General features: G+C 72.0%; 97 protein-coding genes (1 of these 97 only partly in view). 43 read left to right on the top strand and 54 right to left on the bottom strand.

The genetic code is table 11. The features are described from left to right. A protein-coding gene (locus FHG10_RS13345) for a HelD family protein (protein ID WP_227488251.1) crosses the window boundary here: on the top strand, positions 1–575 show its 3' end. 1,585 nt of this gene lie to the left of the window's left edge; 575 of the gene's 2,160 nt are visible here — the last part of the coding sequence; its start codon lies off the left edge, out of view; its stop codon occupies positions 573–575. Beyond that, positions 572–1,672, top strand: a complete 1,101-nt coding sequence (mraY, locus tag FHG10_RS13340) for a phospho-N-acetylmuramoyl-pentapeptide-transferase (protein WP_152353829.1) — start codon at positions 572–574, stop codon at positions 1,670–1,672. Before FHG10_RS13345 ends, mraY begins: the two co-directional genes overlap by 4 nt. Here mraY and FHG10_RS13335 read toward each other — a convergent pair. Together FHG10_RS13335 and FHG10_RS13330 are read right to left on the bottom strand one after the other, a co-directional pair. Next, positions 1,642–2,466 (bottom strand): alpha/beta fold hydrolase, encoded by an 825-nt coding sequence (locus FHG10_RS13335; RefSeq protein ID WP_193636311.1) that lies wholly within the window; start codon positions 2,464–2,466, stop codon positions 1,642–1,644. The two genes, mraY and FHG10_RS13335, sit on opposite strands and share 31 nt — an antisense overlap. Positions 2,467–2,581: 115 nt before the next feature. After that, on the bottom strand, positions 2,582–3,916 hold the full coding sequence (locus FHG10_RS13330) for an FAD-binding oxidoreductase (RefSeq protein WP_227488250.1): 1,335 nt from the start codon (positions 3,914–3,916) through the stop codon (positions 2,582–2,584). 397 nt (positions 3,917–4,313) lie between these two features. Between FHG10_RS13330 and FHG10_RS13325 the strand changes: the two genes are divergently transcribed. The 3 genes from FHG10_RS13325 (at position 4,314) to FHG10_RS13315 (ending at position 7,684) form a co-directional block, all read left to right on the top strand. After that, entirely contained in the window at positions 4,314–6,188 is a 1,875-nt protein-coding gene (locus tag FHG10_RS13325; protein ID WP_152353827.1) for an HNH endonuclease signature motif containing protein, read from the top strand. Between the two features lie 271 nt (positions 6,189–6,459). Then, entirely contained in the window at positions 6,460–6,837 is a 378-nt protein-coding gene (locus FHG10_RS13320) for a hypothetical protein (protein WP_152353826.1), read from the top strand. 148 nt (positions 6,838–6,985) lie between these two features. After that, positions 6,986–7,684 (top strand): aspartate/glutamate racemase family protein, encoded by a 699-nt coding sequence (locus FHG10_RS13315; protein WP_319803212.1) that lies wholly within the window; start codon positions 6,986–6,988, stop codon positions 7,682–7,684. A 24-nt stretch (positions 7,685–7,708) separates the two neighbouring features. Here the strand turns inward: FHG10_RS13315 and FHG10_RS13310 are convergent, their stop codons facing one another. The 4 genes from FHG10_RS13310 to FHG10_RS13295 form a co-directional block, all read right to left on the bottom strand. After that, on the bottom strand, positions 7,709–8,173 hold the full coding sequence (locus FHG10_RS13310; RefSeq protein ID WP_152353825.1) for a VOC family protein: 465 nt from the start codon (positions 8,171–8,173) through the stop codon (positions 7,709–7,711). A gap of 10 nt (positions 8,174–8,183) precedes the next feature. After that, a complete protein-coding gene (locus tag FHG10_RS13305) occupies positions 8,184–9,524 on the bottom strand; it encodes an MFS transporter (protein WP_227488249.1) in 1,341 nt (446 codons plus the stop codon). Continuing rightward, positions 9,521–10,375 (bottom strand): alpha/beta fold hydrolase, encoded by an 855-nt coding sequence (locus FHG10_RS13300; protein ID WP_152353824.1) that lies wholly within the window; start codon positions 10,373–10,375, stop codon positions 9,521–9,523. Before FHG10_RS13300 ends, FHG10_RS13305 begins: the two co-directional genes overlap by 4 nt. Positions 10,376–10,447: 72 nt before the next feature. Next, positions 10,448–11,332, bottom strand: a complete 885-nt coding sequence (locus FHG10_RS13295) for an oxidoreductase (protein WP_152353823.1) — start codon at positions 11,330–11,332, stop codon at positions 10,448–10,450. A gap of 134 nt (positions 11,333–11,466) precedes the next feature. Here FHG10_RS13295 and FHG10_RS13290 point away from each other — a divergent pair, with 134 nt between their 5' ends. Together FHG10_RS13290 and FHG10_RS13285 are read left to right on the top strand one after the other, a co-directional pair. Next, positions 11,467–11,865: a serine/threonine protein phosphatase gene (locus FHG10_RS13290; protein WP_152353822.1), complete on the top strand. Its 399-nt coding sequence runs from the start codon at positions 11,467–11,469 to the stop codon at positions 11,863–11,865. A 9-nt stretch (positions 11,866–11,874) separates the two neighbouring features. Further along, positions 11,875–12,624: a VOC family protein gene (locus FHG10_RS13285; RefSeq protein WP_152353821.1), complete on the top strand. Its 750-nt coding sequence runs from the start codon at positions 11,875–11,877 to the stop codon at positions 12,622–12,624. A gap of 12 nt (positions 12,625–12,636) precedes the next feature. On the opposite strand, the gene FHG10_RS13280 is transcribed toward FHG10_RS13285, so the two are convergent. The 3 genes from FHG10_RS13280 to FHG10_RS13270 all read right to left on the bottom strand — a co-directional run bounded on the left by FHG10_RS13280 (position 12,637) and on the right by FHG10_RS13270 (position 15,098). Continuing rightward, positions 12,637–13,056: a YccF domain-containing protein gene (locus FHG10_RS13280; RefSeq protein WP_152353820.1), complete on the bottom strand. Its 420-nt coding sequence runs from the start codon at positions 13,054–13,056 to the stop codon at positions 12,637–12,639. A 96-nt stretch (positions 13,057–13,152) separates the two neighbouring features. Continuing rightward, positions 13,153–14,160 carry a cation diffusion facilitator family transporter gene (locus FHG10_RS13275; RefSeq protein ID WP_152353819.1) on the bottom strand — a complete coding sequence of 336 codons (1,008 nt, stop codon included), beginning with the start codon at positions 14,158–14,160 and terminating at the stop codon, positions 13,153–13,155. Next, on the bottom strand, positions 14,157–15,098 hold the full coding sequence (locus FHG10_RS13270; protein WP_152353818.1) for a LysR family transcriptional regulator: 942 nt from the start codon (positions 15,096–15,098) through the stop codon (positions 14,157–14,159). Before FHG10_RS13270 ends, FHG10_RS13275 begins: the two co-directional genes overlap by 4 nt. 71 nt (positions 15,099–15,169) lie before the next feature. Here FHG10_RS13270 and FHG10_RS13265 point away from each other — a divergent pair, with 71 nt between their 5' ends. Together FHG10_RS13265 and FHG10_RS13260 are read left to right on the top strand one after the other, a co-directional pair. Beyond that, positions 15,170–16,117: an EamA family transporter gene (locus tag FHG10_RS13265; protein WP_152353817.1), complete on the top strand. Its 948-nt coding sequence runs from the start codon at positions 15,170–15,172 to the stop codon at positions 16,115–16,117. Then, complete coding sequence (locus tag FHG10_RS13260; RefSeq protein ID WP_152353816.1) at positions 16,114–16,947, top strand: methyltransferase domain-containing protein; 834 nt, start codon at positions 16,114–16,116, stop codon at positions 16,945–16,947. The genes FHG10_RS13265 and FHG10_RS13260 overlap by 4 nt, the downstream gene beginning before the upstream one ends. Before the next feature lie 34 nt (positions 16,948–16,981). Here FHG10_RS13260 and FHG10_RS13255 read toward each other — a convergent pair whose 3' ends face one another. Then, entirely contained in the window at positions 16,982–17,770 is a 789-nt protein-coding gene (locus FHG10_RS13255) for a fructosamine kinase family protein (RefSeq protein WP_152353815.1), read from the bottom strand. A 106-nt stretch (positions 17,771–17,876) separates the two neighbouring features. On the opposite strand from FHG10_RS13255, the gene FHG10_RS13250 reads away from it, so the two are divergent. Both FHG10_RS13250 and FHG10_RS13245 read left to right on the top strand, forming a co-directional pair. Then, complete coding sequence (locus tag FHG10_RS13250; protein ID WP_152353814.1) at positions 17,877–18,089, top strand: hypothetical protein; 213 nt, start codon at positions 17,877–17,879, stop codon at positions 18,087–18,089. Between the two features lie 87 nt (positions 18,090–18,176). Further along, positions 18,177–19,094 carry a CPBP family intramembrane glutamic endopeptidase gene (locus tag FHG10_RS13245; RefSeq protein ID WP_152353813.1) on the top strand — a complete coding sequence of 306 codons (918 nt, stop codon included), beginning with the start codon at positions 18,177–18,179 and terminating at the stop codon, positions 19,092–19,094. Here the strand turns inward: FHG10_RS13245 and FHG10_RS13240 are convergent. Further along, positions 19,084–20,622: an APC family permease gene (locus FHG10_RS13240; RefSeq protein WP_152353812.1), complete on the bottom strand. Its 1,539-nt coding sequence runs from the start codon at positions 20,620–20,622 to the stop codon at positions 19,084–19,086. The two genes, FHG10_RS13245 and FHG10_RS13240, sit on opposite strands and share 11 nt — an antisense overlap. Positions 20,623–20,761: 139 nt before the next feature. Then, entirely contained in the window at positions 20,762–21,583 is an 822-nt protein-coding gene (locus FHG10_RS13235) for an SDR family oxidoreductase (protein WP_193636331.1), read from the bottom strand. Positions 21,584–21,811: 228 nt separating this feature from the next. Here FHG10_RS13235 and FHG10_RS13230 point away from each other — a divergent pair, with 228 nt between their 5' ends. Further along, a complete protein-coding gene (locus FHG10_RS13230; RefSeq protein WP_152353810.1) occupies positions 21,812–22,120 on the top strand; it encodes a 2TM domain-containing protein in 309 nt (102 codons plus the stop codon). Between the two features lie 9 nt (positions 22,121–22,129). Here the strand turns inward: FHG10_RS13230 and FHG10_RS13225 are convergent, their stop codons facing one another. After that, complete coding sequence (locus FHG10_RS13225) at positions 22,130–22,723, bottom strand: DinB family protein (RefSeq protein ID WP_152353809.1); 594 nt, start codon at positions 22,721–22,723, stop codon at positions 22,130–22,132. 159 nt (positions 22,724–22,882) lie between these two features. Here FHG10_RS13225 and FHG10_RS13220 point away from each other — a divergent pair, with 159 nt between their 5' ends. Together FHG10_RS13220 and FHG10_RS13215 are read left to right on the top strand one after the other, a co-directional pair. Then, positions 22,883–23,761, top strand: a complete 879-nt coding sequence (locus FHG10_RS13220; protein WP_152353808.1) for an alpha/beta fold hydrolase — start codon at positions 22,883–22,885, stop codon at positions 23,759–23,761. Between the two features lie 97 nt (positions 23,762–23,858). Further along, on the top strand, positions 23,859–26,093 hold the full coding sequence (locus FHG10_RS13215; protein WP_152353807.1) for an FUSC family protein: 2,235 nt from the start codon (positions 23,859–23,861) through the stop codon (positions 26,091–26,093). Positions 26,094–26,124: 31 nt separating this feature from the next. Here FHG10_RS13215 and FHG10_RS13210 read toward each other — a convergent pair whose 3' ends face one another. Together FHG10_RS13210 and FHG10_RS13205 are read right to left on the bottom strand one after the other, a co-directional pair. Beyond that, positions 26,125–27,483: an MFS transporter gene (locus tag FHG10_RS13210; protein ID WP_152353806.1), complete on the bottom strand. Its 1,359-nt coding sequence runs from the start codon at positions 27,481–27,483 to the stop codon at positions 26,125–26,127. Positions 27,484–27,665: 182 nt separating this feature from the next. Continuing rightward, a complete protein-coding gene (locus FHG10_RS13205) occupies positions 27,666–28,532 on the bottom strand; it encodes an EamA family transporter (protein ID WP_152353805.1) in 867 nt (288 codons plus the stop codon). 147 nt (positions 28,533–28,679) lie between these two features. Between FHG10_RS13205 and FHG10_RS13200 the strand changes: the two genes are divergently transcribed. Beyond that, complete coding sequence (locus tag FHG10_RS13200) at positions 28,680–29,663, top strand: aldo/keto reductase (protein ID WP_152353804.1); 984 nt, start codon at positions 28,680–28,682, stop codon at positions 29,661–29,663. A 61-nt stretch (positions 29,664–29,724) separates the two neighbouring features. Here the strand turns inward: FHG10_RS13200 and FHG10_RS13195 are convergent, their stop codons facing one another. Next, entirely contained in the window at positions 29,725–30,162 is a 438-nt protein-coding gene (locus FHG10_RS13195) for a MerR family transcriptional regulator (RefSeq protein WP_152353803.1), read from the bottom strand. A 137-nt stretch (positions 30,163–30,299) separates the two neighbouring features. Next, positions 30,300–31,796, bottom strand: coding sequence for a dicarboxylate/amino acid:cation symporter (locus tag FHG10_RS13190; protein WP_152353802.1), 1,497 nt, complete (start codon positions 31,794–31,796; stop codon positions 30,300–30,302). A gap of 184 nt (positions 31,797–31,980) precedes the next feature. Here FHG10_RS13190 and FHG10_RS13185 point away from each other — a divergent pair, with 184 nt between their 5' ends. Further along, positions 31,981–32,805 carry an IclR family transcriptional regulator gene (locus tag FHG10_RS13185; protein ID WP_152353801.1) on the top strand — a complete coding sequence of 275 codons (825 nt, stop codon included), beginning with the start codon at positions 31,981–31,983 and terminating at the stop codon, positions 32,803–32,805. 22 nt (positions 32,806–32,827) lie between these two features. On the opposite strand, the gene FHG10_RS13180 is transcribed toward FHG10_RS13185, so the two are convergent. Then, positions 32,828–33,664 (bottom strand): aldo/keto reductase, encoded by an 837-nt coding sequence (locus FHG10_RS13180; protein WP_152353800.1) that lies wholly within the window; start codon positions 33,662–33,664, stop codon positions 32,828–32,830. A gap of 239 nt (positions 33,665–33,903) precedes the next feature. Between FHG10_RS13180 and FHG10_RS13175 the strand changes: the two genes are divergently transcribed. Further along, positions 33,904–35,391, top strand: coding sequence for an APC family permease (locus tag FHG10_RS13175; protein WP_152353799.1), 1,488 nt, complete (start codon positions 33,904–33,906; stop codon positions 35,389–35,391). An 85-nt stretch (positions 35,392–35,476) separates the two neighbouring features. After that, complete coding sequence (locus tag FHG10_RS13170; RefSeq protein WP_152353798.1) at positions 35,477–35,875, top strand: universal stress protein; 399 nt, start codon at positions 35,477–35,479, stop codon at positions 35,873–35,875. A gap of 53 nt (positions 35,876–35,928) precedes the next feature. Here the strand turns inward: FHG10_RS13170 and FHG10_RS13165 are convergent, their stop codons facing one another. Together FHG10_RS13165 and FHG10_RS13160 are read right to left on the bottom strand one after the other, a co-directional pair. Continuing rightward, positions 35,929–37,362 (bottom strand): sulfatase family protein, encoded by a 1,434-nt coding sequence (locus tag FHG10_RS13165; RefSeq protein ID WP_152353797.1) that lies wholly within the window; start codon positions 37,360–37,362, stop codon positions 35,929–35,931. A 74-nt stretch (positions 37,363–37,436) separates the two neighbouring features. Further along, the gene (locus FHG10_RS13160) at positions 37,437–38,852 is read right to left on the bottom strand and encodes a sugar porter family MFS transporter (protein ID WP_152353796.1); all 1,416 of its coding nucleotides are present in this window, start codon (positions 38,850–38,852) and stop codon (positions 37,437–37,439) included. On the opposite strand from FHG10_RS13160, the gene FHG10_RS13155 reads away from it, so the two are divergent. Beyond that, the gene (locus FHG10_RS13155) at positions 38,818–39,966 is read left to right on the top strand and encodes a sugar-binding transcriptional regulator (protein ID WP_193636310.1); all 1,149 of its coding nucleotides are present in this window, start codon (positions 38,818–38,820) and stop codon (positions 39,964–39,966) included. The two genes, FHG10_RS13160 and FHG10_RS13155, sit on opposite strands and share 35 nt — an antisense overlap. 39 nt (positions 39,967–40,005) lie before the next feature. Here FHG10_RS13155 and FHG10_RS13150 read toward each other — a convergent pair whose 3' ends face one another. Continuing rightward, positions 40,006–40,731, bottom strand: coding sequence for a FadR/GntR family transcriptional regulator (locus FHG10_RS13150; RefSeq protein WP_152353794.1), 726 nt, complete (start codon positions 40,729–40,731; stop codon positions 40,006–40,008). A 7-nt stretch (positions 40,732–40,738) separates the two neighbouring features. After that, positions 40,739–41,458, bottom strand: a complete 720-nt coding sequence (locus FHG10_RS13145) for an SDR family oxidoreductase (RefSeq protein WP_152354000.1) — start codon at positions 41,456–41,458, stop codon at positions 40,739–40,741. A gap of 135 nt (positions 41,459–41,593) precedes the next feature. On the opposite strand from FHG10_RS13145, the gene FHG10_RS13140 reads away from it, so the two are divergent. After that, positions 41,594–42,415 (top strand): SDR family NAD(P)-dependent oxidoreductase, encoded by an 822-nt coding sequence (locus FHG10_RS13140; RefSeq protein WP_152353793.1) that lies wholly within the window; start codon positions 41,594–41,596, stop codon positions 42,413–42,415. On the opposite strand, the gene nhaA is transcribed toward FHG10_RS13140, so the two are convergent. The 3 genes from nhaA to FHG10_RS13125 form a co-directional block, all read right to left on the bottom strand. After that, positions 42,403–43,821: a Na+/H+ antiporter NhaA gene (nhaA, locus tag FHG10_RS13135; protein WP_152353792.1), complete on the bottom strand. Its 1,419-nt coding sequence runs from the start codon at positions 43,819–43,821 to the stop codon at positions 42,403–42,405. The two genes, FHG10_RS13140 and nhaA, sit on opposite strands and share 13 nt — an antisense overlap. A 36-nt stretch (positions 43,822–43,857) precedes the next feature. Beyond that, a complete protein-coding gene (locus tag FHG10_RS13130; RefSeq protein WP_152353791.1) occupies positions 43,858–45,363 on the bottom strand; it encodes a sodium:proton antiporter in 1,506 nt (501 codons plus the stop codon). A gap of 211 nt (positions 45,364–45,574) precedes the next feature. Continuing rightward, a complete protein-coding gene (locus FHG10_RS13125) occupies positions 45,575–46,852 on the bottom strand; it encodes a M20/M25/M40 family metallo-hydrolase (RefSeq protein ID WP_152353790.1) in 1,278 nt (425 codons plus the stop codon). Positions 46,853–47,181: 329 nt separating this feature from the next. Between FHG10_RS13125 and FHG10_RS13120 the strand changes: the two genes are divergently transcribed. Further along, complete coding sequence (locus tag FHG10_RS13120; RefSeq protein ID WP_152353789.1) at positions 47,182–48,495, top strand: MFS transporter; 1,314 nt, start codon at positions 47,182–47,184, stop codon at positions 48,493–48,495. Positions 48,496–48,760: 265 nt separating this feature from the next. Here FHG10_RS13120 and FHG10_RS13115 read toward each other — a convergent pair whose 3' ends face one another. Continuing rightward, a complete protein-coding gene (locus FHG10_RS13115; protein ID WP_152353788.1) occupies positions 48,761–49,594 on the bottom strand; it encodes an SRPBCC domain-containing protein in 834 nt (277 codons plus the stop codon). Positions 49,595–49,902: 308 nt separating this feature from the next. Then, positions 49,903–51,123: an NYN domain-containing protein gene (locus tag FHG10_RS18275; protein WP_227488248.1), complete on the bottom strand. Its 1,221-nt coding sequence runs from the start codon at positions 51,121–51,123 to the stop codon at positions 49,903–49,905. A 46-nt stretch (positions 51,124–51,169) separates the two neighbouring features. Between FHG10_RS18275 and FHG10_RS13100 the strand changes: the two genes are divergently transcribed. Further along, positions 51,170–53,332 (top strand): dipeptidyl-peptidase 5, encoded by a 2,163-nt coding sequence (locus FHG10_RS13100; RefSeq protein ID WP_152353787.1) that lies wholly within the window; start codon positions 51,170–51,172, stop codon positions 53,330–53,332. Positions 53,333–53,522: 190 nt separating this feature from the next. Continuing rightward, entirely contained in the window at positions 53,523–54,785 is a 1,263-nt protein-coding gene (locus FHG10_RS13095) for an alpha-hydroxy acid oxidase (protein ID WP_152353786.1), read from the top strand. Between the two features lie 156 nt (positions 54,786–54,941). Here FHG10_RS13095 and FHG10_RS13090 read toward each other — a convergent pair whose 3' ends face one another. Next, positions 54,942–56,597 carry a cation:proton antiporter gene (locus tag FHG10_RS13090; RefSeq protein ID WP_152353785.1) on the bottom strand — a complete coding sequence of 552 codons (1,656 nt, stop codon included), beginning with the start codon at positions 56,595–56,597 and terminating at the stop codon, positions 54,942–54,944. Between the two features lie 373 nt (positions 56,598–56,970). Here FHG10_RS13090 and FHG10_RS13085 point away from each other — a divergent pair, with 373 nt between their 5' ends. Beyond that, positions 56,971–58,014 (top strand): hypothetical protein, encoded by a 1,044-nt coding sequence (locus tag FHG10_RS13085; protein WP_152353784.1) that lies wholly within the window; start codon positions 56,971–56,973, stop codon positions 58,012–58,014. 379 nt (positions 58,015–58,393) lie between these two features. Here the strand turns inward: FHG10_RS13085 and FHG10_RS13075 are convergent, their stop codons facing one another. From FHG10_RS13075 to FHG10_RS13055, 5 genes are all read right to left on the bottom strand, one after another. Next, complete coding sequence (locus tag FHG10_RS13075) at positions 58,394–58,927, bottom strand: lamin tail domain-containing protein (RefSeq protein ID WP_152353782.1); 534 nt, start codon at positions 58,925–58,927, stop codon at positions 58,394–58,396. Between the two features lie 342 nt (positions 58,928–59,269). After that, positions 59,270–61,078, bottom strand: a complete 1,809-nt coding sequence (locus FHG10_RS13070) for an ABC transporter ATP-binding protein (protein ID WP_152353781.1) — start codon at positions 61,076–61,078, stop codon at positions 59,270–59,272. Continuing rightward, on the bottom strand, positions 61,075–62,916 hold the full coding sequence (locus tag FHG10_RS13065) for an ABC transporter ATP-binding protein (RefSeq protein WP_152353780.1): 1,842 nt from the start codon (positions 62,914–62,916) through the stop codon (positions 61,075–61,077). Before FHG10_RS13065 ends, FHG10_RS13070 begins: the two co-directional genes overlap by 4 nt. 344 nt (positions 62,917–63,260) lie before the next feature. Beyond that, entirely contained in the window at positions 63,261–63,599 is a 339-nt protein-coding gene (locus FHG10_RS13060; RefSeq protein WP_152353779.1) for a hypothetical protein, read from the bottom strand. Positions 63,600–63,733: 134 nt separating this feature from the next. After that, positions 63,734–65,275, bottom strand: coding sequence for an alpha-amylase family glycosyl hydrolase (locus FHG10_RS13055; protein ID WP_152353778.1), 1,542 nt, complete (start codon positions 65,273–65,275; stop codon positions 63,734–63,736). A gap of 287 nt (positions 65,276–65,562) precedes the next feature. On the opposite strand from FHG10_RS13055, the gene betT reads away from it, so the two are divergent. From betT to FHG10_RS13040, 3 genes are all read left to right on the top strand, one after another. After that, the gene (gene betT / locus FHG10_RS13050) at positions 65,563–67,830 is read left to right on the top strand and encodes a choline BCCT transporter BetT (protein ID WP_193636309.1); all 2,268 of its coding nucleotides are present in this window, start codon (positions 65,563–65,565) and stop codon (positions 67,828–67,830) included. A 104-nt stretch (positions 67,831–67,934) separates the two neighbouring features. Then, on the top strand, positions 67,935–69,410 hold the full coding sequence (locus FHG10_RS13045; RefSeq protein ID WP_152353777.1) for an aldehyde dehydrogenase family protein: 1,476 nt from the start codon (positions 67,935–67,937) through the stop codon (positions 69,408–69,410). Between the two features lie 136 nt (positions 69,411–69,546). Further along, the gene (locus FHG10_RS13040) at positions 69,547–71,109 is read left to right on the top strand and encodes a GMC family oxidoreductase (protein ID WP_152353776.1); all 1,563 of its coding nucleotides are present in this window, start codon (positions 69,547–69,549) and stop codon (positions 71,107–71,109) included. Between the two features lie 159 nt (positions 71,110–71,268). On the opposite strand, the gene dhaM is transcribed toward FHG10_RS13040, so the two are convergent. The 8 genes from dhaM to FHG10_RS13000 all read right to left on the bottom strand — a co-directional run bounded on the left by dhaM (position 71,269) and on the right by FHG10_RS13000 (position 80,676). After that, positions 71,269–71,691 carry a dihydroxyacetone kinase phosphoryl donor subunit DhaM gene (dhaM, locus tag FHG10_RS13035; RefSeq protein ID WP_152353775.1) on the bottom strand — a complete coding sequence of 141 codons (423 nt, stop codon included), beginning with the start codon at positions 71,689–71,691 and terminating at the stop codon, positions 71,269–71,271. Then, complete coding sequence (dhaL, locus tag FHG10_RS13030; protein WP_152353774.1) at positions 71,688–72,401, bottom strand: dihydroxyacetone kinase subunit DhaL; 714 nt, start codon at positions 72,399–72,401, stop codon at positions 71,688–71,690. Before dhaL ends, dhaM begins: the two co-directional genes overlap by 4 nt. Positions 72,402–72,445: 44 nt before the next feature. Further along, entirely contained in the window at positions 72,446–73,444 is a 999-nt protein-coding gene (gene dhaK / locus FHG10_RS13025; protein ID WP_152353773.1) for a dihydroxyacetone kinase subunit DhaK, read from the bottom strand. Between the two features lie 69 nt (positions 73,445–73,513). Continuing rightward, the gene (locus tag FHG10_RS13020) at positions 73,514–76,270 is read right to left on the bottom strand and encodes a PIG-L family deacetylase (RefSeq protein WP_193636308.1); all 2,757 of its coding nucleotides are present in this window, start codon (positions 76,268–76,270) and stop codon (positions 73,514–73,516) included. A gap of 59 nt (positions 76,271–76,329) precedes the next feature. Next, entirely contained in the window at positions 76,330–77,496 is a 1,167-nt protein-coding gene (locus FHG10_RS13015) for a carbohydrate kinase family protein (protein ID WP_193636307.1), read from the bottom strand. A gap of 17 nt (positions 77,497–77,513) precedes the next feature. Further along, positions 77,514–78,320, bottom strand: coding sequence for a carbohydrate ABC transporter permease (locus FHG10_RS13010; RefSeq protein ID WP_152353770.1), 807 nt, complete (start codon positions 78,318–78,320; stop codon positions 77,514–77,516). Further along, the gene (locus FHG10_RS13005; protein WP_227488247.1) at positions 78,317–79,246 is read right to left on the bottom strand and encodes a carbohydrate ABC transporter permease; all 930 of its coding nucleotides are present in this window, start codon (positions 79,244–79,246) and stop codon (positions 78,317–78,319) included. Before FHG10_RS13005 ends, FHG10_RS13010 begins: the two co-directional genes overlap by 4 nt. Further along, the gene (locus FHG10_RS13000) at positions 79,243–80,676 is read right to left on the bottom strand and encodes a sugar ABC transporter substrate-binding protein (protein ID WP_319803211.1); all 1,434 of its coding nucleotides are present in this window, start codon (positions 80,674–80,676) and stop codon (positions 79,243–79,245) included. Before FHG10_RS13000 ends, FHG10_RS13005 begins: the two co-directional genes overlap by 4 nt. 39 nt (positions 80,677–80,715) lie before the next feature. Here FHG10_RS13000 and FHG10_RS12995 point away from each other — a divergent pair, with 39 nt between their 5' ends. From FHG10_RS12995 to FHG10_RS12985, 3 genes are all read left to right on the top strand, one after another. Continuing rightward, a complete protein-coding gene (locus FHG10_RS12995; protein WP_152353769.1) occupies positions 80,716–81,486 on the top strand; it encodes a DeoR/GlpR family DNA-binding transcription regulator in 771 nt (256 codons plus the stop codon). Further along, positions 81,483–82,979, top strand: coding sequence for a family 4 glycosyl hydrolase (locus FHG10_RS12990; protein ID WP_152353768.1), 1,497 nt, complete (start codon positions 81,483–81,485; stop codon positions 82,977–82,979). The genes FHG10_RS12995 and FHG10_RS12990 overlap by 4 nt, the downstream gene beginning before the upstream one ends. 73 nt (positions 82,980–83,052) lie before the next feature. Beyond that, positions 83,053–83,880 carry an alpha/beta hydrolase gene (locus tag FHG10_RS12985; RefSeq protein WP_152353767.1) on the top strand — a complete coding sequence of 276 codons (828 nt, stop codon included), beginning with the start codon at positions 83,053–83,055 and terminating at the stop codon, positions 83,878–83,880. Between the two features lie 83 nt (positions 83,881–83,963). Here FHG10_RS12985 and FHG10_RS12980 read toward each other — a convergent pair whose 3' ends face one another. From FHG10_RS12980 to FHG10_RS12970, 3 genes are read right to left on the bottom strand one after another with little or no spacing between them, the layout of a single operon-like run. Further along, positions 83,964–84,410, bottom strand: coding sequence for a hypothetical protein (locus tag FHG10_RS12980; RefSeq protein WP_152353766.1), 447 nt, complete (start codon positions 84,408–84,410; stop codon positions 83,964–83,966). Beyond that, on the bottom strand, positions 84,407–85,567 hold the full coding sequence (locus tag FHG10_RS12975; RefSeq protein WP_152353765.1) for a serine hydrolase domain-containing protein: 1,161 nt from the start codon (positions 85,565–85,567) through the stop codon (positions 84,407–84,409). Before FHG10_RS12975 ends, FHG10_RS12980 begins: the two co-directional genes overlap by 4 nt. A gap of 3 nt (positions 85,568–85,570) precedes the next feature. Beyond that, a complete protein-coding gene (locus FHG10_RS12970) occupies positions 85,571–86,260 on the bottom strand; it encodes a helix-turn-helix domain-containing protein (protein WP_227488246.1) in 690 nt (229 codons plus the stop codon). A gap of 287 nt (positions 86,261–86,547) precedes the next feature. Between FHG10_RS12970 and FHG10_RS12965 the strand changes: the two genes are divergently transcribed. After that, entirely contained in the window at positions 86,548–87,393 is an 846-nt protein-coding gene (locus FHG10_RS12965; RefSeq protein WP_152353764.1) for an undecaprenyl-diphosphate phosphatase, read from the top strand. A 150-nt stretch (positions 87,394–87,543) separates the two neighbouring features. After that, a complete protein-coding gene (locus FHG10_RS12960) occupies positions 87,544–87,831 on the top strand; it encodes a YciI family protein (protein WP_152353763.1) in 288 nt (95 codons plus the stop codon). Positions 87,832–87,925: 94 nt separating this feature from the next. Here the strand turns inward: FHG10_RS12960 and FHG10_RS12955 are convergent, their stop codons facing one another. Together FHG10_RS12955 and FHG10_RS12950 are read right to left on the bottom strand one after the other, a co-directional pair. After that, the gene (locus FHG10_RS12955; RefSeq protein ID WP_227488245.1) at positions 87,926–88,456 is read right to left on the bottom strand and encodes a hypothetical protein; all 531 of its coding nucleotides are present in this window, start codon (positions 88,454–88,456) and stop codon (positions 87,926–87,928) included. Between the two features lie 19 nt (positions 88,457–88,475). Then, a complete protein-coding gene (locus FHG10_RS12950) occupies positions 88,476–89,390 on the bottom strand; it encodes a LysR family transcriptional regulator (RefSeq protein ID WP_152353762.1) in 915 nt (304 codons plus the stop codon). 218 nt (positions 89,391–89,608) lie between these two features. On the opposite strand from FHG10_RS12950, the gene FHG10_RS12945 reads away from it, so the two are divergent. The 3 genes from FHG10_RS12945 (at position 89,609) to FHG10_RS12935 (ending at position 95,084) form a co-directional block, all read left to right on the top strand. Further along, positions 89,609–90,364 carry a LamB/YcsF family protein gene (locus tag FHG10_RS12945; RefSeq protein ID WP_152353761.1) on the top strand — a complete coding sequence of 252 codons (756 nt, stop codon included), beginning with the start codon at positions 89,609–89,611 and terminating at the stop codon, positions 90,362–90,364. Continuing rightward, positions 90,361–92,214: a 5-oxoprolinase subunit B/C family protein gene (locus FHG10_RS12940; protein WP_227488244.1), complete on the top strand. Its 1,854-nt coding sequence runs from the start codon at positions 90,361–90,363 to the stop codon at positions 92,212–92,214. The genes FHG10_RS12945 and FHG10_RS12940 overlap by 4 nt, the downstream gene beginning before the upstream one ends. Before the next feature lie 308 nt (positions 92,215–92,522). Further along, complete coding sequence (locus FHG10_RS12935) at positions 92,523–95,084, top strand: alkaline phosphatase PhoX (RefSeq protein ID WP_319803215.1); 2,562 nt, start codon at positions 92,523–92,525, stop codon at positions 95,082–95,084. A 114-nt stretch (positions 95,085–95,198) separates the two neighbouring features. Here the strand turns inward: FHG10_RS12935 and FHG10_RS12930 are convergent, their stop codons facing one another. After that, positions 95,199–95,966: a GntR family transcriptional regulator gene (locus FHG10_RS12930; RefSeq protein ID WP_227488242.1), complete on the bottom strand. Its 768-nt coding sequence runs from the start codon at positions 95,964–95,966 to the stop codon at positions 95,199–95,201. Between the two features lie 23 nt (positions 95,967–95,989). Here FHG10_RS12930 and FHG10_RS12925 point away from each other — a divergent pair, with 23 nt between their 5' ends. Together FHG10_RS12925 and FHG10_RS12920 are read left to right on the top strand one after the other, a co-directional pair. Then, the gene (locus FHG10_RS12925) at positions 95,990–97,546 is read left to right on the top strand and encodes a sugar porter family MFS transporter (RefSeq protein ID WP_227488241.1); all 1,557 of its coding nucleotides are present in this window, start codon (positions 95,990–95,992) and stop codon (positions 97,544–97,546) included. Further along, positions 97,543–98,511 (top strand): alpha/beta hydrolase, encoded by a 969-nt coding sequence (locus FHG10_RS12920; protein ID WP_152353758.1) that lies wholly within the window; start codon positions 97,543–97,545, stop codon positions 98,509–98,511. Before FHG10_RS12925 ends, FHG10_RS12920 begins: the two co-directional genes overlap by 4 nt. Before the next feature lie 10 nt (positions 98,512–98,521). On the opposite strand, the gene FHG10_RS12915 is transcribed toward FHG10_RS12920, so the two are convergent. After that, positions 98,522–99,529, bottom strand: coding sequence for a LacI family DNA-binding transcriptional regulator (locus tag FHG10_RS12915; RefSeq protein ID WP_152353757.1), 1,008 nt, complete (start codon positions 99,527–99,529; stop codon positions 98,522–98,524). Positions 99,530–99,668: 139 nt separating this feature from the next. Between FHG10_RS12915 and FHG10_RS12910 the strand changes: the two genes are divergently transcribed. From FHG10_RS12910 to FHG10_RS12895, 4 genes are all read left to right on the top strand, one after another. Then, the gene (locus FHG10_RS12910; RefSeq protein ID WP_193636306.1) at positions 99,669–100,736 is read left to right on the top strand and encodes a Gfo/Idh/MocA family protein; all 1,068 of its coding nucleotides are present in this window, start codon (positions 99,669–99,671) and stop codon (positions 100,734–100,736) included. A 133-nt stretch (positions 100,737–100,869) separates the two neighbouring features. Further along, the gene (locus FHG10_RS12905) at positions 100,870–102,039 is read left to right on the top strand and encodes a Gfo/Idh/MocA family protein (protein ID WP_152353756.1); all 1,170 of its coding nucleotides are present in this window, start codon (positions 100,870–100,872) and stop codon (positions 102,037–102,039) included. Next, a complete protein-coding gene (locus FHG10_RS12900; protein WP_152353755.1) occupies positions 102,036–103,022 on the top strand; it encodes a sugar phosphate isomerase/epimerase family protein in 987 nt (328 codons plus the stop codon). The genes FHG10_RS12905 and FHG10_RS12900 overlap by 4 nt, the downstream gene beginning before the upstream one ends. A 112-nt stretch (positions 103,023–103,134) precedes the next feature. Further along, positions 103,135–104,577: a sugar porter family MFS transporter gene (locus tag FHG10_RS12895; protein ID WP_152353754.1), complete on the top strand. Its 1,443-nt coding sequence runs from the start codon at positions 103,135–103,137 to the stop codon at positions 104,575–104,577. Positions 104,578–104,729: 152 nt separating this feature from the next. Here the strand turns inward: FHG10_RS12895 and FHG10_RS12890 are convergent, their stop codons facing one another. From FHG10_RS12890 to FHG10_RS12880, 3 genes are all read right to left on the bottom strand, one after another. Next, entirely contained in the window at positions 104,730–106,325 is a 1,596-nt protein-coding gene (locus FHG10_RS12890) for a carbohydrate-binding domain-containing protein (protein ID WP_152353753.1), read from the bottom strand. Between the two features lie 155 nt (positions 106,326–106,480). Beyond that, positions 106,481–107,314, bottom strand: a complete 834-nt coding sequence (locus FHG10_RS12885; protein WP_152353752.1) for a polyphosphate polymerase domain-containing protein — start codon at positions 107,312–107,314, stop codon at positions 106,481–106,483. Then, complete coding sequence (locus tag FHG10_RS12880) at positions 107,311–108,030, bottom strand: DUF4956 domain-containing protein (RefSeq protein ID WP_152353751.1); 720 nt, start codon at positions 108,028–108,030, stop codon at positions 107,311–107,313. Before FHG10_RS12880 ends, FHG10_RS12885 begins: the two co-directional genes overlap by 4 nt. 426 nt (positions 108,031–108,456) lie before the next feature. Between FHG10_RS12880 and FHG10_RS12875 the strand changes: the two genes are divergently transcribed. Next, the gene (locus tag FHG10_RS12875; RefSeq protein ID WP_193636305.1) at positions 108,457–109,317 is read left to right on the top strand and encodes a response regulator; all 861 of its coding nucleotides are present in this window, start codon (positions 108,457–108,459) and stop codon (positions 109,315–109,317) included. A 177-nt stretch (positions 109,318–109,494) separates the two neighbouring features. Here the strand turns inward: FHG10_RS12875 and FHG10_RS12870 are convergent, their stop codons facing one another. Further along, entirely contained in the window at positions 109,495–109,977 is a 483-nt protein-coding gene (locus FHG10_RS12870) for a VOC family protein (RefSeq protein WP_152353749.1), read from the bottom strand. A gap of 101 nt (positions 109,978–110,078) precedes the next feature. Continuing rightward, positions 110,079–110,633, bottom strand: a complete 555-nt coding sequence (soxR, locus tag FHG10_RS12865) for a redox-sensitive transcriptional activator SoxR (RefSeq protein ID WP_152353748.1) — start codon at positions 110,631–110,633, stop codon at positions 110,079–110,081. 82 nt (positions 110,634–110,715) lie between these two features. On the opposite strand from soxR, the gene FHG10_RS12860 reads away from it, so the two are divergent. Beyond that, the gene (locus FHG10_RS12860; protein ID WP_227488240.1) at positions 110,716–111,594 is read left to right on the top strand and encodes an MBL fold metallo-hydrolase; all 879 of its coding nucleotides are present in this window, start codon (positions 110,716–110,718) and stop codon (positions 111,592–111,594) included. A gap of 63 nt (positions 111,595–111,657) precedes the next feature. Here FHG10_RS12860 and FHG10_RS12855 read toward each other — a convergent pair whose 3' ends face one another. Then, positions 111,658–112,065, bottom strand: coding sequence for a VOC family protein (locus FHG10_RS12855; RefSeq protein WP_152353747.1), 408 nt, complete (start codon positions 112,063–112,065; stop codon positions 111,658–111,660). Positions 112,066–112,202: the final 137 nt, after the last annotated feature.

Below are 112,202 nucleotides of genomic sequence, written 5' to 3'. Positions count from 1 at the left end.
TCGTGCGACGCTGCCCGGAGCGCTCGATGACGGTGGTCGGCGACCTCGCCCAGGCGGGGCCCACCAGCACGATCCGCAGCTGGGGCGAGGCGCTCGGCCCCTTCGTCCAGGATCGCTTCGAGCATCGGACCCTGAGCATCAACTACCGCACCACCGCGGAGATCCTCGAGTCCACGCGCGAGCTGCTGGCGCGGATCGCCCCGCAGCAGCGGCTCTCGCGCTCCCTGCGCCACGGCGAGGAGCCGACCCGGGTGCCCGCATCGCGCGCGAGCCTCTTCGAGGACCTGCGGCGCTCGGTCGACGACCTCCGCGAGATCGACCCCGACGGCCTCGTCGGCGTCATCACCGCCGCCGAGGACGCCGACGGAGCGATCGAGGCCCTACCCGGCGGCGTCGCGAGCGTGATCGCCGCGCCCGAGGCGCGCGGACTCGAGTTCGACAGCGTGATCGTCGTGGACCCCGCCGCGATCGAGGCGGCGGGGGATGCGGGCGCCCGGGACCTCTATGTGGCGCGCACCCGCGCGACCCACCGACTGGTGACCCTTGAGCCGGGATGGAATGATCCCCAGTCATGACCCTGATCCTCCTGGGCACGGCGATCGCGCTGATCGTCGGTGCCGTCGGCACGCGGCTCTACACGAGCCTCGCCAAGCGCAGGGGGTGGGCCCAGTTCGTGCGCATGGACGGGCCGACGACCCACCTGTCCAAGCGCGGCACCCCGCAGATGGGCGGGATCGCCATCATGGGGGCGACGCTCGCCGGCTACCTGCTCGCGCACCTGGTCACGTGGTCGCCGCCGACGGTCTCCGGGATGCTCGTGCTCTTCCTGATGCTCGGCGTCGGGTTCGTCGGCTTCCTCGACGACTGGACGAAGATCCGCCAGGAGCGCTCCCTCGGGCTGCGATCGTGGCAGAAGCTGCTGGGCCAGACGGCGGTGGCCGTCGTCTTCGCCCTGCTCGCCACCCGGTTCGCCCGCGACGGCATCACCCCGGCGAGCTTCCGGATCTCCCTGGTCCGCGACACGGCGATCGACCTGGCCGCGTTCGGTGTGATCGTCGGGACCCTCCTGTTCGTGGCCTGGGCGGTCCTCATGATCACCGGCGCCAGCAACGGCGTGAACCTCACCGACGGCCTCGACGGCCAGGCCGCCGGCGCCTCCGCGATGGCCTTCGCCGCCTACGCGTTCATCGGGATCTGGAAGTCGCTGCAGAGCTGCCGGGCAGCGGTCGAGCCGGGCTGCTACGAGGTGCGCGACCCCCTGGACCTGGCGCTTGTCGCCGCGTGCCTCGCCGGCGCCTGCATCGGCTTCCTGTGGTGGAACACGCCGCCGGCGATCCTGTTCATGGGAGACACCGGCTCCCTCGCCCTCGGCGGGGCCCTCGCGGGCCTCGCGATCATGACCCGCACAGAGCTGCTGATGATCGTGCTCGGCGGCCTGTTCGTCTTCGAGACCGTCACCGTGATCCTGCAGGTCGGCTTCTTCAAGCTCACCAAGCGGCGCAACAACGGCGTGGGCAGGCGCCTGTTCCTCATCACCCCCATCCACCACCACTTCGAGATGCGCGGATGGAGCCAGGTCACGGTCTCGATCCGGTTCTGGCTGATCAGCGCGATCTGCGTGGGCGCGGGGCTCGCGATCTTCTACGGCGAGTGGGTGCTGCGGGCGGGCTGAGCGGGGCTGTCGGCCGAGGGGCCGACGGGCGCGCGGCGCTCGGCCCTCTCGCCGGCGGCGCGGCGCAGCACCTTCGTGAAGCGCCTGGGCCGGGAGAGGTTCGCGAGGTGCCCGGCGTCCTCGAGGATCACGAGGCACGCGTCGCGCGCGGCCTCCAGGAACAGGGCTTCGTGCCGTCGGAAGGGATCCTGCGCTCCGTTGACGAAGGTCAGGGGCCCGTCGATCGCGGCGACGTCGGCCAGCAGGTCGAGCGAACCGATGGTGCGCACCACGCCCCGGACCACCCCGTGGGCGCGCCCGCCCCCGTAGTAGCGCCGCGCCGCCTTCTCGCTGTGCCGACGCGCGAAAGCGCGGGCGACCCTTGCGTCGGAATCCCCGGGGATCCAGTCCTTCATGCTGATCCACAGCCCATAGATCCGGGCGAGCGCCGGCCCCGGGACGATCGTGCAGTCGGCGGCGACCACGCCGGCCAGCCGCCCGGAATGCGCGCCGGCCCAGTGCAGCGTGAGGAAGCCGCCGAGCGACAGCCCGACCAGCAGCGGCGGCTCGCCGCATGCGTCCACGGCCTCGTCGATCGTCGCCAGCGCGCCCTCGAGGGTGAACGGCTCGCCCCGGCGCCGGCCGTGCCCCGGGAGGTCCGGCGCGATCACCGTGTACCCGCGCCGGCGCAGACGACGGGTCTGGCCCTTCCACATCGTCCGCGAGGACCGCACGGCGTGGATGAGGACGATGCTGCGGGTGCTGTCGCGTGCGACCGACTCGCTGTCGTGTCCGACCGTCTCGCTCAGGTGCACAGGCTTCCCCGCTCTCGCACGTTCTCGGCTCTCGGGCGATCGACGCTCCCACCCACGCCCATGATCGGGCATCCAGGGCGCGCTGTCAGCGGTCGCGGGGCGGGATGATGCCGCGTCAGGAGGGCAGGGGCGTGGCGGTGAAGACGTCGTCGGGGTCGAAGCGGGCCTTCGCTCTGCGCAGGCGATCGGCGTGGCCGCCGTACGAGGCCGCGACCTGATCCGTGAACTGCGGAGCGAGGAAGTTCGGATAGCCGCCGGGGAGGGCGAGCGGCTCGAGGGTGCGCCGCACCGCCTCCGCCCACTCGACGTACGGCTCCGGGTCCTCCCCGTCGGTCCATCCGGCCGAGATCTCCAGGGCCACGTGCTCCTCGCGCCGGCCGAAGGCGGTGGCATCCGCCGGCACGTCGGTCGCCGCGCCGTGGAACTGCCGCATCCCGATCCCGGCGCCGGGACTCGGCCGGCCCTCGACCGCGGCGAGCAGCGCCTGGATGACCTCGGGGGTCAGGGCGCGGACCGTCCGCGCGCGCATGCACCAGTGCATCCCGTGCGGCACCTGCTGGTCGAAGCCCGCGAGCAGGTCCTGCTGAGTCGTCGGCTCCATGTCCTCGACGAGGGGAGTGCCGAGTCCTCGCACCGCGTCGAGCGCGGGGCCCGCCCCGTCGGGCTCGCCGGACCACACCGCGACCACGAGCACGCTGGGGCCGACGTCGGGAACGTGCGTGAGCTCGGCGAGGAGGGTCAGACCGCGGATCCCGCGTGCGATGAGCTCGGCGCAGCCGTCGAGCACCGTCGCCGCCTGCGACCCCGGGAAGAGCGCGGTCCCGCCGACGATGCCGCGGTCCCGGTGCAGGGCGATCCGCATCGACGTCACCACGCCGAAGTTCCCGCCGCCGCCCCGCAGCGCCCACAGCAGCTCCGGATCCTCCTGTGTCGAGGTGACCGTGCCGTCGGCCAGGACGACCTCCGCCCCCAAGATGTTGTCGCAGGCCAGCCCCGCCGTCCCCAGCAGAGGGCCGTAGCCGCCGGCGAGGGAGAGGCCGGCCAGTCCCACCGATCCGGCGGTGCCGGTCGCGGCGAGCAGCCCGCGGGGGCTCGTTTCGGCGACGAGGTCACCGGCCAGGGCGCCGCCGCCGACGACGGCCTCCGCGCCTTCGATCCTCACGTCGCGCAGGTCGGTGAGGTCGATCGTGAGTCCGTCGGCCGCCAGGGAGCGGCCCAGCCAGTCGTGGCCCCCGCCCCGCACGGCGAGGGGAGTGCCGTGCTCCCGGGCGATCCGGACGAGCGAGGACACCTGGTCGGTGCTCGTCGGCCGGGCGATCACGGCGGGTCTCGTCGTGACCCCGCCGTTCCACAGGTCGAGCGAGCGGGCGTACATGTCCTCGCCGGGCCGGGCGAGGGCGATCTCCGAGTGTCGGGCGCGGAGGTCGGTGACGAGGTCGTGCTGGCTCATGCGGGTCCCTTCTCTCGGGTGGGGCTGACAGGTTCATCAGAGACCGTGTGGTCGGCACAGGGTCAAGGGGTGGGTGCGTCGAGGATGTGGGCGTGTGCATCGATTTCTGGACATGCGCAGTGATTCCTCCACAAGGGGGTGTTCTCCACGGGGTTATCCACTGAGGAGCGTGCGGGAGCGGAGGAGAGGGAGTCTTTCTCCGGCTTATCCACATCCGCGATTGCGGTCTGGTGTTCCGCGGGAATGCGGGATATAATCGGACATATCGATCAAGGGTGAGCGGCAATGGGTTCATGGGCGAAGTCGCCGGAATCTGTGTTCTCGTCTATCGATTCAGAGCCTTCGAGTCGCGCACTATCGCGCGGGGTCGTGCAATGCCAGGGAGGAGGTGGGCGGTGTGAGTGCAGTCGAACAACCGGAGCCGCAGGGTCGTCTGGACATCCCCGGGCAGTCGGCGGTCGAGTCGACGTTCGCGATCCTGGACGACTTGGAGATGATGACCGAGCGTCAACGCGAGGACATGCACGTCCACACGCCCCGCTTCGTCGCCGCACCTCCAGACGGCGTCCGTCCCGTGTTCATCGTGAAGGAATCGAAGAAGCCGGTGTGCCGCGATGTGGTGGCGCGCAGGGTGGATCCGCGCCCGGATGTGGAGCTGACCGCGCGGGTCCGCGCGCTCTGGGACGAAGGGGTCGATGAGTCGCACGAGCTCTCCCGGCGATTCGCGGCTCTGGCGCCGTTCTGGGTGGGACGTGAGGACACGGACGCCGACCCGTTCGAGGTCGAGCAGCAGGACCTGATGGTCGCGGTCGCGATGCGCTGCACCCGCGGGCAGGCTGCCAAGGCAATCACCGACGCCCACCGGGCCGTGGACCTCCTGCCGCGCTGCACCCAAGCCCTGGAAGCGGGGGAATTCCCTGCGGAATGGTTCCGCACCCTGTTGCGGCGGACCGCGGATTTCACTCCTGCGGAGATGGTGCTGGTGGATGTCACGGTCGCGTCGTGGTGTTTGGCGATCATGCCGCGGGTGTTCACGAAATGTCTCGAGCTCTTGGTGGCGAAGATTCGGCAGCGGCATCCGAAAGAACCCGAAGAAGTCGCCGCCGCCCGTCGCCGCATGGTCCTGGACCCCGGAACCCTCGACGGGGTCGCGTCCCTGCGGATCATCGGCCCGGTCCCGGAGATCAAGGCATTGGCCGGGAAGTTCGACCAGGCCGCGCGGGCGATCCAGAACGCCCAGCGCCACGCTCTCATCGAGGGCACAGAAATCCCTCTGGATCCGGACCGGCAGGTCGAGAACGAGGGCATGCCCCTGTCCCTGAACCTGATCCGCTACCACCTTGCTCACGCGGCGCAGCTCGACACCGGCGGGATCACCGTCCCCGAAGCCCGGTTCCGTTTGAACGTCCTGGTCCCCTTCCTCACCCTCGTCAGCGGCGACGACGCCCCGGGCGTGCTCGAGGACGGGACCCCGATTCCCGCGCAGATGGCGAGAGAGATCGCCGGGACGAGTGACGAGTGGTTCCGGGTCCTCACCGACCCGTCGACGGGGGAGTTCCTGCCGCGGCCGGCGGAGAAGTACCGGCCGACCGGGGCGATGCTCGAACACCTCCGCCTGCGCGGCCAGTCCTGCGGCGTCCCCGGCTGCGAACGCGCAGCCTCCGTGGCCTCCGAAGCCGATCACATCGTGGAGTACGACCACGAACACCCCGATGCCGGCGGTCGGACCGCGGTGGAGAACCTGCATTTCCTGTGCTGGTTCCACCACGCGATGAAGACCGCCGGCAAGCTCGACCCCATCCGCGTGGAGGCGGACGAGTCGCCGGCAGGGATCGCGGGCACGGTGTGGGAGATGCACGAGCGGCTCCGCGTGTTCCGTGAGGACGACACCGACCTGCTGACACCACAAGCCGTCGCCCAACTCGGCGCCCTCTCGGACGTGATGCAGCGCCGGCAGGACGACTTCGAACAGCGCCGCGATGCAGAAGGCGCTCCAGGGATCGATTCACCGCAGACACCTGATCCCTCGCGTCTGGACTCGCCCTGGCCGATCAAGGCTGGTGTTCCGGACCCGTGGCCCCGCGTGGACATGGACGAGGCCGGCGCCCACGATCTCGAAGAAGTCCCCGTCGAGAAGTCCGTGCGACATCGGTACCAACCACCCCCGACGTTCCACTACGACGGGGACCTCCCCATCAGCGCCTCCGTACGAAGACCGCGCAAGCAGCAGGATCCACTTCCGAAGTTCGACCCCGGACCACCACCCTTCTGACCCACCGGCCCGACCAGGCCACGGGGCGGTGGATCACCTGAGCACCGAGGTCAGCGCACCCACCAGCACCACCCTCACCTGCAGAGGGGCACATCACCGTGCCCCTCTGCAGGCATGCCCGAAACGGTGAGCAGCTGCTGGACGGTCCCCATGCATCGCCCTGCCCGCATGGAACACTGATCCGCAGACCACGGCGGGTCCGCGCCCCCGAGGCATCGATGTTCGCGCGCGGTCCTGCAACGACTCATCGACGGACCGAGAGGATGCATGGATGGGCCGCGAGGATCGAGCGCAGGCACGACGGTGGGGCGCCGCTGCATATGACGGCGCCGTCGGCAGGCGCGATGGCAACTGCTTCGTCTTCGCCGAGATGGCCTTCATCGCCGTGATCGCCGGGATGTACGCCTCGATGGCGCATGGACTGTCGACGCCCACCGCGATCGCCATCGGCATCGGCGTCTTCGTCGGCGGCGGGATCCTGCTGCTGCTCCCGGTCGTGGGGCTCATCGTCTCCCTGCTGCTGTCCGTCGGTTGGGGCATCATCGCCGGGAACATCGCCTTCCACGTCGGCAACCAGCTCCTCGGCATCATCGTGGGCATCGTCGTCGGCCTGATCGTCGCGGGACTCCACGTCGGCTTCCGCGACTGAGCTCTCCGCCGGACTCGCCGGCGACTTCCACCGCTGCTCCCTCGGCACGCCTGCGGGCTCGGCCCCTTGCGCTCTCTCGCCCCTCCGCGATCCCGCGGCGTGCGAGGATCGGACCTCGGCGGCACGCGCGACCACGAGGCGGAGGAGCATGAGGATGCGGACGATCGGCATGCTGGGCGGGATGAGCTGGGAGTCGACGGCCGAGTACTACCGGCTGGCCAACCAGGCGGTGCGCGAACACCTCGGGGGGACGCACTCGGCACGGATCGTGCTGGACTCCGTCGACTTCGCACAGATCGAGGCCATGCAGGAGGCCGGGGACTGGGACGCGGCCGGGCGCCTGCTCGCCGAGCGCGCCCGTGCCCTCGAAGCAGCCGGCGCCGACCTCCTGGTGCTGTGCACGAACACGATGCACCTGGTCGCGGACGCCATTGAGGCCGCCGTCGACATCCCCCTGCTGCACCTCGTCGACATCACGGCCGGCGCCGTCTCCCGCGCCTCGCTCTCGCGCGTGGGCCTGCTGGCCACCGCCTTCACCATGGAGCAGGGCTTCTACGTGGAGCGGATGCGCGAACACGGCATCGACGTCATCGTCCCCGACGCCGAGGACCGCGCGCTCGTGCACCGCGTCATCTACGAGGAGCTCGTCGTCGGCGTGGTCAGCGAGACCTCCCGCCGCGAATACCAGCAGGTCATCCAGCGGCTCGTCGACCGCGGCGCACAGGGGATCATCCTCGGCTGCACCGAGATCGAGCTGCTCATCGGCGCCGACGACGCCCCGGTCCCGGTGTTCCCGACCACGCGTCTGCACGCGCAGGCCGCGGTGGACGCCGCCCTCGCGGACTGACGGGCCCGCTCGGATCGGCGAGTTTCAGGAAGCGTCGGCCCCGTCGGCCCCGCCAGCCCCGCCGAGGTCGGGCAGGTGCAGCGACCCGTCCTCCGCGAGCGGGAAGCCGGGGTTGAACGCAATCTCCCACTGATGGCCGTCGGGGTCGGCGACGCAGCCCGCGTATCCGCCGTAGAACGTGTCCGCGGGGGCGCGGGTGACGGTGCCGCCGGCCTGCTCGGCCCGTGCCACGAGTTCGTCGACCTCGCCGGGAGCGCGCACGTTGTGCGCCAGGGTGATGCCGTCGAACGTTCCGTCGGCCGGACGGTCCAGGACACCCGAGTCCGCGGCGAGCTTCTCGCGGCTCCAGAGGCTCAGGACGAGCCCACCGGCCTGGAAGAAGACCGTCTCCTCGATCTCCTGCCCGCGCCAGCCGAGCGCCTCGTAGAAGGACCGGGCCCGCGCGAGGTCCGCGACGCCGAGCGTGATGAGGGAGATGCGCTGCTCCATGGGAGCGAGACTACTGCGCGCCCCCGCTCGTCCCCTCGCGCGTGCCCGTGCCCGTGCCCGCGGTCGCAGGTGCCGGCGCCTCGTCCTCCGGGGCCGTCGAGCGGAACCGCCCGCTCAGCGGCAGCATCAGCACCGCGGCGAGCAGCGGGCCGATCGCGAGGGTCACGAACGCCGAGTACACCGAGCCGGTCGAGGCGAACACCGCGCCCACGACCGTCGGCACCACCACGCTGCCCAGCTGCCAGACCGCGTTGAGCGTGCCCGCGGCCGAACCGGAATCGGCGGCGCCCGCGTAGTCGAGGATCAGGGCGTTCTGGATCGGCGAGTAGCAGTAGGCGGCGAAGCCCAGCACGGGCGCCGCGATGTAGAACGCCGGCAGCGTCCCCAGGGCGCCGAAGACCAGCAGCATCACCGCGAAGAGCACCAGGATGCCCGCGGCCAGGTACTTGCGGTGGAAGGGCACCCGCCCGGCGACCAGGCCGATCACGGGCTTCATCACCACGGCCGTGATCGCGAACAGGGCGACGATCCCGCCCGCGTGCACCGGGTCGATGCCCTTGCCCTCGATCATCAGGGTGTTCGACCAGGTGATGAACCCATAGGTGCCCCACAGCGAGCAGAACCCGGCGATGCCCAGCACGATCAGGTCGCGGCTGCCCAGGACCCTGCCCAGGTGCGGGGTGCGCGGGGCCGACGGCGTCGCGAACTCCGCGCCGGCGGCCTGCGGCGGACGCGACCGGTGCAGCACCGCGATGACCAGGCCGAGCACGATCGAGATGACGCCGAACAGGTGGTAGGACAGCCGCCAGCCGTGCTCGGCGATCATCGTGGGCACCACGAGGTTCGCGACCACCGTGCCCAGCGAGGTCGCGGTCGTGAAGAGGCCGACGGCGAAGGTGCGCTCGCGCCCCGTGAACCACGAGGAGATCGACTTCGCGCCCGCCGAGTAGTCGGCGCCGGCGAAGAAGCCGACGAGGGCCTGCGCGACGAGCCCGAGCGCGAACGACTCGACGCTGCCGAAGAGCACCATCCCGGCGCCCGCGAGCACCATCGACGCGGTGAGCACCACGCGCGGGCCCACCCAGTCCGAGGCGAGCCCGCCCAGGAAGTTCGAGACCACGTAGCCGATGTAGTAGCAGGTGGCGAACACGCCGAGCGACGCGAGGGCCACCCCGAGGGCCTGGCCGACGCTCGGGGCCGCCGGTCCCCACACGGAGCGGTCGAGCGAGGTCATGGTGAACGCCGCCCAGGCGAGGACGAGGATCAGCCAGCGCCGCGGGTGCGGTGCCGGCAGGGCGGAGGGCGTGGCGGTGCCGGGCGCGGGCGAGGAGGCGGGAATGGAGGTGGTCATCGGGATTCCTGACGCGTCGATGCGGGGGAGGGGACGGAGGGGGTGGGGATCGAGGAGGATGGGGTCGCGAGCAGGGGCAGGACCTGCTCGAGGATCGGCTCGGCCGGGGCGAGGGTGCTCGCGTGGGTGCGGCCGGGCAGCGGGACGAAGCGCGCCGCGGGCATGACGGAGGCGGCGTGCTGGGACTCCTCGAAGCGGGGATGGTCGCGGTCGCCGGCCATCCACAGCGCGGGCACGGGGCACGCGGCGAGCTCGGCGTCGGGGATGCCGGGGGTCGTCTCGGTCGCCGTGAACAGGGCGGCCATCGCGAGCGGATCGGCGGCGAGGAAGGCGGTGCGGGTGCCGCGGTCCCGTCGGCCGCTGACCCCGGGCCCCAGGCCCTGCGCCTCGCAGAAGCCCTCCATGCCCTCCTCGCGCAGGGTCTCGACGGTGCCCGGGAAGAACACGGTGTCCACAGAGCCGTGCTGCGCCGAGGCGGAGCCGCCGAGCGAGACCAGGTGGGTGATGCGCTCGGGCCGGCGCATGGCCGCGGTGGCGGCGATGCGGGCGCCGAGCGAATAGCCGATCAGGGCCGTCCTCTCGATGCCCTCGGCGTCGAGGACGGCCATCAGGTCGGCGACGAACGCGTCCTGCGTATACGCCGACGCCTCGTGCGGGGCGTCGGAGCGGCCGTGCCCCCGCAGGTCGAGGCGGATCACCGTGTGCTCGGCCTTCAGGGCGTCGACATAGCCGTAGGCGCGCCAGATCGCGCGCGAGAGCACCGAGCCGTGCAGGAGGACGACGGCGGGGCCGGTGCCGACGACGTCATAGGCGATGGTGGCGCCATCGGCGGGGGAGGGGATCTTCGGCACGGGCCGACGGTAGTCCCCGGCGCGCGGGAGCGGCAAAGCCGTCCCGCGCGCGGGGAACCCGCGGGGCCTCGATCAGTGGCCGACGGGCGACTCCTCGACCTTCGCGAGCTGCGAGAGGTCCTCGGGGTCGAGCCGGATGTCGTCGACCGCGAGGTTGTCCTCGAGGTGGGCGGGGGAGGCGGTGCCGGGGATCAGCAGCACGTTCTCGTACTGGGCGAGCAGCCACGCGAGCGCGACCTGCGTGGGCGCGACGCCGTGCTTCTGGGCGACGGCCGCGATGTGCACGTCGGCCGCGATCTTCGCCGGACCGCCCGTGAAGGCCGAGCCCAGCGGGAAGTAGGGGACGAAGGCGAGGCCGTGCTCGCGGGCGACGTCGAGCGCCTCCTGCCCGGAGCGGTCCAGGATCGAATAGGGGTTCTGCACCGAGACCACGCCGGCCGCCTCGACCGCGCGCCGCACGGTCGCCGCGGTGACGCTCGAGATCCCGATCTCGGCGACCTTGCCCTGCTCGCGGAGCTCCACGAGCGCCGCCAGCTGCTCCTCGAGGTCGGGCTCCTCGCCACCGGGGGCGTCGAGCTCGTAGCGGCGCAGGTTCACCATCGCCAGCTGCTCGGTGTCCAGGGTGCGCAGGTTCTGCTCGACCTGCTCGACGAGCTGCTCGGGGCGGCCCGCGGGCAGCCACTCGCCGCCCTCGCCGCGCTGCGCGCCGACCTTCGTGACCAGACGCAGGGTCTCGGGGTAGGGGTGGAGGGCCGCGCGGATGAGGTCGTTGACGACGTCGGGCCCGTAGAACTGGGCGGTGTCGATGTGGTCCACGCCGAGCTCGACGGCGCGGCGCAGCACCTTCCTGTTGTTCTCGGGATCGGCGGGCGGCCCGAAGACCCCGGGGCCCGCGAGCTGCATGGCGCCGTATCCGACGCGGCGGACGGTGAGGTCTCCGATGTGTCCAGTGCTCATGGGGGCCATCCTGCGCCTCGGATGCTGGGAGCGCCATCCGGTGCGCTGTGGGCGGAATGCGCCGTGGCAGTCGACGTCCGGGCCCCGCGCAAACGCCTCGCCATCCGCGGCGCCGACGCGTAGATTCGCCCGCCATGAGCACAGGAGCGCCCTCGCGGCCCGATGCGGCCGACGTCTTCGACCACCTGCGTTCCGAGGACGGCGAGCACGTGGGGTTCATGGAGATGACCGCCGACGGCGGCTTCGTCCCCTACGACCTGCTGTGGCAGCGCCGCGGCGAGCCGATGGAGCTCGACGAGGCGGAGGCCGTGCTCGACGGGATCGGCCTGCGGCTCCTCGCCGAGGACTGGCTGCTGCGGGAGGACACGGGCTGGACGCGCGTGCGCATCCGCGAGATCGACCGCGACCGCGTCGTCGTCGGTCGCACGGTTGAGAGCATGTCCGCGCACGTCGCGAAGGCCATCGACCTCGTGGGCGGCATCGAGGTCCCGCTGCCCACCGACCGGCTGCGGCGCGCGGACGACGAGCGCTGAGGGAGAGCCATGCATCTCGAGAACATCGTCATCGACGCCGTCGACCCCCACCGGCTGGGGCGCTTCTGGCAGCAGCTGCTGGGCACCGAGCCGCTCAGCGACGGGCCGGAGGGGTTCGAGATGCGGGTGCACCTCGGCCCTGCGGTCGAGCCCGCCCCGGGCGCCTTCCTCGACATCTGCCTCCAGCCCGTCCCCGTGCCGCCGCGCGAGCCCCTGCGGCTGCATCTCGACCTGCTGGGCGGGCCTGCGCAGGCCGACGTCGTCGAGCGCGCCCTCGCCCTCGGCGCACGCCGCCTGGACATCGGGCAGGGCGATGTGCCGTGGGTGGTGCTCGCCGACGTCGAGGGCAACCCCTTCTGCGTGATGCAGGAGCGCGAGGCCTACCGCGGTACGGGGCCGATCGCCGCGCTGCCGCTGGACTCGGCAGATCCCGCGCGCGACCGGGACTTCTGGTCGTGGCTCACGGGATGGTCGCCGGTCGAGGGCGTCGCCGACGCCTCCCTGCGCCACCCCTCGCGCCGCGGGCCGCTGCTCGAGATGTGCGCGGAGCCCGCGCCCAAGGCCGCGGTCGACGGCAAGAACCGGATGCACCTCGACGTGCGCCTCGCGCCCGGGGAGGACGCCGACGAGGTCGCCGCGGGCATTGCCGCCCGCGGCGGCGCGGAGCTGCACCCGGAGTGGGGCGATCTGCCCTGGCGGGTGTTCACCGACCCCTCGGGCAACGAGTTCTGCGTGCTGCCGGCTCCGTCGGCCGCCTGAGCGCCGGGCCCGTCAGCGGGCCGTCGGGAACATCTGCGCGCGGGCGTCGGACGAGGAGATGACCTCCTTGCCGAAGGGGAAGCACGTGACCGGGATCAGCTTGATGTTCGCCCAGGCCAGCGGGATGCCGATGATCGTCACCGCCTGCGCGACGGCGGTGAGCACGTGCGCGATCGCCAGCCACAGACCGGCGATCAGGAACCAGATCACGTTGCCCACCGCGCTCATGGCGCCGCCGCGGTGGGTGTCGACCACCTCGCGGCCGAAGGGCCAGATCACGAAGCCCGCGATCCGGAAGGATGCGAGGCCGAACGGGATCGTGACGATGAAGATGCAGGCCAGGATCCCCGCCAGCACGTAGCCGAGGAACAGCGACCAGCCGGCGGTGAGCAGCCAGATGATGTTCAGGATGAGGGTGAGGATTCCACGCATGCCCCGATCGTAGGCACGGCCGCCCCGGAGCGTCGATGGGGGTTTCCCCCGGGTCCGCTGTGCTCCGGGTCCCGCGCCCCGCATCCTCGGTCCGCGTCAGTCCCCGTCGGCCGGTCCGTACCAGTCGGGGAGCGTGTCGGGCTCGAGCCGGGTCGTGTCCCCGGGCCGCGCGAGCGTCAGCAGGGCCCGCTCCACGTCGTCCTCGCGCTCGAGCAGGTCCTCGACGGCCTGCACCTTCTCGCGCAGCTCGGACTCCTTGACGTCGCCCACCACGTCCACGGACGCGACGACGAACAGCTTGTTCGCGCCGATCCACTCGGTGTGCAGGAAGGTCACGGTCTCGATGTCGGGGTTGTCCTCGAGGATCGTCAGCAGGCGGTTGCGCACCAGCGGGGTCCCGCCCTCGCCGGTGAGCAGGGAGGCGTTGCGGCCGATGAGGATCACGGCGATCACGCCCAGCAGCACGCCGACGAGGATCGAGCCGATCGCGTCCCACACCGCGTTCCCCGTGACCTGGTGCAGGAAGAGCCCGAGGCCCGCGATCACGAGGCCCACGAGCGCCGCGGAGTCCTCCGCGAACACTGCGCGCAGCATCGGGTCCGAGGTCGTGCGCACGTAGCGCAGCGGGCTGATGCGGCGCCGCTTCGCGCCCGCGCGCGTCTGCCGCAGGGCCTGCAGGAACGAGGTGCCCTCGAGCAGGAAGGAGATGCCGAGCACCACGTAGCCCCAGGTGTAGTCGGCGCCCTCGTCGCCGCTCGCGCCGAGCGACTGGATGCCGTGCCAGATCGACACCCCGGCGCCGACGGCGAACAGGCCGATCGCGGCGAACATCGCCCACACGTAGCCCGAGCGCCCGTAGCCCATGGGGTGGCCGGCATCGGCCGGCTTGCGGGCGCGCCGCTCGCCGATCAGCAGGAAGACCTCGTTGCCGGTGTCGGCCCAGGAGTGCGCGGCCTCGGCGAGCATCGAGGCGGATCCCGTGAGGGCCGCGACGATCGACTTCGCGATCGCCACCAGCAGATTCGCCCCGAAGGCGAGGACGACGGTGAAGCCGCTGCCGCCCCCCGGGTCCGACGGGCGGGCCTCCTGCGGGGCTGTGCTCATGCCTCGTCCCTCTCGTGGTCGGCGGTGCTGCGGTCGCTGGCATCCCATTGTGCGCCCGCGGCGGCCTCGTGCAGCACCTCGAGCACGCGCCGCACGGCGGAGCGCTGGGCCGCGTCGGGCCGCATGAGGGCGCTGACGTGCCGCAGCGTCGGGACGTCCTTCACGCTGCGCAGGACGATCCCGCGATCGGTGCGCGTGGTGAACCGCGGCAGGATCGCGAGCAGGTCGCTCCTCGCCACGAGCGCCTCGATGAGGTGGTTGTCGCGCAGGCGCTGGACCACGCGCAGGGGAGTGCCCGCCGCCATCGAGATCGTCTGCAGGACCCGGTCGAAGGGGAAGCCCTCGGGCACGCCAATCCATGCCCAGTCGGCGAGGTCGGCGGCGGTGAGCAGGGTCTTCGACGCCAGCGGGTGGTCGGCGGCCACCGCCACGTCCAGGGGCTCGGAGCCGAGAGGCACGACGCGGCAGCGCTCGCTGCCGGCGGGCGCGGGACCGGTCAGGGAGTGGCCGATGACGATGTCGTGGTCCGCGGTGAGCGCGGCGAAGCGGGTCTCGGCGATGTCGTCGTCGTGCAGGACCAGCTCGATCCCCGAGCCCTCGAGCCGCGCGCGGAGGGTCGGGTACAGGTAGACCGCGGCGCTCGCGAGGGCGAGCACGTCGACCGTGCCGCTCGGCGCTCCCAGCAGGTCGTCCAGGCGGGAGGCGACGCCCGCGATCGCCTCGGCGACCTCGTCGCCGCCGCGCGCGAGCAGCTCCCCGGCCTCGGTGAGGCGCAGCCCCCGGCCCTGCGGGCGCACGAGCTGCACGCCGAGGTCGCGCTGCGCCGCGCGCAGCTGCTGGGAGACGGCCGACGGCGTGCGGTGGGTCGCCGCGGCGACGGCGGTGACGCTGCCGCGCGCGGCGAACTCGCGCAGGAGCTCCAGGTGACGCACGTCCATGCAGCCACGCTACAACGATGGTGCAGAACTCTGCGATTGTGTTGAAGCGAGTGTGGATGCACCGTGGACCCATGCCGCGCCGCCACCGCCTCCTCGCGATCGCCGTCGCCGCGATCTGGGGGATCAACTTCCTCGCGATCGACGCCTCCCTCGCCCAGTTCCCGCCGCTGTTCCTGGTCGCCCTGCGCTTCGCCCTCATCGCGATCCCCACGGTGCTGCTGGTGCGCCCGCCGCAGGTGCCGCTGCGCTGGCTGCTGGGATACGGGCTCGGCTTCGGCGTCGCCCAGTACTCCCTGCTCTACATCGCGATGACCCTGGGCATGCCCGCGGGACTCGCCTCCCTCGTGCTGCAGGCGTCGGCCCCGTTCACGGTGCTGCTCGGGGTGCTGTTCACCCGCGAGTCGCTGGGGCGGCGCGCCGGGATCGGGATCGGCGTGGCCGTGCTGGGGCTGGCCGTCGTCGGCTGGCACCGCGCGGAGAACGCCTCGATCTGGCCGTTCGTGCTCACCCTGCTCGCCGGCCTCGGCTGGGCGATCGGCAACATCTGCACGCGCGAGGCCCGCTCCACGCAGCCCCTGCGCCTCGTGCTCTGGATGTCCGTGATCCCGCCGATCCCGACCCTCCTGCTCTCCCTCGTCATCGAGGGGCCGCAGCGCATCGCCGCCTCGGGCGACGGGCTCCTGACCGGTCGCGGCCTGCTCGCGATCCTGGGCCTGCTGTACACGGTCGTCATCGCGACGCTGCTCGCCTCGGGGATCTGGAGCTGGCTGATGTCCCGCCACCCCGCCGGCTCCGTCGCCCCGTTCTCGATGCTCGTGCCCGTGGTGGGGATGAGCGCGGCCTGGATCGTGCTCTCCCAGGGCGTCGCCCCGCTCGAGCTGGCCGGCGGCGTGCTCGTGGTCGGCGGCGTGCTGCTGGCCTCGTGGGCGCCGCGGCGGCGGGCCGCGCCGGACCAGGATCCTCGGATGCCGAGACCAGAGCCCGAGCCGGAGGAGGCGGGCGTAGCGTCCCGCCCATGAGCGAGCACCCCGGCCACGAGCATCCCGAGCACGAGCACCACTACACCCACGGCTATGAGGACGCGGTGCTCTCCTCCCACCGCAACCGCACCGCGGAGAACTCGGCGGCCCACCTGCTCCCGCACCTGCGCGAGGGCATGCGGCTGCTCGACGTCGGCAGCGGCGCGGGCACCATCACCGCGGACCTCGCGCGGATCGTCGGCCCCGAGAACGTCACCGCGATCGAGGTCTCCGAGGAGTCCGCCCGCATCACGGCCGACGAGCTCGCCCGGCAGGGCCTCGAGGGCGTGGACGTCCGCGCGGCCGACGCCCACCGCCTGCCCCTCGAGGACGCGGCCTTCGACGTCGCCCACACCCACCAGGTGCTCCACCACGTCGCCGATCCGGTGCAGGTGCTCTCCGAGATGCGCCGCGTGACCGCGCCCGGCGGGATCGTCTCCGCCCGCGAGGCCGACTACGGGGCGTTCCGCTGGTATCCGGAGCTGCCGGGGCTCGACCGCTGGCGCGAGCTGTTCATCGAGGCCATGGTCTCCAACGGCGGCACGCCCGACGCCGGCCGCCGTCTGCTGGGCTGGTCCCTCGAGGCCGGCCTCTCCGACGTGGAGCCCGGTGCGGGCACCTGGTGCTACGCGACGCCCGCCGATCGTGCCTTCTGGGCCGGGTCCTCCTCGCAGCGGATCACCGCGGGCGCCGTCGCCCGCCAGCTGCTGGACGAGGGCCGCGCGACGCAGGACGAGCTCGCCGCCATCGGCGCCGACTGGAAGCGCTGGGCCGAGGACCCCGCCGGCTGGTTCGTGCTTCTGCACGGGGAGATCCTCGCGCGGGTGTGAGGGGCGGAGGTGAGGGGGACGTCCCGCCGCGCGCTCAGCCCGCGAGATCCCGGGCGCGCTCGGTGATCTGCGCGGCCGTGCGCACGCTCTCGGCCGCGTATCCGCCGCCGAACAGCACCACGTGCGCGAGCAGAGCGAAGAACAGGTGCGCGGGCAGGTCCTCGCGCCAACCCCTGGGCATCGGATGCGCGGCCTCGTAGCCCGCGAGGATCGCGTCGAGGTGGGGCGCGCCGAACAGCGTGAGCAGCGCGAGGTCCTCGAGCCGGTGGCCCCCGTGCGCGGAGGGGTCGATGAGCGTCCCGCCCGACGAGGTCCACATCAGGTTCCCCGACCACAGGTCGCCGTGCACGCGCGAGGGCGCCTCCCTCCCGGTGCCCGAGACCCCGTCGAAGGCGCCCGCGCCGATCGCCTCGATCGCGCGGGAGACCTCCGCCGTGCCGTCGGCCCCGAGCTGCCGGGATGCGCGCCGCGCGAGCGGCTCCAGACGGTCCTGCACCCAGAAGGTCGCGAAGTCCCCGCGGGCGGTGGTCGGCAGCTCGAACGGCGACTCGAGCGGCCCGAACCACGAGGTGTCCGAGGGGGCGGCGCCGAACCCCTCGGCGCCCGCGTCGTGCAGATGGGCCAGGCGCTCGCCGAAGGTGCGGGCGTCCTCGGGAGAGGGCCGCACGGATTCGAGGCGCTCGAGGCGCAGATGGTCCTCGCCCTCCTCGAGCACCTCGACGACGGGCACCGCGCGCGCCGCGGCGAGCCAGGCGAGGCCCGCCGCCTCGGCGGCGAAGAAGCCCTGCGGGGCACCGGGACGCTGCTTCACGAAATCAGCCATGCCGCCACCGTAGGCACGGCGGCGCGCGGACGTCGAAGGGCTGACGCCGTACGGTGGAGAGCGGGGCAGCAGCCCGCCCCCCGCCGACGTCGGAGAGGACATGCCCATGACCGAGGAGGACTCGCGCAGCCCTCTGCGGCGCGGGGCGATCTCGTCCCTGCCGCCCACCGCCGCCTTCCCCTGGTCCCGGGCCGACGAGGGCATCGAGGAGGTCGCCGAGGCCGAGAGCTCGAGCCAGGTCGATCCGCGCGACGACGCCGATTTCCTGGACAGCGGCACCATCACCCTCGACGCCCCCGCCCGGGACGACGAGGAGTAGGGCCGACCCGACTCCGCCCGGCCCGCAGCCCCGACGATTCCGGCTGAGACCGGGACGCGGGCGCTCCGCGGGTCCATGATCGGCGCCATGAGCTCCTCCACCCCGCCGCCGGCCCCGCGCATGGTCGACCGCAGCGACCGCCGGCGCTGGCTCCAGCTGGTCCTCGGCGTCCTCCTGTTCCTCGTCGCGGAGGCCGCGATGATGGCGCTCGCGCTGATCGTCACCGCCCTCGCGGGCCACGACATCGCCTCCGGGCCCGCACCCTGGGCGCTCCTGCTCGGCGCGGTCGCCGGCTCGGCGATCGGCGTCGGCGGCTTCCTGCTGATCGTCGGTCCCGTCGGCGCCAGCCCGGGCCTGGCCCTGCACGGACGCGGGAAGCTCGCGGAGCTCGCCATCGGCCTCGTCGTCGGCACCGCGCTGATCGCGCTGAGCGTCGCCCTCATCGCGCTGCTCGGCGGCTACCGGGTTACCGGGCTCTCGCCCTCCCCGCAGCTTCTCCTGCCGCTCGCGATCGGCATCGGCGCCGGCTTCCTCGAGGAGATCTTCTTCCGCGGCATCCTGCTGCGGCTCATCGACGCCTGGATGGGCAGCTGGGGTGCGCTCGCGCTCACCTCGATCGTCTTCGGGCTCATCCATCTCACCAATGCGGGCGCGAGCCCGGTCAGCGCACTGGGCCTCGTGATCGAGGCGGGGATCCTGCTGGGCGCCGCCTATCTGCTCACGCGCCGGCTGTGGCTCGCGATCGGCATCCACATCGCCTGGAACACGGTGCAGGCGGGCGTGTTCTCCTCCGACGTCTCCGGCACCGGGCGGCAGAACGGCCTGCTCATCGCCGACATCCACGGGCCGACGTGGCTGACGGGCGGCTCGATGGGCATCGAGGGCTCGCTCGTCACCGTGCTCGTCGGGCTCGCCGCGGGGCTGGTGATGCTGGTCCTCGCGGTGCGGCGCGGGAGGATGCTCGGGCCCGTCGGCCGACGGGAGAGGGACGGGATCAGCGGGTGATCTCGGAGCGCTCCGCCCCTTCAGAACGGGACCCGACCGACTCCGCCGCGACGGTCTCGCGGCGCAGGCCGCGGCCGGCGACGAAGCCGATGAGGGCGATCGCGATGATGAAGACGATCGTGCCGAGCGTGAGCGCCTCGAAGGCCGCGTAGGGCACGCCCATGGCGCTCGAGAAGTCGTAGGGGACGCCCAGCAGGGTCTCCAGGGTCCCCGGGAACACGGAGACCCAGGAGCCGAGCGCGACGAAGGCCGTGGTCACGACGCCCAGCGCCACGAACACGCCGTTCGGGCCGGGCACGCGGAAGGGGCGCGGCTGGTCCGGGAAGCGCAGGCGCAGGCGCACGGCCGCCGGGATCACCAGCAGGTAGCTGAACAGGTAGGTGGTGATCGCGACCGAGAGCACCACGTCGAACAGCGCCGCGCTCGAGCCGGTCAGCTGCATCGCGGCGATCATGAACACCGTCGCGACGGTGCCGGAGAGCAGGTTCACGCGGATCGGCGTGCCCAGGCTCCGGTGGAACGTCCCGAAGAAGCCGCCGAAGAAGGAGCCGTCGGCCGCGGCGATCGCCTGCATGCGGTCGGACATGATCATCCACGCCGCGCCCTGGCCGATGTTCGCGAGCAGGAACAGGGCGACGGCCGCGGTGAGCACGACGGGGGCCGCGGGCCCGTAGACGGAGAACACGGTCGCGACCGCGCGCAGCAGGCCGGAGACGCCGTCGATGTCGGAGTGGGGGATGACCAGCAGGATCGTGAAGACCGGGATCAGGTAGAGCACGCCCGCCATCGCCGAGGAGCGCAGCACGGAGAAGGCGACGTCCTTCTCCGCGTTCTTCATCTCGCCCGAGGCGCTGGACCCGGACTCGAAGCCCAGGAACGCGAACAGCAGCAGCGGCGTGAGGGTGATGAACCCGGTGACGGTGGGGGAGAAGTCGCCGATCGCGAGGTGCTGGATGCCGTGCTCGGCCGCATAGACGGCCGCGGTGAGGATGAACAGGGCGAGGAAGACGATCTTGCAGACCGCGCCCATGGTCGGGATCCACTTCGCGCGCTTGAGGGAGAGGATCGCCGCGAGCACGGTGATCCAGATGAAGGCGGTCTTGAAGGCGTAGTCGGCGGCGGAGCCCTCGGTGAAGTGCACGAGGTGCTCGCGGGCGGCCTCCGCGCACAGGAAGGCCATCGACCCGCCCACCCACACGGGCTGCGTGATCCAGGTGAACGCCGAGGCCACGGCCGCGGCGGGTCGCCCGAAGGCCTGCCGCACCCACAGGTACACGCCGCCCTCGCCCACGAACGCGGAGCCGGTCTCGGCGAAGATCAGCGCGTAGGGGACGAGGAAGACGATGATCAGGAAGACCAGCCAGGTGAAGGTCTCCGGTCCCTGAGAGGACACCGAGCCGAGCATCTCGAGGCCGACGACGGCCGAGACCACGATGAACACGATGTCGAAGCGCCCGAGCGTCCGATGCAGCACCTGGTTCTGCTCCTCGGCGAAGCGCGTGCTGCCGTCGGGGCCGATCTGGGTCATGCCGGGTGCTCTTCTCTGGCGGGGGCGGAGGAGGGGCGCGATGAGTGTCCGGGTGACGGGACACCTTCTCGGCGCCGGGGCGAGCATAGTCTCCGCTGCCCGTCCTGCGCCCCCGCGACCGGGGCGGGGCCGGGGAGCCTCACACGGCGGGTGTCGCGAACCCTCCGTTGGACAGCAGCAGCTGCCCGCGGATCCATCCGCCGCGCGGCGAGACCAGGAAGCGCACGAGGTCCGCGACGGTGCTCGGGTCGCCGAGCGCCCCGCCCGGGGTCTGGGCGGCGCCGGCCTCCCGCACGGCGTCGTCCATCCAGCCGGTGTCGATCGGACCGGGGTTCACGACGTTGGTGCGGATGCCGCGATCGGCGAGCTCGTGCGTGCCGGCGAGGACGAGCCGGTCCAGCGCCCCCTTGGTCGCCCCGTAGGGCAGGTTATGCGCGGTGTGGTCGCTGGTCAGGGCGACGACCGCGCCGCCGGGGGTGTCCGCGCCGACCTCCACCTGCTCGGCGAAGGCCTTCAGCAGCAGCCAGCTCGCGCGCACGTTCACCGCATAGTGGCGGTCGAAGCTCTCCACGGTGGTGTCCAGGATCGCCGAGTCCACCGACTCGCAGTGGCACATGACGAGCACGCCGAGGCGGCCGAGCCCGGCGGCGGCCGCGGCGAGGATCCGCGGCGGCTCGGTGGGATCGGCGAGGTCCCCGGCGACGAGCACGACGCGCCGCCCGAGCCCGCGCAGCTCCTCGGCGAGGACCTCGACATCGGAGGGCTCGGCGTTCACGCGCCGGTCGTAGTCGTCGGAGAAGCTCAGGGCGAGGTCGAAGCCGTCCTCGGCGAGCGCGCGGGCGATCGCGGCGCCGATCCCGCGGCGGCGTCCGACGCCCGTCACCAGCGCGGCTCGGGGCAGGGGGAGGTCCTCGGAGTTCTGGTGGACGCGTGCGGCGGGGGCGGCGGACTCCGAGGTCATGGGCGTGAAGGTCATGGGGCGGACGCTACGGATCGGTGCTCGCCCCGGGCAATGGCTTTTCGGGGTCGACGGGGTCGACGGGGCCGACGGGGCCGACGGGCGGATACCCGGAGCGATGTCCCGGCGCGGACGTGACAGCTGTCAGGGGGAGCGCGGCCCGCCCGCGCCTAGCGTCGAGGACATCGACAGCGAACGCGCCGACGACGGCGCCGACCGAGGAGGATCACGATGCACCGCTACCAGGACAGCTTCGACGCCCCCGCCGAAGGCGCCGGCGAGGCGGACCTGCGCCGCCGCGCGATCGACCGCCTCCACGCCCGCCGCAGCCTGATCATGAGCCTCGCCGTGTACGTCGTGGTCAACGGCATGCTCGTGGTGTTCTGGGCGCGCAACGGCGGCGGCTTCTTCTGGCCCTTCTTCCCGATCGCCTTCTGGGGCATCGGCCTGCTCTGGCAGGTGCTCGGCGTCTTCGGGCGCGGGGTGAGCGAGGACCGGATCCAGGCCGAGATGCACCGCCTCGGCGGCGAGGGGCGCTGACGCGCAGGCTCAGCCGGTGATCGTCCCGGCAGGCGCCGCATAGGGGCTGAAGAACGCGTTGGCGTCCTGCCCGGCGAGGCTCATCAGGATCGTGGGGATCGTGACCCCGTCGATCTGCTCGCGGATGATCTCCGCGTGGCCCGCGTGACGGGCCAGCTCCTCGACCTGATGGACCAGGTAGTAGCGCTGCAGGATCGGCGTGGGCTCGGTGATCCCGAACCAGGGGGCGGGCGCTTCCTGCGAGGGCGCCTCCGGATCGGTCGCGCGCAGCGCGGCGAGGTAGTTCTCGCGCACGGCGTCGAAGACGGGCAGCAGCGCCGCGGCCGACTCGTCCTCGCCGAGCACCGTGCTGTCCGCGAACTTCTCGTACCCCTCCTGGGTGAGGGGATCCAGGCGGGGCCCCGCGGTGAGCCGCCCGCTCGCCCCGCGCATCACATAGATCGCGTGCTTGACCAGTGCGCCCACCGAGAGCGCGCTGCGGCAGGGCGTCGCGTGCGCCTGCTCCTCGGTGAGGCCGTGGAGGCTCGCGCGCAGCGCATCGAGCTGGGAGTCGATGTATCCGACGAGGCCGTCGACCTCGGTGTCCTGGGCGGGTGCGTACATGGTGTGCTCCTGGGTGGGTCGGGGAGTGGGGGAGTGGCGGGTCCGGAGCCGGGTCGCTCCGCGGCCATGCCCACACTCTGCTCGCCGATGCGGACGTCTCCTGTCCGCTGATCCTCGGCCTCGCCCGGTGCGCCGGGCTGCCCCGATACCGTCGGCCCCATGCGCATGATCCCCCTCGCCGACGGCACCGAGCTCGCCACCTGGACCGATGGCGAGGCCGGGGCGCATCCGCCCGTCGTGCTCGTCCACGGTGGGCCGGGCCTCTGGGACGACCTCGGCGACCTCGCCGCCCTGATCTCCGACCAGACGCTCGTGCACCGCTTCGACCAGCGCGGATGCGGGCGCAGCACGCCCCGGCCGGTGCCCGACGGGCAGCTGGCCGTGAAGCGCTCCGTCGCCGACCTCGAGGAGCTGCGCGCCGCGCTCGACGAGCGGCACGGCGGCCATGAGCGCTGGATCGTCGTCGGCCACTCCTTCGGCGCGTCCCTCGCCCTCGCCTATGCGGGCGCGCACCCCGAGCGCGTCGCGGCGCTCGGCGTCCTCAGCGGCACGGGCATCGGGGACTGGCGCACCGGCTTCCGCGCCGAGCGCACCCGCCGGCGCCGGGCCGCCGGGATCACCGAGGGGATCGCCCGGCTCGACGCCCTCGGACAGTCGGGCCGCACCTGGGAGCAGGAGGTCCGCTGGCGCACCCTGCAGTGGGCCACGGACTTCGCCGACACCGCCGACGGGCTCGTGCGCGCCGAGCGCCTCGCCGCCGTCGACCTGACCATCGAGCACAGCGCGAACCAGCTGCTGGCCGCCGACCCGGCGGTGGGCGACGACGCCCTCGTCTCCGACCTCGAGCGGATCGAGGCACCCGTGTGGTTCGTCCACGGGCTGGCCGATCCGCGTCCGGTCGCCAGCGTCGCCGCGCTCGCCGCCCATGCGCGCCGCGGACGCAAGCGCATCATCGAGGGCGCCGGCCACTTCCCCTGGATCGAGCGGCCCGAGCGCACCCGCGAGGTGCTCGAGGAGGTCCTGCGCTCGGCAGGGTGAGCGGGGCGAGGGCGGCGGCGGACAGGGAGTGCTCGGGAGGCGCGGCTAGACTCGATGGGTCCCCGACACCCCTGCCGCCCGAGGAGGCTCCCGCCCAGTGCCGCCGCTGCTCTCGCGCCCGTTGGACGCTCTCATCGCCTCCGATCCGGGTCTGAGCAGACTCCGCATGGGCCTCGCCGGGGCCTGCTGCGTCGCCGCGAACCTCGCCGCCGAGGCCCTCGTGGGCACCGCGCTGGGACTCGACCCCGCGACGCTGCTGCCGACGATGATCCTCGGCGCGGTGATCGCGATGATCGGCTCGAACGCCCTCGCACGCCCGATGGCCCGCGAGAGCCTCCGCGCCGCGCTCTTCTTCCCCGTCGCGATGGGCGTCGGGCTCGTCGTCGGGACCCTCGTGGGCGGCTCCCTGTGGCTCTCGCACCTCATGTTCGTGGCCGTCATGTTCGGGGCCGTGTACGTGCGGCGCTTCGGCCTCGACTTCTTCTTCTACGGCTTCCTGCTGTGGATGGGGTTCTTCTTCTCGCTGTTCCTGCGCCCGACCCCCGGTCAGCTGCCCCACCTCATGCTCGCCGTGGTGGTGGGCACCGCGGTCGTCACCCTGCTGTGCACCACGGTGTTCCGCCCCCACCCCCGCCGCACGCTGCAGCGCATCTTCCGCAGCATGGTCGCGCGCCGCAGCAGGCTTCTGCGGCTGATGGCCTCCCGTCTGCGCGCGCAGACGGAGCGCGAGCGGGAGCGGCTGACCCGCCGCATCTTCGACGAGCGCGCCCTGTTCGACGAGATGGTGCTCATGAGCGACGGCTGGGCGGCGAACGCCCGTGCGCTGCCGGTGGGCTGGAGCGCGGAGACCGTGCGCCGCAGCCTGCTCGAGGGCCAGCTCTCCCTGGACCTCGTGGGCTGGGCGTCCCTGCACCTGACGCAGGCGCCGCCGCGCGTGCGCTCGCTCGCGGCGCGGGCCCTCGTCCACCTGGCCGACGGCGACGCCGAGAGCGCCCGCAGGGTCGCCGCGCTGCTCGCGCGGCTGATGGCGCGAGAAGGCGCCCCCGGACAGGACCCCGCAGCGGACGGGGCGCTGGACTCAGGTCGCCTGCGCCGCGAGGTCCGCTCCCTGGTGCGCGGCATCGACGAGCTCGTGCGACGGCCGGCGGATCCCCATCTGCCTCCGGACCTCGAGCGCAACACCGAGTTCACGCCGGCCGCGGCGCTCACCGGGCTGGGCATGCTGCCGGGGCCGCCGTCGGTCGCCAAGGACGTGCGCGCCCGCGGCGCCCGCTGGAACCCCGTCGTGCGCGCGCAGGCGACCACGCGGCAGGCCGTGCAGGTCGCGATCGCCGGTGCGCTCGCGATCATCGCGGGAACCCTGATCAGCGACTCCCGCTACTACTGGGCGGTGATCGCCGCGTTCGTGGTGTTCACGGGCACCGGCACCCGCATGGACTCCTTCGGCAAGTCCCTGAACCGCGTGATCGGGACCGTGCTGGGCCTGGTGGTGGGCATCGCGCTCGCCGCCCTCACCGCGGGCCACCCGATGATCGAGCTCGCCGTCATCCTGATCAGCGTCTTCTGCGGCTTCTACCTGATCCGCATCTCCTACGCCTACATGATGCTGTTCGTGACGATCCTGGTCGCGCAGCTCTACGGGATCCTCGGCCTGTTCTCCGACGCCCTGCTCCTGCTGCGCCTCGCGGAGACCATCGCGGGCGCGGGCATCGGCGTGCTCGTGGCGCTGCTGTTCGCGCCGGTCAGCACGCGCGACACCGTGGCGCGGGCGGAGCGCGAGGTCGCGGCGTCGGTCGGCGACCTCATGGAGGGCACGGCCCTCGCGCTGCGCGAACCCGGCCCGGGGGCCCAGCACGAGGTCGACGCCCTGCTGCTCGCGACGATCGGCGCCCGCAGGCGGCTCGCGCTCGCGGCCGCGCCGCTGACGCGCTACCACCTCACCGAGCACCGTCCGCGCCGGGTGCGCCGCCGGCTCACCGTGGTGGCGACCTCCGTGAGCATCGCCCGCACCGTGACCAGCCGCGTCATGGCACGGGCCGCGAGCGGGGACCCGGAGGGCCCGGTGGACCCGCGAACGGTCGATCCCCGGGTGGCCGACGCCTGCGACGCCGTCGCCGCCCTCGCCCGCGACGTCGCCGACGAGGAGCGCGTGGCGGAGGCGAGCGCCGCCGTCGGCGCCGCACCCGCGCCCGACGAGGGGCCGCAGGACTCCCGCGCCGCACACGGCTCCCATGCCGCCCCCACCTCCCGGACCTGGGAGGACGAGACGCTCGAGCAGCTGTCGATGCTCGCCCGCTCCCTGCGCGAGATCGGCCACCCGGCCGCGCGCTGACCGAGGGGGCAGGTCCGCGGCGGCCCGTTCCTCAGAGGTGCTCGGTGGGCCTCTCGAGCAGCTCCTCCGCCTCCTCGAGGACCTCCTGCTGCGAGACGGGGTGGTCCGGGGCCTCCGCGTCCTCGTCGCCGGCGCCGGGAGACGTGCTGGGCGCCGGGCCTCGGGTCCCGCCGAGCGCCGCGTTCACGAGGGCCGCGAGCACCACCAGGCCGGCCGCCCCGGCCGGCAGCCACATGGCGGCCTGCGCCCCGACGTTCTCGGCGAAGGCACCGGTCAGCGCCGAGGCGCCGGACTGGCCGACGATCGTCGCCGAGCCCAGCATCGTCATCACGGTCGCTGAGCGCCCGCGCGGGGAACGATCCGCGGCCAGGCTGTACAGCGTCACGACCGTCGGCCCGATCCCGATGCCCGCGATCGCCATTGCGCCCGCGGTCCCGGCCAGGCCGCCCGCGAGGCCGAAGGCGATCATCGCGGCGAGCATCAGGGAGGAGAACACGACCCAGCGCCAGCGCAGCGCGAAGCGCTCGGGGAACAGCGAGATGCTCAGCGCGAGGATCGTCGAGCCCACGCCCATGATCCCGTAGACGAGCCCGGCGGAGTCGCCGTGGCCGGTCTCCGCGAGGAAGGCCGTGAGCGAGGTGAGGACCGTGCCGAAGAAGAGGCCGACGCCCAGTGCGCCCGCGACCACCACGAGCACCCGCGCGCTGCGCAGCTCCCGCGCCGGGGCCTGGACCACGGGCGATCCCGTCGCCGGCGCCGCGACACGTGCCGTCGGATGCAGCGCGAAGGCGGTGACGAAGACGAGGGTGAGGACCGCCGCGCCGATCATCGGGGCCGCGGCGCTCATCGTCGTGGCCAGCAGGCCGACGACGACGGGGCCGAACACGAAGGCGGTCTCGTCGGCCGCGGACTCGTAGCCCATGGTCGCGTTGAGGCTCTTCGCGCGGCGACCCGAGGGCAGCCGGGTGAGGATCAGGTGCACGAGGCGGCTGCGCGAGAGCGGGCCGATCTGCGGGGAGGACGCGCCGATCACGAAGCCCACGGCGAGCACCGCGGGATCGGGCAGGGAGCTGAAGGCCACGGCGGCCATCGCGAGCAGGGCCAGGGAGTTCACGATCCCCGCGAGCAGGATGACGGGGCGCTGTCCGATGCGGTCGGCCGCCGCGCCCAGCAGCGGGCCGATCAGCGCCGAGCCGAGGCCCACGACCGCCGAGTTCAGTCCGCCCAGTGCGATCGAGCCGCGCGCGGAGACGACGAGGGTGAGCGTGCCCACGACCATCATCGCGAACGGGAAGCGGGCCACGAACGCGATCGGGAAGTAGGCGAAGCCGGCGGCGCGCGTCAGGGTGGTGGCCTGCGGGGCGGTCGTCGGGTTCTGCGGCGAGGTCATCGATCCTCCGGACGGTGGGGTGCCGCCTTGGACGGCCCGCGCCGGAGGAAGCCTCCCGGATGATCTGCGGACCCGAGGTGATGCACTGCTGATGGGACGCCGGGAGCCTATCCGGAGGTGCCGCCCGCGGGCCAGGGGTCGGGCCCGTCCCGGCCAGGGAGGTCACAGATCCGCGGGGCGGGTCACGCCACGATGAGGCCGATGCCGACGAGCACCACCGCCGCGCCCAGCACCCGGCGCACCGGATCCGGCTCGCGGAACAGCCACCACGCCAGCAGCGAGCCCACCACGATCGAGGACTCGCGGGCCGGCGCGACCAGCGCGACCGGCGTGGACCGCATGGCCTCGAGCACCAGCACGTAGGCCAGCGGCGAGAGCACCGCGACCACGCCGACCTCCCTCCACCGGCGCCGCAGCACCCCGCCGACCGGCGTGGTGCGGCCCCGGCGCAGCGCACCGGGCGTCATCGCGAGCGCCTGCAGGGTGCAGCCGAAGGAGAAGTAGACGACGGGCGCGAGGCCCCAGGCGGTCACCGCGTGGTCGTCCCACAGGGTGTAGGCGGCGATCCCGGCGCCGGTCGCGGTGCCCCAGGCGATCCCCGTCGATGCGCGATGGCGCAGGGAGCGCGCACCTCCGGTCGCGACCACCACGATCCCGGCGATCACCACCACGGCGCCCCCGACCGCCACCCAGCCCGGGCGCTCGCCGAGCACCGCGAGGGCGACCACGACCGTGATCAGCGGCCCCGTGCCCCGGGCCACCGGGTAGACGACTCCCAGGTCGGCGCGCTGGTACCCCGTCTGCAGGCACAGCTGGTAGGCGGTGTGGAAGATCGCCGAGATCGCCGGGCCCGCGAGCAGCTCCCATCCCCACGGCCAGCCCGCACGGGCGAGGACGACGAGCCCGACGGGCAGCCAGAGCACCGCGGAGAACACGTTGTACCACCACACGAACAGGTAGCCGTCGCCGCTCGCGCGTTTGGCCGCGAGGTTCCACAGCGCATGCAGCACCGCCGCGGTGAGGACGAGGGCGAGGGCCGAGCCGCTCATCGTCGAGCGTGACGGTGGTCGACCGACCGGGGGAGGAGGGGCACGTGAGCAGGCTACGCGTGTCGTGCCCGGCAGCCGGGGACGCGGGACGTCCCGTGGAGCGCGGCCCTTGACCTGGAGCGCGCTCCAGCATCCAGGCTCGTGTCCATGGCACGCATCGCAGCCCCCGCACCCGCACCCGCTCTCCCCGCGACGCCCGCGAGACCCGCTCTCGGCACCATGCACATGGGCACCCGCCTCGACGACCGCGCGAGCTTCGCGCTGCTCGACCGCTTCGTCGAGCTCGGCGGCCGCTGGCTCGACACCGCGGACAACTACTACTTCGACCAGGACCCCTCGGGCCTCGGCGGCCAGAGCGAGCGCCTCATCGGCCGCTGGCTGCGCGCGAACCCGGGAGCGCCGGTGTCCATCAGCACCAAGGTCGGGGCCGAGCCGAACGGGCCCGGCGGCTTCCCCGACGATCTCGAGGGACTCACGCCGGACGCCGTCGAGGGGGCGCTCACCCGCAGCCTCGAACGGCTCGGTGTCGACGCCGTCGACCTGTACTGGGCGCACATCGAGGACCACGACGAGCCCTTCGCCCAGGTCGTCGACACCTTCGGCGCGCTCGTGTCCGACGGGCGCGTCCGCACCTGGGGACTGTCGAACCACCCGTCCTGGCGCGTGGCCGAGGCGCATCTGCTCGCCGAGCACGCGGGCGCGGCAGGACCGTCGGGCTACCAGCAGCGGTTCTCGTACCTGCAGCCCCTGCCCGGAGCCGAGGTCGAGGGGCAGCCTGTCGCGCTCGGCATGCTCTCGGCCGACGGGCAGGACCTGCTGCGCCGGGACCCCGCACTGACCGGCTGGGTCTACACGCCGATGCTCCGCGGGGCCTACGACCGCGAGGACCGTCCGCTGGCTCCCGAGTACCGGCACGTCGGCAACGAGCGGAGGATGGCGGCGCTCGCCGAGGTCGCGCACGGCCGCGGCCTGACGCGCGGCCAGGTCGCGCTCGCGTGGCTGACGGGAGGTTCGCCGTCTCTGGTGCCGATCATCGGCGGCAGCCGGGTCGAGCAGCTCGAGCAGGCATGGGCGGGCGCGACCACCGTGCTCGCCGCCGAGGAGCGGGCGCTCCTGGACGCCGCCAGCTGAGGCGGGTCGACGTGGGGTGACGAGGGCTGATGCAGGCTGATCAGGGCTGAAATGGGCCGAGTCAGCCCTGGGCCGCGCCCGTGTCGCCGTCCTCTCGATCCGCCTGTTCCGCGCGATCCGCCCGCTCACCCGGACCGCCGCGGTCCCCGTAGTAGGCGATCTTGTCGTCCAGCACCTCCAGCGCTCGCTGCAGGGTCCGCTGCCGCTCCTCGAGCTCGCCGCGGCGCTCGCGCAGGAATGCGACGCGGTCGGTGGCATCGGCGCTCTGCTTCAGGAGAGCGGTGAAGCGCCGCAGGTCATCGATCCCCAGTCCCGCATCCCGCAGGCAGGTGACGATACCGATCCAGGCCACGTCGTCCGCGCTGAAGCGGCGACGCCCGCCCGGATCGCGCGCGATCGGGCCGATCAGCCCCTCGCGCTCGTAGTAGCGCAGCGTGTCCAAGCTGAGCCCGGTCGCGGAGGCCGCCGCGGCGGGGGAGCAGTCGCCATCGGGGTCCATGAGCGGGAGGCTACTCGTTGGGGTGGGCACCACGCGTAGCAGGAGGTCGGGTGACGTGCACATACGAGGCTCACCCGACCTCCCGCTACGCGAAGTGCACGCGGATCCCGCAACCCCGTCGGCCGGTCAGGGCGGGGTCAGACCCGCTCGGCCTCGCGCCGGTCGCCCTCGGTCCCCAGCTCCGGGTCGGCGATCGCATCGCCTGCCGGGGTGGCCGGGTCCTGCTCGGCGACCTCGGCCTCGACCTCGGCGAACGCTTCCGCCTCGGCCCTCTGGCCGGCCTGGATCTCGGCGAAGGAGGTGCGCACGGAGTCGTCGTAGGCCTTCTGGTCCAGGATCTTCTCGCGCTTGGCGACGATCACCGCGACCAGGGACTGGCCGGTGACGTTCAGGGCAGTGCGGCCCATGTCCAGGATCGGGTCGATCGCGAGCAGCAGGCCCACGCCCTCGAGCGGGAGGCCCAGGGTCGAGAGGGTCAGGGTGAGCATGACGGTCGCACCGGTCATGCCGGCGGTCGCCGCCGAGCCCAGCACGGAGACCAGCACGATCAGCAGGTAGTCGGTGATCCCGAGCGGGACGCCGAAGAAGTTCGCCACGAAGATCGCGGCGAGCGCCGGGTAGATGGCGGCGCAGCCGTCCATCTTGGTGGTCGCGCCCAGCGGGATCGAGAAGGAGGCGTAGTGGCGCGGGACGCCCATGCGCTCGGTGACCGTCTGGGTCATGGGCATGGTGCCCAGCGAGCTGCGGGAGACGAAGCCGAGCGAGGTCGCGGGCCACACGCCGCGGAAGAACGAGCCGATCGAGAGGCCGCTGGTGCGCAGCAGGATCGGGTAGACCACGAGCAGGACCAGCAGCATGCCGATGTAGACGTCGGCCACGAACACGCCGAGCTGCCCGATCGCGTCCCAGCCGTAGCTGGCCACCGCGTTGCCCAGCAGGCCTACGGTGCCGATCGGCGCGAGGCGGATGACCCACCACAGCAGCTTCTGGACGATCTCGAGGGCGGAGCCGGTGATCTTCAGGAACGGATCGGCCTTCTCGCCGACGGAGAGCACGGCGATGCCCACGGCGATCGAGATGACGAGGATCTGCAGCGCGTTGAAGCTCAGGGAGATCGAGCCGTCGTCGCCCGCGCTGCCCTCGATGCCCAGGAAGTTCGAGGGGACCAGGCCGATGAGGAAGTCGAGCCAGGTGCCCTGCGTGTCGGAGGCCTGCGCGGCGTCGGCCGAGACGCTCGAGTTCGCGCCGGGGCTCGTGATCGCGCCCAGGCCGATGCCGATGAGCACGGCGATCAGCGAGGTGATCGCGAACCAGAGCAGGGTCTTCCAGGCGAGCCGGGCGGCGTTCGTGACCTTCCGCAGGTTCGCGATCGAGGTGACGATCGCGAGGAAGATCAGCGGCGGGACCAGGGCCTTCAGCAGCGTGACGAAGGCGGTGCCGATGGTGTCCAGGGTGGTGGTCAGCCAGTTGGCGCCCTCCTCTCCGCCGCCGGGGCCCATGGCCGAGGCGACCAGGCCGAGGGCGACGCCGAGGACCAGGCCGATGAGGACCTGCCAGCCGAAGGGGATGCGCGCGATCGCGCGCAGCGGGTTGCGGGTGCTGCGCGGGGCGGGGGAGGGGGTCGTGGTGCTCACGAGGGACGACGTTAGGAGCGCGCCCCGGCCAGGTCAATGCCTTGACCATAGGGTCACATAAGCACGGCTATGGATCTGGTCGGTCGACGGCCGGAGATCCGCGAGGAACCCGGCGCCCCGCCCCGGAGGACGACGGGCCGACGAGCCCGGCGATCCGGGCGCGCAATGGCATCCTGGTCGGACTATGGCATCCCGAATCTCGGATCAGACGTCACCGAAGCCGCCCAAGGCGCCGGCCGCGGACGCCACGCTGCGCGTGCTGACGTACCTCTCCTCGCGGCGGGCGCCCGTCGCCGCCGCGCGCGTGGCCCAGGACCTCGAGCTGCCGAGGTCGACCACGTACGACCTGCTCGGGACCCTCGTCGCCCACGGCTATGCGCTGCATCTTCCGCAGGAGCGGCTGTACGCGCTGGGGCCCGCCGCCTACGAGGTCGCCGTCGGCTACATGCGCCACGCGCCGCTGGCGCGGGTGGGGCGGGTCGTCCTCGAGCGCACCGTCGACGCCATCGGCGAGTCCGGTCACCTCGCGGTGCTCCACGGCCGCGACGTCCTCTACGTCGTCGAGGACCGCGCGAAGGGGCGCGGCAGCCTCGTCACCGATCAGGGCGTGCGCCTCCCCGCGCACCTCACCGCGACCGGCCGGGCGATGCTCGCGGCCCTGCCCCTCGTGCAGCTGCGCAGCCTGTTCACCTCGCGCGAGGACCTGGTGCCCCGTCGGCCCGGGGTCGGACCGACGACGCCCGCGCAGCTCGCCGCGATCCTCGAGCAGGTGCGCCGCGACGGCTTCGCCCGCGAGGACGGCGAGGTCACCCCCGGGTACCGCTCGGTCGCGGCGCCCGTGCTCGACCACGCGGACTGGCCGATCGCTGCCATCGGCCTCACCTGGCAGTCCCATCGTCTGGGCGAGGACAAGGTCGCCGAGTGCGCGCGCGCCGTGCAGGCCGCTGCCGAGGAGGTCGCCCGCGCCGCGACCGGCCGGCGCCCTCGCGAGGAGCGCGCCGAGGAGTAGCGCGGCGCCGGGCCGCGGCGTCTCAGAACTCGATGCCGGCCGGGTCGGCGCCGATGCGGCCGGCCTCGCCCCGGTCGAGGGCCGCGAGGCGCTCGAGGTCCTCGTCGGTGAGCTCGAGCTCCGCGGCGGCGAGGTTCGAGACGATGCGCTCGGGGGTCACGGACTTCGGGATCACGATGTTCCCGATCGCGAGGTGCCAGGCGATGACGACCTGCGCGGGGGTGGCCCCGTGCGCGGCGGCGATCTCCGTGATCACCGGGTCCTGGAGCAGTGCGCCGCCCTGGCCCAGGGGTGACCAGGCCTCGGTCAGGATGCCGTGCTCGCGGCCGAAGGCGCGCAGCTCCTCCTGGGCGAAGTCGGGGTGCAGCTCGATCTGGTGGATCACCGGGGTCACGCCCGTGGCCTCGATGATCTCCTCGAGCTGGGCCTTGGGGAAGTTCGAGACGCCGATCGAGCGGGCCTTGCCCTGCCTCTGCAGCTCCACGAGCGCCCTCCATGCCTCCACGTGCTTGCCCTGCTTGGGCTTCGCCCAGTGGATGAGGTAGAGGTCCACGTACTCGAGGCCCAGGCGCTCGAGCGAGGCGTCGAGCGCCGCGATCGCGCGGTCGTAGTCGTGGTCGTCGTTCCACAGCTTGGTGGTGACGAAGACGTCCTCGCGCGGCAGGCCGGAGGCGCGCAGGGCGCGGCCCACGCCCTCCTCGTTGTCGTACGCCCTGGCGGTGTCGATGTGGCGGTAGCCGGCCTCGAGGGCCTGGCCGACGACGTCGGCCGCGACCTCGTCCTCGACCTGCCAGACGCCGTAGCCGAGCTGGGGGATGGTGCTGCCGTCGGCAAGGGCGATGTTCGCGACGCTGCTCATGAAGGCTCCTCGTGGGTGGCATGGGTGCGGGGCAGCGCCCCGCACGGACTCCTCCAGCCTAGGACGACCCCGAGGGTCCCGTGAGCGCGCTCACGCTGCGGTAGGATCCCCAGATCGCGGGCCCAGGGCCCGCGCCGCGGGTGCCCCGCCCGCTCGAGTCGGCGTCCCTGAGCGCGAGATCCGCGCCGCGCGCCGTACCCGCCCGATACCTTCCCCACCTCCGACCCCGGGAGTCCCTCATGACACAGGAAACCGGCGCCGGCTCCGGCGCACCCGGCGATCCCACCCTCCCCGCCCCCGACGGCGACGGCTCGTCCTCGGGCCAGGGCACCGAGCTCAAGAAGGCCATCACCCCCGGCCTGCTGCTGCTGTTCATCGTCGGCGACATCCTGGGCACCGGCGTCTACGCGCTGACCGGCCAGGTCGCCGGCCAGGTGGGCGGCGCGGGCTGGCTGCCGGTGATCCTCGCGTTCGTGGTCGCGATGATGACGGCGCTCTCCTACGTGGAGATGGTGACGAAGTACCCGCAGGCGGCGGGCGCCGCGCTGTACGTCCACAAGGCCTTCGGCATCCACTTCGTCACCTTCATGGTGACCTTCGCGGTGCTGTCCTCGGGCATCACCTCGGCCTCCAACAGCGCGATCTTCCTCGCGGAGAACGTGCTGGCGGTCCTCCACCTCGAGGACTCCCTCGGGGCCGACGCCTCCCATCACGTCGCCGTGATCATCGCCCTCGTCTTCATCGCGGTCGTGGCCTGCGTGAACTCCTACGGCGTGAGCGAGTCCGTGAAGGCCAACGTGGTGCTCACCCTCATCGAGCTCAGCGGCCTGGCGATGGTGCTGATCATCGGCTTCCTCGCGATCGGCCGCGGCGACGCGGACTTCTCGCGGGTGGTGCTGTTCGAGGCGCCCGAGGACAAGAGCATGTTCATGGCCGTGATCGGCGCGACCGCCCTCGCGTTCTTCTCGATGGTCGGCTTCGAGGACTCGGTGAACATGGCCGAGGAGACCGTGAACCCCTCGAAGAACTTCCCGAAGATGCTTCTGGGCGGCCTGTCGATCACGGGCGTGGTCTACGTGCTGGTCTCCCTCACGGCGGTCGCCGTGGTCCCGATCGGCGAGCTCACCACCGCCACCACGCCGCTGCTGAGCGTCGTCTCGCACGGTGCCCCGAACCTGCCGATGGACACGATCTTCCCGATCATCTCGATCTTCGCGGTCGCCAACACCGTGCTGATCAACATGATGATGGCCTCGCGCCTGCTCTACGGCATGGCCAAGCAGGGTGTGCTGCCGCCGTTCCTGGGGGTCGTGCTCAAGGGGCGCCGGAGCCCCGTGGGAGGCATCCTCTTCTCGACGCTCCTCGCCTTCGCGCTCGTCGTGGTCGTCAGCTACGCCCTGCCGGAGACGATCATCAAGAACCTCGGCGGCACCACGGCGCTGCTGCTGCTGATCGTGTTCTGCCTGGTGAACGTCTCGGTGCTCGTGCTCCGCAAGGACCCGGGCGCGAAGGGGCACTTCCGCACCCCCACCGTGGTGGCCGTGATCGGCGGCGTCACCTCCCTGATCCTCGTCACGCCCCTCGCCCAGCCCAAGGAGAACTACTGGATCGCGGGCGGGCTGCTGGGCGTGGGCCTCGTGCTGTACGTGATCACCTACCTGTACAACTCCGCGATCAAGGGCAGGCGCACGCGCTTCCACGACCAGGACGAGATCGGCCGCGAGTGAGCGGCCGGGTGCCTGGTCGCGGCGCTCGTCGAGACCTCGAGATCCCGATACATCCTGAGCCACCCCGAGACACCTGGAGTCGACGATGAAGATCCTGCTCGGCTACGTGCCCAGCCCCACCAGCGAGGCCGCCCTCGAGTACGCGCTGGAGGAGGCGAGGACCAAGGACGCGACGCTCGTGGTGCTCGCCTCCGAGCGCAGCGACGATCCCCGCAAGAACGCGGGCGACGCGGGACGCGAGCCCCTGCACGAGCGGCTGGAGGCCGGCGGCGTGCACTTCGAGCTGCGGAACGTGCCGCAGCGCGACGATGCGGCCGACGACATCCTCCGGACCATCGACAGCGAGAAGATCGACCTGGTCGTGCTGGGGGTGCGCCGCCGCACCCCCATCGGCAAGATGCTGCTGGGCTCCACGGCCCAGCGCGTGATCATGGAGGCTCCGTGCCCCGTGGTCTGCGTGAAGCCGGACGGCCGCGGGCGCTGACAGGTGTGGGCCCTGCGCCGGCAGCGTGCAGCAGCCCGCATTCTCGGTTTCGGTCAGCGGAAGTCGGCCGACCACTCGGCGGTGTGCAGTGCGCTCTCCGCCCTCCAGCGGGCGATGACGCGGGAGAGGCTCTCGCGCTGGTCCCGATGGTCGGCGCGGTCCCACAGGTTCAGCATCTCGTGAGGGTCATTCTCGAGGTCGAATAGCTGACCGTCCTCATGGTCGACGAACTCGACGAGCTTCCAGCGGTCGTCCCGCACCATCGTCATCAGCTCGGTTTTCTGGAGGATCATGTCCCTGGCATGCTCCGCGAAGGCGAACTCGCGCCCGAAGTCGGCATCACCCCGGATGCCGGGCAGGAGTGAGCGCGCCTCCATCCACGCTGGCGGGGTCACACCGGCGAACTCGAGGATCGTCGGCCCCAGGTCGAACAAGGAGGTCAGCCCGTCGACTCGATGGTCGGCCGTTACTCCAGGTCCCGCGACGATCGCTGGCACGCGGACGCTCGGCTCGTACATCGACCATTTCTGGATGTGCCCGTGGTCGTTCAGGCAGTCACCGTGGTCGGAGGTGAAGATGACGACCGTGTCCTCGAGGACGCCGCGCCGCTCCAGCGCATCAAGCAGCTGTCCGACCTGGGCATCGATCATGGTCACGTTCGCCATGTAGTGTCGGCGCTGACGCTCGATCTGCTCGGGGCTCGGGTGCTCGAGGTGCACCACTGCGTCGTGGTCGACCTCCAGGTTGTCGCGGATGAGGTCCTTGACCGCCAACGGCTGGCTCGCCCGATCCTCCGGCGAATCGTGGGCCGACGGCATGGTGCGGCCCTCGTACTGCGCGAGGGCGTCCGCCGTGGGGTCATACGGCGGATGGGGTCCGGGGAAGCCGACCTGGAGGAAGAACGGCTCGTCGCCCGGGTAGACGTCGAGCCAGTGCGTGGCGAGGCCACCGACGAAGTTGTCGACGTGGAGATCCTCGGGCGCGTCCCATTCGAAGGCGCCGAGCCGTTCCCGGTAGTCGGGGATCGCCCGGTACTTGGTTGCGCGGTCGGGCTTGACCAGCCCACGCGCATGGAAGGCCTTGTCCCACTCGTCGAGGAAGAAGGGCAGGGCGGGATTCGAACGATCCTTGTTCTCCACCACATGTCGCTCGTGGAAGCCGACGCTGCTCGTGTATGGGTAGGTGTGCATCTTCCCGACGTTGATGCAGCGATAGCCCGCATCGGCGAGCAGCCCGACCCAGGAATGGTTCCAGGGATCGTTGTTCTTGAGCACGCCTGTGGAGTGCGGGTACATCCCCGTGAACAGGCTCGCGCGCGAGGGGGCGCACGATGGCGCGGTCACATAGGTGCGGGTGAAGGTCGTGCCGGAGCGCACCAGCCGATCCAGGTTCGGCGTGATCGCATGCTCATGGCCGAGTGCTGCGATCGTGTCGAAGCGCTGCTGGTCGGTGATGACGAACAGGATGTTCGGACGATGGGGCGTCATGGGTGCCTTTCGGTCTCGGGTCCCGGGCTTCCGTTCGTGGTGTCATGTGAAGGGTGCCGGGCAGGGGTAGAGGGTCAGCGGCGCGGGGCGTGCGACGCTCGGGCCGAGGGCGCCGCTTCCGGCGGCGCGTCGGTCGATTCGCCTCGTATCTGCGCCTCGATCTCCTCCAGGGATCGCCCGGAGGTCTCCGGGACGACGAGCCCCAGTAGGACGACGGCGATCGCGCCCACCGCCGCGAAGGTGACGAAGGCGAATCCCGCGCCTCCGGCGTGGAGCAGGATCGGGAAGAGCAGGGTGACGACGAAGATGGACGCGAAGTTGGCGACCTCGGAGATGCTCATGGCGGTGCCGCGGATCGAGATCGGAAGGATCTCGGTCTGCACCACGCGCGAGACGGGCGCCCAGGTGGACGCATAGCCCGCCTTGAAGACCGAGAAGCAGATGATCGCGACGACGCCGGTGACCGCACTTGTCAGTCCGAACGACCAGGTGGCGATCGCGCACAGCAGCATGGCGCTACCGGTGATCGTGGCGCCTGCTATGAGGATCCGCCGCCGGCTGAAGGAATCGGCGCAGCGCAGGGCCCAGAGCGTGGCGAGGACTGCGATGGACCCGAAGCCGATGGTCGTGATCAGGGAAGCCCTCTCGCTGACCCCGATCGTCGTGAGCACGGTGGGGGAGTAGTACGTGATCGCGTTGATGCCCAGGAACTGCGCGAGGACCGTCATGAGGACCGCGATCAGCACGGGTCGGCGTGCCCAGGACGCCACTAAGGTGCGCCAGGACCCCCGGGAGGCCGCCAGACCGTTCTGGATTTCTGCGATCGTGCGGGCCGGATCGGGTCCGTCGTCACGATGCGCCAGGCCAGCGGCCGCCTCCTCCAGGCGGCCCCGGGCCACCAGCCAGCGGGGGCTCTCGGGCAGCAGGAAGACGCCGATGAACAGCAGTACCGCGGGGATCATCGCGAGCGCCAGCATGGTCCTCCATGCCCCGGACGGAGAGAGCACGAAGTTCGCAATGTAGGAGAGGAGGATCCCGAAGGCGTTCATGAACTGCACGAGCGAGACCACTCGGCCGCGGGTGCCAGCGGGGGAGAGCTCGGAGAGGTAGATCGGGATGTTCACGGAGACGAATCCGATCCCCAGCCCCAGCACCGTGCGGCCCAGGATCAGCATGGCGGCACTCCCCGCGGTCGCAGCGAGGAGCGTCCCGCCGAGGAACACGATCGCGGCGACCTGGAGCAGCCGTCGTCGTCCCCATCGATCCACGAGCAGTGCGCTCGAGATCGCCCCGATGATGGCGCCGATCGTGAACGAGGAGGTGATGAGACCGGATTCGGTGGCCGTCACCGGGAAGTCGTTCTCGATGTAGAGCAGCACGCCGGAGACCACTCCGGTGTCATACCCCCACAGGATCGCGCCGAGCGCTCCGAACAGGTAGATGAACCACGGGGGAATGCGGCGCGAGGAGCGCGGCGGAGTTGACTGCATGTCCTGTCCTCCTGGGGACGCCGATGTCGTGGAGTGCACGTGTGAGCATTTGAGGCTCGTCACGGATGTGGCTCTCAGAGTAGGAGCGCTCCGCGCGGACGTGCAATCGACGGACAGTTGGAACACTCAGATGTGCAATACTGCGACCATGGTGGATCTGCGGAGACGAGAGGAATCGGTCGACGAAGAGCTGATGCTCGAGGTAGCCGAGGCGTATTACCTGCAGGGGCGCTCAAAGACCCAAATCGCCCAGGCGACTGGTCTCAGCCGATGGCAGGTCGCCCGGGTGCTCACGGAGGCGCGGGAGCGCGGGATGGTGACCATCCGTGTCGGCGCTCCCGGGCCGTCGCACGGCACTGCGGGTGTCCTGGAGGAGTCGCTGGGCCTGCGGCGCGTGGTCATCGCCGGGCGCTCCGTGGGCTCGCCCGGCGAAGGGGTACGGCGGCGGAGCGCCCAGGCGGTCGCCTCCGCGCTGGCGGGCTATCTCTCGGAGGTCGTGCGCCCGGGCGAGTCGCTCGGTCTGGGGTGGTCCCGCGTGATCGAGGCCCTGCCGATGGTGCTGGAGCGCCTCGCGCCGTGCGACGTCGTGCAGATCGCGGGGGCTCTCTCGCTATCGGGCGATCGGATCGGGTCGGTCGAGGTCGTCCGCCTCGTCGCGCGCATCGCGGAGGGGACGGCGCACCCGATCTATGCGCCGCTGGTGGCGCCGAGCGGTGAGATCGCTGCCGCCCTGATGCGCTCGACGGAGATCTCCCAGGCGCTGGATCGTGCAGAGCGCGTCGATCACGCCGTTGTGGGGATCGGCACCTGGACCAGCGAAGGGTCGACGATCCTGCCGTTGCTCCCCGTCGATCTCGTGCGCCGCACCGCTGCGGCGGGCGCGGTCGCCGTCATCTCCGGCCGGGTCCTGGACCGAAAGGGCGCACCGCTCGATGCGGGTGCGGACAGCCGCATCGTCGGCATGACGCTCCGGCAGCTAGATGAGGTCCCGCACGTGATCGGGACCTGCGTGGGCGCCCATCGCGTGGAGGCGGTGCGGGCGGCGGTGGCCAGCGGCCTCATCGACTCGCTCGTCGTCGACGAGCCCCTGGCCGTGGCGCTCCTGGACTCCTGACGGGCGGAGCGGCACCCGGTGCTTCGCGCCTGGGGGTTGTCAGGACTCGAGCTCCCCGGTGCGCTCCACGATCTCCCGCATCGCTGCGGCCGCTGCCTGCGGTGCGCCCGCTCGGATCCCCCGGACAACCTCCGAGTGCAGGTCGACATCGTGGACCTCGGGTGCGAGGTCGATCCGCTCGTGGAGTGCGCGTTCTCGCAGCCCCTCCTCGATCACGGCCCGCAGGCGGATGAACATCGCGTTCGCCGAGAGGGCGAGGACCTGCGCGTGGAGCAGGCTGTCCGCGTGCAGGTATGCCGCAGCGTCAGCGGGGAGCATCTCACGGCCGGCGCCCGCGGCCGCCGCGCGGAGCTGACGGTCGGCGTGAGCGAGAGCCTCCTGGGCCGCGAGCGGCGCATCTCCTGCGGCGACTCGTCGCGCCGCCAGGGCCGCGGCCTCGGGCTCGATGGCCCGGCGCAGGTCCCGCAGCTCCAGGACCTGCGCGATGCGTCCGGGCGATCGCAAACGCCATCGGATCACCAGGGGATCCATGGTGTCCCACTGCTCGAAGGGCAGCACGCGGAGACCCACACGGCGTCCGGCCGACAGCATCCCCAGGGCGGAGAGCACGCGCGTGGCCTCCCGGACCACGCTGCGCGACGCGCCTGCGCGCTCGACCAGTCCCTCGATGGTGTCGGCGTGTCCCGCGGGCAGCTCCCCGGTGACGATGGCGAGGCCCAGGGAGTCCAGGGTGCTCGCGAAGCGGGACTCGCCGACGGTGCTCATCGGTGCCTCACCTCTGCGACACGGGCGAGACGACCAGCTCGTCGACCCGCACGTGCGGGGGCGAGTCAAGGACGAACTGCACCGCGCGTGCGATGTCCTGCGCGCTGAGCATCACCGATCGGGCCTCAGCATCCGGAACCTCCGGACGCTGCTCGAGGAAGTCCGTCGCGACGTCGCCCGGACACACGTGGCAGGCGCGCACGCCGTGCGGAGCCTCTTGATGGTTGAGCGTGCGCACGAGTGAGCCGAGCGCGGTCTTGCTCGCCGAGTACGCGACGCCCGCGCCGGGCTGGAACGTCCAGCCGGCGAACGAGGAGATCGCGACCGCGAGGCCGCCGCTCGCGCGCAGGTGAGGCAGTGCGGCGCTGATGGCGCTGGCCGTGGCATTGAGGTTGGTGGCCACGATGGCGTCGAACTCCTGGAGGTCCTGGTCGTCCCAGCGGCGCCGCGGGGTGTTGAGACCCGCGGCGAGGACCAGGGCATCGAGCCCGCCGCAACGCTCGACGACCTGGCGGGCAGCCTGCGCAACGGCATCGCGGTCCTGGACGTCCAGCGGGAGATCGATGGCGCTACCCCCTGCCTCGGTGATCTCGGCGACCGTCTCCTTGAGCGGCGCGGGACGCCGACCGCTCACGGTCACCTGCCATCCGGCGCGTGCCGCGCTGATCGCCGTCGCTCGCCCCATGCCGCTGCCGCCTCCGGTCACCCACAGGCTCGGTCCTCGCATTCGCATCCTGTCTCCTCGGTTCGATAGTGGTCGGAGCGCGATCGCTCCGACCCCAATAGTATGCTTATTGGTGTCGGCGCGCTCACCAGGGCAGTTCTGCCCACCGTTCCGACACCGCGAGAGAAGGGATCATCGATGGAGCTGGATCTGAAGAACAGAGTCGTGGTCATCACGGGCGCTGCGCGCGGTATCGGGGCCATGATCGCCAGGCGCTTCGCCGCCGAGGGCGCACGCGTGGTCGCGCTCGACCTCGCCTTCCTGGACGACCCGGCTGATGCTGCCGAGGCCGGCACCGATGCCGCTGCCGACGCACACGCGACGGCATCCCGCTCGTCGGCCCCTCCGATCACACGCCTCACCTGCAACGTCGCCGACCCCACCTCGGTCGACGCCGCGGTCGCCGAGATCGTGGAGCGCCTCGGCACGATCGACGTGCTCGTGAACAACGCGGGCATCAACGTCGAGGGGCCCGTCGCCGACCTCGAGTGGGAGCGCTGGCGCGCGTGCTTCGACGTGAACATGGGCGGCGTGTTCCTCATGAGCCGCGCCGTCGCCCCGGTCATGCAGGAGGCCGGCCGCGGGCGGATCCTCAACGCGGCATCCTTCGCGGCCATCGTGCCGAGCGTCGGCAGCGCCGCCTACGCTGCCTCGAAGGCGGCGGTCGTCCAGTTCACCCGGGTGCTCGCCTCCGAGCTCGGCCCGTGGGACATCACGGTGAACGCGTATGCGCCGGGCATGGTCCCCACCGCGATGAACGGCTTCGCCGAGATGCCCCAGGACGCCCAGGACCGCCTCCTGGACACGCTCTCGCTGCGGCGATGGGAGAGCCCGGACGACGTCGCGAACCTGCTGATCTTCCTCGCGAGCGACGCCGCGGGCTACATCACCGGCACCCTGCTGGACGTCTCCGGCGGCAAGCTCGCCACCCAGATCCCGGCGCGCGCCTACGGACGGTGATCCGAGGGGCCCGTCGGGCCCGTCGCACCCGACTGGCCCGTCCGATCCGACGGGTCCTCCGCATCCCCGCCGAACACGTCGGGGACCCCATCGGCGTCCGCGTCGACCGCCTCGCGCTCGGCGATCTGCTTGTAGTGCCGGTCCCGGGGCAGCAGGATCACCGCGCCCACCACCGCGGCCAGCACGGAGGCGGTGAGCACGCCGACCTTCGCATGGTCGTGCATGGGATCGGACGCCTCGAAGCTGAGCTCCGAGACGAGCAGCGAGACGGTGAAGCCGATGCCCGCGAGCGCCGCCATGCCCACGAGGTCCATCCAGCGCACATCAGGATCGAGGTTCGCGCGCTGCAGGCGCGTGACCAGGAACGTCGAGCCCACGATGCCGATGATCTTGCCGCACACGAGCCCCACCACCACGCCGATCGCGACGCTTGACTCCCACGCCTCGAGGAGCCCGCTGGCGCCGCCCACGGCCACGCCCGCGCTGAAGAAGGCGAACACGGGCACCGCGATCCCGCTGCTCAGCGGCCGGAAGCGGTGCTCGAAGGTCTCGGCCAGCGAGTACTTCGCGCCCAGGCGGGTGCGCGAGCGGACCGGCACCATGAAGGCGAGGACCACGCCGGCGATCGTCGCGTGCACGCCCGAGTTCAGGAACAGCGCCCAGGTGATCGCCCCGAGCGGCAGCAGCAGGAACCATGCCGCGCCGTAGGAGATCCGGAACAGGGACTCCGCGCGCGTGGCCAGCAGACGGTACGCGGCGATCGGCACGATCGCGAGCGCGAGGTAGAGCAGGTGCAGGTCGCTCGAGTAGAAGATCGCGATGATGAGGATCGCGATGAGGTCGTCGACGATCGCGAGGGTGAGCAGGAAGGTGCGCACGGCGCTCGGCAGGTGCGAGCCCAGCAGGGCGAGCACGGCGAGGGCGAAGGCGATGTCCGTCGCGGCGGGGATCGCCCAGCCCGTGAGCGCCCCCGGCGGACCGAAGACGTTGATGAGGGTGAAGATGACAGCGGGAACGGCGACGCCGCCTGCCGCGGCGACCACCGGCACCAGCGCCTTCCCCGGTGAGCGCAGGTCGCCCACCGTGAACTCCATCTTGAGCTCGAGGCCCGCGAGGAAGAAGAAGATCGCGAGCAGCCCGTCGGCCGCCCAGTGCCCGATGCTGAGGTTCAGGTGGAAGCTGCCCACGTCGAAGCCCAGATGCGCATCGCGCACTCCGAAGTACGCCGGGGCGAGCGGTGAGTTCGCGAGCACGAGGGCGAGCACGGTCGCCCCCAGCAGCACGAATCCGCCGGTGGTCTCCTGCGTGAGGATCCGCTCGATGCGCAGGTGCTCGCGGTAGGTGCCGCGTTCGAGGATCCTGCGGCGTCGTCGGGACTCGTGCTCGGTGCGTCGCTGACTGGTCATGGTGCGGCTCTCCTCGGGAGTGGGGGTGCCGGGATCTCAGGGCTCATCGGGCCGGGGCGGGGAGTCGAAGGCCCCTGCGGGCTTCCGACTGCGGCCGACGGGCGGCACGGCGGGGCGCGTGCCGCGGACGTCGGGGTCCAGGTGCGCGAGTGCCGCGCCGACCTCGCCGTCGGTCGTCACGAACAGCATGATGATCCGGCCGAGCAGCAGCAGGGCGAGGGCGAGCCCGATGGCTTTCAGCCAGAGGGGCTGGGCGATGAACAGCAGCATCATCGCGATCAGCGTGGGCGCGAGGTACATGGCGGCGCGCTGCACGTAGCCGCCGAAGCTCGGCACCTTCACGCCCGAGGTCTCGGCGAGCGACTTCACCATGAAGTTCGGGCCGTTGCCGATGTAGGTCATCGCTCCGCAGAGCACGGCGCCCAGCGAGATCGCCATCAGGTACAGCTCGGGGACGTCGGCCACGCGCGGCTCGCCGGGCAGCTGCGAGGCCATCTCGAAGAAGGTCGCATAGGTGGGGGCGTTGTCGAGCACGGAGCTGAGGCCGCCCGTGAACAGGAACAGCGTGATCTCGTTCAGGGGGAGCGACGGGGCGGCGGAGCGCAGCACCGCGAGCGCCGGGATCATGGTCAGGAAGATGCCGACGAAGAGCGCCGCGACCTCCTGGATGGGCCCGAACTCGAACTCGTTCTCGTCGTAGCGGATGCTGCGGCTGCCCAGCAAGAGCGAGCACAGGGCCGCGCCGATCATGACGATCTCCCGCCAGGGCACGTACTGGGTCCACGTCGCATGGCCCTCGACGATCGCATCGGGATCGAGCGAGGGGATCAGGGCGACCGCGAGGATGATGATCGCGAACCAGACGGCGTTGCTCGCGCCCACGAGCTTCAGCGGGGTCACGTTGACGGTGTCCGCGTAGACGTCCTCCTTCGCCTCGTGCGCGATGATCCGTCGGTCCAGCGCCCAGTACGTGAGCAGCAGCATCGCGTTGACGAACAGCCACATCGGCAGCAGGTGGAAGGTCCAGGTGAAGGGCACGCCGCGCAGCATTCCCAGGAACAGCGGCGGGTCGCCGAGCGGTGTGAGCAGGCCGCCGCAGTTGGCGACGATGAAGATCGCGAACACCACGGTGTGCGCCTTGTGCCGACGTTCGAGGTTCGTGTTCAGCAGCGGGCGGATCAGCAGCATGGCCGCGCCCGTGGTGCCGATGAAGCTCGCGAGCACCCCGCCGATCGCGAGGAAGATCGTGTTCGCGCGCGGTGTCGCGGCGATGTCGCCGCGCAGGAAGAACCCGCCGGAGACGATGAACAGGGCGAGGAGCAGCGCGATGAACTGCCCGTACTCCACGAGCGCATCCACGACCAGGTGCCACTCGCCCACGGCGATCACGCCGATCGCGACGGGCAGGCCCAGCAGGAGGGCGCAGAGCAGCTGGTTGCGCGGCCGGTCCCAGTGCTTCGAGAGCGCGGGGACGAGAGGTGCGATCGCGATCGCCGCGAGCATCAGCACGAACGGGGCGATCGTCCAGGCCGGGAATGTCATCGGGCCTCCAGGGCAGGACGGGGTCGGGGATCAGGGCACTCTATGCCCGATGCCGACCAGGCTTCCCGGCTCACCGCGTCCCATGGTGCCATGACGCACGGGGTCGGTGATCCCGCAGGATGCGCGGATGGGACGAATCCGTGCCGGATCGGCCGCGTGATGGCACGGAATCCTCCCGGCGGAGGGTCGCGGAACCGGGGCTGGGCGCGCGTCAGAGCGCCGACACCGCCCCCGCGACGTTCCGCAGGAAGTGCTCGCACCATGCGAGCTGCTCGATCTCCACGAACTCGTCCGTGCCGTGCGCCTGGGCGATGTCGCCGGGGCCCACGACCACGGCGGCCATGCCGGCGTGCTCGTAGATGCCGGCCTCGGTGCCGTAGGTGACCTTCTCCTCGGTGCGCTCGGCGCCGAGGGCCACGGCCGCGCGGGCCGCCGGCCCGTCGGCCGACCCGTCGAGCCCGTAGAGCAGGGAGACGACATCGAGCTCCGCGCCCACCCGCTCCGCAGCGGCGGGGTCCGAGGGATCCGCGGGTGCATCGGCCTTCATCTGCTGATCCAGACGGTCGATCTCCTCCTGGATGCGGGCCACGATCGGCTCGACTTCGACCTGCGGCAGGGCGCGGAACTCGAACTTCAGATGGACGTCCTGGGGGACGGTGTTGGTGGCGATGCCGCCGTCGAAGAGGTTCACGCCGCCTGTGGTCCAGGCGACCGGGAAGGCCGGATCGTGCGGCCCGTTCTCCCGCAGGTCGTCGACGATCTCGCGGTGGAACCAGTCCACGAACCGCGCGGCGTAGCGGATCGCGTTCAGACCGTGGGGGAGGAGACTGGAGTGGGCGGCGACGCCGTGGAAGTCGGCGTGCAGCACGTTCATCGACTTGTGGGCGGGCACGGCCCGCATCGACGTCGGCTCGCCCACGAAGGCGACCGCGGGCCGGATCCCGAGCTCTTCGAGCTGGCTGACGAGGGCGCGGGCGCCGTTGCAGGTGGTCTCCTCCTCCCAGGTCGCCGCGATGTGCACGGGCACGGTGCGGCGGGCGGCGGCGAACTCGGGGGCGAGCGCCGTCGCGATCGCCAGGTAGGACTTCATGTCCGCGGTGCCGCGCCCGTACAGCCGTCCGTCGCGCTCGGTGGGAGTGAAGGGGTCCGACGCCCAGTCCTGGCCCGTCACGGGCACGCAGTCGGCGTGCCCGGCGAGGAGGACGCCGCGGCGGGTCGGGTCCTCGGGGTCGACGAAGAGCCCGTCGGCCCCCGGCTCCTCCCCCGCGTTCGCGGGGAAGGTCGCCACGAGGTTCGCGTTGTTCCCGTCGCCCCTGGGCAGCACGCGGACCTCGGCGCCGGCCTCCCGCAGCGCCCGCTCGATGAGCTCGATCGCGGGCAGGTTTCCGGTCGCGGAGGTCGTGTCGAGCGCGACGAGCCCCTCGACGAGCTCACGAGCGGTCGAGGACAGGGTCGGATCAGGGGTCGGAACAGCGGAAGACGAGGTCATGGGCCCACTGTACGGGCGGTGGCCCCGGTGGCGGGCGGCTCGATGACCGCATGCGTCCGGGCGGTTCCGTCCGCATTGTCCGGCGAGCACAGCCTTGCGAGGCTGTGCATTCTGGCATGTGTCTGGTAGGCCACATACGCTGAGGCGTCGGCCGAACTCGAGTGCGGGGGCGAGTCCCGTGCGTCATCGTCGATCGGAGCACCGTGAATACGTCATCCGCAGTCCCGTTCAAGCATCCGGACGAGCCTCCTACGACGACGACGGGAGGGACGCCGTTCGCGGATCTCCCGCCTCGCAAGACCATCAGAGAAGCGGTCGCGGCCTCGGCGATGGGCAACGCCACCGAGTGGTACGACTACGGCGTCTACGCCGTCGTCGCCACCTACATCGCCTCGCACTTCTTCCCCGAGGGCTCTGCGGCCCAGTTCTGGACCTACGCGTTCCTCGCGATCTCCTTCATCGCCCGCCCCTTCGGCGGCTTCATCTGGGGACCGCTGGGCGACCGCCTGGGCAGGAAGCACGTCCTCGCCCTCACGATCATCATCATGTCGCTGGCCACGACCCTCATCGGCGTGCTCCCCACGTACGAGCAGGTGGGCATCCTCGCGCCGATCCTCCTCGCCGTGCTGCGCATCGTGCAGGGCTTCTCGACGGGCGGCGAGTACGGCGGCGCGGCCACCTTCATGGCCGAGTACGCGCCGGACAAGCGCCGCGGTCGCTACGGCAGCTTCCTCGAGTTCGGCACGCTCGGCGGGTTCGCGCTCGGCACCGTCGTGGTGCTGATCCTGCAGCTCATCCTCTCCGAGGACGCCATGGCCTCCTGGGGCTGGCGCCTGCCGTTCTTCCTCGCGCTGCCGATGGGCCTGATCGGCCTCTACCTGCGGTCGCGCCTGGACGAGACCCCGGTCTTCCAGGACCTCGAGGGCGAGGGCGAGGCACAGCAGTCCGCCGTCCACGGGCTCGTCAGCCTGATCCGCGACTACTGGAGGCCGATCCTCACGATGGCGGGCCTCGTGATCCCGCTGAACATCGCGAACTACACCCTGCTGACGTACATGCCGGGCTACCTCGAGACCAAGATCAACATGTCGGCGAACCAATCGCTGGCGACCATCCTCATCGGCGAGGTCATCATGATGGCGCTGCTGCCGTTCTGCGGCGGGCTCTCCGACGTCATCGGCCGCAAGAAGATGTGGTGGACCTCGATGATCGGCCTGTTCGTCATGGCCCTTCCGATGTACTACCTGATGGGCCAGGGCTTCGTGTGGGCGATCATCGGCTTCGCGGTGCTGGGCCTGCTGTACATCCCGCAGCTCTCGACGATCTCCGCGACGTTCCCCGCGATGTTCCCGGCGCACGTGCGCTTCGCGGGCTTCGCGGTGACGTACAACTTCTTCACCTCGGTCTTCGGAGGCACGGCCGCGCCGATCAACGAGGCCGTGGTGAGCGCGACCGGGTTCCTCGAGTTCCCGGCCGTGTACGTCATGTTCGGCTGCCTCTTCGGCATCGTCGCCCTGTTCTTCCTCAAGGAGACGGCCGGTGCATCGCTGGTGGGCACCGACGTCCCCGAATCCCAGCGCGAGGACTACGGCGTCGAGGCGATCACCGCCGAGACCCAGGCCCTCGACGACTGCGGGCGCTGACCGCGAGGGGGCCGAGGCGCGGCCGGTCTGACAGGATCGAGCCATGACCTCGCCCTTCGCGCCCTCCAGCGCCCCTGCGGCCGACTCCGCAGCGCCTCTGTTCGCCCCGAGCACCACGACCCCGGACGCGCCGACCATCCGGCGCTTCCGACAGGTCGGCGTGTTCGGGGCGGACGCATGCTCGGGCAACCCCTCGCCGTCGTCGTCGACGCCGACGGGGGAGCGGATCCGCTCTCCGGATCGGTTCTGGTCGGTTCGGGTCGGATCAGCCGATCGACGGCGGGGCCGTGTTGGTGCCCGCGAGCCCGAACGCCTCGCCCTCCTCGACGAACAGCCGCAGCCGTTCGTTGAGGTCCAGCCAGCCGGCGTCGTAGCCGGCGGTGACGCCGTCGGGGATCTCGCCCATCTGCGAGTGGTCGACGGTGATGCGCGTGCCCTCGCCCTCGTCGGCGAAGACGTAGGAGACGGTGCCCCAGCTGGGGCCGCCCATCCCCATGTTCCCCGTCCAGGCGTAGGTGCGCTCGTGGTCGATCTCGGTGAGGATGCCCCAGGCGGCGCGGTGGGATCCGGAGTGCTCGACGATCGGCGCGCCGATCTCGACCGGCATCTCGATCGCCGACCCGGGCTGGTCGAGCAGGGTGTACGGCGCGCCCCACCACTGCGAGGGGTGCTCGCGGAAGGCGCGCCACACGGCTTCCCGGGAGGCCGCGATGACGATGGACTGGGTGACGTGCATGGTCGTGAGTGACACGGTGTTCTCCTCGGCGGTGAGGCGCAGTCGGTGCAGGGAGGTGGCGAGGGAACGGTCGGGCGGTGAGAGCCAGCCGATCGTCGCCTCGTAGAGGGCGGAGCCGTTCAGTGCGTTGATGCGCTCGCGGCCGCTGCGGGTCGCGAGCACGAGATTCGCCTCGCGCATCTGCTGCAGATGGCGCAGGGTCGCGAAGCGGCTGGTGGAGAGCTCCTCGTCCTCGAGGATCTCGTGGATCCGCCCGGTGGGGGCGGGAGCGCCCCGCAGGATCTCGACGATCCGGCGCCGCGCGGGATGGGCGAGAGCGTCCCAGACCGACGTGTGCCCTGCACGGGCGTCAGGATCTGCCATCGGGACCTCCGCCGGGACGTGTGCGGAAAGCCGCACACGTCGAGCATGCGCCGGGCGCGGCCGGGCGTCAAGGGGCCGGAAGGAGTGCGGGCGATCCTCGAGCCGGAACGCGCGAGCGCAGTCCTGGGCCTCGGTCGGGCGAGAGGACGAGCGCAGCCGGGGCCGGTCGACGGGCCCAGCATCGAGAGGTGAGTTGTTGCTCTTATTCGGGCTCCATGAGGACAACAACTCACCTCTCGGCGACCGATCGCGACGGTCGATCGCGACGGTCGATCGCGTCGACCGATCGTGATGGCCGGCGAGTCGTCTCAGCTGGTGCGGCGTCGCCTGCCGGAGCGCTTGGTCGTCTGCTTCACGGGCGGCTCGATCGCGCGCACCAGGCGCTCGTGCCCGGTCTCCTCGAGCTCGGCGATGTCGTCGTTGGCCTTGAGGAAGTCGGAGAATGAGCGGAAGCCCAGCAGCTTCTCGCTGAACGAGGGGTCCATGCGGCGCATGTACGTCTTCACGAGCGAGCTGTGCAGCCACTCGGTGTCGTCCCGCTCGCCCAGCTGCAGGGCGCGGCCCAGCAGCCTGCTCGCCGCCGCCTGCGCCTCCTCGGGGCTGACGTCGTCGGAGTCGTCGATGTCCAGATCCGCATCCAGCGCGTCGAGGTCCGGATCGGAGGCGAGGGCGTCGGCTGCATCGGCCTGGGCCGGCTGGTCTGCCCCGTCGGCCCCGCGCTCGGAGCCCTTGTGCTTGCCGCTCTTCCCGCCGTTCCCGGCGGAGCCCTTGGTGCCCTTCGATCCCCTGGCGGCGGAGTCCGCGCTCTCGGTCGCCTCGGATCCGGTGGACCCGGCGCCGGTGGCGCCCGTGCCGTCGGACCCGCTCGTGCCGTCGGACCCGTTCGCGCCGTCGGGCCCGCCCCGGCCCTTCTTCGCGCCGGAGCCGCCGCGCGAGGAGCGGGACTTCGCGGGCTTCTCGGGCAGCTCGACGCCGGGCAGCGTCTCGTAGGAGTCGAACTGGTCGCAGGCCGCGGCCAGGGACTTCGCGGTCGATCCGGCGACGCCCACCGCGGCGACGTAGGTGCCCAGGCGCTTGCAGCGCTGGGCGAGGGGGACGTAGTCGCTGTCCCCGGCGACGATCACGACATGGGTGAGGTCGGGGATGCGGAAGCAGTCCTCGACGGTGTCGACGGCCAGGCGGATGTCCGCCCCGTTCTTCGCGTACGCGGCGGCGGGGAAGAGCTGGACGAGGTCCACGGCGCGCGCGACGAGCTGCGAGCGGTACTCGGCGTTCACGGGCGCCGACCAGTCGGCGTACGCCCTGGTCAGCATGATGGAGCCGAAGGACGCGGCATGGTCGATGAGCGCGCCCACGTCGACCGTCGCCTCGGCGAGGCGCTCGGAGACCTCGGGGTCGGTGGGATCCGCGGCGATCTTCTGGCGGTCGCGGCTGAAGGAATGCCGCCCGTGGACGCGGTCGTACCAGGACATGACGATGTTGTCGAAGTCCAGGTAGACGGCGACGCGGGGGTCGGTGGAGTCTGCCATGGGCCCAGTCTGCCCTCCGGACAGTTCCCCGGCATACTCTGGCCCCATGACGACGACGCTCCCCTACGGCACCTGGCCCTCGCCCATCACCGCCCAGCAGCTCGCCACCGGGGGAGCGCGGCTGGGCGGCCCGGCGTTCGTCGGCGAGCAGCTGTGGTGGCTCGAGGGCATCGCCGCCGAGGGCGGACGCCAGGCGATCGTGCGCAGCGCCGGTCCCGTCGCCGCCCCCGCCGACGGGACTCCGCTCGCGCCGAGGACCGAGGACGCCGGCACGGTCACCGTGCTGCCCGCGCCCTACAACGCCCGCTCCCGCGTGCACGAGTACGGCGGGGGCTCGTGGGTCGCCGTCCCGGGCGACCTCGCCGAGGGCGGCGATCGCGGCGAGACCGGCGATGCCGTGCGCCGCGACCCCCTCGTGCTGTTCGTGAACTTCGCCGACCAGCGGGTCTACGCGTTCACCGAGGGGCAGGACCCGCGCCCCCTGACGCCCGTCGGCCCTGAGGTCGAGACCGCCCACGGGCCCTCGCTGCGCTGGGCCTGCCCCACCCCGGTGACCCTGGCGGACGGCTCCCGCGAGGTCTGGTGGATCTGCGAGGACCACACGGGCGGCGCCGAGGGACCGCACCCGGATCCGGACGGCGCCCCGCACATCGAGCGCTACGTCGCCGCCGTCCCGCTGGACGGCTCGGCCGCCGAGGACGCGGGCGCGATCCGCCGCGTCACCCCCGCCTCCCGCTTCGTCGCCTACCCGCGGCTCAGCCCCGACGGCACGCGCGTGGCCTGGATCAGCTGGGAGCACCCGCAGATGCCCTGGGACGGCACGCTCCTGCACGTCGCCCCGCTCATCGGCGGCAGCGCCGGGGCCGGCGAGGTCATCGCCGGCGGTCCCGTGGCCGAGGGGGACCCCGAGATCTCCGTCGTCCAGCCCGAGTGGCTGGATTCGGAGCGTCTGCTGTTCGTCTCCGACGAGTCCGGCTGGTGGAACCCGCGCGTGTGGTCCGCGGCAGACGGCAGCCGCGCCGTGCTCCCCGCGGACTCGCCCTTCGCGCAGCAGGAGTTCGCCGGCTCCATGTGGGCACTGGGCACCACCTGGTACGCGGTGCTCGACGACGATCACGCGCTGGTCGCCCATGGGCACGCCGGCGAGACCCTGGGGGTGCTCACGGTCTCCAGCGGCGAGGTAGCCGACCTCGACCTGCCGCTGACCTCCATCGCCGGTATGGACGTGCGCGAGGACGGCGCGCTCGCCCTGCTCGGCGCCTCCCCGGCCCGCTTCTCCGCCATCTGCCTCACCCGCATCGAGGGCGGGTTCGCCGCCCCGCACATGGGCGCCGTCCACCAGGTGCGCTCCTCGCGGGACGACGCCCCCGACCCCGACGTCCTCCCCAGCGCCGAGGAGATCGAGGTGCCGCTGCCGGGCGGCGGCTCCGTCCACGCGATCTGGTTCGCCCCGCGCCAGAGCGGCATCGAGGGCCCGGCCGACGAGCTCCCGCCGGTCATCGCCCGGGTCCACGGCGGCCCGACCTCGGTCGTCCCTCCCGTGCTCAGCCTCCCGGTCGCCTACTACACCTCGCGCGGGATCGGCGTGGTCGAGGTCAACTACGGCGGCTCCATCGGGTACGGCCGCGCCTACCGCGATCGCCTCAAGGGCCGGTGGGGCGTGGTCGACGTCGCCGACACCGTCGCCGTCATGGACCACCTGGTCGACTCGGGCCTGGCCGACGGGCAGCGCCTCGGGATCGAGGGCGGCAGCGCGGGAGGCTGGACCACGCTCGCGTGCCTGACCCGCACCAGCACCTTCTCCGCCGGCGTCTCCAGCTTCGGGGTCGCCGAGCTCGAGAACTTCATCCGCGACACCCATGACTTCGAGTCCCGCTACATCGACGGGCTCGTCGGCCCCTACCCCGAGCGGAAGGACCTGTACGTCGAGCGCGCCCCGCTCAGCCACGTCGACGAGCTCGAGTGCCCCGTGCTGCTCCTGCAGGGCGACGAGGACCGCATCGTCCCGCCCAGCCAGTCCGAGATGTTCCGCGACGCGCTCGCCGCCAAGGGCATCCCGCACGCCTATCTGCTGTTCGCCGGCGAGCAGCACGGCTTCCGCAAGGCGGAGAGCATCATCCGCGCGACCGAGTCCTCGCTGTCCTTCTACGGCCAGGTCTTCGGCTTCACCCCGCCCGGCGTGCCGGTGCTCGAGCTCGTGACACGCTGAGAGGGGCGGCCGACGGCGGCTCGTCCCGTCGGACCGGCCGCGCCGATCCACGGCGCCCGTCCTCATCGGCCCGCCCGGCGACGCCCGCCCGATCGCCCGACCCGAGATACCCGCCCGATCGTCGGCCCCACGCTCCCCGAAAGACCCAGAAGCGATGCGCAGGCACCGCACCCCGCACACAGGAGGTCCCATGGTCACCCGCCAGTTCCCCAAGCCCGCCGAGATCTTCGAGCTGATGAAGTTCCGCAAGCCCTCGCTCGACTTCACGGGCACCCGCCTGGAGAAGGCGCAGTCGATCTACGACCTGCGGGCGATCGCCAAGCGCCGCACCCCGGCCGCGGCCTTCGACTACACCGACGGCGGGGCCGAGCGCGAGATCTCGATGAACCGTGCCCGCAAGGCCTTCGAGGACGTCGAGTTCCACGCCGGCATCCTCACCGACGTCTCCCACGTCGACACCAGCGCGCAGATCCTCGGCGGCTCCTCGGCGCAGCCCTTCGGCATCGCGCCCACGGGCTTCACCCGGCTCATGCAGACCGAGGGCGAGATCGCCGGCTCGGGCGCCGCGGGCGCCGCCGGGATCCCGTTCACGTTGTCCACGCTGGGCACCACCTCGATCGAGGACGTGCACGCCACGAATCCGCACGGGCGCAACTGGTATCAGCTCTACGTCATGAAGGACCGGTCGATCTCCTACGGACTCGTCGAGCGCGCCGCGAAGGCCGGCTTCGACACCCTCTTCTTCACCGTCGACACCCCCATCGCGGGAGCCCGCCTGCGCGACAAGAAGAACGGCTTCTCGATCCCGCCGCAGCTCACCCCGGGCGTGGTCATCAACGCGATCCCGCGACCCTGGTGGTGGATCGACTTCCTGACCACACCGAAGCTCGAGTTCGCCTCGCTCACCTCCACGGGCGGCACCGTCGGCGAGCTGCTGGACTCCGCGATGGACCCGTCGATCGACTACGACGACCTGCGCGAGATCCGGGAGATGTGGCCCGGGAAGATCGCCATCAAGGGCGTGCAGAACGTCGAGGACGCCAAGAAGCTCGCCGACCTCGGCGTCGACGCGATCGTGCTGTCCAACCACGGCGGCCGCCAGCTGGACCGCGCGCCCGTGCCCTTCCACCTGCTGCCCGAGGTCAAGCGCGAGGTCGGCTCGGCCACGGAGATCATCGTGGACACCGGCATCATGCACGGCTCCGACGTGGTCGCCGCGATGGCGCTCGGCGCCGACTTCACGCTCGTGGGCCGCGCCTACCTCTACGGACTCATGGCCGGCGGCCGGCGCGGCGTGGACCGCACCATCGAGATCCTCTCGGAGGAGGTCGCCCGCACCATGCGCCTGCTCCAGGTGCACTCGATCGAGGAGCTCGAGCCGCGCCACGTCACCCAGCTGCGCGACCTCGAGCCGATCCCCCAGCCGGGGGTGCACGAGGGCGCCGGGGCCTGAGGGCCGAGGCGCCTGAGGATCGCCGACCCGGCCAGGCCTGGCCAGGCCTGGTCCGGCCTGGCCTGGCCTGGCCCGACCCGACCCGACCCGGCCTGGCCCGGCCTGGCCCGGCCTGCGCGCGCCGGCCGGCGGCCGCCCGTCCCCGCTGGCTCCGTTTCAGTGCTTGCGGGCGCGCATGCGCGGCGGGGCCGCGAGCATCTGCAGGTCCAGCTGGCGCAGCACCACGTCGGCCGCCTCGGGATCGATCCCGGGCTCCGAGCGTGCCGAGAGCACCTCGGTGCGCGCGGCGTCCAGGCCCACGGTCTGCGCGGCGACCATGAGCTCGCGCCCGCGCTTCATCTTCTTGCGCCGTGCCGCGAGGGCCTTCTGCGCCTCGGGATCCAGCGGGGAGCCGTCCGGATTGATCGCGCTCATCGCCTGCGTCGTGGAGTCCAGCTCCTGACGCAGGCCCTTGAAGCGCTTCTTCACCGCGCGCATCTGCTCCTCGGTGAGTTCGCCGGTCTCCTCGAAGCGCTCGTGGATCGCACCGAGTGCGGCGCGCTGCGCACGATGGGTGAGCTCGGCGATCTCCTGGTCGGCGACCGTGCCGTCGTCCTGGAGCTTGAGCAGGCGCAGCAGCCAGCCCAGCACGAGGCCCGTCGGCACCAGGGTCACCAGCAGCACCGAGCAGGCGACGATCACCATCATGTTGCGGGCGTCGGCCTCCGCCCCGGACACGCCCGAGGTGGGGATCGCCAGGGCCAGGGCCAGGGTCGCCAGGCCGCGCATCCCGCACCAGGTGAGGACCGTGGAGTCCTTGAGCGAGAGGTTCTCGCCGGCGTCGAAGCGGGCGATCGGCTTGATCAGGAGCATGCCCACCAGGCGCACCGCCACCACGATCACGCAGGCCACGCCCGCGACCGGGAGGTAGCGGAGCACGTCCGCGCCCTCGTGGGCGACGATGTCGCGCAGCTGCATCCCCATCAGACCGAAGGCGAGGCCGGTGACCAGAAGATTCGCCACATCCCAGAAGGTCGCGCGCGAGATCCGTGCCTCGGAGTCCTCCGCGCGGGCGCGGCGTCGGGTCTCCAGCGCGGTGACCACCACGGCGATCACCCCGGAGGCGTGCAGCTCCTCGGCGAGCATGTAGGCGGCGAAGGGGACGACGACGCTCATCGCGGTGCGCGCGGCGGTCGTCGTCACGCGGTGCGAGGCGAAGCGGTAGAGGAAGCCGATCACGAGGCCGATCGCGACGGCGATCGCGGCGCCCACGAAGAAGCTCACCACGAGGCCCACCCCCTGGCCCAGCCTCAGGGTGTCCGGACCGGACAGGGCGCTCAGCGCGGAGGTGAACAGCACGATCGCGACGGCGTCGTTGAACAGGCCCTCGGTCTGCAGGATCGACAGCAGGCGACGCGGCATCCGCGCGGGTCCGGCGACGGCCTCGACCGCGACCGGATCGGGAGGGGCGACCATCGCGCCCACCATCAGCGCGAGCGGGAAGGACACGGCCGGCACGAGCACCCACACGGCGCCCGCCACGAGCAGGGCCGTGGTCGCCGTGAGCCCGACGGCGAGGAACAGCAGGGTGCGCCAGCGGAAGCGGAAGACGGACCAGTCGGTCTTCTGCGCGGTCGCGAACAGCAGCGGCGGCAGGAACAGGGGCAGGATCAGGTCCTGGTCGATCTCCAGATGCTGGAGGCCGGGGATGCAGGCGATCGCGGAGCTCGCCAGGAGCATGAGGATCGGATAGGGGAGCCGCAGGCGCTCGCCCAGGGCGACGCAGACGACGGTGACGGCGAGCAGGCCGATGACCAGCGCCAGGTTGATCATGGGCGGCTCCAGGAGGGTCGGCGGCCGGCGCGCAGGGTCGGCGGCGGGCGGGCAGTGGCTTCGGGCGAGAGGACGCACACCGCCGGCGCGGTCCGAGGTCGCGGGAGCCCGCCCAGTCTATCGCGCGGCCTGATCGGCACCTGCTCACCGGCTGGACGCGCAGGTGCCGCCGGTGCCGCTCGGAACCACCGGTGCCGCCGGTGCCGCTCGGAACCGCCACTGGTCAGAGAACGTGCCAGATCGGGCCGTTCTCGGCACGGATCCTGGAAGAACGGGGAGCGAGCGGGTGCCGGAGGGACTCCCGGGTGCATGGGCGGGTGCAGACGCGTGGGGTCTCGCCACGCGTGCCGTGCGGTTCCTCCCCATGCCTCCGGTGTCCACAGGGCTCGAGCTCTCCACGCGCTTCGTCGCGACCGTCGATACGTTCTCGGGCATGCCGACCCCGTTCGATCGATACCGTGGCGCGATCCTGCACCGCACGGCATGGCAGGAGGTCGGCGTCCATCAACGACGACTCGCCTCGTCAGATTTCGTGCGCGTCTTCCCCGGGTACCACGCGCTCGCGTCCCCGCCGCCGCTGCTCACCGCGATGGCCAGCGTGCTGCAGAGACGGATCGTTCCCGGTGCGATCATCAGCCACACGACGGCGGCTCTTCATGGGGGAATGCCTCTTCCCGCTCGGCTGGAGAACGGGGTGGGCCTTCTCGGGAAGGCGGCGGGCTCGGGGCCTGATGGGTCGCTCAGCATCCCCTCGGTTCGTTACGACCCGGGCGCCGATGACATGGCCCGACGTCGACACCCCGCGGGCTCCGATGCCCCCGCCGTCCTGGGTGGGCGTGGCCCACGGGTTCCTGCCGCGCCCCCGCCTTCTCCGCACCCTCCCGGTCCGCGTCTTCCCCTGCTGCACTGCTGGGTCGGGCGCTCCGGTCCGTCCGGTGTGGGAGCGCATGACAACGTCGCAGTTCATCGCTCCGATATCGATGTCCCGATCGCCCGAGCCGGCGCGCTCGTCGTGACATCTCCTCTGCGCACGCTCCTGGATCTCGCGACGATGATGCCGGTCTGGGATGTGGTCGCCGTGATCGATGCCGTCATCGCGGGCGAGACCCTGGTGCGGCGCGTGTCCCTTGGCGATGTCCAGGACTTCGCTGCGCAGATGTCGGGGATGCGCGGCGTTGCCGCGCTTCGTCGGGCGGCGCAGTCGGCGCGCGCCGGGGTGCGTTCTCCGGGCGAGACGCTGACTCGGCTGCTCGTGGTCGAGGCAGGTTTCGGCGAGCCGGTGCCGAACCTGGAGGTCGTCGACCCTCGCACGGGGCATGCACCGTTTCGTCGACAACGGCTGGAGCGGGCTGAGGATCGGGCTCGAGTACGACGGCGACGAGCATCGGACACGGCGCGGGCAGTGGCAGGACGATGAAGCGCGTCGGGATGAGCTCGCCTCCTACGGATGGCACCTCGCGCGCACGACGGCCCGCGACGGGCACCGTCCCTCGCGCTTCCTGCATCGCCTCGCGCGCACGATGCGTGAGCGTGGAGGGCGGGCGCCGTCGGCCGAGCGCATCGATGCCGTGGTGACGCGGCTGCACGAGCGGCGTCCCTCGCTATGGATCGACCGCGTGGGCCATGTGTGAGGGAGGGCGGCCGGGGTGGCTGAGCCCGGTGACGATCGCACTTCGACCGCGTGCTGCGGAAGCACGCGGTCGGAAGAACTCTCGTCCCCGTGGGAAGTGGGAGTCGCCCAGCAGGAGGGGGAGTCGCTCAGAAGGAAGGGGAGCCGCCCAGAAGGAACGGGGGTCTCAGCAGTACGCGGTCGTCGCGGTGGTGCGCACGTACTTCTTCGTCGCCTTCTTGGTGAGCTTCTTGTAGGTGCAGGACTCGAGCTTCTTGCCCTTGGAGTCATAGGTCCGGGCGGTGTCGTGGGTGTTGTTCCAGATGTAGCTCTTCGTGCCCCAGTACAGGGTCGAGGAGGTGCTCCTCCCCGTGCCCGAGCGGATCGTGAGGGTCTTGCCGGGCTTGATCTTCGTGCCCTTGGGGAAGCGGAAGCGCTGCGGGCCGTTGTCGCGCAGCGTGTACCCGGTGAGCGAGAGGGTCTTCTTCCCCGTGTTCTTCAGGACGATGTACTCCTTGTTCAGGTGGCCGTTCTTCCAGGTGTCGCGGCCCGAGGGGTCGTAGACGATCTTCACGATGTCCAGCGGCTTCTTCGTCGCCGCATCGGCCGACGGGGCGACCGCGAGCGGGCCCGCGACGAGCGCGAGCAGAAGCAGGAGGGCGAACAGGGGGCGGAGGCGGACGTCCTGGAATCGGGCGCGCTGGAGGAGGGGCGGATGCATGGCGACCTCTGGAGGATCTGAGGGGCCGCGGGGCGTCATCGTCCTGCGGGAACCCGGTCCGACGGGGATATGTCGGAAGATAGCACCCGGAGCGGACGACCACACCCCTGGAACATGTCATCTGCGCGACACGGCCCGCGCCGGGTCATGGGGCGCCGGGCCAGGGTGCGTCGGGTCAGGGTGCGTCGGGTCAGGGGGCGCCGGGTCAGGATCTGTGCCGAATCCGGCGTTCGATGGCACAGATCCTGACCGTACGCGTCCTGCCCGTGCGTGGCGATGGGGAGGTCAGCGCCAGGGACGACGGGTCGAGGGCGGGCCCCGAGACCGGCCTCGGGGCGCGCCTCAGAGGGACTCCTGCCAGGCCTGGTAGAGGGCGGCGAAGCGGCCGCCGACGGCGACGAGCTCGGCGGGGGAGCCGTCCTCGACGACCTCGCCGCCGTGGACCACGAGCACGCGGTCGGCGATCATCACCGTGGAGAGGCGGTGGGCGATGATCAGCGCCGTGCGCTCGCCCAGCAGCTTCGTCAGCCCCTCCTGGACCATGCGCTCGCTGGGGATGTCCAGCGAGCTCGTGGCCTCGTCGAGGATCAGCACGCGCGGATCGGCGAGGAAGGCGCGCGCGAAGGAGATCAGCTGCCTCTGACCGGCGGAGACGCGGCCGCCGCGCTTGTTCACGTCGGTGTCGTAGCCGTCGGGCAGGTTCTCGATGAAGTCGTCCGCGCCGATCGCCTCGGCCGCCCGCTCGATCTCCTCGCGCGGGGCGCCGGGGCGACCCAGCTCGATGTTGTCGGCGACGGTCCCGGAGAACAGGTACGCCTCCTGGGTGACCATGACGATGTTGCGCGTGAGGTCCTGCATGGAGATGTCCCGCAGGTCCACGCCGTCGAGCGTCACCTCGCCCTCCGTCGCATCGTAGAAGCGGCTGATGAGCTTCGCGATCGTCGACTTGCCCGCGCCCGTCTGGCCCACCAGGGCGATGGTCTGCCCGGGTGGGATGTGCAGGTCCAGGGGCTTCAGCACGAGGGGACCGTCGGCCGTGTAGCGGAAGGAGACGTCCTCGAAGTCGACGCGGCCGGTGGAGGCCGGCAGCGGCGTGGGGTGCTCGGACTCCTTGACGCTCGGCGACTCGGCGAGCAGCGTGGCGATCTTCTCGAGGGCCGACAGTCCGCTCTGCAGCGTGTTGTAGAAGCTCGCGAGCTGGTCGATCGGCTGGAAGAAGCGCCGCGAGTACAGGGCGAGCGCGACCAGCGAGCCGACCTCGAGGTGTCCGCCGAGCACGCGGAAGCCGCCCACGAGCAGCACCACGGCGATCGTCGCGTTGGCGAGGATGCGCAGGGCCGGCTGGTAGATGCCGAAGGTCATCGTGGAGGCCAGCGAGGCGTCGCGGTAGTCCTGGGCGAGGTCGTCGAAGCGCTGCTCGTCGGCCGGCTCCTTGCGGAAGGCCTGGACGGCGCGGATGCCGCCCATGGTCTCCACGAAGTGGACGATGAGCCGCGCCGAATGGGTGCGGATCTGCCGGTACTGCTCGCGCGAGCGCTTCTGGAACCAGCTGGTGAGCATGACGCCGGGGACCAGCATCAGCAGCATGACCACGCCGGTCACCCAGTCCATGGTGACGATGAGGACCACCGTGAACACCATCGAGAGGGTCGAGCCGACGAGGATGTCCACGCCCGAGTCGACGAGCTCGCGCAGGGCCTCCATGTCGGAGGTCTGGCGGGAGACCATGCGGCCGGAGGTGTAGCGCTCGTGGAACTCGAGGTCCTGCTTCTGGGTGAAGCGGAAGACCTTCCGGCGCAGGCTCAGCAGCATCCGCTCGCCGACCACGGTGCCCTGGCGGACGTACCCGAAGGTCAGCACGCCGCCGACGATCGCGCAGCTCAGGTGCAGGGCGGCGGCGCCGAGTGCGGGCGCGGGGTTGCCCTCGACCATCGGCGTGAGGGCGTTGTCGATGCCCCAGGCGATGATCGCGGGGCCCGCGACGACCGCGAGCTGAGCGATCACGACCATCACGCTCATGGCGGCGAACTGGCCGCGCACGGGGTGCAGCAGCTCGCGCAGCAGGCTCAGCGAGCGGGACCTGGCCCGCTTGTTCTCCTCGGGGGAGAGGACGCGCTGCTCCTCGTCCTCCTCGCGTGCGGGGGCGCTCATCGCTCTCCCTCCTTCCCTGCGGTCTCCTGGACCTCCCGCAGATCGAGCTCCCCGGTGAGGGTCTCGATGTCCTGGTTGCTGCGGGCCTCCTCCTCCTGGTTCGCGATCACGTACCGGTAGCGGGCGGAGCTGCGCATGAGGTCGGTGTGGGTGCCCACCGCGACGATCTCCCCGTGATCGATGAGGGCGACGCGGTCGGCGAGGGCGACCGTGGAGGTGCGGTGGGCGACGATCAGCGTGGTCGTCCCCTCGAGGACCTCGCGCAGGCGATCGGTCACGCGCTCCTCGGTCTTGGTGTCCAGGGCCGACAGCGGGTCGTCCAGCAGCAGCACGGCGGGCCGCGCCGCGATCGCGCGGGCGAGCGCCAGGCGCTGGCGCTGGCCGCCGGAGAGGCTCATGCCCTCCTCGCCGATGCGGGTGTCCAGGCCGTCGGGCAGATCGAGGGCGAAGCCCGCGTCGGCCGTGCGCAGCGCCAGGTGCAGCAGCTCCTCGGACTGCTCGGGGGTGAGGGCCTCGTCGGCCCCGAGCATGACGTTGCCGCGCACGGTGTCGGAGAACAGCGTCGCGTCCTCGAAGGCGACGGCCGTCAGCGAGCGCAGGTCCACGAGGTCCATGTCGCGCACGTCGACGCCGTCGATCGTGATGCGGCCCCCGGTGACGTCGTAGAGGCGCGGGATCAGCTGCAGCAGCGTGGACTTGCCGCTGCCGGTGACGCCCACCAGCGCCATCGTCTCGCCGGGGCGGATGTGCAGGTCGGCGCCGTCGATGACGTCGGAGATGCGCGAGGGGGCGTCGGCGTAGCGGAAGTGGACGCCGGTCAGGCGCACGTCGCCGCGCGATCCGGCGGATGCGGGCCCGTCCGCGCTCTCGGGCGAGGTGATGTCGTTGGACAGGTCCATGACCTCGAAGTGGCGGTCGAGCGCCGTGTTCGTGTTGATCGCCTGCCCCAGGTGGTTGCCGAGCATCCGCACGGGGCCGATCACCATCGTCGCGGTCGCGAAGTAGGAGGCCATCTGACCGGTGTTCATGTGGTTCTGAGAGGTCTCGTACAGCCCCAGCAGCAGGGCGATGCCCAGGGCGATCTCGGGGAGCATGAACATGAACATGTTGAAGGTGGCCATGGCCGTCGCCATCTTCACCTCGGTGCGGCGCAGCTCATCGGCCTGCTCGGTGAAGCCCTCGAGGGCCGTCGGCCCCCGGCCGAAGGCCTTGAGCACGCGGATGCCCTGCACGGACTGCTCGATGGTGGTGGCGAGGTCGCCGTTCTGGTCCTGCGAGAGGCGCGAGAGGTAGGCGAAGCGCTGGTTGAAGCGGAAGGCGAGGATGCACACCGGCACCGCCGCGCACACGAAGATCAGCGCGAGCAGCGAGCTCGAGCGGAACAGCAGGATCATGCCGACGATGATCGTGACCACGTCGGTGACGATCATGATCATGCCGAAGGCGACCCAGCGGCGGATCAGGCTGATGTCGCTCATCATGCGCGAGAGCAGCTGGCCGGAGCCCCAGGCGTCGTGGAAGGCGACGGGCAGGTGGATGACCTTGCGGTAGAAGCTGACGCGCATCTCCTTCTCGACCGTGGTCGAGGGCGAGACGGCGAACATCCGTCGCAGCCAGATGAGGGAGGCCTCGAGGAGCCCGATGCCCATGACGACCGCCCCGCCGGTCCACACCGCGGCGGCGGTCGGGTCGGCGTCCAGACGGTTGATGATCCATTCGAGGGCCTGCGGGATGAGCAGGGCGCTCGTGGAGGCGACGAGCGCGCTGAGGAGTCCGAGGAAGAGACGGAAGCGGATGGGGCGGACCGTCTGCCAGAGACGGCCCATGGACGCGATCATGAAGAGGCGGCACCTCGCTGTGCGGTGATGGGCGGGGGAGAGCGGCGCGGGCTGAGGAGGCGGAGCGGGCGGGGAGGACGGTCCAGCCCGGATGCTCCGACGGGTCGGGGCACCGGGCTGAGAAGGGGCGGGATGCGGGGCGGGCCGGCCCGGCGGGCTCCGTGAGCCTCGTGCGGACCGGCCCTTTAGCCTAGTCAACGATCACGTGGGAAACCAGAGGATTCCGGGGTGTGATCGCCGTGGGGCGCCGAGTCGGGTCGGCCGACGGTCCGGCGCCGCGGAAGGATCCTCGGGTCCGTGCGGCCGCTGCGACGTCTGCTGGGGCGGCTGCTGCTCGGCGCGGGTCAGTCCTGCGCGGGCTTCGCGTCCGAGAGCAGTGCGGCGGCGCCCGCGCTCGCGCCGGCGACGGCCAGCACGGACGGCCAGGGGCCGATCTTCTTCGCGAGCGGGTGGGAGAGCCCGAAGCCCAGCACGTACAGCGCGCTCAGCGCCGCGGTGGTGCCGGCGCCGCGCCTGGCGAGCCAGGTGCGGCCCGCGTAGACGCCCGCGGCGGCGAGGACGACGCCGCCGAGCGGGCGGATGCCCGTCTCCCGCGCGGTGATCCAGCCGCCCAGCAGGCCTGTGGCGACGACGGGGGCGGTGCGGACGGACTCGGCGGGCTTCAGCGCGGTGGAGGTGCTCATGGGGCCGAGCCTATGACGCGACGCTGGGTGGGCACAGAGGGTGCGTGGAGGGGATGACCGGCGGCTCGTGATCGGCCGAGAGGCGCCGGGCGTCGGGCGGCGACCCGTCGCCCCCCGGTCGGTCGACGCACCGCTCAACGCACGACGGCGGCACCGTGCGGAGGGACGATGCCGGGTGCGGCGGGGCCTACGGCATCGAGCATGTCGGCGCCGGAGACCTGCGTGAGGACCTCCGCGTCGGTCGGCAGGTCGAGGGGGTCATCGCCGAGGTTGAGCCAGAGGGCGAGGCCGCGCGGGGCGGCGGATCCGTCGGAGGGCGCGGGTCCGTCGGGCTCGAGCACGATGCGCACGGACGAGTTGGTCAGCGAGTCCTCGTCCACGCGGATCCTCGCGCTCGCCAGCCATCCCTCGCGGCGGCGCAGACCGAGCAGGCGCTGATGCACCTCGATCAGGCGCGGCGCGGCGGGCCGGGAGAGCAGCGCGAGCGACGGGTACACGCCCGCGGGGGCCTCCCCGTGCCAGGTGCCGTCGGGTCCGATGCCGGAGCGGAGGGAGTCGGGCGAGGCGGGGAACAGCGGGCGCACGGCGTCGTCCCCGCCCGCGCGGTCCTCCTTGGTGCCGACGGCTCCCAGCTCGTCGCCCGCATAGATCGCGGGGATGCCCGGCAGCAGCGCGAGCAGCGAGAACGCGACGGCGAGGTCGCGGCCGTCGGGCAGCTGGGAGGCGATGCGCGTGGTGTCGTGGTTGCCCAGGAAGGTCAGCGGCAGGAACGGGGCGCCCCCGCCGTCGCCTTCTTCGCCGTGCACGAAGGCGTCGTGCCGGCCGAGCGCGTGGGCGAGCTCGAAGAGGTTCGTCTCGCGGATCGAGGACCAGATCGCCTTCCACAGCTCGTACTGGGTGATGGAGTCGGCCCCGGATGCCTCGGCGAAGGTCCGGTAGTCGCCGTGGATGACCTCGCCGAGGATCCACGCCTCCGGGTGCTCGGCCCGCACCATGTCCAGGATCGGCGCCCAGGCCTCGGGACCCGCCGCATACATGGCGTCCAGTCGCCAGCCGCTGATCCCGCGGTCGAGCCACAGGTTCATCACCTGGGCGATCCGCTCCTGGACCGCGGGCTCGGCGAGGTTCAGCTCGACGAGGTCCTCGTTGCCCTCGAAGCCGTACGGGTGCGCACCGGACCAGCGGATGCATGCGCCGGCGGGGGAGTCGGGGCCGTCGGCCAGCGCCCGCCGCACCAGCGGGTGCAGGTGCGAGACGTGGTTGAAGACGCCGTCGAGCACAGGGGAGATGCCGCGCTCGCGGCATGCCGCGATCAGCGCATCGAGGTCCGATTCGTCGCCCAGCCGGGGGTCCACGCGCAGATGGTCGAGGGTGTCGTAGCCGTGGGAGGCGGAGTCGAAGATCGGGTTCAGGATCAGCACGTCCGCGCCGAGCGCGAGCAGGTGGTCGAGCCAGCCGACGATGCGGTCCAGACGATGGACGACGTTATCGCCCTGGCGCTCGCCGTAGGTCTCGGCCCCCAGGTCCTCGCGGTGCAGCGGGGCGCCGCAGAACCCCAGCGGATAGACCTGCCAGCAGATCGCGTGCCGCCAGCGCGGCGCGTCGCCGGCGGCATCGGCGGCGGGAGCTTCGACGGGGGGAGCCGGTCTGGCCTCAGGGGCGGATGAGGTCTCCATCGGTCCATCGTACGTACGCGCGCTGTGACGTGCCTCCCGATCGGCGGGGTCGCTCCCGGGCTCTCCGGGTGCCCTGCGTGGCACACGGACCGCCCTGGGAACAGGGGGGTCTGCGCTGGTGACGGCTGGTCTGTCCCGAGGGATGCCGCAACCGGTCAGCAGGCTGCGGGGGACCGCTGTTGCCGCCGGATGCCTCGTCTAGGGTGCTGGAGGATCGACGGCGTGCCCTGGACGTACGGCGTCCGGGTGCCGGGATCCGCGACCGCCCGCAGCAGGACGAGGAGCAGATGACAGCAGGCACCGACCGCACCCCGACCACCACGGCCCCGCCGTCGCCAGACCCGTCGGCCCCGGCTCCCAGCGCCCCGGTACCAGCTGCCCCGCGCGGACCCCGCGCGAACCCTCCCGTGCTCATCGGATCCGCCGCCCTGATCGGCGCGGTCGCGCTCTGGGCGATCCTGGCGCCCGCGCAGGCGGGGGTGGTGATCGGAGCGATCGTCACCTGGACGTCGCAGAACCTGGGCTGGTACTACATCGTCACCGCGGGCGTCGTGGTCGCCTTCGTGCTCTTCCTGGCCCTCGGCCGCACGGGTGCCATCAAGCTCGGCCCTGACCACGCCCGGCCCCAGTTCAACCTGTTCACCTGGACGGCGATGCTGTTCGCCGCGGGCATCGGCATCGACCTCATGTTCTTCTCGGTCTCCGAGCCGATCTCCCAGTACTACGAGCCGCCCACGGGCGGCGGGCAGAACATCGAGGCCGCCCGGCAGGCGATCGTCTGGACCCTCTTCCACTACGGACCCGTGGGCTGGGCGATGTACGCGCTGATGGGCGCGGCCTTCGCCTACTTCGCCTACCGGCGCAACATGCCGCTGAGCATCCGCACCCTGCTCTCGCCCCTGTTCGGACGGCGCATGGACGGCTGGGCCGGGCACACGGTCGACATCGCCGCCGTGCTGGGCACCGTCTTCGGGATCGCGACCTCGCTGGGCATCGGCGTGGTGCAGCTGAACTACGGCCTCCACCAGCTCTTCGGTCTCCCCGAGGGCGTCGGCGCGCAGATCGGCCTCATCGTCCTCTCCGTGCTGATGGCGACCGTGTCCACCGTGAGCGGCGTCGAGAAGGGCATCCGCCGGCTCTCCGAGCTCAACGTGATCCTGGCGATCGTCCTGCTCGTCTACATCGCCGTCACCGGGAACACGCGCCGCATCCTCGAGGGCCTCGTGATGAACGTCGGCGACTTCCTCTCGCGCTTCCCGGGCATGCTCCTGAACACCTTCGCGTGGGAGCAGCCGGACACCTGGTCGAGCACCTGGACCCTGTTCTTCTGGGCCTGGTGGATCGCCTGGGCGCCGTTCGTGGGCCTGTTCCTCGCGCGCATCTCCCGCGGCCGCTCGCTGCGCCAGTTCGTCCTCGGCGTGCTGGTGGTGCCGTTCCTGTTCATCGCCCTGTTCATCTCGGTGTTCGGCAACAGCGCCCTCGAGCTCGTGATCGGCGGGGACGACGCCTTCGGGCAGGTCGCGATGGCCACCCCGGAGCGCGCCTTCTACGACCTGCTCGCCCAGTACCCGGGCGCGACCCTGCTCATCGGCCTCGCGACCCTCACCGGTCTGCTGTTCTACGTGACCTCGGCCGACTCCGGCGCTCTCGTGCTCGCGAACTTCACCTCCGTGATCGAGGACCCCAAGCAGGACGGCGCCACCTGGCTGCGCGTGTTCTGGGCGGTCCTCACCGGCGTGCTCACCCTCGCGATGCTGCTGGTCGGCGGGATCACCACCCTGCAGGGCGCGACTCTCGTGATCGGCGTGCCCTTCTCGATCGTCCTGTACCTGGTGATGATCTCCCTGTACCGCGCGCTGCGCAGCGAGACCCAGCAGGTCGACAGCTTCCGGGCGACCCTCGTCGCCCGCTCCGGCGCCTCCGAGCGCTCCTGGCGCTCCCGCCTGCGCCGCTCCATGTCCTACCCGCAGCGCGGCGCGACCCTGCGCTACCTCGAGCGCACCGTCGACCCGGCCCTGCAGGAGGTCGCCTCCGAGATGCGCGAGGGCGGCGCCGAGGTCGACGTCGAGCGGCAGGACGTCGAGGGCCATCCCGTGCCCAGCCTCGTGCTGCGCGTGGGCCTCCCCGGATGCGACGACTTCGTCTACCAGGTGCATCCCGTCGCCCAGCCGATGCCGTCCTTCGCCGTGCGCGTCGCCCCGGAGGACGACGACTACTACCGGCTCGAGGTCTTCACCGCGACCGGCTCGCGCGGCTACGACGTGTACGGCTACTCCTCGGAGCACCTGATCACCGACGTCCTGGACCTCTACGAGTCCCACCTCGAGTACCTGCGCATCTCGCAGGGAGGGACCGACGGCGCCCTCGCCTCGGCCGTCACCACCGACTGGCACGAGGACTTCCCGGCGCTCGAGGAGGATCCTGAGGGCCCGTCGGCCGGCGAGGGCCCGGCCGGCGAGGGCCCGGCCGGCGAGGGCCCGGCCGACGGGGATCCGGCCGACGGGGCGGGGTCCGACGAGGATCATGCTGACGAGGAGCCGGCGCCCTCGCGCTGATCCTCATCGGCCCGAGCCCACCGGCCGTCGCTGCAGTCCCGGCCGCAGCAGACATCACCGACCATCCATCCCGGGGCCCGCGCCCCACCACGAAGGGAGAGACCATGCCCAGCACCCTGTTCATCGACGGGACCTGGCGCGCCGCCGCCGAGGGCGGCACGCGCGAGATCCGCTGCCCCGCGGACGGCGAGCTCGTCGCCGTCGTCGACGAGGGCACCGAGACGGACACGATCGCCGCGATCGAGGCCGCCCGCCGCTCCTTCGACTCCGGCGTGTGGACCTCCGTCCCGGCCGCCGACCGCGGCGCCCTGCTGCTGCGCGCCGCCGAGCAGCTGCGCGAGCGCAAGGAGGAGTTCTCCCGCGCCGAGTCCCTGGACACCGGCAAGCGCCTGGTCGAGTCGCGCCTGGACATGGACGACATCGCCGCCTGTTTCGACTACTTCGGGCGGATCGCCGCCCAGGACGCCGGCCGCGTGGTCGACGCCGGCGACCCGGACGTCGCCAGCCGCATCGAGCACGAGCCCGTGGGCGTGTGCACGCTGATCACCCCGTGGAACTACCCGCTGCTGCAGGCCGCCTGGAAGATCGCGCCCGCGCTCGCCGCCGGGAACTCCTTCGTGCTCAAGCCCGCCGAGCTCACCCCGCACACCGCAATCCTCATGCTGCAGGTGCTCGAGGACCTGGGCCTCCCGAAGGGCGTCGGCAACCTCGTTCTCGGGGCCGGCGCGAGCGTCGGCGGCCCGCTGTCCACCCACCCCGACGTCGACATGGTGTCCTTCACCGGCGGCCTCGTCACCGGCCGCCTGATCGCCGAGAACGCCGCGCGCACCGTCAAGAAGGTCGCCCTCGAGCTGGGCGGCAAGAACCCCAACGTCGTCTTCGCCGACGCCGACTTCGACGCGGCCCTGGACAACGCCATGAACGGCGCCTTCGTCCACTCCGGGCAGGTGTGCTCCGCGGGCGCCCGGCTGATCGTCGAGGAGTCCATCGCCGAGAGGTTCGTCGACGAGCTGGTGCGCCGCGCCGAGCAGATCCGCCTGGGCGACCCCTTCGACGAGCAGGCCGAGTCCGGCCCGCTGATCTCCAAGGCCCACCGCGAGAAGGTCGACGCCTACGTGCGAGCCGGCGAGGCCGAGGGCGCGCGCGTGCGCACCGGCGGCGCCTTCGCCACCGGCGAGGGCCTGGACGACGGCTACTACTACCAGCCCACCGTGATCGACCAGGTGCGCCGCGGCATGTCCGTCGTGCGCGACGAGGCCTTCGGGCCCACGGTCACCGTCGAGACCTTCACCAGCGAGGACGAGGCGATCGCCATCGCCAACGACACCTTCTACGGCCTCGCCGGCGCCGTCTGGACCCAGGACGCCGGCCGCGCCCAGCGCGTCGCCCGCGCCCTGCGCCACGGCACCATCTGGATCAACGACTTCCACCCCTACCTGCCGCAGGCCGAGTGGGGCGGGTACAAGCAGTCCGGCTCCGGCCGCGAGCTCGGGCCGACGGGCCTCGCGGAGTACCAGGAGGCCAAGCACATCTACCAGAACCTGCGCCCCGCGGTCACCGGCTGGTTCCCCCAGCACTGAGCGTGCGGGGCCGACGGGCCGGGCCGGCTCGCCCGGGCCCGTCCGTCGGCCCCGCCGACCGAGCCGGTCCACAGGACTCCCCCGTCTGCCCCACGGCTCCCGCACCCCTGACACCGAACGAAGGAGAACCCCACACATGCAGACCACCCGCACCTTCGACTTCGTGGTGGTGGGCGGCGGCTCCGCCGGCGCCGCCGTCGCCGCCCGCCTGAGCGAGGACCCCGAGGTGAGCGTCGGCCTCCTCGAGGCAGGCCCCTCCGACGAGGACCAGGACGTCGTCCTGCAGCTGGACCGCTGGATGGAGCTGCTCGAGTCCGGCTTCGACTGGGACTACCCGATCGAACCGCAGGAGAACGGCAACTCCTTCATGCGCCACGCCCGCGCGAAGGTCCTGGGCGGCTGCTCCTCCCACAACTCCTGCATCGCCTTCTGGGCGCCGCGCGAGGACCTCGACGAGTGGGCCGACGTCCACGGCGCCAAGGGCTGGGAGTCCGACCGCACCTACCCGCTGTACACGAAGCTCGAGACCAACGAGGACGACGACGCCCACCACGGGCACGACGGCCCCGTGCACCTCATGAACGTGCCGCCGAAGGATCCCTCCGGCGTCGCCCTCCTCGAGGCCTGCGAGCAGGCGGGCATCCCGCGCACGCGCTTCAACGCCGGGCAGACCGTCGTCAACGGCGCGAACTTCTTCCAGGTCAACCGCCGGGCCGACGGCACGCGCTCGTCCTCCTCGGTCTCCTACCTGCACCCGATCCTCGAGCGCGAGAACCTCACGATCCTCACCGGCTCCTGGGTGCGCGAGCTCGAGTTCGACGACGACCAGCGCTGCACCGGCGTGCAGGTCGTCGACAACGCCTTCGGGCGGGCCTCGCTCATCGAGGCGCGGCGCGAGGTGATCGTCTCCGCCGGGGCGATCAACACCCCGCAGCTGCTCATGCTCTCGGGCATCGGTCCGCGCGAGCACCTCGAGGAGCACGGTATCGACGTGCGCGTCGACTCCCCGGGAGTGGGCTCCCACCTGCAGGACCACCCCGAGGGCCTGGTCCAGTGGGAGGCGAAGCAGCCGATGGTGCGCGAGTCCACCCAGTGGTGGGAGATCGGCGTGTTCACCCCCACCGAGGACGGCCTGGACCGTCCCGACCTGATGATGCACTTCGGGTCGGTGCCCTTCGACATGCACACCTACCGCGCCGGCTACCCGACCGCGGACGAGGTCTTCTGCCTCACCCCGAACGTCACCCACGCCCGCTCCCGCGGCACCGTGCGTCTGCGCTCGAGGGACTTCCGCGACAAGCCCAAGGTGGATCCGCGCTACTTCACCGACCCCGAGGGTCACGACATGCGCGTGATGATCGCCGGGATCCGCAAGGCCCGCGAGATCGTCTCCCAGCCGGCCATGGCCGAGTGGGCCGGTCGCGAGCTCTCCCCGGGCGTCGAGGCGCAGACCGACGAGGAGCTCGCCGCGTACATCAGCGCCACCCACAACACCGTCTACCACCCGGTGGGCACGTGCCGGATGGGGCCGCTCGACGACGCCGACTCGCCGCTGGACCCGCAGCTGCGCGTCAAGGGCGTCATCGGCCTGCGCGTCGTCGACGCCTCGGCCATGCCCGAGATCGTCACCGTCAACCCCAACATCACCGTGATGATGATGGGCGAGAAGTGCGCGGAGATGATCACCGCGGGGGAGTGACGCTCCGGCGGGGCCCCGCTGAGCCGTGGCGTCCCGTCGAGTGGTGCGAAACGACCGCCAAGATCGATCTTGGCGGTCGTTTCGCACCACTCGAGCGGGCGGGCCGGTGTCGCGCGATGCCTGGCGAGGCGCTGGCTGGGCTGGGCGCGCTCCGCCCCGTCAGTCCGCGAGCTGCTGGCGCTTGGCCTCGGAGGCGACCTCGGCCTGCGCGGCGACCTCGGCGGGATCGGCGCCGCTCGCGGCGGTGACGACCGCGCCCACCAGGCCCTCCACGAGCGGAGCCCAGCTCAGGCGGGTGCGCTCGGCGATGTCGGGCTCGGTGAACTCGAGCGCGGTGCGCGCCGAGAGGATCGCCGAGCCCAGGTCCATGAGGACGACGACCCCCTGGTCGTCGTCGGCCTCCTCGATCGCCGCGCTGATCGCCGCCGCGTCGGTGCCGAGCCCCAGCTGATCGGTCTCGGGATCCTGCACGCCGGCGGCGATCGCGATCTGCGGCCCGCCCTCGCGGACCATCTGGCGGGCGAGGTCGACGGCGGCCTCGGCGAGCGGACGCGAGTGCGAGACGACGACGATCCCGGTCATGATGCCGCCTCACCGTCGGCGCTCGCGCGCCCGTCGGCACCGGCCTCCCCGTCGGGCGTCGGACCGCCGGGGCGGACCACGTCCGCGAGAGCCTCCCAGAGCAGCGCGGTCGAGGCGGCACCGGGATCGATGTGCCCGACCGAGCGTTCGCCCAGGTAGGAGGCGCGTCCCTTGGTGGCCTCCATAGGAGCGGTGGCATCGCGGCCCTCCTGCGCACCGGCGGCCCCGGCGAGGACCGCGCCCTGCAGGGTCTCGCCCGCGCGCTGGTAGGCGTCCAGGGCCGGGACCCAGGCGTCGAGCATGGTCTTCTGGCCGATCATCGACTTGCCGCGCTCCTCGATGCCGTGCACGCCGGCCTGCAGCGCGGAGAACAGGGCGTGCAGGTCGAGCGCCTCGAGCCCCTTCGCGCTCGTCGCGAAGCGCAGGAAGAACGTGCCGTAGAGCGGGCCGGAGGCACCGCCGACGCTCGAGACCAGCGTCATCCCGGCCTTCTTCATGAGCGCCGGGACGTCCTCGTACTCGCCGTCGAGGATCCCGGCGACGGCGTCGAATCCGCGCTGCATGTTCGCGCCGTGGTCGGCGTCGCCGATCGCCGCGTCCAGGTCGGTGAGGTGCGCGGCGTTCTCGTCGACCAGCTCCGTGCAGCGGCGCAGCCAGGTGGTCAGCTCGGGCAGGCCGAGCTCCGAGACGGGGGTGTTCTCGCTGGTCATCGCCAGCTCCTTTCGTGGTGGCTGATGAGGGGCGCCCGACGGGCTCAGAGCCCGCGCCGCAGCGCCGGGGTGGAGACCGGTGCGTCCCAGAGCGCGGTGAGCTCCTCGTCCAGGCGCAGCAGGGTGATCGAGGCGCCGGCCATGTCGAGGCTCGTGATGTAGTTCCCGACCAGGTCGCGGGCGACCTCGACGCCCTTCTCCTCGAGGATCGCGTGGGCGTCGGCCGCGAGGATGTACAGCTCGAGCAGCGGGGTCGCACCCATGCCGTTGACCAGCAGCAGCACGGGGCCTTCACCGGGGAGCTCGGCGAGGATCGGCTCGAGCATCGTGCGGGCGATCTCGCGCGCCGGCGCGATCTTCTCCCGGCGCCGCCCGGGCTCGCCGTGGATGCCGATGCCGATCTCGATCTCGTCCTCGCCCAGCTCGAAGGACGGCTTGCCGTTCGCGGGCACGGTCACCGAGGTCAGCGCCACGCCGAGGGTGCGCGCGTTCCCGTTGACCCGCTCTGCGATCGCGGTGACCTCGTCGAGCGTCCGGCCCTCCTCGGCGGCGGCTCCCGCGATCTTCTCGACGAGCACGGTGCCGCCCACGCCTCGGCGGCCGGCGGTGAAGGTGGAGTCCTCGACGGCGACGTCGTCGTTCGTGACGACGCTGCGCACCTCGGTGCCGGACTCGGCGTCGGCCAGCTCCGCTGCCATCTCGAAGTTCATGACGTCGCCGGTGTAGTTCTTGACGATCTGGAGGACGCCCGCGCCGCGGTCGACGGCCGAGATCGCCGCGGTGATCTGGTCGGGGACCGGGGAGGTGAAGACCTCGCCGGCGCAGGCCGCGTCGAGCATGCCCTCGCCCACGAAGCCGCCGTGCAGCGGCTCGTGGCCGCTGCCGCCGCCGGAGATGATCGCGACCTTCCCGTCGGCCTTCGGGCGACCGCGCAGCACCACGCGGTTCTCGAGGTCGACCTGCAGGTCATCGGGATGGGTGAGGGCCATGCCCCGCAGGGCGTCGACGACGACGTCGGCCGTGGCATCGATGAGCTTCTTCATGGCTCGACGCTACCCCGTGCGGTGAGCGGCGTCACGGGGTGCGCGATGCGGGTGCGATGTCGACCGCGCTCACGCCTTCGCGGTCGCGGCGGCCGTCGCTCCGTCGGCGTCCTCGAGGGAGGCGGCGAGGATGATCCGGTGCTTCGAGGAGGATCCGCCCTTCGCCTCCTCGATCGGGACGGAGACCCGCGCGGTCCCGCCGGCGCGGATCCTCACCTCCTCGGCACGGCCCAGCGTGCGCTCGCCGTCCCAGGCGAGGACGCGCAGGGTGCCGCCGCGGCGCGAGCGGACGCGGCCGCGCACCCGGTCGCCGGAGCGGCGGACGTCGTGGATGCTCAGCACGGAGCGTCCCAGGGCGGGCCTGCCGCCGAGGCCCACGCCGTCTCCCGCCGACTGGACGATCGACTGGGCGGACTCGACCGAGCGGGCGGCCGTGTTCGGGATGACGGGATCCTGCGGTGCGTCGTCCCCGGCGTCGGCCTGCGGCAGCTGCAGCACGCCCCAGCGGAACGGGTCCGCCTGCACGCCGGGGAAGGTCGACCAGCCGATGCGGGACTGCCCGGTGCGGTCCTGGGTGTCGGACTCGTACACGACCACGTTCAGCCCGATGTGCTCCGGATCGATCCCGTTGGGCAGGGCGTCGAAGGGGATGGTCGCCTCGAGGTCGTAGCCCTCGTACGGGTCGCTGATGCGGGAGGCGACGCGCACCCCCGGCGCCGTCCTCTCGAGGGGGCCCTGGTGCTGGTCGTGGTCCCGGCCCGCGGCGACCCCGGCCGAGGCCGCGTCGGCGTCGAGGGTGTCCGGGAGGATCCCCAGGATGAAGGTCGAGGCGGTCGCCTCGGAGGTGCCGCGCGGGTCGATCATGATCTCGACGGAGTCGGTGCGGAAGCGCTGCTTGTTGTCGTCGGCCCCGAGCACCGTGCCCTCGGTGTCGTCGACGACGTGCACGAAGACGTGCAGCGCTTCGTCGTCGAAGGTGACCCAGGCGGAGCCCGAGGCGTCCTCCGCGGTGACCTCGGCGCCCTCCCACAGGGTGCCCACGTCGATCGGACCGCCCGGGTACTCGCCGTCCTCCCGGCGCCCGTCGACCTCGACCCCGTCCGAGGGCTTCGCGACCAGTCGGGGCACGAGCACGAGCCCCTGCTTCTCCACGTGCGCGGCGCCGTCGCTCACGGCGCGCACCGTTACCGGGTAGACCCCGCCGTGCGGCGCGCGGTTGGCCGTCGGCAGGGACGCGTCCGTGTTCTCGAGGGTGACCTGCACGGTCTTCGTCCCGTGAGCCGGGATCGAGGCGACAGTGAGTGTCGCGGGGTCCGCCGTGAGGCCCTCGGGAAGCGTGAGCTCCACATCTGCGGAGCGGGCCTCGTCGGTGAGGTTGCGGGCCTCGACGTCGAGCGTCTTCGCGAGCCCCGATCCCAGCGCGTGCTGCGTCGGGACCAGCGCGTCCAGGCGCTGCATGCCCAGGCTCTCGGTCCACTCCAGGAACTGCGCGATCTCCGAGCGGGAAGCAAGGCCCGCGCGGACAGGACCGGAGACCTGCAGAGGGAGCACGTTGCGGCCCTCGCCCCGCCGGCAGCGCAGAGTCGCCGTCAGCTGCACGGCCGTCCCGGTCTCGGCGTCGGAGGCGGGCATGACGGTGAGCCGGGCGGTCGCGCTGCGGCCCTTCGAGATCGTGCCGAGGGAGGTCCTCCCCTCCACGCTCCAGCCCTTCGGCGTCTCCAGCGCCACCTCCGCGCGCGGCAGGGCACGGCGCGCGGCGCGCGCGGTGACCTCCACGGTGAACGGGACGCCGGGGACCACCTCGAAGGCGTCGGCGCTGATCTCCAGTCGCGTGCCCTCGGGCAGCCCGCCCTTTGCCGACGGCAGGGACGCACCGCGCAACGCGGCATCGTCGCCGCTGGTGGGATCGGCGAGCGGCGTGCGGGAGTCCAGGAGCGTGAACCAGGCGACGGGGATCTTCGCGGGATCGGTCGGCGACGGCGGGTTCACCGTCCAGCCCTGCGTGGCGTAGGAGTGGATCGACGTATCGAGCAGAGCGCTCCAGCGCGTGCCGTGCTCCGCGGACTCCGTGCCGTTCCAGGCGCCGAAGACGAGGTCGGAGGCGACCGCGGGCTCGAATCCCTCGGCGACCGCGTCGGGGCCGGTGCCGCCCGTGCCGTCGGACCCCGAGCGCAGGATCCGGGCGGGGGAGAAGGGCTTCAGCCCCTCGTCGAAGTGCTCGGGGAAGACGTCCTCGCGGCCGGCCATCAGGTAGGCCTCGAGCGCGAAGCGCGCCGCCTGCTGGTGGTTGCCATGATTGCCCTCGACGGCCGACGGGTTCATCGTCACGATGACGTCGGGCCGCGTCGCGCGCACGACGCGGATGATGCGGCCGAGCACGGCCTTCTCACCCCACACCTCCTGGGTGAGCGGCGCGGAGAGCGTGTAGTAGAAGTCCACGGCGTCGAGGTTGAAGACGTGGCGGATGCCGGCGATGCCCACCGCGGTGCGCTCCTCCGCCTCGCGGATCACGCCCAGCTCGGGGCCCTCCTCGAGGCCGACGGCGTTGCCGCCGCCCTCGCCGCGGGTCACCGTGATGACGCCCGCTTCCTGGTCGTGGAACTCGTGCCACTGGCCGAAGGCGGCGAGCGCCCACGCCTCGTCGTCCGGGTGCGCGCCGATGTACAGCACGTCCAGGTCGATGGTGCCGGCGGCCGCGGCCTGCTCGGCGGGCGTGAGCGCTCCGCCGGCGAGCGCTCCGACGCCGCCGGCGAGGGTGAGGGCCGCGCCGCCGCGCAGGACGCTGCGGCGGGTGGGGCGGGTCGTGGACTGGGGGATCGGGATCATCATTCCTCCTCGAACGGATCCTCGGGCTGCGGCCCGCCCGGACGGCCCGGCCGCGGCGCTCAGTGCGCGCCGGCGTCCGAGCGCAGCGCGAAGGTGCCCTGGGCGCGGCGCTTGCCCTGGACGGCGTGGTCGGGGATCACCTCCTCGAGGAAGCAGTAGCCGTCGCGGGTGTGCTTGGCGCGCAGGTCGCCGCCGTCGGAGGAGCTGGTCAGCGCCCTCCACCAGTCGGTGATGTCGCCCCAGCCGGGCGCGGCGAGCGAGCCGCCGAACTGCTGGACGGCCAGTGCCGAGCACAGCGAGGCGAACTTCAGGCGCTGCTCGAGGGGCCTGCCGGCGAGGGTGCCCAGCACGATCGCGGCGGCGAACACGTCGCCCGCGCCGGTGGTGTCCAGGGCGCGCACCGGGACGGCCGGGCAGTACTCCTCCTCGCCGGTCGAGGAGTCGATCGCGTAGGCGCCCTCGGCGCCGTCGGTGACGATCGCGAGCGGCACCTTCTCGGCGAGCGCCCGCACGGCGGCGCCCGGGGTGGAGGTGCGCGTGTAGCCCATGGCCTCGACCGCGTTGGGGGTGAAGGCGTGGCAGTGGGTGAGCGGGGCGAGGTCGGCCGGATCCCAGCGGCCGGTCGCATCGAAGCCGATGTCGGCGAAGATCATCGTTCCCGCCTCCGCCAGGCGCGACCACCAGGCGGTCTCCCCGGCGAGGTCCACGACGGCCGCGCGGGCGGCGGGCGCCCTGTCGATGAGCGTCGAGAGCGGCTCGGGCAGGGGATGGCCGTGGGTGACCATCGCCCGGTCCTGCGGGGTGGCGACGGAGACGGTGAGCGGCGAGTGGAAGCTGGGGAAGCGGCGCGAGGCGTGCAGATCGATGCCCTCGTCGCGGCTGAGGGTCTCCCACATCCAGTCCGCGTAGGCGTCGTCCCCGAAGCCGGCGACGAGCCCGGTGCGCAGGCCCAGGCGCGCGGTCGCCGTCGCGAGGTTCGCGATCCCTCCGGGGCACGAGCCGAGCCCCTCGGACCACAGCTCCTCGCCCGGAGCGGGCATCCGCTCGAGCCCCGTGAAGACGATGTCGAAGAAGACGGTGCCCGAGAGCAGCACGTCCAGCGGCGGATCGTCCGGGGTGCGCTGGGAGGCAAGCGGGTCCCAGTCCCCGGGGGCGGCGGTCGTGGCGGGGGCGGGGCCGGCCGACGGGCCGGCCGACGGGTCGGTCGCAGGTGCGGTCTCGTCCATCTCTCTCACTCCGTCTCTCATTCCTTCGAGGCCCCGTCGATCATGCCGCGGATGAAGTGGCGCTGGAGCACCAGGAACAGGATCAGCATCGGCGCGGCGACGATGATCGCTCCCGCGGCGAGCAGGGCGTTGTCGGCCGTGTACTGGCCCTGGAAGTTCGCCAGGCCCAGCGGGGCGGTGCGGTGCCGGCCCGACGGCGTCATCACCAGGGCGATGAGGAACTCGTTCCAGGTCCACAGGCCCACCAGCACCACGAGGGTGACGATCGCGGGCCGCGAGGCCGGCACCAGGATCCGCACCAGCGCGCGCAGCGGGCCCGCCCCGTCGAGCGCGGCGGCCTCGACGAGGCTCTGGGGCAGGGCGCGGAACTGGGCGCGCATCCAGAAGGTGCCGAAGGCGATCGACTGCGCGATCTGCGGCAGGGCGATCGCCGCGTAGGTGTCGGTGAGGCCCACCGTGCGCAGGTCGTAGAACAGCGGGATCACGATCGCCTCGGCGGGGATCATGAGGCCCAGCAGGAACAGCGGGAACAGCACGCGCGAGCCCGGGAAGCGCATGGTGCCGAAGGCGTAGCCCGTCCCGAGCGACAGGGCCACGGAGACCACCACGACGATCAGCGCGACCACGAGGGAGTTCCCCAGCGAGGCCCCGAAGCCGCCGATGCGCCAGGCGTCGATGAGGTTCTCCGGATGGATGCCGCCGGCGGCGCCGATGCGCGGGGAGAAGGCGTCGCGCAGGATCGTGAGGACGGGGAACAGCGCGAACACGGCGAACGCCGCGAGGACGACGTAGTTCATGGTGCGCTCGGCGGGGGAGACCCTCATCGTCGGCCCCCTCGCGTCTCCGGCCGCTCGTCGATGCGCGTGACCAGCAGGTTGATCGCGAACACGAGGATCGTCAGCACGATCGCGACAGAGCTCGCCGAGCCCACGTCCTTGAGCTCGAAGGCCCTGCGGTAGACCTCGTAGCTGGGCACCGTGGTGGCGTCGCCCGGCCCGCCCGAGGTCGTCATGTACACGAGGTCGAAGGTCTTCAGGGCCGCGATGATCGTGAGCACGAGCGCCGAGACGATCTCCCCGCGCACGGAGGGCAGCGTGATCGCGAAGAACTCGCGCACCGGCCCGGCGCCGTCCAGGCGCGCCGCCTCGTAGAGGTCCTCGGGGATGCGGCTCATGCCCGCGAGCAGCAGGAGCATCACCAGCCCCATCTCGAGCCAGGTGCCGATGAAGCCGACGGCCGGCAGCGCCGCGCCGGGGTCGCCCAGCCAGCCGCGGGCGAGGGAGTCCAGGCCCACGGCGCGCAGCACGGTGTTCAGGGGACCGTCGGGCGCATAGATGTGCTTCCAGGCGACGGCGACCACGACCAGCGCGACCACCTGCGGCAGGAAGATCACGGTGCGGAAGAAGCCGAGGCCGCGCACCTGCGCGCGGCGCAGCACCGCGGCCAGCAGCAGGCCGATCGCGAGCGGCAGCAGCGCGTAGAAGATGATGAGCACCAGGGCGTTGCCGATCGCGGCGAGGAAGCCGCCGTCGCGCAGCAGGTCCGCGTAGTTGCCCAGCCCCACGAAGGTGGAGGCGCCGATCCCCGACCAGTCGTACAGCGAGAACTGGGCCGAGCGCACGAGCGGGTACAGCGCGAACGCGCCGTAGACGAGGAAGCCGGGGAGCAGGAACAGGTACGGCGTGAGGCGGCCCCGCACCACGGCCGACGGGGCGCCTGCGCGCCGGCGCTTCGATCCGGCCGTGCTCACGAGGCGCCCGTGAAGTCCGCGTAGTCCTTCTGCAGCGCCGCGGCGGCGTCCTCCGGAGCGGACTGCCCGCCGATCAGCTCCTGCAGGGTCGCGCCCGCGGTGTCGGAGAAGGTGGGGGTCGCGTAGTCGAGATAGGGCAGCAGCACGCCGTCGTTCGAGACGGCGCCGAAGGCCTCGAAGATCTCCTTGTTCACGCCCTTCTCCGGGGCGAGCGACGCCGTGTCCAGCACCGGCATGCCGCCGTTGTCCGCGATCAGCTCCATCGCGTCCTCGCTGGTGATGAAGTCGATGTACGCCGCGGCCGCGACCTGGTTCTTCGCCTTCGCGGGGATCGAGAACGGCAGTCCGGTGCCGCCGGTGGTCGCGACCTTCCCGCCGACGCCGACGGGCGGGGCCATGAAGTGCAGGTCATCGCCCATGGCCTTGGCCATGTCCGTCCCCAGCCACGAGCCGCCGATCAGCAGCACGCCCTTGCCCTTGGTGAAGTCCGCCCAGGCGGCGTCGTAGTCCAGTCCGTTGGGCGAGTCGCCCAGGTACTTCTTCTCCGCCCAGTCGGCGAGCTCCGTGAGCGCCTCGACGTTCTTCGCGTCGGTCCAGTTGCCGCCCGCGTTGCCCATGGCGAGCGTCGTGATCTGCTCGGGGTCGACGTACGCGGCCTGCAGCGGACCGAACACGTGCAGCGCGGGCCACTTGTCGAGGTTGCCGAGCATGATCGGCAGCTCGTCGGCCTTCTTCGCTGTCTCCAGGACCGTGCGCACCTCGTCCCAGGAGGTCGGCGGCTCGGCGCCGATGCCCTTCAGCTTCTTCGCGCTGTAGTAGATGCCGCAGACCTCGCCGGTCTGGGGCACGCCCCACAGGGAGCCCTCGCCGAAGGTCTTCGCGTCGCTCGAGTAGCGGGCCTTGGAGAGCACGGAGTCCGAGAAGCGCTTGGTCCACCCGTAGGCATCGGCGTAGCCCGAGAGGTCCAGCAGCTGCCCGGCCTTCACGAACTCGCCCATGTCGGCGCGCGCGTTGTTGACCTGCAGCACGTCCGGGACGTCGCCCCCGGAGAGCGTGAGGGCGGTCTGCTTCTGCAGGTCGTCGAAGGACTGCTTGACGCGGTCGACCTCCACGTTCGGGAACTTCTTCTCGAACGCCTCGATGAGGGCGGTGATGGCCTCGTCCTGCGAGCCGCGGACCTCCTGGTCCCACACCCGCAGGGTGATGTCGCCGAGTCCGGCGACGTCGGTGTCGACCTCGTCGGCCGACGGACCGGTCGGGTCGTCTGTGGTGCCGCTGCCGGGGGCGCAGGCGGCGAGGGCGGCCATGCCGCCGACGGCGGTGGCGGAGGCGAGGAACTGGCGACGGTGCATGAGGTCCTCCAGGGGAGTGGGGACCTCAGCTTCCCACAGGTTGCGCGAGGATGCGAGAAGATGAAGGAACGTGTTCATAACTGCGTGAAGCTGCGCGTGCGGTGCTAGGTTGACCGCATGCTCACCGATGACCGCCGCCGTGGGATCGTCGCCGCCGTGCGCCGCCGCGGCTCGGTCCCCGTCGCCGATCTCGCGCAGACCTTCGCCGCCTCGGAGGCGACGATCCGACGGGACCTCGAGCAGCTCGCCTCGGACGGCCAGGTGCGCAGGGTGCGCGGCGGCGCCTGCGATCCGCGGGGCGACGCGCATCCCGAGCCCGACCCTCGGCGCTTCGAACAGGTCGCCCGCGACGCCGTCGGCCCCAAGCGCGAGATGGCGCAGCGGGCGGCGTCCCTCGTGGCCGACGGCGACGTCGTCGCCCTGGACATCGGCACCACCGTCGCCGCCATGTGCCCCTTCCTGCTGGGCCGCTCCATCACGGTGGTGACCTCCTCCCTCGCGGTCGTGCGGGGTCTCGCCGGCGCCCGCGACGTGGAGCTCGTGGTCCTCGGCGGGATCCTGCGCCCCACCTACGGCAGCCTCGTCGGCCCGCTCACCGAGTCCGCGCTGCGCCAGATCCGCGTGGACCGCGCCTTCCTGGGCACGTCCGGGATCCGGGCCGACGGCACCGTGCTGGACACGACCCCCAGCGAGGTGCCGACCAAGCGCGGACTGCTCGACATCGCGACCGCCTCCTGCCTGCTGGCCGACCACGAGAAGCTGCCCGGCACCGGGTACCTCGAGGTCGCCCCGCTGACGCGCTTCGACCAGCTCGTCACGGACCGGGTGCCCTCGGCCCGCGAGCTGGACCTGCCCCCCGACTCCGACCTGGAGGTCCTCACCCCATGAAGCTCACCATCCTGGGCGGCGGAGGCTTCCGCGTCCCGCTCGTGTACGAGGCCGCCGCGACCGGCGCCACCGGGCTCACGATCGACGAGATCGTCCTGCAGGACGTCGACGCCGGACGCCTGCGCACCATCGAGCGGGTGATCGACGAGCTCGGCGAGGAGCTGCGCACGAGCGGTCGGACCGTCGGCCCCCTGCCCCGCCTGGTCGCGACCACCGATCTGCGCGAGGCCGTGGCCGGCGCGGACTTCGTGTTCAGCGCCGTGCGCGTGGGCGGCGCCGAGGGACGCACGGTCGACGAGCGCGTCGCCCTCGATCTCGGCCTGCTGGGCCAGGAGACCGTGGGCGCCGGCGGCCTCGCCTACTCCCTGCGCACGCTGCCCGTCGCCCTCGGGATCGCCCGCACCATCGCGGAGGTCGCGCCCCGCGCCTGGACCATCACCTTCACCAATCCCGCGGGCATCGTCACCGAGGCCATGCGCTCCGTGCTCGGCGACCGCGTGGTGGGCATCTGCGACACCCCGATCGGCCTGGTGCGGCGCGTGAGCCGCCTGATCGGCGAGGACGTCGACGCGCCCGACTCCCTCGACCGCATCGGCATCGACTACGTGGGCCTGAACCATCTGGGCTGGCTGCGCGGCCTCTCGGTCGACGGCGAGGACCGCCTGCCCGGGATCCTCGCCGATGACGCCGCCCTCGAGCAGATCGAGGAGGCCCGGCTCGTCGGCTTCGACTGGGTGCGCACGATGGGCGCGCTGCCCAACGAGTACCTCTACTACTACCTGTTCACCCAGCAGGCCCGTGAGCGGATCCTCGCGGCCGGCACCACCCGCGGCGAGTTCCTCGTCGCGCAGCAGGGCCGGTTCTACCGCCACCTCGCGGGGGAGACGGGGGGCGGCGGCTCCGGCCGGGCCGGTGGCGCCCCCGCCGACGCCTGCTGCGACGGTCCCCTCGCCGCCTGGCGCGCGACCCTGCACGAGCGCGAGGCGACCTACATGGCCGAGTCCCGCGAGGCCGACGAGGAGCGACGTCCCGAGGACGTCGCCGGCGGCGGCTACCAGGAGGTCGCGCTGCGCCTGATGACCGCGATCGCGAGCGGCCGCACCGAGCGGATGATCCTGGACGTCGGCAACGCGCCCACGGGCTCCGGTGGCGCGTCGGGTTCCTCAGGCTCCGCGGACCCCTCGGGACGCATCGTCCCCCAGCTCCCGGCCGACCTCGTCCTCGAGGTCCCGTGCCTGGTCGACGGCGAGGGCGTGCACCCGCAGGCCGTCGGCCCCGTGCCCCTCGAGCAGCTGGGTCTGATGGCCCAGCAGCGCGGCGCCGAGCGCTGCATCCTCGAGGCCGCGACGATCGGCGATCCCGTGCGCGCGCGCCGCGCCGCCTGGGAGGGCTTCTCCACGCACCCGCTCGTGCGCTCGGTCGACCTGGGCGAGAAGCTCGTGGACGCCTATGCCCGCCGGCAGCCCGCGGTGGGGGCGCTGCTGGGATACTGAGGCGGAACCGAGGCGGAGCCGCGCTCGAGCCACGGGCGCGCGCCCGCGAACGCTGAGCCTTCGAGGAGCCTCCATGATCCGCACGCGCACCGATTTCTTCGCCGAGTCCCTCGGCATGGGCACCTCGATGGTGGTGCTGATGCCGCAGGAGGCGGCCGGCATCGGCATGGGCGGGGCCGACGGGACGGGCGGAGCCGACGGAGCCGACGGCGCGGGCGCGCAGTCAGTCGGCGGAGCTGCCGCCGCCGCAGGCGTCCCCGTCCTCTACCTCCTGCACGGGCTGAGCGACGACTGCACGATATGGGAGCGCCGCACCTCGATCGAGCGCTATGCCTCCGAGCACGGGATCGCCGTGGTCATGCCCGAGGCGCGCCGCTCGTTCTACACCGATGAGGCCGTGGGCGAGAAGTACTGGACCTTCGTCTCCGAGGAGCTGCCGCAGCTGCTCGCACGCACCTTCCGGATCTCCACGGCGCGCGAGGACACCTTCGTCGCGGGCCTGTCCATGGGCGGCTTCGGCGCCTTCAAGCTCGCCCTGAACCACCCCGAGCGCTTCGCCGCCGCCGCGTCACTCTCCGGCGCGCTCGACCCCACGGCCCTCGACCTCAGCCAGCACGCGGGCCACCTCGCCCAGCGCATCTGGGGTGGTGAGGACATCGCCGGCACGGCCGACGACCTCCTGGGCCTGCTGGGCTCGGCCGACCCGACCGCCCTGCCGCGCCTGTTCCTGGACTGCGGCACCGAGGACCACCTGGTCACCCAGAACCAGGCCTTCATCGACCTCGCCGAGGAGCGGGGCGTCGACCTCACCTCGCGCCTGCGCCCCGGCGTCCACGCCTGGGACTTCTGGGACCGCGGCATCCAGGACGTCCTGGACTGGCTGCCCGTCCGCGCGCGCTGAGGGGCGGGGCGCCGGAGGAACTGCGCCGGTCGCTGTGCGGGCCGAGGCGGGATGCCGAGTGGGGCGGATCCAGCGCGTCGGGATCAGCCGACGACGAGCCAGAGCACCGCGGCGCCCGCGAACAGGGCGACCGTGATCGCCACGTCGAGGACCGATGGCCGTGTCGCCCGGCGGAGCCGACGACGGTCCCGCCGCGCCGCTGCAGCCCCAGGAGTGCCGCGCGCGGGGAGCGCGTCGCCCCGAGCCGTTACCGCGGTCGGTGCGGCGATCCGGCTGCGCGCGAGGGCGACCGCCGCCGCGCCGAGCGACAGCGCCACGAACACCCACCAGACGATCGTGAGCGCGCCGCCGATCGGCACCATCAGACCCGCGAGCAGGAGGAAGAACCCGCAGCTCAGCACGTGATCGAGGATGCGCAGCGGGTGGCGGCGCCCCAGCAGCATGTGGACGAGCTCGAGGATCAGCAGCAGCGTGAGCAGCAGTGCCGCTCCGTAGGGGGCGAGGGCGAGCAGCAGGCTGGAGACGTTCATGCCGCGACCTCCCCGTCGAGGATCCGGAAGGCGAGGTCGTCGGTCGCGGAGTCGGCCGTGTCCGAGAGCAGGACCCACCCCCGCTCCGCCTCGGGCGAGTACCCGCAGAAGCTGTGGAAGCCTCCGGTCTCGCCGTTGTGCCAGACGGCGGAGCCGCCGCCCGCCAGCGCCGTCGTGAACCAGTTGACGCCCACCGAGGTCTTCTCGTCCTGCTGCGCGGTGGGGCGGATCCCGTCGGCCCCCGGATTGGAGCCGTCCATCATCGAGCGCACCCAGGTGACCAGGTCGGCAGCGGTCGAGCGGATGCCGCCCGCCGGAGCGAAGCCGTCCATGGTCCACGCGGCGCTGTGATGGCCGGTGCGCGTGAACCCCGTCGGAGCCTTCGCGCCGAGCCGTGACGCGGTGATCGGGGCCCGCGTGGACGCGAGGTCCATCGGCGTGAGCACGCGCTCCGCGAGCAAGTCCTCCCAGGACGCGCCGGCGGCGCGGGCGACGAGCTGCCCTTCGAGGGCGACGCCGTGGTTGGAGTAGGCGACCGAGCCGCGGCCCGCGGGCGCCGCATCCAGTGCGAGGTCCACGATCTCCTGCGCGCTGAAGCCCGCGTACGGATCGCGGTGCAGGGGAGTGCGCCAGAGGTTCTTCGCGATCACCGGCCCCGGCAGGGACGGGATGCCGGACGTGTGGCTCGCGAGCTCGCGCACTGTCACGTCCGCGATGGCCGAGCCCTTCGCGCTCGCGCCGAGCACGTCCTGCACGCTCGCCTCGAGGTCGAGCTCGCCACGGCGGACGGCGTCCATCACGAGCGCCGCGGTGAACGTCTTCGAGACCGAGCCGATCTCGAACTCCCGGTGCTCATCGGCCCCGAAGCCCGCGAAGCGGATGTCGTCGCCGTCGATCAGTGCGCACGCGACGGTGCGCTGGTCGGTGAGGTGTTCGGCGAGCTCGGCCGTGAGCTCCCGGTCGCCCGTCGGTGCACCGAGCCGTGCGGGCCGTGGACCGGCCAGTGCGCCCGTGCCCAGCAGCGCGACGGCCGAGGCCGCCCCGACCCCGAGCACCGTGCGGCGGGAGGGGCGGGCGACGTCGGGGGCGCCGGACCTCGGCTCCTCAGGCGTCGAACCGCCGGCCAGCGGAGCGCCGCTCCTCGGATTCTCGCTCATCGTTCACGCCTCCTCGAGTGCCGAGATGATCGCGAGCAGGGGCACCACGCGCGTGGCCGGGATCGCCCAGGTCCCGCGGGAGGGCGAGGTGACCCAGCCGGCGCCCTGCAGCTGATGGAGATGGTGGTAGGCGACGCCCGTGGAGGCGAGATCCAGGACGTCGACGAGCTGGGCGACCGTGCACTCTGCTTCGAGCAGCTTCTGCAGCAGCGAGAGCCGAAGCGGGTGGCCGAGCGCCGCGACGCGCTCGGCCCGATCGGCCCAGTCCGCGCGCAGCAGCGGATCGGTGGGGCGGCCCCACTGGTACTCGACGTGGCCGATCGGGAGGTCGACGGCGCCCGCATAGACCACGCCGCCGGGCGCGGGGAGGCGCGACTTCAGCGCGTTGAGCGCCCAGAAGCGGTCCGAGGCGGCGGGGTCGGCCGGGCCGGCGGCAGGATCGGCAGCGTCGGACGAGGGGGGTTGCCCGCCTGCGCCCGGCGGAGCGGAGGGCGGCTCTCCCGCTGCTGACTCCAGTCGGGCCAGGACGCCTTCGAGCCTCTGCTCCATCCGGTCCATGCGGTCCTCGAGGCTGCCGCCCGAGTTCGAGTTCGAGGTCGAGGTCGACGGCGAGCTGGGCGTGCAGCCAGGGATGGACGCGCCCGACGGAGCCTGCGTGGACGCTTCGTCGCTGGTCGCCGTTCCTCGGGCCATCGTTCCTCCTCGTGATCACCCGCGGTCAGCCATGCCGATCGCCGGTGTCGTCGCCTGTCGTCACCGAGATTACGAAAATACGGAGAAGTTGACAAGTGCGGGGCGGGGTCGCGTTCTGCCGCGGCTCCAGCCCCAGTCCGGAGCCGGCCTCCTGGATCCACCCTTTCCGGGGACATCGAGGGCCGTCCCCTCGCCGCGCGGGCCAGGACCCCCGCCGCTCAGGCTCGCCCCGCACCTCGGCGGTATGCTCCGGGCGTCCCGTCCGCACCGACATCCGGAGACGCCCCGTGAACTGGCTGCACGCGATCCTCCTCGGCATCATCGAGGGGATCACCGAGTTCCTCCCGGTCTCCAGCACCGGCCACCTGAACATCGTCGAGAAGCTCCTGGGGTACGACATCGACTCCCGGGGGATGACCGCCTTCACCGCGGTGATCCAGGTCGGGGCGATCCTCGCCGCGATCCTGTACTTCTGGAAGGACATCGTGCGGATCGCCGTCGCCTGGGTGCGCGGACTGGCGAGCGCCGAGGCCCGCACCGATCCCGATTACACGCTCGGATGGGGCGTCATCCTGGGCTCGATCCCCGTGGCCGTCGTCGGCCTCGCCTTCAAGGACCTCATCGAGGGGCCGCTGCGCAGCATGTGGGTGATCGCGATCGCCCTGCTGGTGTGGTCCTTCGCCATGTGGGCGGCCGACCGCATCCAGGCCAACCAGATCACCCCCAAGGAGATGCACCACGTCTCCGTGCTCGACGCGCTGGTCATCGGCCTCTTCCAGGCGCTCGCGCCGCTGTTCCCCGGCGTCTCCCGCTCGGGCGCCACGATCTCCGCCGGTCTGCTTCTCGGCTTCGACCGCGTGACCGCGACCCGCCTGAGCTTCTTCATGGGCATCCCCGCGCTGGTCGCCGCAGGCGGACTGGAGTCCGTGAGCGCGGCCGGCGACATCTCCGAGGCCGTGGGATGGGGGCCCACGATCATCGCCACGCTCGTCTCGTTCGTCGTCGCCTACGCGTCGATCGCCTGGCTGCTGCGCTTCGTCTCGAAGAACTCCTTCACCTCGTTCATCATCTACCGCATCATCATCGCCGTGGCGCTGATGGGGCTGCTCGCCGGCGGGGTCATCGCCGCCTGACGCCTCGGGCACGAGCATCGGCCCGCGGGCCGACGAGGCCGACGGGGTCGACGCGCCCGGCGGGCCGACGGGGCCGACGGACGGGACTGTCGAACGACCGGCCCCGGACCTATCCTGCTGTGACCAGCGCCGAGCACGAGGAGAGCAGCCGTGACCACCTTCGCCGTCACCTATCACTACGCGGACGAGCCGGCCCGGCTGGACGAGCACCGTCCCGCCCACCGGGAGTTCCTGGGCGGCCTGCAGGCGCGCGGGACGATCATCGCCAGCGGCCCGTACGCCGACACCGAGGGCGCGCTCGCCCTCCTGCTCGTGGAGGCGGCCGACGTCGCCGCCGTCGAGAAGGCGCTCGATGACGATCCGTTCCGGCGCGAGGGTCTGATCGCCGAGCGCGAGATCCACACCTGGAACGTCGTGATCGGATCGCTCGGGGGGTGAGCCGGCCGAGGCGGCCGAGGCGGCTGAGAGGGACCATGCCGTCGTCGGCGGCCAAGGCCACCCCGGCGTCTGCGGACCGGCGCGAGGGCCCGGGTCAGGCGGGGGACGAACCGTCCGCGGCCGAGCCGGAGGCGCGCTCCTCGGCTGCGCGCTGCTCGCCCTCGCCCTTCGCCTCGAGGTACTGGCCCGCGGTCGCGCGGCGCAGCACGGTCGAGCCGACGATCACCAGAGGCAGGGTGCCGCGGCCGCCGTGGGCCTCGAGGAATTCGGTGGCGGCGCCGTCGCGCAGGACGTTCACCCAGGCCACGTCGTCGCGATCCCCGCGGATCGCCGTCTGCAGGCGCGCCGAGAGCGGGTCGCCGGGCGCCCAGAGGATGATCGCGTGGGCATCGTCGCGGTCCTGGAGTGCCTGCGCGAACGGCACATGGCGCCCGCCGCGCAGCGGCGAGGTCCAGTAGCCCATGAACAGGGCGGCGATCGCGAGCAGCACCGCAGCGATCTCCTGGTGGGCGATCAGCAGCAGCGCCGCGATCACGAGCCCGCCCACGGTCATCAGCACGGGGCGGACCCACAGACCGGCGCGGCTCATCCGTCGGCCGGCGTCCGGGGCGATCGTCGGCTCCATCGTGCTCCTCCTCGGTTCCTCAGATCATGACGGCGGCGCTCGAGCGCTCCGCCGCGACGTCGATGAGGGCGTCCCGCAGCGCCTTCACCGCGGGGATCGCCGTCGCGCCGGGACGATTGATGAGCCCGATCGTGCGCTCGTTGAGACCGGCCAGCGGGCGCACGGTGACGTCGGCGCAGGGGGCGGCCTCGATCGCGCTCTCGGGCAGCAGGGCGATGCCGCCGCTGTGCTGGATCAGGCGCTGCACCACGATCGCGTCGTCCGTGGTGTGCCGGACCTTCGGGCTGAAACCGGCTCGCTGGGCGTTGACCAGCAGGTTCGCACGACAGCGTTCGCACCCGGCGATCCACTCCTCCTGGGCGAGGTCGGCCATGGTGAGGTCGGAGTCGTCGGCCCGGGGATGATCCTTGGGCAGGACCGCGAGCACGCGGTCGTCCAGCACGGGCGTCCATTCGAGGGCGCCCTCGGCGTCCACGGTGGTGCCCTCGTAGCGGAAGACGAGCGCGAGGTCGAGGTCGTTGCTGAGCAGGCGCTGGATCGCGTCCGGCGGCTCGAGCTCGTCGAAGGTGACGTCCACGCCCTCGGCCTCCCGGCCCATGCGTGCGAGCGCAGGCGGCAGCAGCAGGGCCGCGGCCGACGGGAACGTCGCGAAGCGCACGCGGCCGCGGCGCAGCGCCGTGATCTCGGCGAGCTCCTCCTCGGCGGCGTGCAGGGAGGAGGCGATCCGCTCGGAATGGCCGAACAGGCGCTGGCCGGCCTCGGTGGGTGTGACGCCGCTCGAGGAGCGCAGCAGCAGCTGCGTGCCGACCTCCTTCTCGAGGGCGGCGAGATGCTGGGAGACGGCCGGCTGGGTCCAGCCGAGCTCGCGGGCACCACCACCGATGGTGCCGTTGCGCACGACCGTCCGGAAGATGAGCACACGACGGGGATCCATGGGGACGAGCGTACCCGGGTGCCCCTAGGGATGCTTATGGGTTGGGCGCGAAGTCACCCGATCGGTCGCGCGGAATGTCCGGGATCGCGGTCCAGTCCGGCGGGGTGGGCCGATCGGTCGTGCGGACGATCGGCCCGGCCGACGGACGGCCCGGCTGTCGGGGGAGTCTGCGATCCTTGGAGCGGAGATGCGTCCACGAGCGTCGACGGAGAGGCCCCATGAGCACGATCGATCTGAACAGCGACATCGGCGAGTCCTTCGGCGCCTGGACCATGGGTGACGATGAGGCGATCCTCGACGTCGTGACCAGTGCGAACATCGCCTGCGGCTTCCACGCCGGGGACCCCTCGCATATGCGGCGCACGGTGCGGGCGGCGGCCGCGCGCGGAGTCACGATCGGCGCGCACGTCTCCTACCGCGACCTCGCGGGCTTCGGCCGGCGCTTCGTGGACGCGAGTCCCGACGAGCTCGCCGACGACGTCGTCTTTCAGATCGGCGCCCTGCAGGGCATGGCCCGCGCGGAGGGCGCCCGCGTCGCCTACGTGAAGCCGCACGGCGCCCTCTACAACACGATCGTCCACCACGAGCAGCACGCCCGGGCCGTCGTCGAGGCGGTGCGGGCCCTCGGCGACCTCGCCCTCCTGCTGCTGCCCGGATCCCGCGCGGCGGAGCTCGCCCGCGAGGCGGGCACCGCGGTGATCGGCGAGGCCTTCGCCGACCGCGCCTACACCCCCTCGGGCACGCTCGTGCCGCGAGGGGAGAGCGGCGCGGTGATCGAGGACCCCCGTGAGGTCGCCGAGCGCATGGTCCGCTTCGCCGCCAGCGGAGAGATCGAGGCGACGGACGGCACGATCCTGCGCCCCGAGGCGACGAGCATCTGCCTGCACGGCGACACCCCAGGCGCCGTCGACCTCGCCCGTGCCGTGCGCCGCGGACTCGAGGGCGCGGGCGTGGACGTCCGGAGCTTCGCATGAGCCCCCGCGAGGACAGAGCGGGGAAGGCCCGGGATGCGAACCCGAGGCCCGCACGCGGACGCGGCGCGAAGCGCGGGAGCGGCGCCGGCGCGGCCCCGCCCCGCGTGCTGCCGATGGGGGAGCGGGCCCTGCTTCTCGAGCTGCCCAGCCTCGAGGACGCCCTGGCCTGGAACGACTCCGTGCGCACCTCGCCGCTGCCCGGCCAGGAGTGGAGCGTGGTCGCCGCCCGCACCGTGCTCGTGCGCTTCGGGACCTCGGCCGACGCCCGCGCGGCCGCCGAGGAGATCGCCGCGCGCACCCCGGAGGCGGGGAAGGCCTCGACCGGGCGGACCCGCCGGATCGGCGTCGTCTACGACGGGGAGGACCTCGAGGAGGTCGCCCGCGCCACCGGGCTCAGCGCCGAGGCCGTCGTCGCGGCCCACACCGGCACGCCCTGGACGGCGGCCTTCGGAGGATTCGCCCCCGGGTTCGTGTACCTGACCGGCGGCGATGCGCGTCTCGCGGTCCCCCGCCGGGACAGCCCGCGCACCCGCGTCCCGGCGGGAGCGGTCGCGCTCGCCGGGGAGTTCTCGGCCGTCTACCCGAAGGCCTCGCCCGGCGGCTGGCAGCTCGTGGGCCGCACCGACGCCGTGCTCTTCGATCCCGACGCGAAGGATCCCGCGCTCATCCGCCCCGGCGACACCGTCCGCTTCGAGGCACGGCGCGAGAGCGCGCGGGTGATGGGGCGCGGGGGCGGGACGGCCGGCGAGGGAAGAGCGGACGGCGCGGCCTCGGATGACACCGCCTCGGACGACGCCGCAGCCACCGTCGAGGCGCAGCCCGCCCCGCGTCCCTTCCCTGATGTACCTGCGGGAGCGGCCGCGCTCGAGATCCTCGTCCCCGGTCCGCGCGCCCTCGTGGAGGACTCCGGCCGGCCCGGTCTCGGCGACCTGGGGGTCACGGGCTCCGGTGCGGCCGACGGCCCCTCGGCCCGCCAGGCGAACCGCCTGGTGGGCAACGCCCCGGACGCGGCGGTCCTGGAGACGCTGCTGGGCGGACTCCGCGTGCGCGCCCGCGGCGACCTCGTCCTCGCGCTGTCCGGCGTGATCGGCGAGGGCAGGATCCACCGGGCCGATGACGATGCCGCGGAGGAGGACGAGAGCGACCTCGACGAGGGCGAGGAGGCGGCCGCGCGCGAGGACGCGGGCTTCCCCGTCCCCCTGTGCGAGCCCTTCGGCCTGCGCGACGGCGAGACGCTCGCCCTCGCCGCACCGACGTCGGGACTGCGCGGTTACGTCGCGGTGCGCGGCGGCATCGACGTGCCCGCCCAGCTCGGGAGCCGTGCGGCGGACACCCTCTCCGGCCTCGGCCCGCGTCCCCTCGCCGCCGGCGACGTGCTCGCCATCGGACAGGCGGATGCGCACCGCAGCGTCGGCTCCCCCGAGGAGCCGGCGACCGTCCTGCCCCGGTCTCCGCAGGACCCTGACCCCGACGACGATGCGGCCGCCGGTGGCCTCGCCGGTGCCGTGCTGCGGATCCGGCGCGGCCCGCGAGCGGACTGGGCCGAGGACGACGCCCTGCTCGGACGGACCTGGGTGGTCGGCGGCCACAGCGACCGGGTGGGCGCACGCCTCGAGGCTGCCGACGGCGACGCGCCCCTGCGCCGAGTGCGCACCGGGGAGCTCGCGAGCGAGGGCCTGGTCCCCGGAGCGATCCAGCTGCCGCCCTCCGGGCTGCCCCTCGTGTTCCTCGCGGACCACCCCGTGACCGGCGGGTACCCCGTGATCGCGGTGGTCGACGAGGCTGACCTCCCCCTGCTCGCCCAGCTCCCGCCCGGCACGAGCCTGCGCTTCGCACCCTCCGTGCACTGACGCCGCGCCCGCCGCGCCGCGCTCACCGTCCCGACACCTCCCTGTCATGTCGACGTGGGGCCCTGGACATTCCAGGACGACATGCTCGATCCGCCCCTCGCGCCCCGGGGGACTGCGGATGCGCCACTGCGACACGAGCGTCCGCGCAGGATCACGCCGCGCCCGTCGGTGCGGCGGCGGAGTCCGCGCTGCGCCCGATGGTGCGGCGACGGAGACCGTGCCGCGCTGCGCATGCCGCCGGAATCCTTCCGCCGGGGCCACGTCCCCACGCGAAAGGACCCCTCGTGGTCATCCAGCTCCCCCTGCTCATGAAGGATCATGTGGCCGGCAAGCGGTCGCCCGTGACCTGTGCCCTGAAGTGCGCGAACGCGTGCCTCGGCGAGACCTGCAACAGCTCGTCGAACTCCTCCTTCCGCGACGTCGCCTCGGCCGCGCTGAGCCGTCGCGCCATGCTCGGCGGCACCGCCGCAGGCGCCCTCGCGATCGCCGTCGCCGGCACCGCGGGCGCCCCGTCGGCCGACGCGGCCCCCGTCGGCCCCCTGGTCGACGCCGGCAAGGGCCCCAAGGCCCCGAACGGCAGCCCGCTGCGCTTCGAGGCGATCGAGCCCGTCGATTTCACCGTCGACGAGTTCACCGTCCCCGAGGGCTTCGCGTGGCATCCCATCATCAAGTGGGGCGACAAGCTGTTCTCCGACGCCCCCGACTTCGACTGGGACGCCCAGACCGCCGAGGCGCAGAAGCGCCAGTTCGGCTACAACAACGACTACACCGAGATCCAGGAGATCCCGGAGACCGACGGCCTGCGCGCCGTCATGTTCGTGAACCACGAGTACACGAACGAGAACATCATGCTGCCGGAGGACACCGACGCCGAGACCGTCGCCGAAGTGGGCCTGAACGCCCACGGCCTGACCGTCGTCGAGCTGCAGCGCGAGGACCACGACTCGCCGTACGAGTACGTGGTCGACGCCGAGCTGAACCGCCGCTTCCTCGCCGACACGAAGTACGCCTTCACCGGCCCCGCCCGCTTCTCCGACCTGCTGAAGACCAAGGACTTCCCCCGCGGCAACGCCACCCGCGGCACCTTCGGCAACTGCTCGGGCGGCCTCACCCCGTGGGGCACGCAGCTCAGCGGCGAGGAGAACTTCAACGGCTACTTCCGCACCGGCGGCGACACCGACGAGGACACGCGCTACGGCATGAGCGCGAAGGCCACCGCCCGCGGCTGGGAGAACGTGGACCCGCGCTTCGACACCACGAACGACGGCTACGAGAACTCCGCCCACCACTTCGGCTGGATCGTCGAGGTCGACCCGTGGGACCCGACCTCTACCCCGCGCAAGCACACCGCCATGGGCCGCTTCAAGCACGAGGGCGCGAACGTCATCCTCGCCGAGGACGGCCACGCGGTCGCCTACATGGGCGACGACGAGAAGTTCGACTACCTCTACAAGTTCGTCTCCGCGAAGAAGTTCAAGGAGGGCAACCGCAGGCACAACATGACCCTCCTCGAGGAGGGCGACCTCTACGTCGCGAAGTTCGAGGGCAACTCGGGCACCATCAACGGCTCGGGCGCGGTCCCGAAGGACGGCTCCTTCGACGGCACCGGCCGCTGGATCCCGCTCGTGCTCGATGGGAAGTCCCAGGTCGAGGGCATGGACGTCGACGAGGTGCTCGTGAAGACCCGCCTCGCGGCCGACACCGTCGGCCCCACGAAGATGGACCGCTGCGAGGACGTCGAGCCCTCGCTGAAGAGCCGCAAGGTCTACGTGGCCTGCACGAACAACGACGGCCGGGGCACCGAGGGCAAGGCCGGGCCCGACGAGGTCAACCCCCGCACCGTCAACCGCGACGGCCACGTCGTCGAGATCGACGAGCTGGGCACGCAGTCCGGGACATCCTTCGCCTGGAACCTGCTGCTGGTGTGCGGCGACCCCGCGCAGAACACCTCGACCTACTTCTCGGGCTTCCCCCGCAGAAAGGTCTCGCCGATCTCCTGTCCGGACAACCTCGCCTTCGACTCCGTCGGGAACCTCTGGATCTCGACCGACGGCGCCCCGAGCACCATCGGGTTCAACGACGGCCTGTTCCGCGTGACCCTCGAGGGGAACCAGCGCGGCAAGGTCGAGCAGTTCGCCTCCGTCCCGGTCGACGCCGAGACCTGCGGCCCGATCGTGCGCGACCAGGACCGCACCGCCTTCGTCTCGGTCCAGCACCCGGGCGAGGACGGCACCTTCGACGAGCAGGTCTCCTACTGGCCCGAGTTCGAGGGCACCGGACCGAAGCCCACGGTCGTGCAGATCCTGCCCGCGCGCACCGAGTTCAGCGACGTCAAGAAGGGCTCGGAGCACCACGACGCGATCCAGTGGGCGGCCCTCAAGGGGATCATCCCCGGCCGGGCGGATGACACGTTCGCCCCGCGCAGGAAGGTCACCCGCGCGGCGCTCGCCGCGTTCCTCTACCGCGCTGCCGGGAAGCCCGAGGTGCGCCTGCCGCGCAACGAGCCCTTCGGCGACGTCGAGCAGGGCGAGACGAACAACTACCGGGCGATCATCTGGGCGAAGCAGGAGGGCATCGTCGGCGGCTACTCCGACGGCACCTTCCGCCCCACCCAGGCCGTCAACCGTCAGGAGAGCGCCGCCTACCTCTACCGGTACGCGGGCTCCCCGTCGACCCCGAAGCCCACGAGGCCCCCGTTCGGCGACGTGCCGGCGAGCTCCACCTTCGCCCGCCAGATCTCCTGGCTGAAGACGCAGAAGGTCGCGACGGGCAATGCCTTCCGGCCGACGGAGGCGCTGACGCGCGAGTGGGCGGCCGAGTTCCTCCACGCGCTGATCGCCGAGCGGAAGACGGCGTTCCGGAAGGGGTGACAGCTCGGCCCAAGGCTGGGCCCGGGGAGGGCGAGCTGCGACTCGATGCGCGCGGCTCGCCGTCCTCGTCTCTGCGGTCCGCTGCCATCGTGACCGGGGTGGTGACCGTCGCCTTCACTCCGAGGGCGACGTCGGTCCGGACTGTTCCTGGGCCCCGCGCGGAACCAGGGCACGGCGCACGCCGAAGGAGATGTCGTAACGGTCGGCGCGATAGACGCTCGTCGTCCGCTCGACCGCGGCATCCCGACGGTCGAAGGCGACCCTTGTGACGGCGAGAGCGGGCGAGCCGACGGGGACAGAGAGAAGCGCGGCCTGCGCGTCCTCGAGTGCGACGGCACGGACCACCTGCCTCGCGTGCATCGGGCCGGCACCGAGCGCATCGAGGTGTTCGTAGAGCGGCTGGGAGAGGTCGCCGTCCAGGAGCCCGGGTGCTTTCGAGACCGGGATGTGCGTGGTCTCCAGGCACATCGGCTCACCGTCTGCCAGGCGCAGGCGCACGAGTCGTGCGACCGGATCCCCCGGGGCGATTCCGAGGGACTCCGCCAGGTGGGCGTCGGCACCGGCCTCGTCAGCCGTGATCACCCTCGAGCCCGGGACGCTGCCCCGGGCGCGCATGTCCTCGCTGAAGGAGGTCAGTGCGAGTGACTTCGAGACGGTCGAGGGCGCGACGAAGGTGCCGGCGCCCTGGACACGGTGGACCAGTCCGGCCAGTTCGAGATTGCGCAGCGCCGTGCGGACCGTCGCGCGGCTGACGCCGTAGGTCGAGGCGAGGTCGCGCTCCGGTGGCAGCGCCGCGCGCGGGGCCGACGCGGCGATGTTCTCGCGCAGGCGAGAGGCCAGCCACTCGTGCTTGGGACGCCCGTCGGCGGCTCGCATCGTCATACCAAAGCCCTCGATGTCATCTAATGGTCCGAACCAATATACGCAGCTTATCAAGAGACTGTGGAGATGTTCCCCGTACGCCATCGCACCGTGCGCCCTCGTGTTGCGATCGGCAGGTCATCGCTGCACTATTGGTTCTGACCAATGACGTTCGCGTACCGGAGGAGGAATCCATGCCCGAACACCTCGGCGCGACGCCGGGCTCCGCCGAGGATGACCGCACTCGCCGGAGCCGCACGAGACGGGTGGTCGCGATCACGACCGTCGTGGCGCTGGGCGGCTTCCTCTTCGGGTACGACACCGGAGTCATCTCCGGTGCACTCGCCTTCATCACGGACGCCTTCTCGCTCACGCCGCTCAGCTCCGGCGTCGTGGTGAGCTCGATCGTCGTCGGCGCGATGGTCGGAGCGCTCGCCTCCGGGCGGCTCTCCGATCGCTTCGGGCGGCGCACGATGGTCATCGTGGCCTCCGTGGTGTTCATCCTCGGCTCGGTGCTCGCGGCGATCGCCCCGTCCTTCGGTGCGCTCGTCGCGGCTCGCGTGGTGCTCGGTCTGGCGATCGGTTCCGCCTCGGCTCTGGTCCCCGTCTTCATCGCGGAGGTCGCGCCGCCCGCGGCCCGCGGTCGCCTCGTCGCCGTGAACCAGCTGCTCATCACGATCGGCATCGCGGTCGCCTATCTGGTGGGCTTCGCATTCACGGACAGCGGCAACTGGCGTGCCATGTTCGCGATCGGGGCCGTGCCCGCGATCGCTCTCGGGGCGGGGATGCTGGCGATGCCCGAGAGCCCCCGCTGGCTGCTGGCCAACGGCAGGGAGGCGCGTGCTCGCGAGGTCCTTGCCCAGCTGCGACCCGCCGAGAGCGTGGAGGGAGAAGTCCAGGAGATCCGGCGCGTGGGCACCGAGGGCCCGGGACGCCTGCGTGATCTGCTCCATCGGTGGATGGCGCCGGCGCTCGTCGCCGGCATCGGACTGCAGATCCTGGGGCAGGCCACCGGGGTGAACACCGTCGTCTACTACGCGCCGGTGATCTTCGGCAACGCGGGCCTCGGTGCATCCGCCGCGATCCTCGCCACCGTCGGCATCGGCATCGTCAACGTGGTGATGACGATCGTCGGCATGGCCCTGGTGGACCGGATCGGCCGCAAGGCGCTGCTGATCAGCGGCGTCGCCGTGATGGTGCTCGCTCTCGTCGCCCTGGCTGTGACGATGACGATCGGCGGCCTCTCGGAGGCGACGGGAGTGGTCGCCTTCGTGTGCGTGGCCGTGTACATCGCCGCCGTCGCCGCGAGCCTCAACGTCGTCGTGTTCATCATCCCGTCCGAGATCTACCCCCTGCACGCGCGCGGGAGCGCCATGAGCGTCACCCTGTTCTCGAACTGGACGATGAGCTTCGTGGTCTCCCTCTCCTTCCTGCCCCTGCTGGACCTGCTGGGCACGGCAGGGGCGTTCTGGATGTACGCATTCTTCTGTGCGGCCCTCATCGTGTTCGCCGTCCGACTGATCCCCGAGACCCGCGGTCGCAGTCTCGAGCAGATCGAGCGCGACCTGCGGAAGAGGGCCGCGGCCGGGGGCGGGGCATGAGCGGCAGTCCTCTCGCCTCCCGGGGTCGAGCCGCCGAGGCACCGCGGCGGGCGCCGCTCGCGGCGAACCTGCGCGCCGGCCTCGCCGAGCTCGCGCAGGCGATGCCCACGGACCTGCGCACGGCGCAGGACGTCGAGGCGTACCGGCGGGCAGGGGCTGCGCGCACCACCACGGCCCCCGCGGTCGCCGAGCGCCTGGGTCTCGCGTGGCGGGAGAGCGATGCGGTGGACGGGTGCCCGATCACCGTCTTCTCGCCGCGGGAGCGCGGGGCGGCGCGGCCGGCCGCACGCGTGCTGTTCCTGCACGGAGGCGGGATGATCGCGGGCTGCCGCTTCGACGGCGTGGACGTCCTCGCCCGCCACGCCGCGGCGCTCGACCTCGAGGTCTGGACCCTCGAGTATCCGCTCGCGCCCGAGCACCGCATGCCCGACATGATCACCACGGTGCTCGGCGTCCTCACGGCGATGGACGACGCCGATCGGGCCGACGTCCCGATCATCCTCTCCGGTCAGAGCGGAGGCGGCGGGCTCGCGGCGGCGAGCGCACTGCACGCGCGGGGCCGGGGGATCCGCGTGGACGCCCAGCTGCTCGTCTGCCCGATGCTCGACCGCACCGACACCGCCTCGGCGCGCCAGTTCGGAGACTCCCCGGCGTGGAGCGCGGTCTCCCACCGCACCGCCTGGCAGATGGTGCTCGCGGGCACCGATCTGCTGCCCCCTGGGGAGCGCGAGGACCTCGAGGGCCTGCCGCCGACGTTCCTCGACGTGGGCGCGGCCGAGCTGTTCCGCGACTCGGTCCTCGCCTTCGCCGGGCGTCTCGCCGCGGCCGGGGTTCGCGCCGAGCTGCACATGCACTCCGGCGCCTTCCACGGCTCCGACTGCGTGGTCGAGGACGCGCAGGTCTCGAAGGATGCGCACGCGGCGCGCGCCAGCTGGTTGGCGCGGGTGCTCCGCGGGGAGGTCTGAGCCCCGCCGGCTACCCGTCGCCGCCGGTGCTCCGGCGCACCCGCAGCGCGGGCTCGAGGATCAGGCTGCGCGCCTCGGTGCGCCCCTCGTCGAGCCGCTCGAGGGCGGCCTCGACGGCCCATCGGCCCAGCTCGTCGGCGTCTTGGCGCACGCTCGTGAGGCTGAGCGCCTGGGTGCGGGCGAGCGCGGAGTCGTCCCATCCGGTCACCGCGAGCTGGTCGGGCACGGCGAGCCCGGCGGCCATCGCCGCATCGAGCGCCCCGAGCGCGGCGAGGTCGTTGAAGGCCAGCAGGGCGGTGGGGGAGTGCGCGAGCGCGGCCTCGGCGGCGCGCCGGCCGTCGGCCTCGGTCGGCCCGCCCGGGACGACGTGCGCATCGACCTCCCCGCCCCGGCGGCCCGCGGCGGCCTCGAAGCCCTCGCGGCGGCGCGCGGAGACCTCGCCCGCGCCGCCGTCGAGATGGACGAGCCGGCGGCGCCCGCGCGCGACCAGGTGCTCGACCAGCAGCTCCATGCCGGCCTCGTCGCTGCTCATCGCCCAGTCGGTCGCAGGTCCGCGGGCCGCACGGCCGATGCTCACCACGGGCACGTCGCCGGTCAGGAGGTCGCGCTCGGCCTCGGGCAGGGTCGAGCCGAGAACGAGCAGGGCCTCGCTGCGCAGCTCGAGCGCCGAGGCGAGGGCGGCCGGCTCGTCCTGCGTGCGGGTGCGCGGTGTCATCACCAGGCGGTAGCCGGCGCGCTCGGCGGCCGCGAGGGCGGCGTCGGCGATCTGCGCGTGGAAGCCGTTGTGCAGGTCGTGGACGATGCCGAGCTGACGGGTGCGCGTGAGCGCGAGCATGCTCGCCCCGCGATGGGGGCGGTAGCCCAGGGTCCGCGCGGCCTCGAGGACCTTCTGGCGCGTCGCCTCGCTGGCGCCGGGCGCCCTGCGGAACACGATCGAGACCAGGGCCTTGGAGACGCCGGCCTCGCGGGCGACGTCCTTCATGGTGGGCGCGCCGCGCGAATGCGGTCCCGGTGGCATGCGGTCCCCTCTCGGTGCGGCGGATGTCCTGACAAACCTTGACGGGCTCTGGCCCGCTTTCGTACTCTAGACCGGTCTACACGACTAGACCGGTCTAGTCCATCGGGTCACGATCCCGACTGTTCGAGGAGGAACGACGATGACGACGATCGAGCACGCGCCCGGCGGCGGCGAGGCTCCCGAGGTGCGCTGGGGGATGCTCTCCACGGCCTCCATCGGCCGCACCCTCGCCCCCGCGATCGACGCGGCCCGCGGGGCGCGCCTCGTGGCGATCGCCGGTCGCGACGCACGGCGCACCGAGGACTTCGCTCGCGGGCTCGGCATCGAGCGCGCGCACACCGGCTACGAGCAGCTGCTCGCCGATCCCGACGTCGACGCCGTCTACATCCCGCTGCCCATCGCCCTGCACGCCGAGTGGGCGATCCGCGCCCTGGAGGCCGGCAAGCACGTGCTGTGCGAGAAGCCCCTCGCCCTCACTGCGGCCGACGCTGCTGCCTGCTTCGACGCCGCCGCAGCCGCGGACCGCGTGCTCATCGAGGGCCTCATGTGGCGCCAGCACCCGCGCACCCGCCTCGTCGAGAACCTGCTGGCCGAGGGCGCGATCGGCGATCTCGCGCTGGTCCGCGCCGCCCTCACCGTCGACGCCCCTGCGGGCGACATCCGCCGCATCGCGGCCCTCGGCGGGGGTGCCCACCGCGACCTCGGCTGCTACTGCGTGAGCGCCCTGCGGCTCCTCGCGGGCGAGCCCCGCACGGTCCGCGCCGCCCGCGTCGTCGACGAGGCGCCGGGGGCCGACGGCGGGGACCTGCGGATGGCGGCCACCCTCGAGATGACCGGCGGCGCCCTCGCCCAGCTCGACGTGGGCCTGGACCTCGAGCGCCGCGACGAGCTCGAGCTCGTGGGCACCCGCGGCCGCCTGCTCGTGCCCGACCCGTGGCTGTGCCGCGAGGCCTCCGTGACCCTCGTGCAGGGCGAGCAGGCGCGACGCATCGAGGCCGACCCGGACGGCGTCCTCGGTCTCGCCCCGGGGCCCGACAGCCTCGACGCCTACCGCCTCGAGATCGAGTCCGCCTCCCGCGCCGTCCGCGGTGAGGAGACGCCCCGCTTCGGCCGAGAGGACGCGATCGCCCAGGCCGCCGTGCTCGAGGCGCTCGACGCCGCCGCGCGCACGGGGGAGAGCGTCGCCCTCGCCGGCGCCTCGGGCTGACGCCGATGTTCGGTCCGGCCCACTGACTCCGACCCACTGACTCCGACCCACTGACTCCGACCCGCTGACGGGTCGCCCGTCCTCGCCCTCCGGCCCCGACGTCGAGGCCTCCCACCACACCCAGGAGCACTCCATGACCACCGTGCGCGTCGGCCTCATCGGCTGCGGCAATGTCGCCCTGAACTTCCACGTCCCCGCCTACCAGGCGCTGCCCGGCACCTTCGAGATCGTCGGCCTCGCCGACCCCACCCCGGAGCGACTCGAGCTGGGCCGCACCACCGCCGGCCTGACCCCGGAGCAGGTGCACGCCGACGCCCTCGACCTCATCGCGCGCGAGGACATCGACGTGATCGACGTCTGCACGCCCCAGCACCTCCACCGTGACCTCGTGATCGCCGCCGCCCGCGCCGGCAAGCACGTGATGAGCGAGAAGCCGCTCGCCGCGATCCCCGCCGAGGCGGCCGACATGGTCGACGCCGCCCGCGCGGCCGGCGTCCAGCTCGCCACCATGCACAACTACCTCCTGTTCCCCGAGATCCGGGCCCTCGCCGACCTCATCGCGAGCGGCGAGATCGGGCAGGTGCGCAGCGTCGCCGTCGACATGCTCGGCGTCGTCGACGCCGCCGGCGCGAGCGGCTACCGCCCGCAGTGGCGCAAGGACCCCGCGGCCTCCGGCGGCGGCGTGCTCATCGACATGCTCCACGGCGTCTACCTCACCCAGCACCTGCTGGGGCGCGAGGTCGAGGGCGTCTCCGCCTGGATCGACGCCGCCCCGGGCGACGCCGTCGAGAGCCTGGCCCTCGCCCGCCTCGAGGCCGGCGACCGCGCGGGCCTGGTGAACATCGGCTGGGGCATGGGCCCCGGCGGCATCCGTGTCGACGGCACCGCGGGCCGCGCCATCCTGCACTACCGGGCCGACGGCACGATCCCCTGGGCCCCGTTCGAGTCCCTCGACGTCACCACCGCCGAGGGCACCCGCGCCCTCGACCTGCCCGCCGGCCAGGAGCTCGACGGCCTCATCGCCGACTCCATGCGCGACCTGCTCGCCGACCTCGCCGCGGCGATCCATGAGCACCGCGCCCCGGCGGCCGATGGCGCCGCCGCCCTCCACGTCCTCGAGACCGTCGTCGCGGCCTACGGCTCCGCGGCCCTCGGCCGCACCGTCGGCCTGCCGCTCGAGACCACCGGGCCCCTGCACCGCGCCGGCGTCACCGGCATCCCCGACCTCGACGTCCCCGGGACCTCCCGATTGCGGGAGCTCGGGGTGTTCGGGCTCCACGCGGCCGAGGCGGCGATGGCATGACGACCACGCACCCGCTCGGCCTGCTCACCGACAGCCTCTCCGAGCTCACCCGCGAGGACGCGCTGGATCTCGCCGCCCAGCTGGGCGTCGAGACCGTCGAGATCGGCCTCGGCGGAAACCACGGCGGCTGGTCGCCCGCCCCGCACGCCGACCTCGAGGAGCTCCTCGCCGAGCCCGCCGCGCGCCGACGCCTGGCCGCGGACATCACCGGGCGCGGACTGCGCCTGGAGGCGCTGAACGCCGCCGGCAACCCGCTGCACCCCCACCAGGGCGAACGCGACGACCACGTGCTGCGCGGAGCACTCTGCCTCGCCGAGGACCTCGGCGTGGACACCGTGGTGACGATGTCGGGACTGCCCGCCGCCCCGGGCGACTCCTTCCCGGCCTGGATCACCACCGTCTGGCCGCCCGAGAACGGCCGCCTGCTCGCCCACCAGTGGGAGGTCGCCGCGCGCTACTGGGAGCAGATCGCCGCCGAGGCCGAGAAGCGCGGGGTGAGGATCGCCGTAGAGATGCACGCCAACCAGCTCGTCTACTCCGTGCCGTCCCTGCTGCGGCTGCGCGAGGCCGTCGGCCCCGCCATCGGCGCGAACCTCGACCCCAGCCACCTGCTGTGGATGGGCGCCGACCCGATCGAGGCAGCCCGCGCCCTCGCCGGCACCGTCCACCACGTCCACGCCAAGGACACCCGCATCGAGGAGCGCGCGGCCGTCGCCTCGCGCCTCGAGACCACGCCGAACCCCCAGGTCGACGAGCGCGCGTGGAACTTCGTGGCCGTCGGCCGCGGGCACCCCGACGGGCCCGCCTTCTGGGCCCGCTGGATGGAGGCTCTCGCGGGCGGCGGGTACGCCGGCCCCGTCTCCATCGAGAACGAGGACTACGAGCTCAGCCAGCGCGACTCCGTCGCGTTCGCCGTCAGCACCCTGCGTGCGGCGCAGGACCTCACCCGCGGCGCCGTCGGGAACGCCTCCGTCCCCGCCTGATCCGCACCGGGCGGCGCACCGACGCGCCGCCCGACGGGCCGCCCGCACCGCGCGCGCCCCGTCCGCCGGCTCCCGACCGCGGGGCCGGGACGAGAGTTCGAAGGAGAACCTCATGTCGTTCCGATCTGCTGCCTCCGGGGTGCCCGCCGCGGCGCCCGCCCCGACCCTGCCGCCGCTGCGGCCCGGCCCCCACGTGCGCCGGCTCGACCTGATCGCCGTCATCGCGACCTTCGGCGGCCTCCTGTTCGGCTATGACACGGGCGTCATCAACGGCGCGCTCGAGCCGATGATCTCCGACCTCGGCCTCACCGCGGTCACCGAGGGCCTCGTGACCTCGTCCCTGCTGGTCGGAGCGGCCTTCGGCGCGGCCGTCGGCGGAGCCTTCAACGACCGCGTGGGGCGCAAGAGGGCACTGACCACGATCGCCCTCGTGTTCTTCGTGGCGACGCTGGGCTGCGTGCTCGCACCCGGGCTCTCCGTCATGCTGCCCTCGCGCTTCGTGCTGGGCCTCGCCGTGGGCGCCGCCTCCGTGACGGTCCCGGTCTACCTCGCCGAGCTCGCGCCCACCGAGCGCCGCGGCGGCCTCAGCGGACGCAACGAGCTCGCCATCGTCGCCGGCCAGATGGCCGCCTTCATCATCAACGCCATCATCTTCAACCTCTGGGGCCACCACGAGGGCGTGTGGCGGTACATGCTCGCCGTCTGCGCCGTGCCCGCGATCGTGCTGTTCCTGGGGATGCTGCGCCAGCCCGAGTCGCCGCGCTGGCTGATCTCGAAGGGCCGCATCGAGGACGCGCTCGCCGTGCTCATGCTGGTGCGCGACGAGGAGCGCGCCCGCGCCGAGATCGCCGAGGTCGAGCAGCTCGCCGAGGAGGAGACGACCACCCGCACGGCCGGCTTCGCGGCGCTGCAGATCGGCTGGGTGGTGCGCCTGGTGGTCGCGGGCAGCGGACTGGCCGTCGCCCAGCAGCTCACCGGCGTCAACTCGATCATGTACTACGGCACCCAGCTGCTGGGCGAGGCGGGCTTCTCCGCGAAGGCCGCGATCATCGCGAACGTCGCCAACGGCGTGATCGCCGTGGTCGGCACCGCGCTGTGCCTGTTCGTGCTCATCGACCGCGTCGCCAGGCGCCGCCTGATCATCGGCGGCTTCTGCGTGACCACCGCCGTGCACGTGCTGATCATGCTCACCGCGATCGCCATGCCCGCCGGCACCGCCCGCGCCGTGATCATCCTGTGCCTGTTCGTGACCTTCATGTTCTTCGTGCAGCTGTGCCTGAACGCCCCCGTGTGGGTCGCGCTCGCCGAGATGTTCCCGCTGCACCTGCGGGGCCTCGGCATGGGGATCTCCGTGTTCTTCATGTGGATCGCGAACGCCGCGCTGACCTTCCTGTTCCCCGTGGTCGTGAGCATGGCCGGGCTGCAGGGCATGTTCGGGATCTTCGCCGTGCTCGGGGCGATCGTGGTGTTGTTCCTCTGGCGCACCCTGCCCAACACCAGCGGCCGCTCCCTCGAGGAGCTCGAGGAGTCCTTCGCCGGCGGCGACTTCCGCTGAGGCCGCGCCCCGCCGCGCACGCGAAGATGTGAGCGTGGCGAGCCAGAGTCCGGGGACTTTGGCTCGCCACGCTCACATCGTGTGGGGTGCTCCGGTCGCTGCGGCCGCGCCGGTCGCTGTGGCTGCGTGGCCCACTGCGGCCGCGTCGAACGTCAGGAGGCGGTGCCCGAGTCGCTGCCCGAGTTACTGCTCGAAGAGCTGTCCTGCTGGTCGGGAGGCGTGCCGCCGCCCTGACCCATCTGGCCGCCGCCCATGCCGCCGGCCTGGGACTGCAGGTCGTCGGCCGAGGTGATCTCGGTGCCGTTCGCGGTCAGGGTCGCCCCGTCGAAGGTCACGTCGCCGTTGGCGTCCACTGGGGAGTCGCCGCCGTTGTCGGCGCTCGTGATGGTGATGTCGCCGCCGGTCAGCGAGATCGAGCCGTTGGAGTCGAGGCCGTCGAAGTCTGCGTCGATGGTCACGGTGCCGCCGGAGATCGACAGCCACGAGCCATCGTCCTCCTCGCTGCCCCCGCCCATGCCCTGCTGCTGGGCGTCGGCGTCGTCGGTGGAGGTGCTCGAGTCCGTCGAGGTCGTGGAGTCCGATGCGTCGGACGACTCCTCCGCCGCGGCCTCCTCCTCGGTGGTGGCGGCAGTGGAGTTGACGCCGTCGTCCGAGGCCGTGATGTCCACGGTGCCGCCCTCGATCATGACGTCGTTCGCCTCGAGCCCCTCCTGGGACTTCTCGATGGTCAGCGTGCCGTCGGCGATCTCGATCGCCTGCTCGGCGTCGATCCCGTCGTCCCCGGCGTCGACCGTGAAGGTGCCGGCGCTGATGAGCACCCAGCCGCGGTCCTCGTCCTCGTAGTTGTCGGACTTGATGGCGTCGCCGCCGCTGGTGATGTCGAAGGTGCCGCCGATGACCTCCACGTAGTCCTTGCCGCGGATGGCGTCGTCGGCGGCGTCGACCGTGATGTCGCCGCCCGCGATCACGAGGCCGTCCTTCGTGGAGATGCCGTCGTTCGTGGTGCCGGTGACCGAGAGCGAGCCGCTGCCGGCGATCGCGAGATCGGAGGCCGAGGCGATCGCCGCGACGGGCGTCGCGTCATCGGCCACCTCGTAGTCCGTGCCGTCCTCGACGGAGTTCTCCGTGCCGTCGGCCAGGTACAGGGTCGCCTCGTCCGCGCTGTTCATGGAGATGGCGGGGCCGCTGCTGGAGGTGATCGAGGCGTCGTCGAGGATGATCGTCACGGATTCGTCGTCCGGGGCGTCGACGACCAGCTGGCCGTCGCTCAGCGACCCGGAGACCCGGTAGACGCCGCCCTCGGTGATCGTCACGGTCGAGTCGTCGACGCTCACGCCCGAGGAGTCAGAGGTCGAGCCGTCGTCGGAGAGGGTGATGGCCTGCTCGTCGGCCTCGTCCCAGGACAGGTCGCCCTCGTCGTAGTGGGTGTCGAGCGTGGTCAGGTCGAGGCTCGAGAGCATGTCGTTGCTGGCGGAGCTGCTCGAGGAGGAGGTCGTGCTCGTCGTCGCGGCGTCGCTGCTCGAGGAGGCGCCGGTGACGGCGGTCGCCGCTCCGCAGGCCGCGAGGGCGAGGGTCGCGGCGCCCGCCGCCACGGCGGCCATGGTGCGCCGGATGCTCCGTGCGCTGCGGCCGTGCCCGCCCACTGCGGACGGCGCGGCAGGCGGTGCGGCGGGCGGTGCGTCCGACGGCGGAGCGGTCGCGGCGGGGTCGATGGTCGACGGGTCCTCGGGGGTGTGCTGGTTGGTCATGGTGATCGTGTCCTCTCGCGGCGCGGGGCCGTGGTGATGGCGGGTGCTGTGCTGGTGGTTGGTGCTGTGCTGATGGCTGGTCTCGAGGTGTCGGCTGGGCTCGTGGTGATCGCTGGTCGTGTCCTCGCGACGGGTCGGGTGGTGACGGGGAGGCCTCAGGCGGCCCGGACGTCCGCCGGCGCCGCCGGCGAGCGGACCTTCTGGAGCGTGCGGTGCCAGCGGTTCCCCGGCAGCCGCGGATCCAGCAGGGCCAGGCCCGTCGCGAACTTCGAGATCCGCACCGGGCGGTGCCCGTCGGCCCAGAGCAGGCGGTCCGCGCCCCCCGGCCGTGTCCCCGCCTTCGTCTCGACGACCACGAGGCCGTCGAGGTCGTAGCCGGGGTGCGGGGTGGTCGAGGCGTGCCTGCCGGTGCCCGTGGGACGCTGCGTGCCGGGGATCTCCCAGCGCAGCCCGGCGTCGATCGTCACGCGGCTCTCCTCCCCGGTGACCAGCAGCGTCGTGCGGTCGTAGTGGGTGGTGAGCACGGGGCCGAGCTCCCCGTCGAGCGCGCAGCCGGCGCCGTCGAGGGCGGTGTCGACGAAGGCGCGGGAGGTGCCCTCCAGGGGCCCTGAGGTCGGGGCCGCGCCGGGACCGGCCGGGACCGGGATCCGCTGCTTGGAGGATCCGCCGCGCCCGGTGGCGGTCTTCACCTCGAGGAAGGCGGTGCCGGAGTCGACGTACTCACGGCAGCGGATCTTCGCCCGCCGACGGCGCTTCCCGGCCGCGGCGCGGAAGGTCGCGAGGTCCGCGGTGTCGTAATAGGTGGAGGTGTAGCGGAAGGTGCGGCGGCCTCCGATCTCCAGGACGCGGATGCTGCCGTCGAGCTCCGTGATGAGCTCCTGGACGGTCTCGCGGGGCACCAGGTACTTGCGGTCCACGCGGGTCATCAGGCCGGCGCGCTCGGAGATCTCCTCGAGGCCGACGGCGGGAAGCGTGCTCAGGCTGGTCATCGTGCGACCCCCTGGGCGGTCCGGTCGGCGTCCGGGCGGAGACCGGTGCGGTCCTCGGGGCCGGTCTTCGAGTCGGTGCTGACGGGGGCGGCCATGCTGGTGCGCCCGGCCGACGGGATCGAGCGCTCGGCGGCGCTGGCCTCGATCGGGATCGCGGCGCCCTCGGGGCGCTCGCCGGTGAGGCGGTAGCGGACGTCGACCATGGTGGTGTCCGAGACGGTGTCCAGGCGCTGCACGCTGAGCGAGGTCACGCGGCCGCCGAGCATCCGGGAGAGGTGCTCGCGCAGCTCGTCCTCGTCGGCGATCGCGCGGTCGACGATCACCACCTGCCGACGGTGCTCGGCGAGCAGCGCCGGGTGGTCGACGAGGGTCATCGTCAGGACGATGAGCGCCATGAACACGGCGCCCATCCAGGCGGGAGTGACGGACAGGCCGCCCACGAGGCCGAGCGCCAGGAACGCGAAGTAGTAGGCGATCTCGTGCTGGGCGAGCTCGTCGGAGCGCAGGCGGATGATCGACAGCACGCCGAACAGGCCCAGGCCGATCCCGGCGCTCACGGCCGAGTTCGCGAGCAGGGCGGAGACGGCGAGGACGCCGACGTTGATGCCGAGGAAGGCGACGACGAGGTCGCGGCGGCGATGGCGGGGCCAGTAGATGCCGAAGGTCAGGGTCGCGGCGGCGACGAGATCCAGGGCGTACAGGGCGATGGCGGACATGAAGGGTGCTCCTCGATGATCGGTGTGCCATCGAGGATTCGTCCCGCGCCTGTGGAGCGCCTATGTCCGCCCTGTCGCGGGTGTATGAGAGGTGAACGGCGAGCGTCCTGCGGCAAGAACCCGCGTGTCCGACGAGGTTGGGGTGGCCTGGTGCGGCGTCTCTTGGGGCGGTTTGGTGACGAATGCGTTGGCCCGGACCCTCCTGGGGCACCGCACGAGAAGCACGCCCGTTAACCCGTGCTGAAGACGTGCTGCGGTACTGTTTGTGTTGCTGCGTGCGGCAAACGCGGAAGAACAATCACATCTTGACTGGGTTGCACGCGGAGACCTTAATGTGCCGCCTGAATTCGCCCTAGCCTGCTGCGTTCAGATTGGGCGCGAGTTCGAACGCCAATGAAAACATCACAAGCAGAGGTTAGGTGTCGGGTGAGTGACGAATGTGTCAAGAAGCCTTCCCTCCCGGGCGGTGGCAACAAACCGCGTGGCGGCAGTCACGGCAAGCGTGAGCACGCCCATGTTGCTGCAATGAATGCACTCAAGTCTGTACGTGAAGTTCTTGGCTCGGTAGGTCTTGTCGTGGCCGTCGTAGCGATGCTTGTGTGCATCGAGTCGTTCGTGCCAAATTCATGGGTGAAGCGCAACTTTAGTTCCATGACCTTCAGTGCGGAGCTATCGATCGGGTTAACTATGGCGGCCATCGGGCTAGCTGTTGCAATCTATCGCCGACAAGCTATTGAAGCCGGCAAGACTGAAGATCGCGCTTGGGATCGCGCGAGTTACTTCCATGAAAACGTCCTTGAGGTCTTGCATTTTACTCGGCGTGCGAATGAGATGAGGGGAGGTGAGGCGCCGAGCAACTCCCTGGAGCGCAGGTACGAGGACGAGCTTGCGCGCTGGCTTACCGATGCGAGTGCGTCGGTAAAGCAAGTGCTGTGGGTGGATGACAAGTTGGAAAGTGTCGCTTGGGAACGTAGGGCCCTTCAGTGCGCGGGGGTGAGTGTAGTTGGGGTGGAAAACTCCACCGACGCAATCGCTCTGATGCAATGCAATTCATTTGACTTGGTGATAACTGATGTTAGGCGACCTGAGGGCGCTTTCGCTGGACTAGAGTTGGCATACCGGATTACCAAGGAAGGCATTTTGGGGGCGCCCGCGATACCTGTACTTATGTATTCAAGTTCGTCAACTCCGGCACAGGAAGAAAGCGCGAGACGTAATGGCGCTTCAGGGCAGTATTCTAGCCCTTACGAATTGCTGATAGCCGTGCTCGCGCACTTGAAAAATTAATGACGGATTGATGCGATTTGGAGTTTAGTCAATTGTTGGTCGGGGGGGGTATGTAGTGCATGGGAATTTATTGGGCGAGCCCCTAAGGCCCCCAATAGGGGGCGTCGAACTTGTTGCGGGGCTGGCGGGGCGTTTACCTGGTAACTTCTATTGTATCAATAGGCTCTCTGTTGAGGCTCAGGCGACGATCTCGATCTCGAATCCCTGCCCGTTCTCGAGGAACAGGGCCGTGTGCTCGGGGCCGCCGGCGTGTGGATAGGACTCGGAGAAGAGCTCCGCCCAGCCGTGGTCCGGGGCCTGCTCGCGCAGGCGGTCGAGTGGGGCGGGGGCTGCGGCCGCGTCCCGGAGTGCGCCCGTGCCGGTGGCGGTCGGAGATCGCATGCCCGCGTCGTCGTCCGGCGGCAGCCGCAGCGCGAGATGGTTCAGGCCCGGCCGCAGGCGGTCGTGCCCGTCGCCGACCACGGCGGGGGACTGCTCGAGCACGAGGTAGACGCCGCTCGCGTGGCGCCAGATGCGGCCCGTCGGCCACTGCGGATCCGACTCGCCGCTCCAGCCGAGCTCTCCGAGCAGCCAGTCGAAGGACGGCACCGCGCCCGCGAGGTCATGGGTCCACAGCTCCACGTGGTGCAGGGGCTGCGGGGCGGACGAGGAGTGCTCCATGGGTCGAGGGTACGGCCGACGGCGCGGGCGCGGACCCGGGGTCTGGAACGTGGGGTCCGGTGCTCGGTGCCGGTGATCTGGCGCCGGTCACCTGGAGCCCGTCACCCCTCCTCGGGGTGCGGGAACACGCGCCGAGCTCCCGGGCCGGATGCCCCGAGCGCGTCGTCGGGATTGTAGATCGCGCACTGGCGCATGGAGAGGCAGCCGCAGCCTACGCACATCGAGAGTCCGTCGCGCACCTGCTCGAGCTCGCGGATCCTGCGGTCCAGGCGGGGGCGCCACTCGCGGGCGAGGCGCGCCCAATCGCGCTTGGTGGGCGCGTGGTCGAGGGGGAAGCGGGAGAAGGCCTCGGCGATCTCGGCCAGGGAGAGGCCCACGTGCTGGGCGGCCTGGATGACGGCGATGCGCCGCAGCACCGTGCGGGCGTAGCGGCGCTGGTTGCCGGAGGTGCGCTCGCTGGTGAGCAGCCCGCGGGACTCGTAGTGGCGGATTGCGCTCGTCGCGACGCCCGCGCGAGCGGCGACCTCGCCGATGGTCAGCCGCTCCTCGGGCGAGGCGTGTGCGCCCGAGGCCTCGTCGCGGAAGGGACGGACGGGCCCGTCGGCCCCCTGGGCGGCAGCGGCCCCGGGAGTGGGGTCGGTGCGGTCAGCGGTCATGGCAGAAGTCTGCGCCGGGAGAGCCTTGACTTCAAGCGGACTTGAGGTCGGAGGGTGAGGGTCTTCAAGGAGAGGCCTGATCATGACCCAGAACGCCAGTGCTGTCGTCCGTGGCGAAATGCTCGACGCGCGCGCCGCGACCCGAGGGATCCTGCAGTGCGCCACCTGCGGCGTCGAGTACGACGCGGCGGACCATCCGGATGTCTGCCCGATCTGCGCCGACGAGCGCCAGTACCTCCCGGCGGACGGCATCCAGCACTGGACCGACCCCTCCCGCTACGCCGGCCCGCTCGACCTCGTCGAGCTCGAGGAGGGGCTGTTCGCCCTGCGCGGCGTCGAGGGCGTGGGCATCGGGCAGGAGGCGAACGTGCTGGTCACCGAGCACGGGACCGTGATGGTCGAGGTCCCCGCCGCGATCACCGATGCCGCGATCGAGGCCGTGAGGGCCCTCGGGCCGATGCGTGCGATCATCCCCAGCCACCCGCACATGTTCGGCCTGCAGTCGGCGTGGTCGGAGGCGCTCGGCGGCGTCCCGGTGTGGATCGCGCGGGCCGACGCCGCCTGGCTGGGTCGCGCGCCCGCGCACCTGCACCTGCACCTGTGGGAGGGGGAGGAGCAGGTCCTCCCCGGCGTGACGGCGGCCCAGCTCGGCGGGCACTTCCCCGGCAGTGCCGTCGTGCACTGGGGTGGGGCCGACGGACGCGGAGTGCTGCTCTCGGGCGACACCATCGCGCCGAACCCCGACGGCCGCACCCTCGCCTTCATGCGCTCCTACCCCAATCGGATCCCGCTGTCCGGGGCCGTCGCGCTGCGCGTCGCCGAGGGCGCCGCGCGCTTCGGCTTCGAGCGGCTGTACGGGAACTTCGCGGGCGCCGTGCTGCGGCACGCGCGCGAGGCGGTGCTCGCCTCGGCCCGTCGGCACGCGGAGTGGACGAATGGGGAGCACGACGAGCTGACGTGAGGCAGGTGCTCAAGCGGGGAGGGGTTCGTGCAGGTCCGCACCCGATCGGGCGGGCCGGTGTCCTCACTCAGGCCGTACGGCGCTCAGGCAGAACGGATGGCCGACGGGATCCAGCATCACTCGCCAGCGCCCGGGGTCGGGCTGCGTCGACGCCTCCGAGCCGCCGATCGCGACGACCGCGCGAGAGCCGGTGTCGAGATCCTCGGCCGCGAGGTCGAGGTGCATCTGCTGGCGCTGCGGACCGCCCGGCCACTGCGGGGCGACATAGTCGTCGACCCTCATCAGCGTGATCATCGGACCCGCCCCCGCCAGGGCGATGACGGACCCATCAGGAGCTGCGAAGGCCTTCGTGAGGCCCAGCAGGGAGCGGTAGAAGGGTGCGAGCGCGCGCGGATCCGGGCAGTCGATCGAGATCGAGGCGAGCCCAGCGATCGCCGCGGGGGCCGCGTCGGGCGGGGTCCTGGTGGTCATGGCCTCACCGTAGGCCCGCGCACGGACAGGCGAGCCGTCGACCATCCGGCCCGTCGGCCCCGGGTCGTCCCGGTACGGCAGCTCGCACGCGGCCGCCCCGCCGCGTGGCCTGCGGCACGCCTCTCTCGCCCGATTGC

Origin of the sequence: Brachybacterium subflavum, assembly GCF_009299795.1 — a bacterium.
In the GTDB taxonomy this organism is placed as follows: Bacteria; Actinomycetota; Actinomycetes; order Actinomycetales; family Dermabacteraceae; genus Brachybacterium; species Brachybacterium subflavum.
This window is presented reverse-complemented; position numbering and strand designations above follow the sequence as displayed.

What these genes read in the sequence shown, in the direction of transcription:
- mraY (WP_152353829.1), top strand. Translation starts at nt 572, where the DNA reads ATGACCCTGATCCTCCTGGGCACGGCGATCGCGCTGATCGTCGGTGCC.
- FHG10_RS13330 (WP_227488250.1), bottom strand. Translation starts at nt 3,916, where the DNA reads ATGAGCCAGCACGACCTCGTCACCGACCTCCGCGCCCGACACTCGGAG.
- FHG10_RS13320 (WP_152353826.1), top strand. Translation starts at nt 6,460, where the DNA reads ATGGGCCGCGAGGATCGAGCGCAGGCACGACGGTGGGGCGCCGCTGCA.
- FHG10_RS13315 (WP_319803212.1), top strand. Translation starts at nt 6,986, where the DNA reads ATGAGGATGCGGACGATCGGCATGCTGGGCGGGATGAGCTGGGAGTCG.
- FHG10_RS13310 (WP_152353825.1), bottom strand. Translation starts at nt 8,173, where the DNA reads ATGGAGCAGCGCATCTCCCTCATCACGCTCGGCGTCGCGGACCTCGCG.
- FHG10_RS13305 (WP_227488249.1), bottom strand. Translation starts at nt 9,524, where the DNA reads ATGACCACCTCCATTCCCGCCTCCTCGCCCGCGCCCGGCACCGCCACG.
- FHG10_RS13295 (WP_152353823.1), bottom strand. Translation starts at nt 11,332, where the DNA reads ATGAGCACTGGACACATCGGAGACCTCACCGTCCGCCGCGTCGGATAC.
- FHG10_RS13290 (WP_152353822.1), top strand. Translation starts at nt 11,467, where the DNA reads ATGAGCACAGGAGCGCCCTCGCGGCCCGATGCGGCCGACGTCTTCGAC.
- FHG10_RS13285 (WP_152353821.1), top strand. Translation starts at nt 11,875, where the DNA reads ATGCATCTCGAGAACATCGTCATCGACGCCGTCGACCCCCACCGGCTG.
- FHG10_RS13280 (WP_152353820.1), bottom strand. Translation starts at nt 13,056, where the DNA reads ATGCGTGGAATCCTCACCCTCATCCTGAACATCATCTGGCTGCTCACC.
- FHG10_RS13275 (WP_152353819.1), bottom strand. Translation starts at nt 14,160, where the DNA reads ATGAGCACAGCCCCGCAGGAGGCCCGCCCGTCGGACCCGGGGGGCGGC.
- FHG10_RS13270 (WP_152353818.1), bottom strand. Translation starts at nt 15,098, where the DNA reads ATGGACGTGCGTCACCTGGAGCTCCTGCGCGAGTTCGCCGCGCGCGGC.
- FHG10_RS13265 (WP_152353817.1), top strand. Translation starts at nt 15,170, where the DNA reads ATGCCGCGCCGCCACCGCCTCCTCGCGATCGCCGTCGCCGCGATCTGG.
- FHG10_RS13260 (WP_152353816.1), top strand. Translation starts at nt 16,114, where the DNA reads ATGAGCGAGCACCCCGGCCACGAGCATCCCGAGCACGAGCACCACTAC.
- FHG10_RS13255 (WP_152353815.1), bottom strand. Translation starts at nt 17,770, where the DNA reads ATGGCTGATTTCGTGAAGCAGCGTCCCGGTGCCCCGCAGGGCTTCTTC.
- FHG10_RS13250 (WP_152353814.1), top strand. Translation starts at nt 17,877, where the DNA reads ATGACCGAGGAGGACTCGCGCAGCCCTCTGCGGCGCGGGGCGATCTCG.
- FHG10_RS13245 (WP_152353813.1), top strand. Translation starts at nt 18,177, where the DNA reads ATGAGCTCCTCCACCCCGCCGCCGGCCCCGCGCATGGTCGACCGCAGC.
- FHG10_RS13240 (WP_152353812.1), bottom strand. Translation starts at nt 20,622, where the DNA reads ATGACCCAGATCGGCCCCGACGGCAGCACGCGCTTCGCCGAGGAGCAG.
- FHG10_RS13235 (WP_193636331.1), bottom strand. Translation starts at nt 21,583, where the DNA reads ATGACCTCGGAGTCCGCCGCCCCCGCCGCACGCGTCCACCAGAACTCC.
- FHG10_RS13230 (WP_152353810.1), top strand. Translation starts at nt 21,812, where the DNA reads ATGCACCGCTACCAGGACAGCTTCGACGCCCCCGCCGAAGGCGCCGGC.
- FHG10_RS13225 (WP_152353809.1), bottom strand. Translation starts at nt 22,723, where the DNA reads ATGTACGCACCCGCCCAGGACACCGAGGTCGACGGCCTCGTCGGATAC.
- FHG10_RS13220 (WP_152353808.1), top strand. Translation starts at nt 22,883, where the DNA reads ATGCGCATGATCCCCCTCGCCGACGGCACCGAGCTCGCCACCTGGACC.
- FHG10_RS13210 (WP_152353806.1), bottom strand. Translation starts at nt 27,483, where the DNA reads ATGACCTCGCCGCAGAACCCGACGACCGCCCCGCAGGCCACCACCCTG.
- FHG10_RS13205 (WP_152353805.1), bottom strand. Translation starts at nt 28,532, where the DNA reads ATGAGCGGCTCGGCCCTCGCCCTCGTCCTCACCGCGGCGGTGCTGCAT.
- FHG10_RS13200 (WP_152353804.1), top strand. Translation starts at nt 28,680, where the DNA reads ATGGCACGCATCGCAGCCCCCGCACCCGCACCCGCTCTCCCCGCGACG.
- FHG10_RS13195 (WP_152353803.1), bottom strand. Translation starts at nt 30,162, where the DNA reads ATGGACCCCGATGGCGACTGCTCCCCCGCCGCGGCGGCCTCCGCGACC.
- FHG10_RS13185 (WP_152353801.1), top strand. Translation starts at nt 31,981, where the DNA reads ATGGCATCCCGAATCTCGGATCAGACGTCACCGAAGCCGCCCAAGGCG.
- FHG10_RS13180 (WP_152353800.1), bottom strand. Translation starts at nt 33,664, where the DNA reads ATGAGCAGCGTCGCGAACATCGCCCTTGCCGACGGCAGCACCATCCCC.
- FHG10_RS13175 (WP_152353799.1), top strand. Translation starts at nt 33,904, where the DNA reads ATGACACAGGAAACCGGCGCCGGCTCCGGCGCACCCGGCGATCCCACC.
- FHG10_RS13170 (WP_152353798.1), top strand. Translation starts at nt 35,477, where the DNA reads ATGAAGATCCTGCTCGGCTACGTGCCCAGCCCCACCAGCGAGGCCGCC.
- FHG10_RS13165 (WP_152353797.1), bottom strand. Translation starts at nt 37,362, where the DNA reads ATGACGCCCCATCGTCCGAACATCCTGTTCGTCATCACCGACCAGCAG.
- FHG10_RS13155 (WP_193636310.1), top strand. Translation starts at nt 38,818, where the DNA reads ATGCGGCGCGAGGAGCGCGGCGGAGTTGACTGCATGTCCTGTCCTCCT.
- FHG10_RS13160 (WP_152353796.1), bottom strand. Translation starts at nt 38,852, where the DNA reads ATGCAGTCAACTCCGCCGCGCTCCTCGCGCCGCATTCCCCCGTGGTTC.
- FHG10_RS13150 (WP_152353794.1), bottom strand. Translation starts at nt 40,731, where the DNA reads ATGAGCACCGTCGGCGAGTCCCGCTTCGCGAGCACCCTGGACTCCCTG.
- FHG10_RS13145 (WP_152354000.1), bottom strand. Translation starts at nt 41,458, where the DNA reads ATGCGAGGACCGAGCCTGTGGGTGACCGGAGGCGGCAGCGGCATGGGG.
- FHG10_RS13140 (WP_152353793.1), top strand. Translation starts at nt 41,594, where the DNA reads ATGGAGCTGGATCTGAAGAACAGAGTCGTGGTCATCACGGGCGCTGCG.
- nhaA (WP_152353792.1), bottom strand. Translation starts at nt 43,821, where the DNA reads ATGACCAGTCAGCGACGCACCGAGCACGAGTCCCGACGACGCCGCAGG.
- FHG10_RS13130 (WP_152353791.1), bottom strand. Translation starts at nt 45,363, where the DNA reads ATGACATTCCCGGCCTGGACGATCGCCCCGTTCGTGCTGATGCTCGCG.
- FHG10_RS13125 (WP_152353790.1), bottom strand. Translation starts at nt 46,852, where the DNA reads ATGACCTCGTCTTCCGCTGTTCCGACCCCTGATCCGACCCTGTCCTCG.
- FHG10_RS13120 (WP_152353789.1), top strand. Translation starts at nt 47,182, where the DNA reads ATGGGCAACGCCACCGAGTGGTACGACTACGGCGTCTACGCCGTCGTC.
- FHG10_RS13115 (WP_152353788.1), bottom strand. Translation starts at nt 49,594, where the DNA reads ATGGCAGATCCTGACGCCCGTGCAGGGCACACGTCGGTCTGGGACGCT.
- FHG10_RS18275 (WP_227488248.1), bottom strand. Translation starts at nt 51,123, where the DNA reads ATGGCAGACTCCACCGACCCCCGCGTCGCCGTCTACCTGGACTTCGAC.
- FHG10_RS13100 (WP_152353787.1), top strand. Translation starts at nt 51,170, where the DNA reads ATGACGACGACGCTCCCCTACGGCACCTGGCCCTCGCCCATCACCGCC.
- FHG10_RS13095 (WP_152353786.1), top strand. Translation starts at nt 53,523, where the DNA reads ATGGTCACCCGCCAGTTCCCCAAGCCCGCCGAGATCTTCGAGCTGATG.
- FHG10_RS13090 (WP_152353785.1), bottom strand. Translation starts at nt 56,597, where the DNA reads ATGATCAACCTGGCGCTGGTCATCGGCCTGCTCGCCGTCACCGTCGTC.
- FHG10_RS13075 (WP_152353782.1), bottom strand. Translation starts at nt 58,927, where the DNA reads ATGCATCCGCCCCTCCTCCAGCGCGCCCGATTCCAGGACGTCCGCCTC.
- FHG10_RS13070 (WP_152353781.1), bottom strand. Translation starts at nt 61,078, where the DNA reads ATGAGCGCCCCCGCACGCGAGGAGGACGAGGAGCAGCGCGTCCTCTCC.
- FHG10_RS13065 (WP_152353780.1), bottom strand. Translation starts at nt 62,916, where the DNA reads ATGATCGCGTCCATGGGCCGTCTCTGGCAGACGGTCCGCCCCATCCGC.
- FHG10_RS13060 (WP_152353779.1), bottom strand. Translation starts at nt 63,599, where the DNA reads ATGAGCACCTCCACCGCGCTGAAGCCCGCCGAGTCCGTCCGCACCGCC.
- FHG10_RS13055 (WP_152353778.1), bottom strand. Translation starts at nt 65,275, where the DNA reads ATGGAGACCTCATCCGCCCCTGAGGCCAGACCGGCTCCCCCCGTCGAA.
- betT (WP_193636309.1), top strand. Translation starts at nt 65,563, where the DNA reads ATGACAGCAGGCACCGACCGCACCCCGACCACCACGGCCCCGCCGTCG.
- FHG10_RS13045 (WP_152353777.1), top strand. Translation starts at nt 67,935, where the DNA reads ATGCCCAGCACCCTGTTCATCGACGGGACCTGGCGCGCCGCCGCCGAG.
- FHG10_RS13040 (WP_152353776.1), top strand. Translation starts at nt 69,547, where the DNA reads ATGCAGACCACCCGCACCTTCGACTTCGTGGTGGTGGGCGGCGGCTCC.
- dhaM (WP_152353775.1), bottom strand. Translation starts at nt 71,691, where the DNA reads ATGACCGGGATCGTCGTCGTCTCGCACTCGCGTCCGCTCGCCGAGGCC.
- dhaL (WP_152353774.1), bottom strand. Translation starts at nt 72,401, where the DNA reads ATGACCAGCGAGAACACCCCCGTCTCGGAGCTCGGCCTGCCCGAGCTG.
- dhaK (WP_152353773.1), bottom strand. Translation starts at nt 73,444, where the DNA reads ATGAAGAAGCTCATCGATGCCACGGCCGACGTCGTCGTCGACGCCCTG.
- FHG10_RS13020 (WP_193636308.1), bottom strand. Translation starts at nt 76,270, where the DNA reads ATGATCCCGATCCCCCAGTCCACGACCCGCCCCACCCGCCGCAGCGTC.
- FHG10_RS13015 (WP_193636307.1), bottom strand. Translation starts at nt 77,496, where the DNA reads ATGGACGAGACCGCACCTGCGACCGACCCGTCGGCCGGCCCGTCGGCC.
- FHG10_RS13010 (WP_152353770.1), bottom strand. Translation starts at nt 78,320, where the DNA reads ATGAGGGTCTCCCCCGCCGAGCGCACCATGAACTACGTCGTCCTCGCG.
- FHG10_RS13000 (WP_319803211.1), bottom strand. Translation starts at nt 80,676, where the DNA reads ATGAACACGTTCCTTCATCTTCTCGCATCCTCGCGCAACCTGTGGGAA.
- FHG10_RS12995 (WP_152353769.1), top strand. Translation starts at nt 80,716, where the DNA reads ATGCTCACCGATGACCGCCGCCGTGGGATCGTCGCCGCCGTGCGCCGC.
- FHG10_RS12990 (WP_152353768.1), top strand. Translation starts at nt 81,483, where the DNA reads ATGAAGCTCACCATCCTGGGCGGCGGAGGCTTCCGCGTCCCGCTCGTG.
- FHG10_RS12985 (WP_152353767.1), top strand. Translation starts at nt 83,053, where the DNA reads ATGATCCGCACGCGCACCGATTTCTTCGCCGAGTCCCTCGGCATGGGC.
- FHG10_RS12980 (WP_152353766.1), bottom strand. Translation starts at nt 84,410, where the DNA reads ATGAACGTCTCCAGCCTGCTGCTCGCCCTCGCCCCCTACGGAGCGGCA.
- FHG10_RS12975 (WP_152353765.1), bottom strand. Translation starts at nt 85,567, where the DNA reads ATGAGCGAGAATCCGAGGAGCGGCGCTCCGCTGGCCGGCGGTTCGACG.
- FHG10_RS12970 (WP_227488246.1), bottom strand. Translation starts at nt 86,260, where the DNA reads ATGGCCCGAGGAACGGCGACCAGCGACGAAGCGTCCACGCAGGCTCCG.
- FHG10_RS12955 (WP_227488245.1), bottom strand. Translation starts at nt 88,456, where the DNA reads ATGGAGCCGACGATCGCCCCGGACGCCGGCCGACGGATGAGCCGCGCC.
- FHG10_RS12950 (WP_152353762.1), bottom strand. Translation starts at nt 89,390, where the DNA reads ATGGATCCCCGTCGTGTGCTCATCTTCCGGACGGTCGTGCGCAACGGC.
- FHG10_RS12945 (WP_152353761.1), top strand. Translation starts at nt 89,609, where the DNA reads ATGAGCACGATCGATCTGAACAGCGACATCGGCGAGTCCTTCGGCGCC.
- FHG10_RS12940 (WP_227488244.1), top strand. Translation starts at nt 90,361, where the DNA reads ATGAGCCCCCGCGAGGACAGAGCGGGGAAGGCCCGGGATGCGAACCCG.
- FHG10_RS12935 (WP_319803215.1), top strand. Translation starts at nt 92,523, where the DNA reads ATGAAGGATCATGTGGCCGGCAAGCGGTCGCCCGTGACCTGTGCCCTG.
- FHG10_RS12930 (WP_227488242.1), bottom strand. Translation starts at nt 95,966, where the DNA reads ATGACGATGCGAGCCGCCGACGGGCGTCCCAAGCACGAGTGGCTGGCC.
- FHG10_RS12925 (WP_227488241.1), top strand. Translation starts at nt 95,990, where the DNA reads ATGGTCCGAACCAATATACGCAGCTTATCAAGAGACTGTGGAGATGTT.
- FHG10_RS12920 (WP_152353758.1), top strand. Translation starts at nt 97,543, where the DNA reads ATGAGCGGCAGTCCTCTCGCCTCCCGGGGTCGAGCCGCCGAGGCACCG.
- FHG10_RS12915 (WP_152353757.1), bottom strand. Translation starts at nt 99,529, where the DNA reads ATGCCACCGGGACCGCATTCGCGCGGCGCGCCCACCATGAAGGACGTC.
- FHG10_RS12910 (WP_193636306.1), top strand. Translation starts at nt 99,669, where the DNA reads ATGACGACGATCGAGCACGCGCCCGGCGGCGGCGAGGCTCCCGAGGTG.
- FHG10_RS12905 (WP_152353756.1), top strand. Translation starts at nt 100,870, where the DNA reads ATGACCACCGTGCGCGTCGGCCTCATCGGCTGCGGCAATGTCGCCCTG.
- FHG10_RS12900 (WP_152353755.1), top strand. Translation starts at nt 102,036, where the DNA reads ATGACGACCACGCACCCGCTCGGCCTGCTCACCGACAGCCTCTCCGAG.
- FHG10_RS12895 (WP_152353754.1), top strand. Translation starts at nt 103,135, where the DNA reads ATGTCGTTCCGATCTGCTGCCTCCGGGGTGCCCGCCGCGGCGCCCGCC.
- FHG10_RS12890 (WP_152353753.1), bottom strand. Translation starts at nt 106,325, where the DNA reads ATGACCAACCAGCACACCCCCGAGGACCCGTCGACCATCGACCCCGCC.
- FHG10_RS12885 (WP_152353752.1), bottom strand. Translation starts at nt 107,314, where the DNA reads ATGACCAGCCTGAGCACGCTTCCCGCCGTCGGCCTCGAGGAGATCTCC.
- FHG10_RS12880 (WP_152353751.1), bottom strand. Translation starts at nt 108,030, where the DNA reads ATGTCCGCCATCGCCCTGTACGCCCTGGATCTCGTCGCCGCCGCGACC.
- FHG10_RS12870 (WP_152353749.1), bottom strand. Translation starts at nt 109,977, where the DNA reads ATGGAGCACTCCTCGTCCGCCCCGCAGCCCCTGCACCACGTGGAGCTG.
- soxR (WP_152353748.1), bottom strand. Translation starts at nt 110,633, where the DNA reads ATGACCGCTGACCGCACCGACCCCACTCCCGGGGCCGCTGCCGCCCAG.
- FHG10_RS12860 (WP_227488240.1), top strand. Translation starts at nt 110,716, where the DNA reads ATGACCCAGAACGCCAGTGCTGTCGTCCGTGGCGAAATGCTCGACGCG.
- FHG10_RS12855 (WP_152353747.1), bottom strand. Translation starts at nt 112,065, where the DNA reads ATGACCACCAGGACCCCGCCCGACGCGGCCCCCGCGGCGATCGCTGGG.